At 45.9% G+C, this 115,343-nt stretch carries 84 protein-coding genes and 2 pseudogenes (2 of these 86 cut by a window edge); 67 read left to right on the top strand and 19 right to left on the bottom strand.

Translation table 11 applies throughout. From position 1 onward, the window contains the following. From GC093_RS27630 to mglC, 4 genes are all read left to right on the top strand, one after another. Window positions 1-636, top strand: partial view of a galactose ABC transporter substrate-binding protein gene (locus tag GC093_RS27630; protein WP_171655140.1) — the 3' portion only. Its footprint begins 438 nt before the window's first position; the window shows 636 of its 1,074 coding nt (coding positions 439-1,074); its start codon lies beyond the left edge, outside the window; its stop codon occupies window positions 634-636. Between the two features lie 92 nt (window positions 637-728). Further along, entirely contained in the window at window positions 729-953 is a 225-nt protein-coding gene (locus GC093_RS27625; protein WP_171655139.1) for a hypothetical protein, read from the top strand. Window positions 954-1,010: 57 nt separating this feature from the next. Then, window positions 1,011-2,528, top strand: coding sequence for a sugar ABC transporter ATP-binding protein (locus GC093_RS27620; protein ID WP_171655138.1), 1,518 nt, complete (start codon window positions 1,011-1,013; stop codon window positions 2,526-2,528). Between the two features lie 57 nt (window positions 2,529-2,585). Then, window positions 2,586-3,596: a galactose/methyl galactoside ABC transporter permease MglC gene (gene mglC / locus GC093_RS27615; RefSeq protein ID WP_171655137.1), complete on the top strand. Its 1,011-nt coding sequence runs from the start codon at window positions 2,586-2,588 to the stop codon at window positions 3,594-3,596. A gap of 235 nt (window positions 3,597-3,831) precedes the next feature. Here mglC and GC093_RS27610 read toward each other — a convergent pair whose 3' ends face one another. Then, on the bottom strand, window positions 3,832-5,514 hold the full coding sequence (locus GC093_RS27610; protein WP_171655136.1) for a PhoX family protein: 1,683 nt from the start codon (window positions 5,512-5,514) through the stop codon (window positions 3,832-3,834). A 192-nt stretch (window positions 5,515-5,706) separates the two neighbouring features. Between GC093_RS27610 and GC093_RS27605 the strand changes: the two genes are divergently transcribed. The 16 genes from GC093_RS27605 to GC093_RS27530 all read left to right on the top strand — a co-directional run bounded on the left by GC093_RS27605 (window position 5,707) and on the right by GC093_RS27530 (window position 35,941). Then, window positions 5,707-6,177: a GNAT family N-acetyltransferase gene (locus tag GC093_RS27605; protein ID WP_171655135.1), complete on the top strand. Its 471-nt coding sequence runs from the start codon at window positions 5,707-5,709 to the stop codon at window positions 6,175-6,177. Window positions 6,178-6,263: 86 nt separating this feature from the next. Then, window positions 6,264-7,289: a phage tail protein gene (locus GC093_RS36705; protein WP_171655134.1), complete on the top strand. Its 1,026-nt coding sequence runs from the start codon at window positions 6,264-6,266 to the stop codon at window positions 7,287-7,289. Between the two features lie 13 nt (window positions 7,290-7,302). Next, window positions 7,303-7,830, top strand: coding sequence for a phage tail protein (locus tag GC093_RS27595; protein WP_171655133.1), 528 nt, complete (start codon window positions 7,303-7,305; stop codon window positions 7,828-7,830). A gap of 34 nt (window positions 7,831-7,864) precedes the next feature. After that, window positions 7,865-12,760: a beta strand repeat-containing protein gene (locus GC093_RS27590; protein ID WP_171655132.1), complete on the top strand. Its 4,896-nt coding sequence runs from the start codon at window positions 7,865-7,867 to the stop codon at window positions 12,758-12,760. A 595-nt stretch (window positions 12,761-13,355) separates the two neighbouring features. Beyond that, window positions 13,356-16,667: a glycosyl hydrolase gene (locus tag GC093_RS27585; RefSeq protein ID WP_171655131.1), complete on the top strand. Its 3,312-nt coding sequence runs from the start codon at window positions 13,356-13,358 to the stop codon at window positions 16,665-16,667. Window positions 16,668-16,689: 22 nt separating this feature from the next. After that, window positions 16,690-17,646, top strand: a complete 957-nt coding sequence (locus GC093_RS27580) for an ABC transporter permease (RefSeq protein WP_171655130.1) — start codon at window positions 16,690-16,692, stop codon at window positions 17,644-17,646. Between the two features lie 37 nt (window positions 17,647-17,683). After that, a complete protein-coding gene (locus GC093_RS27575) occupies window positions 17,684-18,529 on the top strand; it encodes a carbohydrate ABC transporter permease (protein WP_171655169.1) in 846 nt (281 codons plus the stop codon). A 71-nt stretch (window positions 18,530-18,600) separates the two neighbouring features. Beyond that, window positions 18,601-20,952 (top strand): helix-turn-helix domain-containing protein, encoded by a 2,352-nt coding sequence (locus tag GC093_RS27570; RefSeq protein WP_171655129.1) that lies wholly within the window; start codon window positions 18,601-18,603, stop codon window positions 20,950-20,952. A 211-nt stretch (window positions 20,953-21,163) separates the two neighbouring features. Then, window positions 21,164-22,717, top strand: coding sequence for a type 2 periplasmic-binding domain-containing protein (locus tag GC093_RS27565; protein ID WP_171655128.1), 1,554 nt, complete (start codon window positions 21,164-21,166; stop codon window positions 22,715-22,717). Between the two features lie 136 nt (window positions 22,718-22,853). Continuing rightward, complete coding sequence (locus tag GC093_RS27560) at window positions 22,854-23,642, top strand: nucleotidyltransferase domain-containing protein (protein WP_171655127.1); 789 nt, start codon at window positions 22,854-22,856, stop codon at window positions 23,640-23,642. 100 nt (window positions 23,643-23,742) lie between these two features. Beyond that, window positions 23,743-25,374 (top strand): glycoside hydrolase family 43 protein, encoded by a 1,632-nt coding sequence (locus tag GC093_RS27555; protein ID WP_171655126.1) that lies wholly within the window; start codon window positions 23,743-23,745, stop codon window positions 25,372-25,374. 57 nt (window positions 25,375-25,431) lie between these two features. After that, entirely contained in the window at window positions 25,432-27,801 is a 2,370-nt protein-coding gene (locus tag GC093_RS27550; RefSeq protein ID WP_171655125.1) for a helix-turn-helix domain-containing protein, read from the top strand. Between the two features lie 370 nt (window positions 27,802-28,171). Then, entirely contained in the window at window positions 28,172-29,047 is an 876-nt protein-coding gene (locus GC093_RS27545) for an ABC transporter permease (RefSeq protein ID WP_376768686.1), read from the top strand. 15 nt (window positions 29,048-29,062) lie between these two features. Further along, window positions 29,063-29,941, top strand: coding sequence for a carbohydrate ABC transporter permease (locus tag GC093_RS27540; RefSeq protein WP_171655123.1), 879 nt, complete (start codon window positions 29,063-29,065; stop codon window positions 29,939-29,941). Between the two features lie 84 nt (window positions 29,942-30,025). Further along, the gene (locus GC093_RS27535; protein ID WP_246315437.1) at window positions 30,026-31,624 is read left to right on the top strand and encodes an extracellular solute-binding protein; all 1,599 of its coding nucleotides are present in this window, start codon (window positions 30,026-30,028) and stop codon (window positions 31,622-31,624) included. Window positions 31,625-32,059: 435 nt separating this feature from the next. Next, window positions 32,060-35,941, top strand: coding sequence for a gamma-glutamyltransferase (locus GC093_RS27530; protein WP_171655122.1), 3,882 nt, complete (start codon window positions 32,060-32,062; stop codon window positions 35,939-35,941). 74 nt (window positions 35,942-36,015) lie between these two features. Here the strand turns inward: GC093_RS27530 and GC093_RS27525 are convergent, their stop codons facing one another. Together GC093_RS27525 and GC093_RS27520 are read right to left on the bottom strand one after the other, a co-directional pair. Then, window positions 36,016-37,029, bottom strand: a complete 1,014-nt coding sequence (locus GC093_RS27525) for a hypothetical protein (protein ID WP_171655121.1) — start codon at window positions 37,027-37,029, stop codon at window positions 36,016-36,018. A 159-nt stretch (window positions 37,030-37,188) separates the two neighbouring features. Beyond that, entirely contained in the window at window positions 37,189-38,115 is a 927-nt protein-coding gene (locus GC093_RS27520) for a LysR family transcriptional regulator (RefSeq protein WP_171655120.1), read from the bottom strand. Between the two features lie 251 nt (window positions 38,116-38,366). Between GC093_RS27520 and GC093_RS27515 the strand changes: the two genes are divergently transcribed. The 7 genes from GC093_RS27515 to GC093_RS27485 all read left to right on the top strand — a co-directional run bounded on the left by GC093_RS27515 (window position 38,367) and on the right by GC093_RS27485 (window position 46,133). Next, window positions 38,367-39,083: a gamma-glutamyl-gamma-aminobutyrate hydrolase family protein gene (locus tag GC093_RS27515; RefSeq protein WP_376768685.1), complete on the top strand. Its 717-nt coding sequence runs from the start codon at window positions 38,367-38,369 to the stop codon at window positions 39,081-39,083. A 17-nt stretch (window positions 39,084-39,100) separates the two neighbouring features. Beyond that, the gene (locus GC093_RS27510) at window positions 39,101-40,645 is read left to right on the top strand and encodes an ABC transporter substrate-binding protein (RefSeq protein ID WP_246315434.1); all 1,545 of its coding nucleotides are present in this window, start codon (window positions 39,101-39,103) and stop codon (window positions 40,643-40,645) included. 88 nt (window positions 40,646-40,733) lie between these two features. Continuing rightward, the gene (locus GC093_RS27505; RefSeq protein ID WP_171655118.1) at window positions 40,734-41,651 is read left to right on the top strand and encodes an ABC transporter permease; all 918 of its coding nucleotides are present in this window, start codon (window positions 40,734-40,736) and stop codon (window positions 41,649-41,651) included. A 13-nt stretch (window positions 41,652-41,664) separates the two neighbouring features. After that, window positions 41,665-42,591: an ABC transporter permease gene (locus tag GC093_RS27500; RefSeq protein WP_376768684.1), complete on the top strand. Its 927-nt coding sequence runs from the start codon at window positions 41,665-41,667 to the stop codon at window positions 42,589-42,591. Between the two features lie 33 nt (window positions 42,592-42,624). Further along, the gene (locus GC093_RS27495) at window positions 42,625-43,689 is read left to right on the top strand and encodes an ABC transporter ATP-binding protein (RefSeq protein WP_246315432.1); all 1,065 of its coding nucleotides are present in this window, start codon (window positions 42,625-42,627) and stop codon (window positions 43,687-43,689) included. After that, window positions 43,628-44,641 carry an ABC transporter ATP-binding protein gene (locus GC093_RS27490; RefSeq protein ID WP_281365332.1) on the top strand — a complete coding sequence of 338 codons (1,014 nt, stop codon included), beginning with the start codon at window positions 43,628-43,630 and terminating at the stop codon, window positions 44,639-44,641. The genes GC093_RS27495 and GC093_RS27490 overlap by 62 nt, the downstream gene beginning before the upstream one ends. Next, window positions 44,634-46,133, top strand: a complete 1,500-nt coding sequence (locus GC093_RS27485; RefSeq protein ID WP_171655116.1) for a gamma-glutamyltransferase family protein — start codon at window positions 44,634-44,636, stop codon at window positions 46,131-46,133. The genes GC093_RS27490 and GC093_RS27485 overlap by 8 nt, the downstream gene beginning before the upstream one ends. Window positions 46,134-46,216: 83 nt before the next feature. On the opposite strand, the gene GC093_RS27480 is transcribed toward GC093_RS27485, so the two are convergent. Then, a complete protein-coding gene (locus tag GC093_RS27480; protein ID WP_171655115.1) occupies window positions 46,217-48,934 on the bottom strand; it encodes an alpha-L-rhamnosidase in 2,718 nt (905 codons plus the stop codon). A 5-nt stretch (window positions 48,935-48,939) separates the two neighbouring features. Further along, the gene (locus tag GC093_RS27475) at window positions 48,940-49,965 is read right to left on the bottom strand and encodes a glycoside hydrolase family protein (protein WP_171655114.1); all 1,026 of its coding nucleotides are present in this window, start codon (window positions 49,963-49,965) and stop codon (window positions 48,940-48,942) included. 303 nt (window positions 49,966-50,268) lie between these two features. On the opposite strand from GC093_RS27475, the gene dapA reads away from it, so the two are divergent. Continuing rightward, window positions 50,269-51,162, top strand: a complete 894-nt coding sequence (dapA, locus tag GC093_RS27470; RefSeq protein WP_171655113.1) for a 4-hydroxy-tetrahydrodipicolinate synthase — start codon at window positions 50,269-50,271, stop codon at window positions 51,160-51,162. After that, complete coding sequence (locus GC093_RS27465; RefSeq protein ID WP_171655164.1) at window positions 51,162-51,797, top strand: SGNH/GDSL hydrolase family protein; 636 nt, start codon at window positions 51,162-51,164, stop codon at window positions 51,795-51,797. The genes dapA and GC093_RS27465 overlap by 1 nt, the downstream gene beginning before the upstream one ends. Window positions 51,798-51,903: 106 nt before the next feature. Here GC093_RS27465 and GC093_RS27460 read toward each other — a convergent pair whose 3' ends face one another. After that, complete coding sequence (locus GC093_RS27460; protein ID WP_171655112.1) at window positions 51,904-52,596, bottom strand: stalk domain-containing protein; 693 nt, start codon at window positions 52,594-52,596, stop codon at window positions 51,904-51,906. 363 nt (window positions 52,597-52,959) lie between these two features. Here GC093_RS27460 and GC093_RS27455 point away from each other — a divergent pair, with 363 nt between their 5' ends. From GC093_RS27455 to GC093_RS27435, 5 genes and pseudogenes are all read left to right on the top strand, one after another. Then, on the top strand, window positions 52,960-53,655 hold the full coding sequence (locus GC093_RS27455) for a YetF domain-containing protein (protein ID WP_171655111.1): 696 nt from the start codon (window positions 52,960-52,962) through the stop codon (window positions 53,653-53,655). A 155-nt stretch (window positions 53,656-53,810) separates the two neighbouring features. Beyond that, the gene (locus GC093_RS27450; protein WP_171655110.1) at window positions 53,811-54,308 is read left to right on the top strand and encodes an NUDIX domain-containing protein; all 498 of its coding nucleotides are present in this window, start codon (window positions 53,811-53,813) and stop codon (window positions 54,306-54,308) included. Between the two features lie 46 nt (window positions 54,309-54,354). Continuing rightward, window positions 54,355-54,894 carry an ATP-binding protein gene (locus GC093_RS27445; protein WP_171655109.1) on the top strand — a complete coding sequence of 180 codons (540 nt, stop codon included), beginning with the start codon at window positions 54,355-54,357 and terminating at the stop codon, window positions 54,892-54,894. Window positions 54,895-54,949: 55 nt separating this feature from the next. Beyond that, a pseudogene (locus tag GC093_RS27440) lies at window positions 54,950-55,125 on the top strand (MFS transporter); the annotation flags it as partial. 119 nt (window positions 55,126-55,244) lie between these two features. Next, a complete protein-coding gene (locus tag GC093_RS27435; RefSeq protein ID WP_171655108.1) occupies window positions 55,245-56,198 on the top strand; it encodes an aldo/keto reductase in 954 nt (317 codons plus the stop codon). 43 nt (window positions 56,199-56,241) lie between these two features. Here the strand turns inward: GC093_RS27435 and GC093_RS27430 are convergent, their stop codons facing one another. Together GC093_RS27430 and GC093_RS27425 are read right to left on the bottom strand one after the other, a co-directional pair. Then, entirely contained in the window at window positions 56,242-57,351 is a 1,110-nt protein-coding gene (locus GC093_RS27430; RefSeq protein WP_171655107.1) for a saccharopine dehydrogenase family protein, read from the bottom strand. 124 nt (window positions 57,352-57,475) lie between these two features. Then, window positions 57,476-57,925 (bottom strand): MarR family winged helix-turn-helix transcriptional regulator, encoded by a 450-nt coding sequence (locus tag GC093_RS27425; RefSeq protein ID WP_171655106.1) that lies wholly within the window; start codon window positions 57,923-57,925, stop codon window positions 57,476-57,478. Between the two features lie 188 nt (window positions 57,926-58,113). On the opposite strand from GC093_RS27425, the gene GC093_RS27420 reads away from it, so the two are divergent. Both GC093_RS27420 and GC093_RS27415 read left to right on the top strand, forming a co-directional pair. Beyond that, complete coding sequence (locus GC093_RS27420) at window positions 58,114-59,091, top strand: hypothetical protein (protein ID WP_171655105.1); 978 nt, start codon at window positions 58,114-58,116, stop codon at window positions 59,089-59,091. Window positions 59,092-59,291: 200 nt separating this feature from the next. After that, on the top strand, window positions 59,292-59,600 hold the full coding sequence (locus GC093_RS27415) for a hypothetical protein (protein WP_171655104.1): 309 nt from the start codon (window positions 59,292-59,294) through the stop codon (window positions 59,598-59,600). Between the two features lie 81 nt (window positions 59,601-59,681). On the opposite strand, the gene GC093_RS27410 is transcribed toward GC093_RS27415, so the two are convergent. From GC093_RS27410 to GC093_RS27375, 8 genes are all read right to left on the bottom strand, one after another. After that, a complete protein-coding gene (locus tag GC093_RS27410; RefSeq protein WP_171655163.1) occupies window positions 59,682-60,353 on the bottom strand; it encodes a TerC family protein in 672 nt (223 codons plus the stop codon). A gap of 185 nt (window positions 60,354-60,538) precedes the next feature. Then, the gene (locus tag GC093_RS27405; protein ID WP_171655103.1) at window positions 60,539-61,738 is read right to left on the bottom strand and encodes an MFS transporter; all 1,200 of its coding nucleotides are present in this window, start codon (window positions 61,736-61,738) and stop codon (window positions 60,539-60,541) included. 117 nt (window positions 61,739-61,855) lie between these two features. Then, a complete protein-coding gene (locus tag GC093_RS27400) occupies window positions 61,856-62,152 on the bottom strand; it encodes a hypothetical protein (protein WP_171655102.1) in 297 nt (98 codons plus the stop codon). A gap of 133 nt (window positions 62,153-62,285) precedes the next feature. After that, window positions 62,286-63,695 carry a sugar porter family MFS transporter gene (locus GC093_RS27395; RefSeq protein ID WP_171655101.1) on the bottom strand — a complete coding sequence of 470 codons (1,410 nt, stop codon included), beginning with the start codon at window positions 63,693-63,695 and terminating at the stop codon, window positions 62,286-62,288. A gap of 240 nt (window positions 63,696-63,935) precedes the next feature. Next, window positions 63,936-65,276 carry a response regulator gene (locus GC093_RS27390; RefSeq protein WP_171655100.1) on the bottom strand — a complete coding sequence of 447 codons (1,341 nt, stop codon included), beginning with the start codon at window positions 65,274-65,276 and terminating at the stop codon, window positions 63,936-63,938. Continuing rightward, window positions 65,251-66,696, bottom strand: coding sequence for a sensor histidine kinase (locus GC093_RS27385; protein ID WP_171655099.1), 1,446 nt, complete (start codon window positions 66,694-66,696; stop codon window positions 65,251-65,253). Before GC093_RS27385 ends, GC093_RS27390 begins: the two co-directional genes overlap by 26 nt. Continuing rightward, window positions 66,693-67,688: a sugar-binding protein gene (locus GC093_RS27380; protein ID WP_171655098.1), complete on the bottom strand. Its 996-nt coding sequence runs from the start codon at window positions 67,686-67,688 to the stop codon at window positions 66,693-66,695. Before GC093_RS27380 ends, GC093_RS27385 begins: the two co-directional genes overlap by 4 nt. A 264-nt stretch (window positions 67,689-67,952) precedes the next feature. Next, a complete protein-coding gene (locus GC093_RS27375) occupies window positions 67,953-68,708 on the bottom strand; it encodes an IclR family transcriptional regulator (RefSeq protein WP_171655097.1) in 756 nt (251 codons plus the stop codon). A 236-nt stretch (window positions 68,709-68,944) separates the two neighbouring features. Here GC093_RS27375 and GC093_RS27370 point away from each other — a divergent pair, with 236 nt between their 5' ends. Genes GC093_RS27370 through GC093_RS27350 form a run of 5 tightly spaced genes read left to right on the top strand, consistent with a single transcriptional unit; the run spans window position 68,945 to window position 73,992 of the window. Then, window positions 68,945-70,060: an ABC transporter substrate-binding protein gene (locus GC093_RS27370; protein ID WP_171655096.1), complete on the top strand. Its 1,116-nt coding sequence runs from the start codon at window positions 68,945-68,947 to the stop codon at window positions 70,058-70,060. Window positions 70,061-70,070: 10 nt separating this feature from the next. Then, window positions 70,071-71,174 (top strand): ABC transporter ATP-binding protein, encoded by a 1,104-nt coding sequence (locus GC093_RS27365; RefSeq protein WP_171655095.1) that lies wholly within the window; start codon window positions 70,071-70,073, stop codon window positions 71,172-71,174. After that, window positions 71,171-72,028, top strand: a complete 858-nt coding sequence (locus tag GC093_RS27360; protein WP_171655094.1) for an ABC transporter permease — start codon at window positions 71,171-71,173, stop codon at window positions 72,026-72,028. Before GC093_RS27365 ends, GC093_RS27360 begins: the two co-directional genes overlap by 4 nt. Next, window positions 72,025-72,828, top strand: a complete 804-nt coding sequence (locus GC093_RS27355; protein ID WP_171655093.1) for an ABC transporter permease — start codon at window positions 72,025-72,027, stop codon at window positions 72,826-72,828. Before GC093_RS27360 ends, GC093_RS27355 begins: the two co-directional genes overlap by 4 nt. An 18-nt stretch (window positions 72,829-72,846) precedes the next feature. After that, a complete protein-coding gene (locus tag GC093_RS27350; RefSeq protein ID WP_171655092.1) occupies window positions 72,847-73,992 on the top strand; it encodes a M20 family metallopeptidase in 1,146 nt (381 codons plus the stop codon). Window positions 73,993-74,082: 90 nt separating this feature from the next. Here GC093_RS27350 and GC093_RS35585 read toward each other — a convergent pair. Beyond that, window positions 74,083-74,232 (bottom strand): annotated as a pseudogene (locus GC093_RS35585) (IS110 family RNA-guided transposase); the annotation flags it as partial. A gap of 109 nt (window positions 74,233-74,341) precedes the next feature. After that, a complete protein-coding gene (locus GC093_RS27340; protein ID WP_171655090.1) occupies window positions 74,342-74,665 on the bottom strand; it encodes an MGMT family protein in 324 nt (107 codons plus the stop codon). Between the two features lie 228 nt (window positions 74,666-74,893). On the opposite strand from GC093_RS27340, the gene GC093_RS27335 reads away from it, so the two are divergent. The 4 genes from GC093_RS27335 (at window position 74,894) to GC093_RS27320 (ending at window position 78,888) form a co-directional block, all read left to right on the top strand. Further along, window positions 74,894-75,805: a dihydrodipicolinate synthase family protein gene (locus GC093_RS27335; protein ID WP_216624843.1), complete on the top strand. Its 912-nt coding sequence runs from the start codon at window positions 74,894-74,896 to the stop codon at window positions 75,803-75,805. A 634-nt stretch (window positions 75,806-76,439) separates the two neighbouring features. Then, window positions 76,440-77,915 carry a protein adenylyltransferase SelO gene (locus GC093_RS27330; protein WP_171655162.1) on the top strand — a complete coding sequence of 492 codons (1,476 nt, stop codon included), beginning with the start codon at window positions 76,440-76,442 and terminating at the stop codon, window positions 77,913-77,915. A gap of 440 nt (window positions 77,916-78,355) precedes the next feature. After that, window positions 78,356-78,634, top strand: a complete 279-nt coding sequence (locus tag GC093_RS27325; protein WP_171655088.1) for a hypothetical protein — start codon at window positions 78,356-78,358, stop codon at window positions 78,632-78,634. Between the two features lie 17 nt (window positions 78,635-78,651). Then, entirely contained in the window at window positions 78,652-78,888 is a 237-nt protein-coding gene (locus GC093_RS27320) for a hypothetical protein (RefSeq protein ID WP_171655087.1), read from the top strand. Window positions 78,889-78,968: 80 nt separating this feature from the next. Here GC093_RS27320 and GC093_RS35580 read toward each other — a convergent pair whose 3' ends face one another. Further along, window positions 78,969-79,841, bottom strand: a complete 873-nt coding sequence (locus tag GC093_RS35580) for a CAP domain-containing protein (protein ID WP_216624842.1) — start codon at window positions 79,839-79,841, stop codon at window positions 78,969-78,971. 302 nt (window positions 79,842-80,143) lie between these two features. Between GC093_RS35580 and GC093_RS27310 the strand changes: the two genes are divergently transcribed. From GC093_RS27310 to lacZ, 22 genes are all read left to right on the top strand, one after another. Further along, a complete protein-coding gene (locus tag GC093_RS27310) occupies window positions 80,144-81,448 on the top strand; it encodes an alpha-L-fucosidase (RefSeq protein WP_171655086.1) in 1,305 nt (434 codons plus the stop codon). 35 nt (window positions 81,449-81,483) lie between these two features. Further along, window positions 81,484-84,195, top strand: coding sequence for a hypothetical protein (locus GC093_RS27305; protein WP_171655085.1), 2,712 nt, complete (start codon window positions 81,484-81,486; stop codon window positions 84,193-84,195). A 45-nt stretch (window positions 84,196-84,240) separates the two neighbouring features. After that, a complete protein-coding gene (locus GC093_RS27300) occupies window positions 84,241-86,673 on the top strand; it encodes a glycoside hydrolase family 95 protein (RefSeq protein ID WP_171655084.1) in 2,433 nt (810 codons plus the stop codon). Further along, window positions 86,670-87,656: a sialidase family protein gene (locus GC093_RS27295; protein WP_171655083.1), complete on the top strand. Its 987-nt coding sequence runs from the start codon at window positions 86,670-86,672 to the stop codon at window positions 87,654-87,656. Before GC093_RS27300 ends, GC093_RS27295 begins: the two co-directional genes overlap by 4 nt. Before the next feature lie 115 nt (window positions 87,657-87,771). After that, window positions 87,772-89,928 (top strand): MGH1-like glycoside hydrolase domain-containing protein, encoded by a 2,157-nt coding sequence (locus GC093_RS27290; protein WP_216624841.1) that lies wholly within the window; start codon window positions 87,772-87,774, stop codon window positions 89,926-89,928. A gap of 37 nt (window positions 89,929-89,965) precedes the next feature. Further along, window positions 89,966-91,033, top strand: a complete 1,068-nt coding sequence (locus tag GC093_RS27285) for a sialidase family protein (protein WP_171655082.1) — start codon at window positions 89,966-89,968, stop codon at window positions 91,031-91,033. Window positions 91,034-91,134: 101 nt separating this feature from the next. Beyond that, on the top strand, window positions 91,135-92,031 hold the full coding sequence (locus GC093_RS27280; RefSeq protein ID WP_171655081.1) for an AraC family transcriptional regulator: 897 nt from the start codon (window positions 91,135-91,137) through the stop codon (window positions 92,029-92,031). A 106-nt stretch (window positions 92,032-92,137) separates the two neighbouring features. After that, entirely contained in the window at window positions 92,138-93,160 is a 1,023-nt protein-coding gene (locus GC093_RS27275) for a dienelactone hydrolase family protein (RefSeq protein ID WP_171655080.1), read from the top strand. A gap of 56 nt (window positions 93,161-93,216) precedes the next feature. Continuing rightward, window positions 93,217-93,342 (top strand): hypothetical protein, encoded by a 126-nt coding sequence (locus tag GC093_RS36505; protein WP_281365330.1) that lies wholly within the window; start codon window positions 93,217-93,219, stop codon window positions 93,340-93,342. Continuing rightward, window positions 93,342-94,463: an ABC transporter ATP-binding protein gene (locus tag GC093_RS27270; protein ID WP_171655079.1), complete on the top strand. Its 1,122-nt coding sequence runs from the start codon at window positions 93,342-93,344 to the stop codon at window positions 94,461-94,463. Before GC093_RS36505 ends, GC093_RS27270 begins: the two co-directional genes overlap by 1 nt. Before the next feature lie 15 nt (window positions 94,464-94,478). Continuing rightward, a complete protein-coding gene (locus GC093_RS27265; RefSeq protein ID WP_171655078.1) occupies window positions 94,479-97,451 on the top strand; it encodes an extracellular solute-binding protein in 2,973 nt (990 codons plus the stop codon). Continuing rightward, complete coding sequence (locus tag GC093_RS27260; protein WP_171655077.1) at window positions 97,441-98,415, top strand: carbohydrate ABC transporter permease; 975 nt, start codon at window positions 97,441-97,443, stop codon at window positions 98,413-98,415. Before GC093_RS27265 ends, GC093_RS27260 begins: the two co-directional genes overlap by 11 nt. Continuing rightward, a complete protein-coding gene (locus tag GC093_RS27255; RefSeq protein WP_171655076.1) occupies window positions 98,416-99,315 on the top strand; it encodes a carbohydrate ABC transporter permease in 900 nt (299 codons plus the stop codon). It abuts the gene before it with no gap. A 37-nt stretch (window positions 99,316-99,352) separates the two neighbouring features. After that, the gene (locus GC093_RS27250; RefSeq protein ID WP_171655075.1) at window positions 99,353-100,789 is read left to right on the top strand and encodes a DUF5060 domain-containing protein; all 1,437 of its coding nucleotides are present in this window, start codon (window positions 99,353-99,355) and stop codon (window positions 100,787-100,789) included. A 22-nt stretch (window positions 100,790-100,811) separates the two neighbouring features. Continuing rightward, window positions 100,812-102,203 carry a DUF5060 domain-containing protein gene (locus GC093_RS27245; RefSeq protein WP_246315429.1) on the top strand — a complete coding sequence of 464 codons (1,392 nt, stop codon included), beginning with the start codon at window positions 100,812-100,814 and terminating at the stop codon, window positions 102,201-102,203. 29 nt (window positions 102,204-102,232) lie between these two features. After that, window positions 102,233-104,587 (top strand): glycoside hydrolase family 95 protein, encoded by a 2,355-nt coding sequence (locus GC093_RS27240; RefSeq protein ID WP_171655074.1) that lies wholly within the window; start codon window positions 102,233-102,235, stop codon window positions 104,585-104,587. Window positions 104,588-104,736: 149 nt separating this feature from the next. After that, complete coding sequence (locus GC093_RS27235; protein ID WP_171655073.1) at window positions 104,737-105,831, top strand: Gfo/Idh/MocA family protein; 1,095 nt, start codon at window positions 104,737-104,739, stop codon at window positions 105,829-105,831. Beyond that, the gene (locus tag GC093_RS27230; RefSeq protein ID WP_171655072.1) at window positions 105,831-106,706 is read left to right on the top strand and encodes a sugar phosphate isomerase/epimerase family protein; all 876 of its coding nucleotides are present in this window, start codon (window positions 105,831-105,833) and stop codon (window positions 106,704-106,706) included. Before GC093_RS27235 ends, GC093_RS27230 begins: the two co-directional genes overlap by 1 nt. Continuing rightward, window positions 106,696-108,369, top strand: a complete 1,674-nt coding sequence (locus tag GC093_RS27225; RefSeq protein ID WP_171655071.1) for a hypothetical protein — start codon at window positions 106,696-106,698, stop codon at window positions 108,367-108,369. The genes GC093_RS27230 and GC093_RS27225 overlap by 11 nt, the downstream gene beginning before the upstream one ends. Further along, window positions 108,356-111,439, top strand: coding sequence for a glycoside hydrolase family 2 protein (locus GC093_RS27220; RefSeq protein WP_246315427.1), 3,084 nt, complete (start codon window positions 108,356-108,358; stop codon window positions 111,437-111,439). Before GC093_RS27225 ends, GC093_RS27220 begins: the two co-directional genes overlap by 14 nt. After that, window positions 111,388-113,499, top strand: coding sequence for a YyaL domain-containing protein (locus GC093_RS27215; RefSeq protein WP_246315425.1), 2,112 nt, complete (start codon window positions 111,388-111,390; stop codon window positions 113,497-113,499). The genes GC093_RS27220 and GC093_RS27215 overlap by 52 nt, the downstream gene beginning before the upstream one ends. A 26-nt stretch (window positions 113,500-113,525) precedes the next feature. After that, window positions 113,526-115,343: the 5' portion of a beta-galactosidase, LacZ type gene (gene lacZ, locus GC093_RS27210; RefSeq protein ID WP_312886621.1), read on the top strand. Its footprint extends 1,368 nt past the window's final position; the window shows 1,818 of its 3,186 coding nt (coding positions 1-1,818); its start codon is at window positions 113,526-113,528; its stop codon lies off the right edge, out of view.

Below are 115,343 nucleotides of genomic sequence, written 5' to 3'. Positions count from 1 at the left end.
TGGGATAAGGTTTACTACGTTGGAGCTAAAGCGGAGCAATCCGGTACGATGGAAGGCCAATTGATTGTGGATTACTTCAAGGCACATCCGGAAGCCGACAAAAATAAAGACGGTGCTGTACAATACGTGATGCTCAAAGGTGAACCCGGACATCAGGACGCCGAATTGCGCACTAAGTTTTCCATTAAGGCGATCGAAGATTCAGGCTTGAAGGTGGAGAAGCTGGCTGAGGATACAGCAATGTGGGATCGTGTTAAAGGCCAAGAGAAAATGGCGGCTTTCCTAGCATCCCAGGGCGATAAAATCGAAGCCGTTATTACTAATAACGACGATATGGCGCTCGGCGCGATTGAAGCTTTGAAAGCAAAAGGTTACTTCAAGGATAATAAATTCATTCCTGTTGTTGGCGTTGATGCGACTGCTCCTGCCTTGAAGGCATTGGAAGATGGCACACTGCTCGGAACCGTATTGAATGATGCAAAAAACCAAGGTAAAGCAACGCTTAACCTGGCAGCTGTGTTGGCAGCAGGTCAAACACCTAACAAAGATAATAGCGGTTATGAAGTAGCAGACGGCAAATATGTATGGGTCCCTTACAAAAAAATCACCAAAGAAAACATGAATGACGCGAAGTAAGGGCCGAGATTGCTAAGTGAAGGTTGCTAGAAGTGCGATGAAAGTAGAAAGGGCCTGCTAAGGCGTACGGAAGAACGAGCAAGGCAAGAGCAGTGCAAGAGCAGTGCAAGAGCAGTGCAAGAGCAAGAGCAGAGCAAGAGCAAGAGCAAGAGCAAGAGCAAGAGCAAGAGCAAGAGCAAGAGCAAGAGCAAGAGCAAGAGCAAGAGCAAGAGCAAGGTAAGAGCAGTACAGGAGCAAGTAAAATGCAAGTCAAGACAAGGGGCAATGGTCGCTGCGTTGTGCCCTTGTTTTTTTTCAAGCTAACCATACCTCTTTAATGAAGTATTTCTATACAAGGGAAGAGGCGTATACATCAATACGCAGGGGGCGTTACCATGACTGAAAGCAGCTATGTGCTTGAGATGAATCTGATTTCCAAAGAATTTCCCGGTGTAAAAGCGTTGGATAACGTTACCTTGAAGGTTCGCTCTGGTACTGTGCATGCGCTTATGGGCGAAAATGGTGCAGGAAAATCAACTTTAATGAAGTGTTTGTTTGGTATATATAAGCCGGATTCCGGTGAGATCCTTTTGAACGGCAGCAAGGTGGAGATGAACAATTCGAAGGATGCGCTGGACTTAGGCGTTTCCATGATTCATCAAGAGCTTCATCCTGTGCCGCAGCGCAATGTAATGGAGAATATTTGGCTCGGACGTTTTCCTACGAAGGGTCTCGGGCCTTTACAATGGATCGATCATAGAAAGATGTACCAGAATACAGAAAAGCTGTTTAAAGAGCTGAACATGGATATTAACCCCAACACACTTGCAGGGAATATGTCTGTATCGAAGCTGCAATCATTGGAAATTGCCAAAGCTGTTTCCTTCAATTCCAAGGTCATTATCATGGATGAGCCGACCTCTTCTCTCACAGGAAATGAAGTAGAAGCGCTGTTTAAGATTATCGAACAATTAAAAAGCAGTGGCGTTTCTATCATTTATATTTCACATAAAATGGAGGAGATTCTCCGCATCTCCGATGATGTTACGATCATGCGTGACGGTAAGCTGATTGGCACCTGGCCAGCGGCTGAGATGTCAACGGACCTCATAATAACCCGGATGGTGGGGCGGGATCTTGGACAGCGCTTTCCTGAACGGACGAATGTTCCCGGAGCTGTATTGTTGAAGGCGGAAGGGCTCTCTTCCCCGCATGAGAAATCATTCCAGAACGTATCCTTCGAGCTTCGCAAGGGAGAAGTGTTAGGCATTGGAGGACTGGTAGGAGCGCAGCGCACTGAGGTTATTGAAGCATTATTCGGATTAAGAGCGTTGGCTTCAGGCACGATTAGTATTCACGGTAAGCGTGTACGTATTAAATCTTCTCTTGATGCAAAAAAGCATAAAATTGCTTTACTGACCGAAGAACGTCGTGTGACGGGGATATTTCCTGTTCTGTCCGTATACGAGAATGGGGTTATAGCTAATCTAGATCGGTATGTAAACCCGCTTGGTTTTCTGAATGAGATGAAAAGCAAAGTTGAAGTAACCAGAGGCGTTGAGCAACTGAGAACTAAGACCCCTTCGGTCAAAACCTTGATTAAGAACTTGTCCGGCGGCAACCAGCAGAAGGTGCTGCTTGCCCGCTGGCTCCTCACGGAGCCGGATATATTACTCCTTGATGAACCTACACGCGGCATTGATGTGGGTGCCAAGTTTGAGATTTATTCGATCATTGCCGATCTGGCGAAGCAGGGTAAGAGCATTATCATGATCTCTTCAGAAATGCCTGAGCTGCTTGGAATGTCAGACCGCATTATGGTAATGTGCCAAGGCCGTCTATCCGGCATCATAGAGGGTAAGGATGCGACAGAGGAGCATATTATGCGTCTGGCAACGAAATACATGGCATAGAGATGATGATTTTAGCAATGAGCATGTTTCTTACGATACTTCAGGGAGGCCGTTTCGATGAACACAAAAAGTGCAAGTAGTTTTATAACGCAGTATGCGATTTATATTGTTTTGTTTGTTCTTGTGTTAGGGATTGCCGTATCGGACCCAAGGTTCCTCTCGGTCGATATTTTACGTGATATATTGCTGCAAAATTCCACACGCGCAATCATCGCATTGGGGATGGCATTTGTACTTATTACAGGCGGGACGGACCTTTCAGCCGGTCGTGTCGTTGGGTTATCGGCTGTTTTATCGGCATCCATGCTGCAAATCAGCGATTATCCAAGGCGCTTTTTTCCAGATATGCCTGACCTGCCGCTGTGGGCTCCCATAGTAATCGGAATTTTGGCCGGTATGGTTATTGGTCTGCTTAACGGATGGATAGTAGCCCGGCTAAGCGTACCTCCTTTCATTGCAACGTTGGGTACGATGGTTATTGTGTATGGGGCTAACTCGATTTACTTCGATCTGAAGCCTAACGAATCCCAACCGATTGCTGGCCTTAGAAAAGACTTTACGAACCTCGGCACTGGATTTTTTGGCCCGAATGGGCCTTACTCGGTACCCTATATTGTTATTATAGCGCTCATAGTAGCTATCGTAGTGTGGGTCGTATTTAACAAAACCAGGCTTGGTAAATACATGTACGCTATTGGCGGCAATATTCAAGCGGCTACGGTTTCGGGTATTAATGTAAAAAGCAACCTGATGAAAATTTACGCTTTTGCAGGTGCGCTGTATGGACTTGGAGGAGTACTGGAAGCAGCAAGAACAGGTGGCGCAACGAACAATTATGGGAATATGTATGAGCTGGATGCCATTGCAGCATGTGTTGTAGGCGGAGTATCTACCGCGGGTGGGATCGGTACGGTGCCAGGTGTGCTGGTCGGGGTGCTGATCTTCGGAGTTATCAACTATGGACTTACCTTCATCGGCGTCAGTCCCTACTGGCAGCTGATCATTAAAGGTTTGATCATTGTCGCAGCGGTTGCATTCGATATTCGTAAATATTTAGCGAAAAAATAATAAAAATAAGGCTAGAGCCTGACTTCCATGGGAGTCAGGTTTTTGTTTTGTGATGATAGTAGATAGACGAAGGCTTTGAATTGAAGCTTTTCTTGTGTTGGGGGGCGGTTGACGATATTTGGCGCGGAAAAAAGCAGGTTATGAAGATGACTCTTCAAAACCTGCCTTTAGTTGGGCTAGCGTAATGTTTCCAATGGAACTTGACGTTATTGAAGATAGCGGTGTGGTGAGCTTCCTAGAACGAAGCACCGCTTACTGCAACTACTGCTGAGCGCGGTTTGCCGTCGCCAAAGCGGTGCGGCCACGTGCTAGTAGGGGCATTCTGTTCCTGGGTCGTCTCACCCGGGTGCTTCACGGTCATAAACAAGGTCCGCTCGTCGGGGGTAAAGCTTAGGCCGTCAAGCGCCGCATCAAACGGAGCGGAAGCGAACTGCCGTGTTTCCTTAGTGGAGCCGGAGGATGGGATCACGTACAATCCGTTGTTTTTGAATTCGGCCCATGCCCCTGTATTCAGCTTATTCGATGAAATATCCGTTACGACCCAGAGGTTACCGCTTGCATCAAAAGCTAGGCTCCCAGGTGAGCTAAATCCGCTCTGAGGTCCGCCAACGGCAAAAATTTCATAAGAGAACTCGGCAGCTCCTAAGTTATCATTTTTCTCAAGGATGCGAATAATTTGACCATGCAGGTTTCCGCGCTTCTCATTATTTGTATAAGAGATGAACAAGGTGCGGTCAATTGGATTAATAGTCAAGGCTGCAGGGCGGTCGGATGGGGTGGCACCCAATAGCAGGGCTGCCTCACGGGCGTATACATGCACATCCGCCTGCTCTTTAAATAAGGCTGTCAATGCTTCTCGTGTCAGATTCAACGCACTCGGCACCTCATATTGAAGATCCTCAAGCGATTGTTTCACTGCCTCGATCGTCAGCTCCACCCAACGTCCTGTCACCTTATTCGCAGCATAAAGTGTTCCCTCGCTCAACAGCTTGGAATTGGCTTTGCCTCTAGTCGGATCGAATTTATGGGTGCTGATGAACTTATAGACGCAGGAATCATCCGCATCTTCCCCCATGTAGACGACGACTCTGCCGTCTGTGCTTAGTCCCATAGCTGTATTGCCGTGATGGAACCGTCCTAGCGCCGTATGCTTCTGAAGCTTGCCTTTCGCATCGAAAGGATCTGCCTCAACGACCCAGCCATAATGAGTTAGATCAAGACCTGTGCTTCTGCAGGTGGCTTCGAATTGATTTTCGCAAGAAAGAACCGTGCCCCACAATGTTTTTCCACCAGCTCGATTGGCGAAAGTGCCTTGAACCCGAGTGGCGTTATGAACCGCGCTTGCCCCGCGAGCGGGTCCTGTCAGTTCTGCGGAATCTAAGCCGGTAATCCGTCGGGAGTATTCGGACTCCGCATCCAGCTTCCAAGCGCCGCTCACATTACGGGAAACCTTCAGGACGGAAGCGCCCTGGTTATACAATAACGATTGTTTTTGCGTCAAACTCAAGTGTCCGTTTTGTTTGGCGCCCTCCAGCCATAATTCATTCATGGACTCGTGATTGACCCAGAGCAGCCCTTCTACATTGGAGCCTTCTATTGGGAAAAAGGCGGTATAGCTGTTGTTGTACCCGAATGTATCGCCTTTTGCGTTGATTTTGTCCCCGTAAGCTGCTACCACCTCATATTTGAAGCCCGATGATAAAACGAGATTATCACTTGCGGTGGCTGTATCTTTAGTTGGATTGAAGGAATTGGAGACCTTAATTGTTGTAAAATCGAACAAAGATTGAGTCGATTGTGCGGCTTCCGCTTTTCCGCCGAATGAGCCTAAGCCGACAGAGGCTGCAGCAAAATAGGCTGTGCTTGTCCCCAGATAGCCAAGGAATTTGCGGCGTGATAATTTCATTTTGTCATTCATCCCAAACCCTCCATAGAAAAATGTATGTAAAAAATAAAAATAATCGTATAAACCTGATAGATGCTTCTACGATACCATAGATTTGACGAAAAATGACGAAAAAAACAAATATTTTATACTAAAACAATACAATGTATTCAATAGTTTATGGTATGTTTATCATAGTGAAAAATTGCGAGAAATGAGGCGCCTATGCTAAGCTTCGATGCGGCTGTACCGGAAGATGAGTCCTTTTTTTTCGAGCTGTATGCAAGCACAAGGGATGAGGAGCTAGCGAGCTGGGGCTGGGGCTTTTCTGAGAAGGAATCTTTTCTAAATATGCAGTTTGAATTTCAGAGGCGGATGTTCGATACTCAGTATCCTGATGCAGTGACACGTATTGTATGTGCAGATCGGTGCAGAGTAGGACGGGTTGTGGTTGCCGATAGGCCGGATGCGATATATGTAATAGATTTGTCGTTACTCCCGCAATATCAGAATCAAAGGATCGGTACGACCTATTTGCAGATACTGCAGTCTGAGGCAAGGGTCTGTGAAAAGCCGATTCGTTTGAATGTTCAGTCTGCCAATCGAGCCTTGCGTTTATATCAACGTCTTGGTTTTCAGGTTATACAGGAGCAAGGGGTGTATTACCGTATGGAATGGAGCCCCCTAAGTTTGTAATGAAATAGTTATTAATAGTTACTAGATGCAAGCAGTGTAATTCATAGTAGGGATAGCATCCCGTTAGTGCAGGAAGGGGAATGATTATGGGACAACCGTATGTTGGCGAGATTCGTATGTTTGCCGGGAATTTTGCACCAGCTGGCTGGGAGTTTTGCAACGGGCAATTGTTAGCTATATCGGAGAACGATACCCTTTTTAATTTGATAGGAACGACTTATGGTGGCGATGGGGAAAGTACATTTGGGCTGCCTGATTTGCGTGGGCGGATTCCCATTCACCAAGGGATGGGGCCTGGCATTGGAACATCTCGTGTTCTGGGTGAACAGGCTGGCAGCGAAAAAGTGACGCTTACCATGCAGCAAATACCTGCACATAACCATGGTGCTAATGGATATTCCAAGTGGGGCAACACGAACAAGCCTGGCAATGCGGTATGGGCGAAATCTACTCTGCATCAATTTTCCGATCAAGTGAGCTCCAAAGGAGGAATGAACAGCGGGGTTTTATCTTCTACGGGTGCCAGCCAGCCACATGAGAATATGATGCCTTATCTTGCGGTTAGCTTCATTATTTCGCTTTATGGGATCTACCCTAGTCAAAGCGGTGGTAATGCTAGTGAGTCTTTTATGGCAGAAATTCGCTTGGTCGCGTTTAATTTCGCTCCGGGGGGCTGGGCACTTTGTGACGGGCAACAGATGGCTATTAACCAAAATCAGGCTCTGTTCTCCTTATTGGGAACGACCTACGGTGGCAATGGACAAACTACATTTGGTCTCCCCGATTTTAGAGGCAGGGCACCCGTACATGTAGGCAGAGGGCATATTCTTGGAGAAAGGGGAGGGGAAGAGAGTCACACGTTAACGATTAACGAGATGCCTTCCCACTCACATGCGCCTATGGGATCGACGAATAAAGCTGATACTTCAACTCCAGATAAAAATGTCTTTGGAACAACAGCGGCCAGTTCTTATCATACTACTGCTGATACGGTTCTCAATTCCCAAGCTGTTACAATGGTAGGCGGGTCGCAGCCGCATTTTAACATGCAGCCTTCCACTACGTTGAATTTTATAACTGCTTTGCAAGGTATTTTCCCGAGCCCAAATTAAGGAGGTATTTCCAATGGCAGATCCTTTTGTAGGAGAAATTCGTATGTTTACAGGAAACTTTGTTCCAAAAGGCTGGGCTTTGTGCAATGGACAGCTCATGTCGATTTCTCAAAACACAGCTTTATTTTCTTTGCTGGGTACTAATTACGGTGGTGATGGAAAGAGTACATTTGCACTTCCTGATCTACAGGGGCGGGCTCCAATGCATCAAGGGCAGGGAGCTGGACTTACTGAACATCAAGTAGGTGAGGCTGGGGGGCAGGAAACAGTTTCATTAATTGCTAGTGAAATACCTGCGCATAAACATGAGTTACAGTACGGGGTATCGACGACTTCCAAAGATAGTCCTAGCGGGGCTTTATGGACGGATGTGAAGGGCCACAGACCCGGACAAGCTTATGCGAGTGGAAACTCCCTCACTCCAATGAGTGCCGGAGCCATTCAAACGACTGGCAACAATGCTCCCCATAATAATATGCAGCCGTATCTTGCAGTTACATTTATTATTGCACTGCAAGGGGTTTATCCGCCTCGAAGTTAGAAATAGACTCAAAAATAGAAAGGAGGGTGTTCATGTGGAAGTCGTATCTCGTCCATCGAATGTCAGCGCCCTGCTAAGACCGATATTTTTTAGATGGTTTGGTTTATTCTTTGGTGTATTAGCTCTCACTTTGTTACTTGCAATATTCGTGCCTCTCCAAGCATCGGCGGCTACTTTTACCGTTAATACTACTAACGATACTTCAGATATCAGTCCTGGAATCGGAGGATGTTCGGATAGCGGGGGCTTATGCTCATTGCGGGCGGCTATAGAGGAAAGCAATGCATTGCCCGGCTCGGATCTGATTCAGGTTCCAGTTGGCGTGTATACACTTACTTTAGGCCAGTTAGAGATAAAGGGCGATGTTTCGATCGTAGGTGCAAGCGGGGATGTAAACGGAAACCCTGCTCAGACGATTATTCAAGCAGCAGCTACTCCGAATACTGCATCGAACCGGGTATTTGAGGTTAACCCTAGCTTGGCAAACGGAGGATTTCAGGTTTCATTCAAATCGTTGACTATACGTAACGGTAAAGCACCTGACCTTAACGGCTATGGTGGGGGAGGTATTGCTGGTGATACCGGAACGAACACCATAACTATTGCGAACAGTATTATTGAACAAAATTTTGCGTCCAATCATGGTTATGGCGGTGGATTGTATCTCTCCGGGCTGCTCGGTGGCTCTGTAGTTATGGATCACGTTATCATTCGTAACAATAGTGCTGGTTCGAATACTCCACCCTACAGTTCTAGAGGCGGCGGGGTTTATGCGGAAGGCGATATAAATTTACAATTCAGTCATGTTACGATCGAAAATAATACATCCTTTGGATTTGGCGGCGGGCTTGCGATTATATCCCAATCGCTAAATCCGCGTCAGATTACCATAAGCGATTCAACGATTTCCAGTAATGTAGCAAGGTCAGTGACGAGAGGAGCGGACACAGAAGGCAGAGGAGCCGGTATCTATCTGAATGCACCCGCGACGTTGACGAACACTGGCATTAGCGGAAATAATGCTGATGGTGATGGCGGTGGGCTAGTACTTGATTACTACAATGGTACTGTAGCTCTAAACAGCGTGACAATAGCCGGAAACGGAAACTATGGCAGGGGCGGCGGGTTATATATCAATGGTTATGCACCGCCTGTATTAACGAGTACAACCATTACAAGCAATATAAATCTGTCGAACAGCAGTGCCAGTGAAGTAGGCTCAAATCCAGATTATCCGGATTTGAAGGTGACTGCGAGTCATACGAGCAGCTTCACACAAGGGCAGTCAGGCGCGATTTACTCTCTTACGGTACAAAATGTTGGAGCCGTTGGTGGTTCCGGAACGGTAACGGTAACGGATACGCTACCTGCTGGATTGACTGCCACAGCAATGGGAGGTAACGGTTGGAGTTGTACTCTAAGTAGCTTAACTTGCACACGAACGGGGTCGTTTGCGGCAGGTCAGATTTATCCTGCCATTGAGTTGACGGTTAATGTTGCGGCAGATGCTGCGGCCTCGGTTACGAATACGGTTGTTGTCGCTGGCGAGGGCGTTGGGGAGCTCAACACCTTTAACAATAGCGCTGCGGATGTTACAACGATTAGTCAGAACCCGAATCTAAGTGTGCATATGAGCCATACAGGTGATTTCAGGCAAGGCCAGACGGGGGCCGCTTACACGATTGCGGTAGCCAATAGTGGAATGGGGCCGACAAACGGTACTGTTACCGTGAGTGGAACGTTGCCGGAAGGGTTAAAGGCCACGGCGATAAGTGGTACAGGATGGACGTGTGATCTCATGACGCTAACGTGTACACGCAGTGACGCATTGGCACCAGGTCAGAGCTATCCAGCCATTACGTTGACGATGAGTGTCTCGTCGATTGCCGAGGCTTCGCTAACAAGCGGTGCTACGGTAACTGGCGGAGGCGATGTTAGCAGTGAGAATAACACGTCCAGCGATCCGACGTTGATCAATCACCGTTCCGAATTGATAGGACTGACTCTTTCAGCTGGCTCATTAAACCAGCCAATTGCTTGGGGAACATTTGATTACTCTGCAATTGTCGGTAATGAGGTAAACAGCTTAACAGTTACGCCAACTGCTTACGAAAGCAGCTTTACCTTGGGGATAAGCATGGATGGTGGTACTACCTATGTTCCTATTCTTAGTGGAGCTTCGAGCAACTCGTTGTCCCTTAATGTAGGTCCGAATATTATTTCGGTGAAGGTAACAGCACCAGATGCAACCACGGAGCAGATCTACACGTTAACTGTAACTCGGGAGCGAAGCAGTAATGCGGGTTTAAGTGGATTATCGCTTTCTGAGGGTACACTGAACCCAGCGTTTGCTACGGGAACGGTGAGCTATAGCTCAAGTGTCGACAATGCGGTGAGCAGCTTGATCGTTAAGCCTATAGTTTCAGATAGCACAGGGACGATAGCCGTACAGGTGAACAGTGGCGGATTTATGCCTGTAGTCAGCGGCGAAGCGAGCGGACCGTTAATCTTGAGCGTAGGTGTCAACACGGTTGAGGTAAAAGTGACCGCTCAAGACGGTACGACGACGCAGTCATATACCGTCACGATCACAAGATTAAGCAATAATGCGAACCTGAGCGAATTGAGCTTGTCTAGCGGTACATTGAGTCCTGGCTTTACCGAGGGAACAGTGAGCTACAGCGCAAGCGTGGGAAATGCGGTAAGCAGCTTGACTTTGACACCTAGAGTGTTGGATAGCGCAGCGAAGGTAGAGGTGCAGGTGAACGGCGGTGGATTTACGCTTGTAACCAGCGGCGAAGCGAGCGGACCGTTAAGCTTGAACGTAGGCGTGAACACGATTGAAGTAAAAGTGACTGCTCAAGACGGTACGGTGAAATCATACTCAATAGCAGTGACAAGATTAAACAATAATGCGAACCTGAGCGGATTGAGCTTATCTGAAGGTACATTAAGCCCTGAATTTGCAGTGGGAACAGCGAGTTACAGCGCAGTTGTGGGTAATTCGGTGAGCAGCATTACACTGATGACAACGGCAGATCCAACCGCAAGCATAGAAGTGAGCATCAATAACGCGGTGTACACTCCTTATACTAACGGAGCATTAAGCTTGGTTGTGGGGTCTAACACGATTGAAGTAAAAGTAATAGCGCAAGACGGTACGACGAAGTCATATTCAATAGCAGTCACAAGATTAAGCAATAATGCGAATCTAAGCGAATTGGGCTTATCTAACGGTACATTGAGCCCCTGGTTTGCAGAGGGAACAGTGAACTACATTGCAAGCGTAGGAAATGCAGTGAGCAGCTTGACCGTGACGCCTAAAGTGTCGGATAGTGCAGCAACAGTAGAGGTGCAAGTGAACGGCGGTGGATTTACGCTTGTAACCAGCGGCGAAGCGAGCGGATCGTTAGGATTAAACGTAGGTGTGAATACGATTGAAGTAAAAGTGACTGCTCAAGACGGTACGGTGAAATCATACTCAATAGTAGTGACAAGATTAAACAATAATGCGAACCTGGGCGGATTGAGCTTATCTGAAGGTGAATTAAGTCCTAAATTTGCAGAGGGAACAGCGAGCTACAGTGCGGTCGTAGGTAATGCGGTGAGCAGCATTACACTGATGACAACGGCAGATCCAACTGCAAGCATAGAAGTGAGCGTCAATAACGCGGTGTACAGTCCTTATGCTAACGGAGCAGCAGGCGGATCGTTAAACTTGAACGTAGGTGTGAATACGATCGATGTAAAAGTAACTGCGCAAGACAACAACACGGTGAAATCATACTCAATAGCCATTACAAGATCGTTTAACAATGATGCGAATCTGAGCGGTTTGAATTTATCTGAAGGTACATTGAGCCCTGTGTTTGCAGAGGGAACAGTGAGCTACAGCGCAAGCGTTGGCAATGCAGTCAGCAGCTTGACCGTGACACCTAAAATGTCGGAGGATAGCGCAGCAACAGTAGCGGTGCAGGTGAACGGCGGCGGATTTACTCCTGTAACCAGCGGTGAAGCGAGCGGATCGTTAAGCTTGAACGTAGGCATGAATACTATCGATGTAAAAGTAACTGCGCAAGACAACAGCACGGTAAAATCATACTCAATAGCAGTAACAAGATTAAACAATAATGCGAACCTGAGCGGATTGAGCTTATCTGAAGGTGAATTAAGTCCTAAATTTGCAGAGGGAACAGCGAGTTACAGTGCGGTCGTGGGTAATGCAGTAAGCAGCATTACACTGATGACAACGGCAGATCCAACCGCAAGCATAGAAGTGAGCGTCAATAATGCGGTGTACAGTCCTTATGCTAACGGAACAGAAGGCGGATCATTAAACTTGAACGTAGGCGTGAACACAATTGAAGTAAAGGTGACCGCCCAAGACAAAACACACAGGTCTTATTCCATTAAAATCACGAGACTTAGCAATAATTCGAGTTTGGGTGATTTAAGACTATCATCAAGCGATAATAATTCGTCATTTATTTCTTTATCGCCAAGTTTTATCTCAACTCAAGCAAATTATCAAGCGAGTGTAGCAGACAGTGTATATCAGGTATATGTTTATGCGACTCCGAAGGATGCTTACAGCAGCATAACTGTGAGCGGGGCAACCTATAGTGCTTCCGCGAGCGGTGGCATACCGGTAAGGCTGTCTTCAGACTCAGCAACTCTTATTACAATTGAAGTTACTGCTCAAGACAGGTCCAAAACAGAAACCTATACAATTAAGGTTCTAAGAGCAACGATGCAAATCGAAGCGCTCCGGCGTGAACTAGCAGCATTGGATTCACAGCAAGATGGTATTGGTATTAATGAAATAATGCAATGGATAAACAACAGTAAACATGATTTAACAGGAGATGGAAAATTCGACTCTAAAGATGTAATGCTACTGCTGCTGCAAATTGACCCAATGAGACACTAGTCATCGGTTAACTACAATCAATGGTTTCTTCTACGGCCCTGCAAGGATACTGTATTCCAAAATAAACAGACTCAGATCAAACCTGATCATCTGTTTTATGGGATAGTCCCTGCAGGGCCTCTTTGTACAGTTATTCTTTTTAACTGTATAGTTTATAGCAGTGTTTGGTGATCGAAACCAAATAATTAGAATGTTCAGAAAATTAAAAAAATGTAACAGCATTAAGCCAGTAGGCAAGCAAGCTGGATAGATAGATAAGTGTTCGTATATTGAAGCTTGGGAGCATTGTGCCAAATGGGAATACTTAGGGGGCGCTTAGGATAATCGAGTGTTGGCAATGATTAACTAACCACAGTACGATCTCGTATTGTGGTTTTTTTGTGTGCCTATTGGCTGGCAGCGCAGATGTATTTTTTCTGTACCCTTGCAATACTATCAGCATTGTTTCGCTATTTCCACATTCTGCAACGATGTGTTATCCGTGCAAAAAAGTCCACAAGCCTTTTTCCCGCTATCAAAAAAGTACGATTGCCGCTTGGGGCGATATTGGTTAAGGTGAGGTCATCAACAGTAGTTATATCGAGGAGGCAGCACTATGAATTGGAAACAATTTGAAGATCCTTCAGCAGCATTCCGACTTCAACCTTTCTGGTTTTGGAATGGTGAGATGGAAGATGAACAAATGAAAAGGCAAATTGAAGAGATGGCACATAAAGGAGTGGGAGGATTTTTTATCTGTCCACGCCAAGGCTTAAAAATACCTTATTTATCGGAAGCTTGGTTTGAGAAGGTTCGTACGGCAGTCGAAATCGCTAAGCAGCATGAGCTGGAGGTTTGGCTGTATGACGAGTATCCATATCCTAGCGGTATTGCTGGAGGGGAAGTCGTACTGGAGCATCCAGAAGCCAAGCACTACTCGCTTGTTCATAGAACGGAACGGGTGTCAGGGGGGACGAAGCTGACGTTAGAGCTTCCTTGGGCACGGATATTAAGTGCCAAGGCGGTACCGGTCTCAGCATCGGGTGTGAAGCTATGGGACCAAGCGATTGATGTGCGCCATACGATCGGCAATTATCAGGCGGACCCGATTTTTCAGAAATCCGGCCTTACAGCATATAATCAGAAGCGCTTTTTCACATATCGAACCATTTACAAAATGATATGGGATGTGCCTCCGGGCGACTGGGAGATCATCATTTTCCTTGAAGAGGAGATTGAGGATTTTAAATACTATGGCACCTTTGTTGATCCTTGTAACCGTGAAGCTATGGAAACATTCATCCGAATGACCCATGACAAGTATGCCTATTATGTAGGAGAGTATTTTGGCGAGACGATTAAAGGAATGTTTACCGATGAAATCGCATTGCTTGGTGAAACGCCATGGTCGAAACAGCTGCCTGAATATTACAAGGAACGAACTGGTCGTGATATGGAGGAGAATCTGAATGCTCTCGTCTATCCCGATAGTCCGAATGCAGCCAAATTTCGTTATGATTATTATCAATCCATCCATCTGCTCTTAAGAGAATCTTACCATAAACAGGTTTTTGATTGGTGTGAACAGCACGGGCTCCAGTATGTGACCGAGGTTCCATCTGTAAGGATGACCACACAGCTGCACAGCCATATGCCTGGAGGCGATTCCGCGCATGAGAAGCTTGGTCGTTCATTGGAATGGATTCTAAATAAATATGCAGGCAAATTTCGGAATGGTCCCAAAATGGTTAGCTCTCTGGCGCGGCAGCTTGGACGTGAACGTAACTTAATTGAGTGCTTTCACAGTGTAGGCTGGTCAATGACGCTTCAGGATGCCAAATGGATGATTGATAACATGGCTGCTTTGGGAACTAACTTTTATAATTTTCATGCATTTTTCTATACAGTGGATGGTCTGGCACAGCATGATGCGCCGCCTTCACAATTTTTGCAAAATCCCTATTGGGAGCACTTTCGCCAGCTAGGGGATTATACGGGTCGAATCAGTTGGTTTATGAGCCAAGGAAAAGCCGATATAAGAATCGCTGTTCTTGATCCGACTACAACGCTCTGGGCGCATATGGGTAACCCATTCCAAAGCTTTAACGTTGGAGCAGAGGGCGTGGATAAGGAGCGGCTGGAGCGGCTGCGGCAGGACTGGCGCGCGTTGAGCGTCCAATTGCTCCAGAACCGTAGAGACTTCGATCATCTAGATCCAGAGCTGCTAGCAGATGCGGATGTGTCTGACGGAACAATAAGTTTGGGTCATGCCGAATATGAAGTATTAATAATTCCACCTGTCACGAATCTGGAGGCAGCAGCTTGGAAAAGGATCCAGACTTTTGCTGATAACGGCGGAGTCGTCATTGCGCTTGGACTTCTTCCACATGATCAGATTGAAGATGGGAGTCCAACCGAGCAGGAAGCCGCCACGTTGTTCGGGGTCTCCGAATCACCGCAAGCAGAATATTGGAATGGGATCGAAACAGCAACTCAATCGGAAGCGTGGAGGAAAGGGGAGCATAACGCCTACTTCATACCGTGCGTAGGCAATCAGCCTTTCACTCAGACGATGCAAGCACTTCTGGCATTGCTGGAACAAGTTTCTCCAGCAGCCGTTCGCCTGACTACGCAAGGCAATGATCAACCATTTTTAATGCAGATCCGCGAGTTGTCCAAGCACAGCGGTGCCGCATTTATCACGAATCAAGAGGGAAGCTTCCAAGCAACGGAATTGCTCATTAACATGGATCAGCTGGGTTGGATCGAAGCAGGAACAGGGTTGGAAACGGAGGGCTTTGAATTCCGTCTGCTGGATTTGGAAACAGGCCAATCGCATCCTATTGCCGCTAAGCTTCTTGATGGGGAGTGGAAGCTTTCACTCACATTCGAGTCCTATGAATCTCGTTTAGTAGAATGGACTAGAGCAGATAATAGGCAGCCTACGGCATTAGATGGCCAATTACTGCAACCTGATGAACTAACTAAGCTGCTGATTCCGCAGGAAGGACCTTGGGAGGTAAGTGCTTATTCAGACAACGCGATTCGATTCGATACTTTTCGTCTAACCATGGGTGTTGAGAGTGGCAGCCATCCATTGCCTAGCTACGAGGTGCAAGCCAAAACATTTATCGATCAATGCGACGATTTGGCGAAGGAACGAGAATTTCCGGTTGCATTCGGATCCATGTTCGGTACACCACTCAAGCTGAGTATGGCTTATCCAATCGCATGCTCGTACAGAGCAGCATTCCGAGTGGAGCAAATGCCGCAGTCTTGTCAATTTTATATGGATGAATCGGCGATTTCCGGCGATTGGAGCCTATTAATTAATGGTCATACATTGACTAGACCACAGTTTCAACATCATGAAATATATGATCATCAGAATATAGCTTGTGATATTCTGCCTTACGTGCAGGAGGGGGCCAATGAGATTGTTGTGAACCTTCAGGTGCAGAACGACTGGGATGGAATTGTCGACGCTCTCTATATAAGCGGCCCGTTCGGTGTTCGCTTTGATCAAGAAGGAAGGCCCGTTATACTCGCCGCTCCGACAGAAATCAATGTATTGCCGGAAGCCTATTGCCCAGGATATCCATATTATGCAGGCACGCTTGCTTATAAAAGAAAGCTGGAATTAGCTAATGTACCTTCTGGAGCTGATATGGAGCTAAGTATTGGCGATTGGGAACAACATGATACCATCGAGCTGGTTGTTAATGGACAGAGCCTTGGCGTACGGCCATGGTCTCCCTACACATGGACCTGCCCTTCATCGATCTTGAACACCGGTGATGTAGATAATGTGATTGAGATCCACGTAACAGGGACGTTAATCGGCTTGCTGGAAGGTAAATATTTCAACTATAAGACGCATTCGCTGGAATCGGTGGCAAGTTTGACCACAGCTACGCCTCCGCGATGAAATAGGATAAGGAGTTGACTCTATGAATCAAGCATACACAGAAAAGGCAGCACAGAGTGTTAGAAAGTCAACACAATCGAGATTATGGAAGGATATCAAACGGGATAAATACTTGTATTTCCTTGCTCTGCCCGGGCTGCTATTCTTCCTAATTTTCAAATATGTGCCGATGGCAGAAGTGGTTATTGCTTTTCAAAACTATTCGCCCATCGTAGGAATATGGAACAGTAAGTGGGTTGGCCTGCTGCACTTTCAAAGGTTTTTTTCCAATCCTGACTTCATATTGCTGTTTCGAAACACAATGGGAATCAGCCTGCTTAATCTCGTCTTCTTTTTCCCGATGCCCATTGCTCTCTCGTTGATGCTTAATGAGGTAAGGAATGCCATTTATAAACGGCTTATTCAGTCCATTATTTATCTTCCGCATTTTTTATCATGGGTTATTATTGCGGGTTTGACGTTTCTGTTATTTGCAAAAGGGGAAGGCGTAGTCAACAAGGTTTTGGAGACGGTGGGGATGGAACGAATCGGATTCCTGACCAGTCCTAAGCTGTTTTGGATCATGGTGACATTGCAGTCTGCTTGGAAGGAAGCGGGTTGGGGCACAATCGTGTTCTTGGCAGCAATGGCCGGCATCGATCCGCAGTTGTATGAAGCTGCCCGAATGGATGGGGCTGGAAGGTTCCGCCAAATGTGGCACATCACCGTGCCGGCGATTCGAAGCGTTATTGTCATCCTCTTGATTTTACGATTGGGTCATATTATGGATGTAGGGTTTGAACAAATATTTCTGATGTATAACGGAGCAGTCTCCCAGGTTGCTGAAGTATTCGATACCTATGTGTACCGGGTCGGCATTCAGCAAGCACAGTTCAGCTATAGTACGGCCGTAGGGTTGTTTAAATCGGTTGTCGGCTTAGCGTTGGTTGTATTGTCTAACAAGGTAGCCAAAAAATTCGGCGAAGAAGGCGTATTCTAAGGGGGGTAATGGAGTGAAAGAACACATCGGGGACCGTATGATCAATGTCACGAATCTAATCCTGCTGGCCATTATCGCAGCCGTGGCCTTTTTCCCGCTATATTATGTAATTGTCGTATCGTTTACAGAGCCATCGGAGTTTTTACAGAAGCCGTTCGTGCTATTCCCAAGCGATTGGTCGCTTGCTTCCTACGAGTACATGCTTTCTTCCAAAGCATTCATGCGATCTCTAGGCAACAGCGGTTTTCTAGCTACAGTTGGTACTGCTTGCAGTCTCGTAGTCACGGCTGGATTAGCCTATGCTTTGTCCCGAAAACGGTTGAGAGGCCGTCGATTGTTTATGTTTCTGATCACGTTAACCATTCTATTCAGTCCTGGAATTATTCCGAATTATATGGTTGTTCGGCAGCTAGGCTTAATCAATAACATATGGTCTCTGATTATTCCGGCTTTGGCAAGCGGTTGGAACGTGATTCTGATGAAAAGCTTTTTTGACAGCATTCCAGTGGAGCTGGAGGAATCGGCTGCGATTGATGGGAGTAGCGATCTCTCCACTTGGTTCCGTATCATACTGCCGTTGTCATTGCCTTCTATTGCGGCATTTGGGCTGTTCTACGCCGTGGGCTATTGGAATCAGTATTTCACAGCGCTGCTCTATTTGAACGACGCGTCCAAATGGCCGATTCAAGTGCTGCTGCAAAATATGCTGCTGAGCGCCAACAATAGTGATTTAATGGTTTCCAGCACCGCTGTTCAGGCTCCGCCTTCGACAACGCTGCAAATGGCGGCTGTTATTGTGGCAACCGTACCGATTTTGCTCGTTTACCCATTTCTTCAGAAGCATTTTGCCAAGGGGGGCATGGTCGGATCGGTTAAAGGTTAATCCCGTTAAAGGAGATCGCCGCACCACCGTTGAAGATAACAGGTACAACAATGTCTTTAGGAAGGTGCCGTATGTCTCAAAATCCGAATTTGAATGGGCTGAAAGCAGGGAAAAAGGATCAAGGCTACAAGCGCAGCTTTTATCAAAAAATCTTGATGATGATTGTACTGATCGCATGTATTCCTGGATTAATAACAGGGGTAGGCATTTATTGGCTCACTACAGGAAATATCGAAAGTGAGCTGCAAAGGCTGCACCAAAACCAAATTAAGCAGCGTGCTGAGAATGTCGATGATCAGCTTGCTTTCTTGGAGCTGACTTTTTCCCATTGGTCCTTTGACCCAAAGTTTGACCAGAAGCTGAAGGATATTGACTTTGTATATAAATTTGAGCAGGTGCAGGAGTTATACCGGACGATGATCGTGATAGAGGGGTCTCATCCGCTTATTGAAAAGGCGGAGTTTTTCTTGAACAAGCCAAGACCCCTCATGATGAACAAGGAGAAGTATGTCTTATTAGAAAAAAATGAGGATATTGAAACCTATAATTCTTACCTGAAACAGAGAAAAACAATCTTTTGGACGAATGGGATTTCAATCGCTGGAGAAGAAAACAGCAGTAAATCCAAGCTGATGCTTGTAACCAAGTTCCCTGGAGGGAGCTTGGAGCCGTTCGGAGTATTGATCGCTTCTCTTGATGAGAGTAAATTGAGCAAGCTGCTGAGAACACTTACCCCTTACGACGAAGGGGCCACGATTATGATGGCAGGTAATTGGGTTGTGACAGGAAACGGCAGGCCATCCGAGCTGGATGAAGCATTGAGAATGGAGTATCAGAAGCGGGAGGGAAAAGAAAACTCGTTTCTCTTTACCCATAATAAAATAACCTATTCGGTCTCTTCAGGATCATTCACGCGCCTTGGCAACACGTGGACTTATTTGTCAGCAGCTCCTCTAAGTGCGATAACGTCTCCGGTAAGGTTTATATCCAAATTCATCATAATCATTAGCTTGGGCGGGCTTATATTAGCATTCTTGTTCTCCTGGCTAGGTACGTATCGTTTATACACGCCCATCAAGCGGTTGCTTGATTTGCTTGCCGGGGATAAAGAAAGCTCATCCCGTCCTAGAAATAAAGATGAGTTTGATTTAATCGAAAACCATTGGTTAACGCTTGCCAGTGAAAGCCAGTCGCTCCGTAATATCCTTAACCAGCAGATGCCTCTAGTGAGGGAGGGGTACATGCTTCAGCTTGTTCAAGGCTATTTATTTTCCTATTCCGAACACGATATCCGAGAACGGCTGCTTCATTTTGGAAGACATACAGATGACAAATCCTTCGTTGCTATCATGCTCCAAATCAGGGGGCTTACCGAATTGGAAGGCCGCTTTAACTCGGGAGATGAGGAGCTCGTTACCTTTGCAGTGGCTAATATAGTCGGAGAGCTTTCGCAAAATCGGGGGCTGGAATGCGAGATTGTGAACTTTCACGATTTGACGATAGGTATATTGCTGCTGCTGCCGTCAGATGAATTACCGAAACGGCTGCGCTCGGAGCTGCATGACTATTGTCAGGAGCTCATACAAGCTATTCATCGAACGCTGAAGGTGCAGATCACGGTTTCCATTAGCAAACAAACGATGCAAATTAAACAAATTCCTTATATGTTCGAAGAGGCGCGCCAAGCGCTAGGCTATCGGGAGCTGCTCGATGTCAGTCAAATTATTGATCTGAATAAGCTTAATAAATCCGATTCACAGCGGAAATTCAGCTATCCGTTTACATTGGAGAAGGAGATCATTCATTCCATACGGATGGGCTCTGAAGATGAAGCTGCCGCATTAATCGAGCAATTTTTAGCGGAAATATCGCAAGATGGCTCCACCGAAATGATCGCTAGACAAGGGATGCTTCAACTTCTCGGCAGTGTGCTGAACGCGATGGTACAGTCAGGGATGAACCCGGTTCATATCTTCGAGGGAGCTAACTTGTTCGACCATTTAAGTATGCAGAACGGACCGGATGAAATGCTCAAATGGTTTAAGCATAAAGTTGTAGGAACCTTCGTTCAAGAGCTGATCAGCAAGCAGGACTTTCATTTGAAGCAAATGGTTGAGCAGGTTATTCTCTATTTGAATGAACGGTACATGACCGATTTGTCCTTAGATTCATGCGCCGAACATTTCGGGACGAGCCCTTATACGTTAAGCCGGGCATTTAAGCAAATCTCTGGAATTAACTTTATTGACTATTTGACTAATATCCGTCTTGCTACGGCTAAACAGTTGCTTCGGGAAAGCGAGCTTAAGATTACGGAGGTTGCGGAAAAGGTTGGCTATCAACAAAGCTACTTTAACCGGATTTTCAAAAAATACGAAGGTGTAACGCCAAGCCATTATAGAGAAATGATCAGAGAGCATTGAGCGGAAACCCGCGGTAAATGGCGGTTAATTGGCTTTTTTTACGCTTATAGCAGCGCTACTTCAATTACTACTGGTCGTGCAACAAAGTCCAATCGCTCCAATAGGGGGCTTGCAAGAAAGTGCGATTGTCTGAAGATGCGAATTGGCTTACGGTTAAGTTGCAGATGAGAATGACATTGAATTTCAAACAAATAAAAGGAGGAGTCACAGAATGATAAAGAAAAAGAAGGTCGCACTCAGCTTGGCGTCGGTCCTTATGTTAGGCGGTTTGTTATCGGCGTGCGGCGGTGCTGCTGAGAAAGCGCCAAGTTCTGGAGCGGGAGCGCAGGATGGTAAAGCGGAGGGGCCGCTAAATCTCAGTGTCATGACCGTATTATTCGCCACTACCCCTGCCGCTGATGATAATCCGATTAAACGGGCCATAGAAAAGGCTACTAATTCCAAGATGAATATTCAATGGGTGTCCGCTAACAGCTATCAGGATAAATTGAATGTAACTCTTGCTTCAGGGGATATTGCCGATTTAATCTACATTAATGACCCTTTCTCCTCCGTATTCCGTTCGATGGTACAGCAGGGTGCATTCTGGGATATTTCCAATTATATTAAGGATTATCCGAATCTATCTAACAAAATCTCCAAGACAGCCTGGGATTTGACTAAAATGGAGGATGGAAAAAATTACTCAATCCCACGCCCACGGCCTTCAGAGGCAGATTCCTTCTTTATTCTACGGAAGGATTGGCTGGATGCAGTAGGCATGAAGCCGCCGACCAATACGGATGAATTGTATCAGGTATTGAAGGCGTTTGCAGAAAACGATCCTGACAAAAATGGCAAGAAGGATACCATCCCTTTTGCAGCTAACGTTGACCCGAATGACACTATTGCTCCAATGGGAGCGCTCACTCAGATTGAGAACTCTTTTACAGGCACTAATGGAAACTGGAAGTTCGTAGATGGCAAGATGGTTTTCACTGCATTTTTGCCGGAAGAAAGACAAGCGCTTGAATATATGACCAAGCTAGTATCAGAGAAGCTGATTCCTGAGGATTTTGCTTCGATGAAGCTGACTCAGCTTAAGGAGTTGTTCAAGGCCGGTAAAGCAGGCATGATAGTTAACAAGGCAGGGACGCTGCATGATTACTATGCCGATGTGAAGAAAGTAACTCCTTCATTCAAGGAAACCGACTTCTATCCGCTTACTTCTGTGAATAATTATAATCCGAAGGGACCGGGCTTCGCGGGTTCTCTGGCTATTCCAAAAAGCGTACCTGAAGCCAAAATGAAGCGAATTCTGAAGCTGGTTGATACCTGGATGAATGATGAAGTGTTTGATATCCAAACTTATGGCATGGAAGGCATTGATCATACAGTTAAAGACGGCGTGAAGGTTGTGGATTCAGCTAAGCTTGGCGAACACAACGGTCCGGATTTCAACCAAATCGTATATGTTGCCGATCCTTATGCAAGCTCGACCAAGCTTTTCTTCACCAAGGAAGCCAACGAGCTATTCAAAAAAGTTCAGGATGATCGGACAAAAAATAGTGTAGCTGATATCAGCACGGGTCTGTATTCGCCGACGATGCAGCAATTTTTGCCGGAGTTTATGAAAAACCTGACCAACTTAAAAACCAAAATATTGCTTGGCGCGGCACCGATTTCAGCATGGGATGACTATGTTAACAAAATGAAAAACGACCCGAATGTAGTCAAAATGAGCCAAGAGATGACTGATGCTTATAAAAAGCGGTCGGGTAAGTAAGAAATAAGCTTCACTTTGGAGCATGTTCATAATAGAACAGGTACATGTGTACAGCATAGAGCAGCATCTTTCAGCGCATTTCTGTTGAAAGATGCTGTTTTGATTGTTTGACAACCCTATAAAGGAGCTGATGTTAATGAAAGAGCATCACAGCCAATCGATTGTCAGATTAGTGGAGATTTTGCAGAAGGATTCAAGTATTCTCGCGCTTATTATCGCAGGCTCCATCGCCAAAGGCATCGAAAGAGAAGATTCGGATATTGATGTTTATTTGGTCGTGACGGACGAGGAGTTTGCAAGCAGAAATTCACGCAATGATCTTTTTTATTTCAATAAAGAGGTATGCGACTACTCAGGAGGCTATATTGACGGCAAAGTTATCAACTACAGCTTCTTGGAACAAGCAGTGAGCCGCGGCAGTGAACCGACGAGAGCTTCATTTCTCGGGTCTTATGCAGCCTTTTCCAGAATAGAGGGGCTGGATGCGCTTCTGCAACAAATTCCTGTGTATCCCGAGGCTAATCGTGAGAAGAATCTAACTGACTTTTATGCGCAGGTATCGTTGTACGGCAACTATTTTGCGAAAAAAGCGATTGAACAAAATAACCCGTATTTGTTGAGCCACTCGGCCAGTAATCTTGTTTTGTTCGCAGGAAGGATGATTCTTGCCTATAACAGGGTGCTGTTTCCTTGCCATAAATCATTCATGCGAGTGGTGGAGGACGCTCCAGTGAAACCTGAACATTTCGTTGCGTTAGCTAATGAGCTTGTGCAGCAGCCGACCTTGGAGCGCATCACAGCATTTGTCGAGCTTATAAGTGAATTTCAGGATTGGGGAGTTAGCCGCCATCAGGCTGTTAGTATATTTGTCACGAATAATGAGTGGAATTGGATGGAGACGGAACCGCCGCTGCAGGACAGGTGATGTTGTACAACAGTATGGAAGGATTTACTGAATTAAGGTCGAATACTTACATCATTCCTATAATGTACGCGTGTTCATAAAGAGATGAAAGGTGATAAGAATGTCTAACCCTATAAATCGTTTCCCTAATCCGGTGCTTCCGGGAGATCATCCTGACCCTTCTGTGGTTCGGGTTGGCTCTGATTACTACGTCGTCACCTCGACGTTTCAGTATTTCCCTGGTGTGATGATACACCATTCACGAGATTTGGTGCACTGGAAGCCGATCGGTCACGTCATTACCCGCCGCAGTCAGCTTGACCTAACCGGTGTACCCGACTCGCATGGCGTATTTGCTCCCGATATTTCTTATTATGATGGGAAGTTTTGGGTGGTTGTGCCGTATTTCCACGGTCAGCCTCGTTGTACGAATGTGTTATATGTCGCAGACTGTCCGGAAGGTCCATACAGTGATGGCATTGTGCTTAATCATCATTTCATTGATCCATCGATCTTCAACGATGACGACGGCAGGCGCTACCTCGCCTTTGGCGGAGGCTGGGTACAAGAACTTGCCGGTGACGGTTCCCGACTGGTAGGCGAGCCGAAGCAGGTGTGGCCTGGCACTGGGGGAAGCACGCCTGAGGCACCTCATATTTTGAAGCGCAGCGGCTGGTATTACTTGCTGTTGGCGGAGGGCGGCACAGCCTTCGGACATAAAGAAACGATAGCCCGCAGCCGTTCGGTGTGGGGGCCTTATGAACCGTGCCCGTTAAATCCGGTTTTAACCCAGCGGGATCCGAACAAACCGCTGCAGAAAGCCGGGCACGGCAAGCTGGTGGATGATCCGCATGGAAACTGGTGGATGCTCCACTTGGGCGGCCGCCCACTGACGCCGAACGGCAGTACGCCGCTGGGACGTGAAACCTTCCTCGAGCCGGTCCGCTGGACAGATGACGGCTGGCTGGAGGTCGGCGACAGTGGTGAGCCGGCGGAGTGGATCGAGCTTCCCGCAGGAATGGAGCGGTTGCCTGACCAGCACACATACGCCGTTGATGCCGTCAACGCCTTAGATGAAACGGACCGGTTCACCGAGCCGCGGCTCTCCCCGGTCTGGGAATGGGTGCGGCATCCGCTGCAGGACAGCTTCAGGCTCACTGGGGAAGGGCTAGAATTGGACTGCGCGCCATACTCGCTGTACGTTCCAGGTGAGACGCTTCTGTTGACACGCCGATGGGAGCATTTCGCCTTCGAAGCGGAGGTGCGCCTCTCCTTCGAACCGCAAACGTTAGGCGAAGAAGCCGGTCTCCTGCTGTACCGAGACATGGATGGCATGCTGCTGGTCAGCATCCGTAACGGAATAGGGCAAACGGCAGGACAAAAGCTCGATGTCAGCAGGCTGCATGAGAAGCAGGAGTATGACGGACTATATTTGCAAATAGATCGCTCGGAGAAGTGCTTCCGCAATCAGCTGTACCAGCAAAAGCTCGAGGTTGCGATTGGGACGGACATCTGGCTGAAGACACGCTTGGATGCTATCAACAGGAGGTTTACGTTTACCTACTCGACAGATGGTGTCAAGTATGAGCCGATTGACCTCACAGTGCCGGCGGATTTCCTGTATCCGGAAAATTTTGCGAGATACAAGTGCTATACGGCGCCGCGGGTTGGTCTGTTTGCTCTTGGGGTCATGTACCAGCCACAAGGCAAAGCGTTATTCAAGCAATTTACATACCGGGGGCAGACCGATTAAGTCGGGTGCAATCAAGACTGTACAGTCCGGGAACAGCAAGTAAGGGGGGGATGCGGTATGAAATTAATTCCGCAAAGCTTAAAGGTCTACAAACAAAAAAGTATTTTTGTGAAGATGTTGTTTCTTTTTAACTTATTCATTCTGGTCGCCGTTCTTACTTTCGGTTATGTTTCGTATACGCAATCCTTTTCCCTGCTCGTTGAAGAAGTCGTGAAATCGAATAATAAATATATTGAGCAGGCGCGAGATAACATTGATAAAACATTAAGATCTCTGGACGACCTGTCTTTTCAGATTTCTCTGCATTCCCAGGTCCGAAGAGCCCTTTACCTGTCGGAAGCAACATGGGACCGCGATCAGCTGCTGTTTCTGGATATTATCAAGTATTTGAAAAGCGTGAAGCTGTCGAACATTCTTATTTCCGATATATGGATCCAATTTTACAGGTACCCTACCGTTGTGAACTATGAATCCAAATACAATAACGAATACTATTATCAAAATATTTACCAGACCGATCAGAAAATCAATTGGCAAAACAACCGTTCAAGCCATCACGGATTTATCTCTATAGGCAGGTTTAAAACGTCTTCATATGGTGTAAGCTCATCCAACATTACATTCGTGCGGACGGTTCCGTTAAGTGAAATAAAACCGACGGGTGCCTTATACCTTACAATCAATACCGATGACTTCTCGGGAATGGTCCAAAGGGTCAGCGATCCGTATCCGGCCTTCATTTATACGGTGGATGCCAATGGGGAGGTGCTGTTTAATAGCAGAATTCGCAGTGAGCAGGATGAGCTTATTAACTCTGTTAAGGAGGCCATTACGGGAGAAGTAAGGAAGATAGACCAGCAAGAAGGATACCTGAATACAACGATAGACGGCAGGTCGTACCAGATTGTATTTACCTCCTCGAATGTAAACGACTGGAAGTATATAAGTATCGTACCTACGGCTTTTATTACTGAAAAGGCAAGCAAGATCCGGGAATTCACGCTCGTGGCCGCTATGATTTGTCTCGCAGGCGGGTTGATTATGTCTTATTTTTTAACTAACCGGATTTATCGTCCCATTAATAAAATCGTAAGCTATATAAGCTTATTTGCCCGTAAGCAAGCTGAAGGACAAGATCATTTGAAAGAGGATGAGCTCGATTTTATCGACCGGATTATTAACTATGTTTATTATGAGAACCAGAGCTTGAGGGATTCTTTTGAAAAAAATCTTCCGTCACTTAGGCAAAAGTTTCTCTATGATCTGATTGAGGGCAGAGTATCATCGGCTAACCTGGAAGGGCTTACAAATGAGCTCCAAATGGAGTTTAACTATGATTCATTTCAAATTATTGTATTTGAAACGGTCGATTTTTCTCTGGAGGATCGGATCAGTCCTTATTACCATAATATTTTAGAAATAATAGACGGAATGGCTGCCGGAGCGGACGGGTCGGACGAAGCCCATATGGCTGTGAAATCGATACGCAAGCGAAATGATAAAATTATTTCCTTATTGAACCTGGACCACAGCAGCCCGAAGCCCGAAATCATTCATGATTTTATTCGCAGGGTTACTACTTATTTTGAGCAGGAGCATGGCCGGACATTCACAGTGGGTATAGGTAACATTCACAGGTCGGTAGAGGAAGTGCCCTTATCCTATGTTGAAGCATTGTCGGCGTTGCAGTATAAGATTGTCAAGGGAGAAGGCAGTGTTATCTTTGTAGACGAAGTTGGCAAAATGCCGGAGCGCTCCTTTATTTATTCCATTGAAACAGAGAAGCATATCATCAATTGTGTAAAAACCGGAAATAAGACAGCTTTGCATCAGCACTTATTAGCATTATGGGGAGAAAATTTGAAGGAAGGGGGTTTATCGCCCGAGATTATTGCTAACCTGTTCCAAGCTCTTGCTGGTACCGCTATTCGGACCATTTATGAAGTACAGTCCACTACAGGGGAAATATTCGGGGACTCCTTCGATTTATATAAAGAAGTAAATTTATATGCAAGGCTGCAGGATAAGAAGGAGTTCATTGAGCGGATATTCGGCAGCATCAGTGAATGGATTCAACAGAAGAAGCAAGGTCAGAACACGAGCTTGTTTAATCAAATTCAAGAGTATGTGGAAAATAATTATCATCTGGATTTGTCACTGACTATTTTGGGTGAAAATATTGGATTGTCTCCTTCTTACCTGAGCAGTATCTTTAAAGAAACCACGGGCATGAATTTCGTCGATTATATTAATACAAGGCGGGTAGAGCAGGCGAAAATCATGCTGCGGAAAACCAATGAAACGGTGGTTGAAATTTCCGATAAGGTGGGATTCACCAATTCCAATACATTTATTCGCGTGTTCAAGCGGCATGAAGGGATCACACCGGGACAATTCAGGCAAATGCGAATGAAAGAAGACAGCTAGCTTTTATTGAACCTCCGCTTGGTCAAGTCACCACACTCATACCCTCACCACGCACAAACGAAAGTTGCACACCAGGGACGCCGAAAGGCGTCCATTATTTTTTTCAAATCGGCCCTATCACAAGAAAAGCCGATCCATCGAAAGATTTCGAGCTTGCAAAACTGGAAAAAAGCTGATGTTTCAAAAGAATGCTCGATATACGAAGTTAATGTAAACGGATACATTTAGAGGGCAGGTTATCGATCGACACCAACAAAACATGAAAGGAGAGTCAGAGCCATTGTCTAAGAATAATGTAGCTACTGCGAAACTATCGACCGTCACGGGGGTTAAGAAATCAACAAGCAGACAGAATTCTTTGAAGAAAGCAATGCCGTACTATCTTATGTTTTTACTTCCACTGCTGTATTATCTTATTTTCAGATATGTTCCTGTGATTATGGCCGTCGTTATTTCTTTGACGGATTACAATATTTACAAGGGAATTCTTGTGAGTGAATGGGCCGGGTTCAAGCACTTTATCGATTTCTTCAATTCGGTTTACTTCGGCAGGCTGCTTCGGAACACATTGATGATTAATTTGTTGAATCTCGTTTTTGTGTTTCCGGCGCCTATTATTTTTGCGCTCCTATTAAATGAAGTCCGCCATACAGTTATCAAGCGTACGGTTCAGACGATCAGCTATTTGCCCCATTTCGTATCTACAGTAATTGTGGCTAGTATGGCCGTAACCTTTCTTTCGCCGAGTGTTGGGTTAATCAACAACATTTTAGTGAAGTTTGGTATGGAGCGAACCAATTTCTTGCTTGACCCGAATTATTTCTGGGGAATTTACACGGCTCTTGATTTATGGAAAACATTGGGATGGTCGGCGATTTTGTATTTTGCTACTTTAACAGGCATTAATACGGAGCTGTACGAAGCGGCCAGAGTTGATGGAGCAAACCGTTGGAAACAGACCTGGCATATTACACTACCGGGTATAGCACCCACTATTATTATCCTGCTGCTGCTGAAAATCGGCGATATGCTGGAGGTCGGCTATGAATTAATCGTGCTCTTGTACAATCCGAATACCTACCTGACTGCAGATGTAATAGGCACCTATGTGTACCGCAGAGGAATATTGGATGCTAACTACAGCTTCGCTTCTGCTGTGGGGCTGTTCCAATCGGTAATGGGGCTAGTCCTGATCATAATAGCCAACAAACTAGCGAGAAAATACTCGGAAACGAGCTTATGGTAGAAGGGAGGAAGTCAGATGGCTTTCCAGCGCATGACGCTAGGAGGATTGGCGTTCGCGATAATAAACACGGCTGTATTGGGTTTAGTCATGGTCATGACGTTGTACCCGTTTCTGTATGTCGTGTCTGCTTCATTGAGCGATCAGCTCTTTATCCAGCAAGGGAGGGTCGGGATCATACCGATGGGCTTTCAGCTGGAAGCCTATAGAAGGGTGCTTGAATTCCCGATGCTCGGAAGATCCTATTTGAATACCGTAACTTATACGGCAGTAGGCACAGCCATCAGCTTGGCATTAACGATATGCGCCGCGTACCCGTTATCAAGAAGAGAGCTGCCTGGACGCAAGCTGCTGACAGGCATCGTGCTGCTTCCCATGCTGTTCAGTGGCGGTCTGATCCCTACCTTTCTCGTAGTAAATGCCCTTGGTATGAGAGATTCCATATGGGCTATTGTCATTCCGGCTGCCATTACTTCCTTTTATGTATTTATCCAAAGGACCTTTTTCGAGCAAATTCCGGTGGAAGTGGAGGATGCGGCCAAAATAGACGGCTGTTCCATGGTTCAAACCTTAATCAAAATTATTTTGCCGCTATCGGTTCCCTCCCTGGTAACTATTGGATTATTTTATGCCGTTAATCAATGGAACAGCTTTTTCCCTGCGATGATTTATTTGAATGACGAGAATTTGTTCCCGGTCCAAATATTGCTGCGGTCGATTGTTATTCAGAACCAGACGGATCAAGTTATGGTAGATGTGTTTGATGACAAAAATCTGATAAGCGAATCGATCAAGTATTCGACTCTGGTCGTAGCTACGCTGCCGATTCTGATCATCTATCCTTTCATCCAGAAATATTTTGTTCAAGGGTCGATGATGGGATCGATTAAAGGCTAACAGATACGTGAGAGTAACGAATTCCTTGAAGATCCGGGGCTCAACCCTTGATTGAATAAACGAGATGAAAAAGGAGGCGTCAATATGTTGAATTCACAGTGGATGAAAGGCTTGACAGGTGCAATTGTTGTATCGGTTGCCTTAACCGGGTGCCAAACAGGGAGCAATGAGAAGGCTGCGGGGACTCCCGAGGCGAAGGCAGGCGAGCAAGGAAACAAGCAGGCAAGTGCCGATGGGAAGGTGCTGGACAAAAAGATCGAAGTCAGCGTCTTTATGAGGCCAAGGCCCGAATCGGTTGAATCAAATGACTTGCTTTGGATGAAGCCGATTTCTGAAAAAACTAACGTGAATTTCAAATGGCTGAAAGCACCTACTGACACCAATGATTATATTGAAAAGTTCAATTTGACACTTGCGGGCGGAAGCTTGCCGGATCTCATGGAGGCAACGCCGGATTTATTGAATAAGGGTGGGGAGAACGGCGTGTTTGAACCGTTGAACAAGCTAATCGACCAATACATGCCTAATTTCAAAAAATTAGTTGAGAAAAATCCAGCAATCATGAAGGATATCAAGTCAGATGACGGCAACATCTATTTCTTTCCGCAAATCTCAGCCGTCAAAACGATTAACCTGCAAATTTACCGTCAAGACTGGTTGGATAAGCTCGGGTTGAAGGAGCCTAAGACAACCGAGGAGATTTATCAGACGTTAAAGGCATTTAAAGAAAAGGATCCGAACGGCAACGGCAAAAATGATGAGATTCCGTTCACTACCCGCAATAAAATCAAGGGACTATTGCCATTCGTAGAACCGTTTGGCGTTTCATTTGAAGAGGACTTTTATGTGGAGAACGGTCAGGTTAAATACACGTATACCGACCCTAGGCTGAAGGACGCGCTGGCTTTTACAGCCAAGCTGTACAGCGAAGGCTTGATCGATAAGGAATATATTACGAATGATCAGAAAATATGGGAATCGAGATTTACGAATGAAGTATCCGGCGCCACCTTCGACTCGTTCCCGCGCGTTGATTATCTTGAGAAGCTGGTCGCTAAAGCCAATCCCAACGTGAACATGACCGGGCTAATACCGCCGCAAGGGCCAACCGGCATTGCTCCCTACACCAAGAGCCAGCAGACTCTGATCAAGAACGGCTTTGGCATCAGCTCGAAATCCAAATACAAGGTGGAGCTCGCTAAAGTGCATGATTGGTTCTACAGTCCGGAAGGGCAGCTTGCCATGAATTTCGGTAAGCTTGGCGAAACGTATACGATGGAAAATAATGAGCCTAAATATACGGATCTGGTCATGAAAGACAAAAACAACTCCCCATTGATCAAAATGTACGAGTTGGGGCACCGCGAGTTTGCTTACGCCTGGGACATCCGCTACGAGAACGCGATGGTTCCGCCTAAATTGGCTAAAATCCGCGATTCTGTAACACCGTTTATTAAAGATAAGTATCCGGTTACCCTTTCATTCAAGCAGCAGGAGCGCGATGTTCTAAACTCCAAGTTTACTGAAATTTCAACCTATAAGGACGAAATGATAAATAAGTTTATCATGGGCTCTGAGCCGATCAGCAAGTTTGACGATTATATGAAGCAAATTGATAAAATGGGTATAGATGCTGTGTTGAAGATTCAACAAGCTTCTTACGACAGATATTTAAAAAGATAAACAGCGCGATGATGTACCACGTCAGCAAAAAGGCTATCTTATATTCGGTTGGAAGCAGCCGCAATGAGATAGCCTTCCTTTTTGTATGGTTAAGGAATCTAGGGTTACCCTTTTATTTTCCCACTATATCACTGATTGGCTTTTTGTAAAAATACAGAATGATTATGGTTTAATAACTGCCGCTTATAAATGCAGAACACAGAGTTTACGATCTCAACTGAGTCTCAACAATTACATATTTATAAGCTGTAGTTATTGATATATAACAACTAACTATTTAAATTGTGCACGGTTTCAATACTATAATGTACATACTTTAAAAAAATTCCTCTCATCCAGAGCAGAAAATCATAAAGAAAGGAGATTTGATCATAGTGGTTTCGTACAAGTTTTAAAGTGTCTGGCTACAAAACTAGGTACAAGGAGGCTAAGCTTATGATCAAGAATAAAATGAAGCCATACGCATGCTCCCTGCTGGCAACCGTTATGCTTTTGACGGTTCCGACAAGCATGTTCGCGGATCGTCTGCCCTGGTATGAGCAGGCTTCCACCGTTACAGGGACGGGTGGGGCCGCTGCGGCCGAGCACCCTTTAGCGACGAAAGCCGCTATGGACATTCTCCAATCGGGAGGCAACGCGGTGGAAGCAGCTATTGCCGCTTCGGCGGTGCAAGGCATTGTCAGGCCGTTCTCAGGAGGTATTGGCGGCGGGGGCTACATGCACATTTATTTGAAAAATTTAAATCAGTTCATCGTATTGGACCATCGGGATGTGGCGGCCAGCTCATTTGGACCTAACGCATTTATCGATCCGAATGGCAACGAATACGCCGAGGAAATTCGCGACAGCAGCGGAGTTGCGGTTGGCGTCCCGGGGATGGTCAAAGCGTGGGAACAGGCTCTGAGTCTGTATGGGACCGGAAAGACGCTCAGCGATGTGCTGCAGCCGGCGATCCAGGTCGCGGAAAATGGCTTTTATGCCGATCATAATTTCATTCGGGAAATTACTGAGAACGCCCCTCGTTTTCGCGCATTTCAATCGACAACCGATTTATATCTTAACCCTGACGGTAGTGTACCTGCGGCCGGAACACTAATGAAAAACCCCGATTTAGCCAACACTTACAAGCTGATTGCGCAGCAAGGCAGCAGCGTGTTCTACAACGGTCCGATTGGACAAGCCATCGTCAACACAGTTAATAATCCTCCTACGGTAGCACAGCCCGCTTTCCCAGTTTTAGCAGGAAATATGGCCTTGAGCGATATGCAAAACTACAGCACGATCACCAATTCACCGGTGAAAGTCAATTATAGGGGCTATGATGTATACGGGCTCCCACCCTCATCCTCCGGCGGAACGACAATCGGGCAAGCTCTTAACATTCTTGAGGGGTATCCGATGAGTACGTTGCCTCGGGCTGACGCGCTCCATTATTATTTGGAAGCGTCGCGATATGCGTTTGCCGACCGGAACGCTTATTTGGGTGATCCTGCGACATACAGCGGAGCTATGCCGGTTACTGGGATGCTGTCAAAGGGATACGCGGAAGCTGTACGCCAAAGGATTACCGAAACCGGCACTCAGCGTGTCGTCAATCCCGGTGATCCGTGGCCTTACGACACCAATCCAAACTTATGGGCGAAGCCAATACCATCACGTGGCAAGGTCGCATTTACCTCCCATTTTGACGGATTAACGAACGGTGCGACTTGGGATTCTACCGGGAAATTTACGACCGCTATCGGCATAGGCTCAAGCAGTCCAGGGCAAGGGGCGACCATTAACGTGCAGGACGAAGCCGGTAAAATTCAAGTCTCCGGAACTAAATTCGCGTACGCCCGAGCTACACCTGTAATGAATGCGGTGAATGACAGCGAGCTGCTTGTGCGCTTCAAAATGAATGAGTTGGGTGGCGACAGGAATTTGCGGTTTTGGCTGAGAGCGGACGGCTGGAACAGCACAACCGCACCTCATAATGGCTACGGTGTGGAAGTTAACACCAGCTCCGATTCCATCCGTGTGATCCGGACCCGTGACAGCAACGGAGTATTCGGCTTGGAGAGCTTCACACACACTCGTACGACGGATTGGCAGTGGCTTCGTTTTCGTGTCGAGGGCGATCAGCTCCAGGTACGAATTTGGAAAGACGGCGAAAAGGAGCCTAGGCATTCATGGACACAGGAGCTGCAAAATAATCAAGTCAGCGGAGCAGGTCAATTTTTGCTAAGCGCGTTGGAGCTCACTGGTGCACCGCAAGGTGGCAGCTTTCAGGTAGACGACATTGACGTGAAGGAATTAAGTCCTGCCGAATTCGAATCCAATTTTAATCATGCAGCGAACGGCGCCTCCTGGGATTCTACCGGTAAATTCACAACGTCCGTCGGTATCGGATCTAGTACCCCCGGGCAAGGGGCTGTTATTAATGTCCAAGGGGAGAGCGGAAACATCTATCTCGAAAAGACGAAATTCGCTTATGCTCGTGCTGAATCGACGATGAACACTAAGTACGACAGCGAATTGCTTGTACGGTTCAAGATGGATAAGCTTGGCGATGACAGGAACCTTCGATTCTGGTTAAGAGCCGATGGCTGGAACAGCACGAGTGCTCCACATAACGGCTATGGTGTTGAGATCAATACCAATTCTGACAACATCCGCATTTTGCGCACGAGACAGAGCAACGGCGCCTTTGCGCTTGCCACAGTAAGCCATCCGCGAACGTTGGATTGGCAGTGGCTTCGTTTTCGCGTAGAAGGAAATGTGCTTAAGGTACGCATGTGGGAGGATGGAGCAGCGGAGCCGTTGGATTGGCTGCATCAACGTGTCAACCCCGACGTCACCGGTCCGGGAAAATTGATGTTAAGCGCAATCGAGTTAACGGGAGGCACCGGGGTTACGGGCGGAGGCTTCCAAGTGGACGATATGAAGGTGTACGATCTCGATGCCGTTAATTTCAACGAATCGACCATACACCTCACAGTATCCGACAAATTCGGTAACATCGTATCTTATACGTACACCTTGAATTCCATCGGCGGAAACGGCATGGTGGTGCCAGGCTACGGTTTTCTGTTGAATAACGGGCTTAACACACGCGTTCCTTCGAGCGATCCTCCCGGACATCCGAATGGTCCCCGTCCAGGCATGCGTTCCTTAAGCAGCATGTCAGCCACCATCGTGATGAAAAATGGTAATCCGGTTGTGGCTATTGGATCGCCCGGCGGGCAGACGATTATATCTACTGTCTTGCAGGTGCTGCTCAACCATCTTGATTTCGGTATGAGCTTGCCGGATGCCGTTGCGGCTCCGCGTATATCACAAAACAACGATAATCCGTACGGAAGAACGTTAATCGAGCCCGAGTTCCAAACGGCGGCCGAATACGGGCTGCTTCGGGACCGAGGACAGCAGTTTACCATATCGGGACTTTCCTATGGCATTGGTGCGGTCAACGCAATCGCCTTCCTGCCGGGCGGTCAGGTACAGCCAGTCTCTGAGCTGGTTCGAAGGGGCGGAGGCAGCGCGATGGTCGAAAGCTTGTATGAATCGCAAGCGGACTCCACGCCACCGGTGACTACTGTGGTTTATGATGGTGTTGGGATTGAGGGCAAGTATAACAATAAAAGCGTAACGGTATCGTTTCAAGCCCAAGATGAGCCGAATGGATCAGGCATTAAATCGACCAAAGTCAAGATTGGCGAAAGCGATTGGACAACCGTGACGAAATCAGTATATTTGTCCGACGAAGGGGTTCATGTACTCCAATTTCAGTCTGAGGATGCGGCAGGAAACCTGGAACAGCCGCATCGATTGACGATAGGCATTGATAAAACGGCTCCCATTATTACCGGACCTGCTGAGATTATAGCGCTCCACACGGACACGATACGTGTCAACTTTACGGCGTCGGACCCTTTAAGCGGGTTGAACAGCTTCGATGTGCAGTTGAACGGAAAAGCGGTCGTTTCTCCACTCACGCTTGAGCCATTGGCGTTGCCGGCAGGCAATCACGAAATTCGGGTGAAGGCAGTTGATAAGGCGGGGAATGTGAGCGAACGTACCGTATTGTTGAAAGTGACGATGGATGTAAACCATCTCGATGAGCTGCTTGAAATCGGTCGCACTAGCGGAGCGATTTCTCAGAATGGCATTTACAAAAGCTTGCTAAAGCACGTGGAGCAAGCTCAAAAGGAAGCGAATCCGATCCATGCTTTAAACGCACTTCGCCATGAGGTTACAGCACAGAAGGGCAAACAAATTGAAGCGATGTTTGCGGATGTTGTATTGAGCGATATCGATCTAATAGAGCCCAAATAGTAACTCGAACGAACAAAAAAGGTATCCCTCTAGTCTAATGCGACTAAAGGGATACCCTTTTTTGGATAAACCATTTACAGAACATTCCGCGTCAACGGAATATCCGCCATCGTAAGCAGCCCGGATGCGTTAGAGGAGTGCAGTGTTTTGGCGGTGTTGACCACGACATTGACTGTAGCGGTGTCGCCAAAGATCCCGCTTGGTACGACAAATTCCACCGTATCCATGTCCTTCGTTTCGAGGACAATGCGGTCCTCTTGAGTCACATCAATAGACATCACGAGATCAAGCTCCACGGGGATTCCTTCTTTGGTTACGCCGATGCTTGTTTGATGAAGTCCGCTTACTTCATTTTTCCTTAACGGGCCTATGGCCAGCATGCTGTCATTGTCTGCTATAGTAGGCTCGATGCTGTTCTTCACTTCGGTTAAGGACAAATTCAAGCCGTATGCGATAAGGCGAAGCGATTCCTCCAGTCCAACATGCCCTATGCCGTCATTTGATGCTAGATTACGGAACTCCTCCGGCGTCATGCCGATACCGACTTTCTTTTGCAGCGGGATGCGGCGTTTGGATACATCAACCTTCCGGTATACGGAAATTTTCGATAACGATTGCGTAACCGAAGTGGCAAAAACCGTGACGGCGTCCATAATATATCCAGGATTAACTCCTGTTCCGATCACGAACTGTTTTTTGTCGCGCGCATACTGATCGATTTCCTTGGACAATTCCGGGTAGCGATGCCATGGGTACGATAGCTGCTCACAGGTGGAGATGACCGAATAGCCTTCGTCCATTAGCTGCCTGATTTGCGGCCAGACCTGATCGAGGTTAGAGCCAGTAGCGTGCAGGGCAAATTTACGCCCGGCTGCCGCAGAAGCATCCACTTCATCCAATGATGAGACGACGCGAACGCCAACGGACGTACTTCCTACCAAATCCCCGGCATCTTTGCCGATTTTTTGCGGGTCGATATCAACGGCGCCGATCAGTTGAATCTTGTCCGATTGTAAACAACTTTGCATGATCTTGACGCCGATCGGACCGAGACCGTATGAGATAACATTCATTTTTTCTGAACGCATGAGCTTGTGCGCCTCCCTTTGATCTAGTTTCTTAAACAATGTAACACTGCCCGAACTAAAGAAAAAATACTAATTACTTATACATATATAACCGGAACTTATAAAAAACCGGCACCCTCTTCGATGAGAGATGCCGGTTGATAAAGGAAATTTGTACGGTCACATAGCCATAGTGTCAGGCGGGTACAGAAGTTTCTCCAATATTTGCAAAGCGTCTTCCGTAATAACAGGCACGTTCATATTATTCCACACTACGGAAATCGAACTGAATAGCGACAGGTTTTTTAATGTAACCGCTTTAATTTCATATGAATTCAATAATTGCAGCATATCCTGAGGCATTAAGGTAATGCCAATTCCGTTGGAGATCAGATTGGCAATCGTTAAAATTTCAGGACCGGCGCCGATCGTCTTCGGAATGAAGCCAGCATTAAGGCAGGCATGTTCCAACAAATAGTAAAGTGAAGGGGAATGCTTCGGATCATAATGCAGGAAAGTTTCGTGTTTTAAATCGTACAGGTCGATTTCGGCTTGACTGGCTGCCGGGTGCTCGGAAGATACGGCCAGCTGCAGCGGGTGCTTGGAAAATTCCATCCACTTGAGAGGTTTTTGAATAGCTTGCTTATGGTCGATAGGCGTTCGGATGAAAGCGAGATGGTATTCGCTTTTTTGCACAAGCTCGATGGCATGAACGGAAGTCGTTTCTTTGATATAAAAATCGATATGCGGGTGGTTTTCTTTTAATTTCTTAATCAAAAACGGAACCAGATTGCTGGCCGCCGAAGGAACGGTGGCAATGCGGATTGTCGTTTCCGGTACGGCGCCGACCTCTTTTAGCTCCGAAATCGTCTTTTCAATATTTTCGAATGATGGCAACAGATTTTTATATAGATACTCGCCTTCCGCAGTCAATGTGACATTTCGTGTTGAACGGTAAAGCAGTTTAATCCCCAGTTCTTTTTCCAAAGCAGTGATTTGCTGGCTTAGCCCGGGTTGGGAGATATGCAGCTTTTGCGCAGCATGGCTGAAATTCAAGCACACCGCAATTTCCAGGAAGTAACGCAATGACAAGTAGTTATAATTCATCGATATGATCTACCTTCTTTCCATTTGGATTTTTTGGAAAAAGATTCCTCGGAAATGATCTTATTATAGCATCGCATGATGGTTTTGCGAACAGAGTGTCGATTTATTTTGTAAGCAAAAATATTAAATCGAATTCATATATAACTTGAAGTTATAAGTTTATAAGAATCTTGTATTTTATGTGTCCATTTATAAATATTACAATGGCAATAAGGAAAATTGTATCTATTTATCGAAATTTATCCAAGGGAGTGTATCATTTGAAGCCAATCATCGGGATAACGTCTAACATTAAGGATGAAAAATTGTTAACTACCGGCCTGAGTAATATTCACGCTATTGTGAAGGCGGGCGGGGTGCCGGTTGTACTGCCCAATATTTCGGATGAAGCTGCTATTGAACGGATGCTAGAATCTATTGACGGTCTACTGGTCACAGGAGGAGGGGATGCCGATCCAACCTTGTACGGAGAAGAACCGCTCCCCCAGCTGGGCGAGGTTTGTCCGGAAAGAGATCAATTCGAACTGCTGCTAATTACTGGTGTTCTAAAAAAAAATAAGCCTGTGCTTGGCATATGCAGGGGATGTCAAATGATCAATGTGGCCGCAGGAGGAGATTTGTTTCAGGATATTTATTCTCAGCATCAAACTCAGCTTTTACAGCACACTCAGAAAGCCCCCCGTTCCCACACTTCCCATTATGTAGATATTTTGGAAAATTCATTATTGCATAACATCGTCCAATCCTCCCGTTTCAAAGTGAACAGTTATCATCACCAAGCAGTAAGAAGCGTCGCTGAAGGGTTTGAAATAACAGCCCGGTCCAGCGATGGAATTATTGAGGCTTACGAAAGCAAAAAGCACCGTTTTGTTGTAGGCGTACAATGGCACCCGGAAAACTTGGTACGGAGTAACGATATATATTCGCAAAAATTATTCAACGCGTTAGTCCAGGCTTGTCACAACTAAAGGAGGCTGCAACAAATATGCGCATATTAAAAGCGGCATTGGTTGGGATCACCACAATTGCAGTTCTATTAGCAGGGTGTAGTAACGATAATAAAGCAAACAGCACCGGAAAAGACGAGAAACGTCCGTTAACGATTGCCGTACCGACAGAAATCAAGACGATGGATTTATATGCCCACAATGATTTTGTTTCGTGGATGGCTACCAACAACATGTACAATAGCTTATTAACACGTGACACAAAGGGAGAAATTGTATCCGACTTGGCTGAAAGCTATAAAAATATAAACGAATTAACCTGGGAGTTTACCCTCAAAAAAGGCGTGACGTTCCATAACGGCGATGAACTGACGGCTGAAGATGTCAAATTCACTTTAGAAAGAGCGGTAAAAGACAAAACGTTGAACGAAGGCACAGCTTTTAAATCCATTAAAGAAGTGAAGGTACTTGAGCCACTGAAACTGCACATCATAACGCAAAAGCCGGACCCGCTATTTTTAAACGTCGTCGCCCGTACAAGTGCAGTTATTTACCCGAAGAAGTACATAGAGGAAAAAGGAATTGACTATTTTAACGAGCACCCTATCGGATCAGGTCCGTTTAAATTCGTAGACTGGAAGCGGGGCAGCCATGTATCGTTCGAGCCTTATGACAAATATTTCGCAGGGCCAGTCAAAGATTGGAGTAAGCTGGTGTTCCGTATTCTTCCCGAAGGCTCGACACGGGTCGGAGAGCTGCTGACCGGCGGAGTCAATATCATCCCGAATGTAACAAGCAACGATTGGTCGCGGATTAAAGGAAACGGATCCACCGAGTTGGCTTCTGCTATTTCCAACCGGGTTGCCATAATCGTACCGAAAGCGGCACCTAGCACTCCTACCGCTAATCCGAAGGTTAGAGAAGCGATTGAACTGGCTATTGATAAGAAGCTGATTATCGATAAATTGTTAGGCGGTGAAGCTACACCTACCCGTACGCGGGTAACACCCGGAAATTATGGTGCTAACGAAAAGTTGTTTAATACCGCTTTATTCGATGTCAACCGTGCGAAAGAGCTGTTGAAAGAAGCCGGCTTCGAGAAGGGTATGGAGCTCACGATGCAATCTTCGAACGGGCGTTACGCTAAGGATAAAGAAGTTGCCGAGCTGGTGGTCGGCATGCTGGCAAACGTCGGCATTAAAGTAAAGCTGGAGCTAATGGAATGGAACAGCTACCTTGAGCTTAGAAATGCGAATAAAGTCGGAGATTTGCACATGGTGTGGTTTGCCAACTCATTCTATGATGCGCATATTATGATCGGCGAGCATTTAAGCGGCTCCCGTTCCATGACGAATTTAGGTTTCAACCATCCGGAGCTGAAGGATTTGCTTAGCAAAGCGGAAAACAACATGAATCAGGAAGAACGGAAACAGCAGTATCAACGGGCTCAGGAAATTGAAGCTCAAGAGCGGATGCGGATTTACTTGTATTTGGAGCATAATACCTACGGCGTTAGCAAAACTGTCAATTTTAAACCGCGCTTGGACGAAATGATCAAAGCTTACGAGATTACAAAACGGTGATGTCTGATGCTAAACCGGTAAGTATGGGGGCTAGATTTAGCCCTTTCTTCATCATTTTTATACGCCGATTGACTAAGGAAGTGAACTCATGAAAAACTATGTAATTCGACGTTTGGTACAAATGATACCGGTGCTGTTTATTATCGTGTCTATAGTTTTCATTTTAATGTATGTTTCTGGGGATCCCGTTGTATTGATGCTTCCGGAAGATGCCACGCAGGAAGATATGGATGAGCTTAGACAAGCGTTGAATCTGGACAAACCTTTCTACGTGCAATTTGTGACGTATTTATGGAATGTGCTGCATGGCGATTTCGGAAATTCTTTTCGATTTAACCAAGACGCACTGACGCTTGTGTTGGAAAGGCTTCCCGCAACGTTCCTGCTTGCAGCAGCCTCGATGCTAATCGCTGTGCTTGTGGCGATTCCGCTTGGGATATTGTCCGCTACGCGCAAAAACTCGGTGCTTGAGCTGTTCGTTACGACAGGCACGGTGCTTGGGAAAGCGATGCCGAATTTTTGGGTCGGAATTATGCTGGTGCTGTTGTTCGGCATTAACCTGCAATGGTTTCCTGTGTCGGGAACAGGCACTCTGGCCCATCTTGTATTGCCGGCCATTACGCTCGGCACATCGGTCGCGGCTTACATTGCCAGATTGACCCGTTCGAGCTTGCTTGATTCGCTGCACCAGGAATACGTCAGAACGGCTAAAAGCAAAGGTTTAAAAAATTCGATAGTCATTTATAAGCATGCCTTACGAAACGCATTAATTCCGGTGGTGACGATCATCATGATGCAAACCGGGGGCTTAGTTGGCGGCGCGCTTGTAACTGAAGCAATTTTTGCCTGGCCTGGATTAGGGCAGCTTCTTGTGCAATCCGTCAATGGGAGAGATATGGCTGTTGTGCAGGCGGCTATTTGCGTCATTGCCATTCTGGTTATTGCCATGAATCTGATCACGGATATTCTCGTCGGATTGCTTGATCCGCGTGTCAAGTACAGATAAGGAGAGAAGACGGATGATGACGAGTACAGAAACGGCCAAGCTAAGTCCGAATGTGATGGCAGAGGCAGAGGGCAAGGGAACCTCCCGTTTGCCGAAGTGGCTTCGACTGCTGCTGAAAAGCAAAACAGGAACGACCGGGTTTATCATTTTGACGATAGTTACTGTTACTGCCATATTCGCCCCGTGGATAGCACCGTATGATCCGGTAGAACAGCATGTTGTAGATATGCTGGCACCACCATTTTGGCTGGAGGGCGGCAGCTCCAAATATATATTGGGAACGGATAACCTTGGCAGAGATTTATTGAGCAGGATCATTTACGGTTCTCAGGTGTCTTTAATTGTAGGGCTTTTTGCTGTAATTGTAGCGGGTGCGATCGGCTTGACCGTCGGTCTCGTCTCCGGTTTTTACGGAGGGTGGATCGATAATGTGTTTATGCGGCTCGTTGATTCATTTCTGGCGATTCCCAATATTTTGTTCACACTCGTCATTCTGAAGCTCACAGGCCCTGGGTTAATGACGCTGATCGTTGTGCTTGGGGTTACGAACTGGGTAGTATATGCAAGGGTGATCCGAAGCGAAGTGCTCAGCCTTAAAGAGCGGGAGTTTGTAAGAGCGGCGAGGTCAATCGGCGTACGTGACGGGGCGATTATGTTTAAGCATTTGCTTCCTAACGTATTCTCTTCATTCTCGGTTATTGCAACACTTAGTATGGCGACGACGATCATTTCTGAAGCATCGCTTAGCTTTCTTGGATTGGGCATTCAACCTCCGATTGTTTCCTGGGGGGGCATGCTGAGTACCGGACGCGAATACCTCGCAACCAATTGGGGACTGGCAACATTTCCAGGGCTGGCTATCACCATTACGACTTTAGGTATTATCTTCTTGGGTGACTGGCTGCGCGATGTTTTTGATCCCCGTTCTCAAGATTATTAAGGATCGTTACTATCCATGACGGGAGGACATAACTTGAATCAGCCGGTGTTGCAGGTCAAAGGGGTAAAAACGCATTTTTTTACAGAAAACGGAGCAGTACCGTCCGTGGATGGCATTACGTTCAACTTGTTTAAGGGAGAGATTCTCGGCATTGTAGGAGAGTCCGGATCCGGCAAAAGCGTCACCTCCTTATCGGTTATGAGGTTAATTGAGCATCCCGGTAAAATCGTCGAAGGTGAAATCCGATATCAAGATCGCGATTTACTGCAGCTGGAAGAAAGCGAAATGAGAAGAATAAGAGGACGGGAGATTGGGATGATCTTCCAAGAACCGTTAACCGCGTTGAATCCGGTGTTCCGCATCGGACATCAAATTCAGGAATCACTGATGAATCATTATAAATTGAATAAACAGGAAGCCAAGCAACGGGTGCTGGAGCTGTTAAGAAGAGTTAATATCGCGAGGCCTGAAAGCGTCTATGAAGCTTTTCCTCACGAATTAAGCGGCGGTATGCGGCAAAGGGCAATGATTGCCATGGCAATTTCCTGCAATCCTAAAATCCTGATCGCCGACGAGCCGACAACCGCTTTGGACGTCACGATACAGGCGCAAATCTTAAGAATTATGAAAGAAATTATTGAAAAGGAAGGCAGCTCGGTCATATTGATCACGCATGATCTGGGTGTAATTGCAGAAATGGCGGATCGGGTCGCGGTGATGTACGCGGGGCAAATTGTGGAGCAGTGTGATGTGTTCACCTTATTTAGAGAGCCAAAGCATCCATATACGAAAGGATTGTTAAAAAGCACCCCTAAGCTGCACAACCTGAAGGAAACGCTCGATTCCATAGAAGGCTCGGTGCCTAATCCGTTATTCATGCCGAGCGGCTGCCGGTTTCACCCGCGCTGTCCATACGCAACGGAGTCGTGCACGAAACACGAGCCCGAGTTGATTGAGCCGGCGCCGGATCATCAGGTGCGCTGCTTGATGTACGGGCAAGAGTTCGAACAACACTGGCAGAGAAGAGGTGAAGCTGATGGAAACGACGGAAAACCGCAAAGCGATTTTACAAATTCAGAGATTAAGCAAGCATTTTGAAATTAGTAAAGGGTTCGTAAAAAAGCAAACGCAAATTTTGAAAGCGGTGGATGAAGTTGATCTTGTCGTATATGAGGGTGAAACTCTTGGCATCGTAGGCGAATCGGGCTGCGGGAAATCAACACTGGGAAATATGATCATGCACTTGACGGAAAGCACTTCAGGAAACATTTTATTTGAGGGCGCCGATCTTACTCAATTGTCACGCGAGGAGCTGCGCCGAAAGCGCAAGGATATTCAGATGATTTTCCAAGATCCGTTCTCCTCTTTGAACCCGAGATGGAAGGTATTTGATATTATTGCCGAGCCTCTTCGTACACACGGACTCGCCGAAGGGAAGAGCTTGAAGGAGCAGGTGCATACTCTGCTTGAGGCCGTCGGATTGTCCCCGGATTACGCTAACCGGTTTCCTCATCAGTTCAGCGGGGGACAGAGGCAGAGAGTAGGGATCGGTCGAGCCTTGGCGTTGAAGCCGAAATTGATCGTATGCGATGAACCCGTTTCCGCACTGGACGTGTCCATTCAATCGCAGATCTTAAATCTTCTTTCTATTTTGCAGAAACGGTACGGGTTAACTTACATTTTTATCGCGCATGGTCTTCCGGCCGTTGCTTATATCAGCGATCGGATAGCGGTGATGTACCTCGGTAAAGTCGTGGAAATCGGTGACAAGGAAGACTTGCTGAATCATCCGGCCCACCCTTATACCGAAGGGCTCCTGGCATCCGCACCTGTAACCGATCCACAGCTTCGCACAAAAAGGAAGGTGCTCGAGGGGGAAACACCAAATCCGCTGAACCCGCCATCCGGCTGTGCTTTTCATACGCGATGTCCTTACGTGAAGGATCGCTGCAAAATAGAGACGCCTGCGCTGCAGTTGGCAGGATCAGGCCGTTCCGTGGCCTGTCACTATCCGCTTGAGGCGGGGGGAGGGGTGTTGCTTCATGGGTAACGGACGGCAGTATTGCGTTAGTTCGGCGCATCCGCTCGCTACGAAAGCGGGAATGTCTGTACTGCGGGCAGGGGGGAATGCAGTGGACGCGGCTATTGCAATTTCATATATGTTAGGTGTAGTGGAGCCTTACGCTTCTGGCATCGGCGGCGGAGGTGTCATGCTCATATTGCCAGCAGATGGGCGGGATCCGATCGTGTGTGATTATCGGGAAGTTGCGCCAATGTCAGGTGTTATTTCCCAAGAGGAAGTCGGTGTCCCTGGTTTCGTGAAAGGTATGGAACGAGTACATCAATTATTCGGAACGATGGATATAGGGACGATCATGAACCCGGCTATCATGGCAGCCGAGGAAGGCGTTCCCACTGGTGAAGCGTTGCAGCGGCAGCTGGGGCAAGCACAGCACTTGGTGGTGGAGCGGTTTCCCGAGCTGTTCCCTGGCGGAACGGCGCTACGTGCCGGAGAGCTGCTAAAACAGCCGTTATTGGCACAAACCATGCGGGACGTTCGTGACCGAGGCTCAGTAGCATTTTATGAAGGGGATGGGGCGCGTCACATTTCTGCTGCCATTGAAGGGATGACCGAGGAAGACTTTCGGGAATACCGCGTTTCCGTCAAGAAGCCAATCTACAGTGAATATGACAGCTACGATGTGATTACGTCTCCGCCTCCTTTCGGCGGCGTCACGCTAGTTCAAGCTTTGAAAATCAGCGAAGCCATTCATTTGCATAAGCATCCGTCAGACTCTATGCCCTATATTCATCAATGGGGAGAGATAATCGGCAAATGTTATGCACTGCGAAAGACGACGATGGGCGACCCTGATTTTTGCGATCCGCCGGTACAAAGAATGCTTAGTAAAGAATTGATTGAGCTGCTCGCGGCAAGCGTCAACCCGGACGGATTATCGCAAGCCCCGACTACTTTGGACGATGTTGCCAATACAACCCACTTTGTCGTATCCGATGGAGAAGGCATGTGCGTATCTGTGACAAACACGATTGGTGGATTCTTCGGTCCAGGCATTGGCATGGGAGGTTTTTTCCTAAACAATCAGCTGCGCAATTTTACGAATGACGACAGTTCTCCTAATGTCCCGCAGCCTGGAAAAAGACCTCAAAGCTACGTGTGTCCTACCATTCTACGCAGCGACAAACAAACGATTGTTATCGGCTCTGCTGGAGGGAAGCGGATTCCTATGACGCTGTCGATTATTTTGCAAAACGTAGTTAAGAGGCAGACCGGTATAGAAGAGGCTTTAGCAATTCCGCGCTTCTTTATTGACCAGAATGTAGTTTACACAGAAAACCGACTGCCGTTAGAAGTGCAACAGAGCTTGGTTGGACTTGGTTATGAGGTCATTTACAACCCCGATCCGATGTTTTATGGAGGGGTTCATGGTTTGATGGTAACGCATGAAACAGGCAGTGTATCCGGTGCTGCCGATCCACGGAGAGGCGGGTCAAGCGAAGTAAGCGGAATGGAACAATAAAATACACGCAGCTCACGTTCAACACCCCGGAAAGCAGGCTCTTAGGTAAATACCTGAAAGAGTCGCTTTCCGGGGTATTAGGGTTACGTGCTTGCAGACAGCGAGTCTCTGTTAGCTGACAGGGCGCCTGCAAAATGGTACTGCCCCGAGGCAATGCGAAAGCGTGCACTGTCGACTTCAAAGCTTACAGCTTCGATCCCTTGAGCTGGAGTCTCTTCAACAGATTTTCCATTCTCCGTAATAGGCCTTGAAGCTGAGGCGGGTACATAAACATCTCCTATACAGTTGGCAGGAAGCTCTACATCAAGAGTAAATCCATTATCATTGCTGCACTTCCACGCTACACGGACTTTACCAACAGGAAGGTGATGTTCGGCAATAACAGCTTCCAAACCGTTTGGCAATGCCGGGTGAATCGTTATCCTGTAGGTTTCGAGTGAAGGCTCATACACATAATCCACTCCAGCCAAATACCGGTAAAGCCACTCCTCCAAATGTCCCAGCATAAAATGATTCTGCGATTTCCCTATGGTAGGACCATCCCAAGCTTCTGTCAACGTAGTCGCTCCGTGGGCAATTTGATATCCGTAGCTCGGAAAATCGGTTTTCTTCGCCATTTGGTAAATGATATCAGAGCGTCCATTTTGCGCGAGAGCCAGAAGCACATAGCGATGTCCAACATCTCCTGCTGTCGTATGGTACCCGTTCTGTTGAATACTCTCGATCAAATGGGAGAGCAACTGCTCCTTGTGATCCTCATCAACTAGTCCTAATACTAACGGCATCGCATTCGAGGTCTGGCTTCCGGTAGCATATTGGGTTGTAACCGGATCGAAAAATGCTTTGTTGAATGCTAACTTAATCTCATCACGAAGATGGCTATATTGGAGAGCTTCTTCCGTTTTATTCAACAAGCTTGCTATTTGGGTGAAGATATCAACCATATGATAGAACATGGCGGTTTCGGTGTGAGCGATGGGCGTGTTTTTGGCAAACCCGGGTCCATCATCGTTCACATCATACCAGTCGCCAAGCCCAACGGTAACAATTAATTGCTCGGAGGCTGAGGTTATGTAATCAACATAGGCCTTCATTCCATCGTAATGCTCGGTTAGAATGCGGCTGTTGCCATACAAGCGCAGCAAATTCCAGCCTGTAAGCACATAGGCGGCTCCCCACGAAACCGAGTCTCGGAAGCATCGCCATTGCTCGGAAAATTCAACATATTCTGGTGCTGTAGTCGGCACCATGCCATTAGGCAGCTGCGCATCCCGAATATCCTCCATGGTTTTGGTCAGCAGCGCTTCAATCTGATAATTGTAAGCAACAGAAGGACCCATTAGGTGGATTTGCTCTAACCAACCGAGCTTTTCACGATGCGGGCAGTCTGTGAAGATACTTTTCATATTGCTCAAGACAGCCCAGTTAATGATCTCGTGAGTGCGGTTCAAGATGCTATCCGAGCTTTCGAAGCTTCCGGTGCTTTTCGTATCCGGATAGATCATTTGTCCCTCAATTCGTACGAGAATAGGACTGTCCTCTGTAGGATTCTCATTCGCTTTTGCAGGGATGGCGCCTTCTATTTGTACATAACGAAATCCATAATAGCTGAAGCGCGGTGACCAGACCTCAAGGCCACTACCGCTTGTTATATAATTAAAACGGTAAGGCGAGCCTGTCCATTTCTGGTTGACGTAGCCGTTATCCTTCAATAATTCCCCAGGGGATAAGGTGATTTGAGCGCCTTTGGGACCGATGACGGAGATTTCAACCCAGCCGGAGAAGTTTTGACCGAAGTCGGCGATATATACCCCGGGAGCTGGCTGTGTTATGCTTATCGGCTTGAAGGTTTTCATAACCTTCAAGGGATGCAGCGCCTGGGATTTCAATTGGCCAGTGGGAGAGTCGACGATGGCGGCATGCTTCCATGCGCTGTCCTCCAAGAAATCAGGCTGATCCCAGCCTATTGGCTCACGGCAGGCATCATAATCCTCACCCCCATAAATACATGCAAAGGTAATTGGCCCAGCTGTGGTGCGCCAGTCCTGGCTGCTAGCTATCGTGGCCGTCGAACCATCGGTATAGGTAACCTCCAATTGAACCAGAAATCTTAGAGAACCGAAGGAGCCTTTAAATTTCTTGTACCGTCCGCCTGTAACATTGAAAAATCCGTTCCCAAGCATCACTCCAATAGCATTAGCGCCTTCGGTTACTTCCTTGGTCACATCGTAAGTAGAATAGAGACAAGTTTTATTATAATTAGTCCAGCCCGGATCCAGAACATGGTCTCCGACCTTAGTTCCATTTAAGCGAAGCTCGTATTGCCCTAAACCGCAGATATAAGCTCTTGCTGTAGCGACAGGCTTTTCAAGTTCAAATTCACACCTGAATAGTGGAAGCGCTCTATTATCGGACTGCTCTTCATCCGCTGCGCCGATCCATTGAGCCGACCAATCCTTATCAGTCAGCAATCCCATCTCCCAAAAGGCTACAGCGCTTTTCGTCATATGGCCGCTCGAATCCCATACCTGTACCTGCCAATAATAGCGGGTTCTAGAGATGAGAGCAGGGCCATCATATAAAATGTGTACATTTTTTCTGCTCGTGACCTTACCGCTATCCCAAATATTACCGATTCCGTGCTGGATGCTTACCTCGTTATCCGACACTATAATCCTGTAAGCGGATTGGTTTTGCGAACGAGCCGATTCGGACTTATAGCTCCAGCCAAGCGCAGGTCGTTCAACATCTATACCGAGCGGGCATTGCCTACTTTCCACAAACAGTTCATCAACCAACATCTTCTTCAGGTCTCCTTTGTGACAGACAAGGATGTAAAAATGTCTTGTGATGCAGCTACACTGATCGTTCGGAATTCTTTGCCGTAATTGATAGTACGGTCTCCATCCTTAATAAGCCTGCATGAGCAATAGAAATGATAGAGAACCCCATTGTGAGTGATGACAGATGGCTTATGGGCGAAGATAGAATCGATGCTGCCTTCTTCTCCAACACAGATGATTGGATCAGGATATTTTTCCCAGTTCAGCAGGTCCTTGGACAGCGCGATCCCTTCCTGAGCTTGCTTGTAATTATAACCGAAGAAATACATGATCCATTCGTTATTATGCTGCAAAATACAAGGGTCGCTGACAAAACCGCTGTCCCAGCGATCAGGTGAAACCTTCAATACCGGGTTATGCTCATAACGCTGCCATTGCAACAGATCGGTGGAGAACGCAACTCCTGTTTGTTCAATCCATCTGCCTTTATTTTTATTTTTGGCGTTATAGAATAAATAAAAGCGGCCTTTGGCCTCAATGAGGCATTCCTTGTACAACCCGCCCTTCTCCCAATCCGCACCTTCCTCTGGAGTTAGAATTGGATCCGGTAATCGGTGCCATTCTAGCAAGCTTTCATCCTCTGACCAGGCAATACCTATCTTCGCGGAGCCTTCTTCGTAGCCGAAATCGGGATAGGCGTGATAGACCATCCAATATTTATTGTTCCATTTCTTAAGGACTGGTGGAGCATCCAACTGATTTTCCTTCAAAATCCATGTGCCGGCTACATTTTTGGAATCCCAGCCTGAGCCTTCATTCCGTCGCAGAATGATACCGAGATGCTCCCACTGTAACAAATCATTACTTGTAGCTAAGGCGGTTTGATAACCTGTACCATCAAAGCCAACATACATCATGTAAAATTGGTCGTTGTGCTGGAATACAAATGGACAATCAACTGCGCGTTCATCAAAATGGCCTGGTATCCCCGAACCAACTAGAACAGGTTTACCTAATTTATATGGTGTTAAATAGGGTTCAATATTCATTAAGACAGCCCCTTACAATTACGATTTTAAATAGATTACTACATTATATGCCTAGGTTGTGGGGGCGATCGCGTCTGAATTATGGGTTGATTGTACTCTAGCCTTTATAACGGAACCAATCAGGACTAAATAGGTCGGATACACCTAATTGATGAGGGAATGAGTGGATTGACTCCCCTTGTGGGCTGGATTATTATGATGCAGCATGGAGGCGTTTTCAGCAAAATGTAGGTTTGATCATTCATTAATTGCGTGTTTACAAAGTTAGCTTTCAAAATATTAAAGTATATAAGGAGAGATTACATGTTTAAACCAGCAGGCATTATTCCAGCTCTTATCACCCCATTTGACTCCAACCAAAATATAGACGAGCCCGCCTTACGGCAATTGGTTCGTAGACAGATTGAGGGCAAAGTACACGGTTTATTTTGCTTAGGGACTAACGGGGAGTTCTTTTCTTTAACTGAAAATGAGAAGCTTCGTGTAGCAGAAATTGTAATCGAAGAAGCGCGAGGCAAGCTTCCAGTCTATGTGGGTGCAGGATGTATCACAACCCAAGAGACTGTATCCTTGGCAGTACGCTTGGAGCAGATGGGAGCGGATGCTCTGTCGGTTATTACACCTTATTTTTTAACGTTTACACAGCAGGAGCTGATTGCTCATTATCGTACGGTTGCAGAAGCAACGAATCTGCCGATCATTCTATACAATATTCCTGCTCGTACAGGCAACTCTCTACATCCACGCAGCGTAGAGGAGCTTAGCAAGGTGCCTAACATTGTTGGGATCAAGGATAGCAGCGGCAGCTTCGATACCATTTTGCAATTTATTGAAATGGGCGGCCCTGATTTTGCTGTGTTGGCAGGCTCAGATTCGCTTATCTTGGCTACACTTATGGCCGGAGGGCATGGTGCTATTGCATCGACAGCTAACGTATTCCCCGAGATTGTTGGGTCTATCTATGACCTATGGAAGCAAGGCGAGCTCGAACAAGCGGAGCTATCACAGCGCAAATTAAGAGCGTTGCGCAATTCCTTTGCGCTAGGGACATTGCCAAGCGTGTTGAAGGAAGTTATGAATGAGATGGGTCTCCCTGCAGGAGAATCGAGATTGCCGGTTCAACCACTGGGAGAACTAGGAAAAGCAGAAGTTCGAAGCATGGTGAAGCTCTACAAGGAGGAGGGAGTGGTGAAATGATGCCATTCAACCCTAAGGATAGAATTGTATTTATAGGCGATAGCATTACTGACAAAGGGAGAAAGAAGGATCCTTTGAAGCTGGGCAACGGCTATGTTAGAATGCTGCACGACTATTTGACTGTGGAATTACCGAGTCATTCACTGAAAATAATCAATGAAGGTGTATCGGGAAACCGCGTTATCGATCTGGAGAAAAGATGGCGGATGGATGTACTGGATCATCATCCCCAATGGATCTCCATATCTATAGGCATCAATGATGTATGGCGCCAATTGGATTCGCCTGATGCAGATCAGGTATATCCTGAGCGGTTCGAAGCGGTTTACCGGAATATGCTGGAGCAAACGAAGCAATTGCCTGATTGCCGACTCATTCTTATGCAGCCGACGGTCATTAAAGAGTACACGGACTCTACAGGAAACAGCTTATTAAAGCCGTATGTTAACATTGTTAACCGTTTGGCTGATGAATACGACGCAATCCTGGTACGGACTCATGAGGCGTTTATCGAGTTCCTTGAGTGTGAAACAGGGAAGGATCTAACCACTGATGGCGTGCATATGACAACCTTGGGGGATTCCTTGATGGCATCGGCTTGGATCAAAGCGCTAAGCCATGTTAACCAGCAATAATTAATCCAAAATTGTTGATGATGGAGTTTGCCATTACTCAAATAAAAACCAAGTCCGTACTTGTGCGGGCTTGGTTTTTATTTGAGATTGTATCAGTCGAGGGGAACTATTTTATTTCCACTACAAACACATAGGAGGCACTTCTCTCTAATTGATCCCATGTAGATCGAATAACCAAAGTATATATACCCGGTTCATCTGTGAAAACTAGGCGGCCCTTTTCTGAGTTTAATTCCTCATATTTATTACGTACTAAGTTTTCCTCTTTCTCGTTACCTACTAACTTTAAGACCTTTATTGAGTCTGGTTCCATTCCCTTCGGATATTGGATAACTAAGCTTGATTTTTGTAAGACAGGTATAGGTTGATAATCAAAAACTTTAGCTAAATCGGCGAGTGGGATGAAATCAGCACAACCCATCCAACAACCACTACCTTGTAGTAGCGGGACTTCTTGCTTCCATAGACCACCATTTTTAGACTTTTTCTCATAAGTAACAAGGGGAGATGGGGCAAGTGTAAGCTCATCAAATTTGGCAGTAGACTGTTGAATTCGGACTCTATTATAGGCTTCATCATAAACAACCTCTGCTGCCATATTTTCAGCTATAAATCGAATAGGAACATAAGCATTTCCGTTGTAGTTAAAAACGGTGTAGCCATTAGTTACTTGTTTGGACTGTCCGTTAATTAAGAAATGAACCGGAAACAATAGAACTTCCAATGAATTGGTAGCGTAAGCCGCTGTACTTATCGATAAAAGACCACCGAGAACTAAACCTAGAATAAACTTTTTCATAAGGAATACCTCAATTCTATCCATTTATTTAACTCAAGAATGAGTTTATATAGGGTTAAACGTACTCTACACACCTTTTGTTGTGATTTAAAGAAAATATTTCCATTTATTAACGTGACAGGCGAGTTAACGCGAACATTTGGAGGTGAATAGTTGGAATCAAGTGAATATGATATTTGTAATCAAAATGAAATCTAATTTACATCTGAAGTTAATGAATCAAGCCTATAATAGAAGGTAATCCCCCTTTTAATATAAAATTTAAGACCCACATCCCGTTGATGTGGGTCTCTTTCTGTTTTCTCTTGATCAACTTTTGGAAATAATAAACTTTGGCGTCAATTTGGATATTGGAGATGACTTATGGAGAGCATTTGGGAAACCTCGTTTAGAACTTTAATAGGATTTTTAGTTTTACTGCTTTTGGCACGTATGCTTGGAAAAAAACAATTAAGTCAATTTACATTTTTTACATACATCACGGGAATTACTCTTGGAAACATTGCGGGAGAATTGGTGCTAAACAGAGATATTAAAATGATTGATGGCATTACGGGGTTAACGGTTTGGGCACTTTTAACACTAGGAATAGAATATGTAAGCCTTAAATCATCGAAGGCAAGGGTATTATTAGATGGTGAACCGACAATAGTCATCAAAAATGGAAAAATTCTAGAAAAAGCAATGGCTTCAAGCCGATTAAATATGGATGATCTAAGTATGCTTCTACGGGATAAAAATATTTTTTCTGTCCGAGAGGTCGATTACGCGATATTAGAACCCAATGGAAAACTGAGTGTTTTGAAAAAGCAAGAGGAGGAAAATGCAACTAAAAAGGATCTGCAAATTCCTTTGAAACAGCGTTTATACCTTCCCTCAGAGCTTATTGTTGATGGTAAAATTGTGGCAAGAAATCTGAAGGAACTAAAGCTAAACCAGGATTGGCTCGAACATCAAATCAAACTATCAGGTGTACAATCGGTTGAAGAAGTTTTTTTTGCAGAGTTACAGAGTGATGGAAGCGTGTATGTGGACAAAAAGATAGAGAACACTGTATGAAGCCGGCATCCGTATTCTAGGGTTCAGTCAGCACACATTCGTTCTCATTTTTAGAACGGTTTAATTAAAAATGGGTATTTTTGTTAGCGATGTAAAGGAATATACTTGTTATCAAAGGGGAGCTGCTCTTTTTATAGTTAAGGGAGGAATTTAGTATGTCTGGTAAATGGTCAGAATCATACACAGGACAATTGCGTCAGTTAGTGGGTCATCGTAAATTAATTATCCCTTCCATACGAGCAATAATTCATAATGATAAAGGGGAAGTTTTATTCATAAAAAGACGCGGTGATGGTAGTTGGGCATTACCCGCAGGGGCGATAGAGCTTGAGGAATCAATCTTTCAATGCTTACAGCGTGAGGTTCAGGAGGAAACCGGACTCTATGTACTTGAAGCCACACTAATTTCCATTTATACGGAACCGCGATTTTCTGTTGTTACTTCCTACAGCGATGAGTATCAAGGCTTTGAATTTTTATATCGGGTTGATCGTTGGTCTGGTTTAATAGCCAATGTGACGGACGAGACAACTGCTGCGCATTTCTTCCCCCTAAATAATCTCCCATCTACTTCCCCAGGCTACTGGGCTAACCATCAAATAGAAGTTTTTGAAGATCTTAAGGACTTTCAAGGTGTCCCATTGATTAAATAATTACATCTGGAGGAACCCTACTTCAATTTACAAAATGGAGGTAAGCATGAAAAATAAAATACATATCCTTGGCGCCTCGGGTTCAGGAGCATCGACTCTTGGAAGGGATTTATCTATGATACTGCCACATGTAAATTTAGATGGTGATGATTATTTTTGGATTGAGAAATTTACTGAAAAAAGGGGATTAAAGGCTAGAGTTCAGTTACTAAAGGAAGACCTTACGAATAATAAGCAATGGATTCTTTCAGGCGCTGTATGTGGTTGGGGAGATGAAATAAAGTCGTATTTTGATCTAGTTATTTTTATTTATACTCCTAAAGACATTAGGCTCCAAAGGTTAGAACAAAGGGAATTTCAAAGATATGGTGATGAAATATTACCTGGTGGAAGTAAATACGAGCAATCAAGAGCTTTTTTAGAGTGGGCAGCCCTATATGATGAGGCTGGTTTAGAGGTTAGAAGCAAATCTTTACACGAGCATTGGATGTCAGATTTAACATGTCCGATATTGAGGATTGAAGGAGATCAAACAGTTAAAGAAAGAGTGAATATAGTTCTAGATTATCTCAAAACCAGACGATAGCCATCGCAACTAATGGGAATCTACAATGGCGGAGCTTGCGAGATAGCCCTTGACAAAGTCATTAGGTGCTGCCGCTATCCCGGCAACAGCCATGCTTATCCCGATCGCTACTTTGCTCCAGAGCGCAGAGGCTCAGCTTTAGGTATGACGGCAGTTGGTTTGGCTATTGGCGGTGCTCTTGGACCTGTAATGTCTATCTTTATTGTCAGCTTGGCTCATTGGGAACACTTGGAGATTACGCTAACGAAATAACCTTTAGGTAACTAGGTTTACTTAATTACAGTTCTTATCTATTTCATAAAGATTGATTATAATTATCATATCCAATAGATCAAGGAGTGGTTACATTTATGAAATATCGCAAACTTGGAAAAAACGGTCCTGAGCTATCTATCGTCGGCTTTGGATCATGGGCAATCGGCGGGGGAGGCTGGGCCAGCGCTTGGGGCGAGCAAGACGATCAGTTGTCTCTGGATAGCGTTCGCGCTGCGCTTGATGCGGGCATCACTTTTTACGATACCGCAGCTGTTTACGGTCTTGGCCACTCAGAAGAAGTTATCGGAAAAGCGTTGAAGGGCGATCGTGACAAAGTTATTCTAGCGACAAAATGTGGCTTGGTTTGGAATGAGGAGAAGCAGGTATCCAAGAACGGTACTTATGACTCTGTTATCCGTGAAGCTGAAGCATCACTGCGCCGCCTTGATACAGATTATATCGATCTGTACCAAATGCATTGGCCGGATACGGATCAGCATGCTTCAGCAGAAGAAACGATGCGTGCTATGGACAAGCTGGTGCAAGACGGTAAGGTTCGTTATGTAGGGGTAAGCAACTATAACATTCCTCTGCTGGAGCAATCGCTTACTGTTAGACATGTGGACTCCTTACAGCCCCCATACTCTATACTAAGACCTGCCATAGAGAAGGAACTATTGCCTTATTGTCTTGAGAAAGGCATCGGTGTCGTTGGGTATAGCTCGTTAACTTCGGGGCTGCTTTCGGGCAATTATACATATGATACGAAATTTGATGAAGGCGATTGGCGTTCCCGGAATGCTGCGCATACAGGCGAAGGTCTGAGAAAGAACGTGGACAGGGTCGAGAAGCTGAAGGAGATTGCAGCCAGCTTCAATATTACGATGCCGCAGCTAGCAATCGCTTATGTGTTGGCGCATCCGGCGTTAACCAGCGCGATTGTCGGGGTACGTAAACCTAGCCATATTACGAGTGTTCTGCCTGCACTGGATGTTACGCTCGATGAAGCGACATTGACGGAAATTCGCGCGATTGCTGCAAGTTTATAGCCTGTAGGATTCCGGCAAATAGGGTTCGTTCCAAAGTGATTTCTCACTTAGGGAACGTTCCCTTTTTTTTAGTCTTCTGTTTTCCATTTATCCTGGTTTCAATAGAAACCATCTGACGAATAGGATGCAATAGAGTCTCTAAATCAAACAATTGATCAATATGATATACACCATGGGGGGACGAGGAGCGGTAGACAATATTCGCTAAGGCAGAGGCGACCTTGGCGGTAATTACAGCTTCGTTTTTCCCTTGTAGGAAGCACTCTACCATCACATTCTCTTGGTTCTTTTTCCCCCATGCGTCAATTTTTACGGCAAATAGCTCCGTTCCGAATCGCATCTTGCCAAACAATTGAACGATGGTGTTGCGAATCGGCATATACTTCAATAAGCGGAACACTCCCGCTGCTCTCAGCCAAGCCAGTAATTCGGTTACTGGTTTCGAATCGAAACAGAGTCGTGTGGAGACGGATGGTACACCAAGCGTTCGCGGAAGTACGTGCTGATCCGAAAAATTGAATCGAAATGCTTTTTTACGCCCTAAACTTGTTCCGAAATCGGTTATTTTTCCGTCCTTGAAGCTTCCGACTTCCATACTGCGTCCATCTTTTACGACTTGATATTGCGTGCCTAAGTTATCGATTGTCCATTCGATTGCGGCCTTGCCATGCTGATCTCCCAAACCAAGCATGATAGATATATCAATGGCATCTGTCTGATCCATTAAGCGTTTGGCGTGGAGAGCCATCAAATTCGTCATCCCAGGAGCAAGGCCGATGCTCAACACTGCCGTTGACCGACTGGTCAAAGCTTCTGAATGCAATTTTTCCACCTGAGATAGAAACGAAACATTCGCGGAAATGTCCACATGATGAATTTCTTTTTCTAAACAAGAACGAACGAAGCTGGTATCGGTTTGATCCAGACACATAACGATCAACTTAACGTTATCCAGAGCATTCGGATCGACAGGTTCACTGATGTTGAGTTGTAATGGCCTGACCTTTCCGCCAGTTGCGCGGCTGAATTGCTCCGCACGTTCAAGGCTTCTTCCTGCAGCAAAAACTTTGCCCGGATATAAATCACATAGTTCTCTACAGATCATTTGACCAACATGACCATAACCGCCGATCACGACAATGTGCTCCTTCATATAGGTTCTCCTTTTATTGTAAGTTGTTCATGAAAGTTTGTTTTATCAACTTCGATCACTCAGTAGTTCTCACTCTTGTGTGTTTGATAATGGTATAGCAACTAAACTAAATACTCAAAAAAAATTACTTTTGCAAAAAAGAGTTTAATTTAGCAATGCATGTCTCGAATATTTGGATCTCCTGTTCGCTTAACTGATTACGCAGTTGACTGTAAAATTCGAGATGGACCTCTTCGTGGGCTGCGTTAGCATGCTTTCCTTTTTCCGTAAGTGAAATCATGATGCCTCTAGAATCAGTTGGATGTGGTGAACGTATGACAAGTTCTTTCGCTTCCAAGCGTGCGACAAGCTGCGTGACCGCACCTTTAGTAATCCCCAGGCGCCCGGCGAGCTCGCTCATAAGAACGTTTCCCTCGGAACCGATGGCATCAATTGTATGAATTTCGCTAGGCGTTAAGGGGCCTGCGTCCCCAAAGGTATGGGGCTGGCGTTCCAATCGCCGAAGCTGCATAATCAAGCGACCAAGATTGCGGCTGCCATTATTGTACGATTGAGTGAAATTTTTATTATCCATAGAAACTAGTATAGTTTCTAAACTTATTAGTTGTCAAGAAAGAGATAAACTACTGACATGACTGATGTGGAATCAAGTACAATTGAAAGGCAGAAATTCAGCCGATATCTCATAATATGTTTGTGAATAAATAATTTTTTCCAATCTGTATGATGATAAGAGGATCAGTTAAAAGGAGCGGTGACAGTATGACTTCATCAGGATTAACGTTTGGAATTTACCCACTAAGTGTAGCGGGCACTCCTACTGGGTTGGCTGTCGGGCCGCAGGATAACTATGAAAAAATTCAACTAGCGCTCGAGGACCTTAGAGGTGGGACTAGGATGCTGCTTCCAAGAAACTACATCATTTATACGGGACGAGAATCGGATTCCAAAATGTTATCGTTGGCGGATCGCTATCTTGATGCTGGTTTATTGGGAGATTTGACAGTAGGATGTCTCCAAGAACCGGACCTAGAACTGGCTGGCTGGCTTGATTTTATTCACGAAGTCATTAATAAGTACGGTTCACAATTGGCTTCACTTCAAATAACGAACGAGCCCAATTTGGTGTTTATGGAAGGTTCGAAGCCGTATGTACTGAGAGCCCTTGTCGAAGGAGTTATTGCAGCCAAAAAGGAAACCCGGAATCGTAATCTCCCAATTAAGATTGGATTCGGTTCGGTGCCGGATGGCCCTATGACGGTTCCTCATTTTTGGGAAAACCTCGCTGAGCTTGGAGGGGAAAAGCTTATAGAATCCCTTGATTTTGTGGGACATAATTTTTATGTGGATGTCTTCGAGGAACCGTTCGATTTAGAAGAAATACCGGCTTCCGTGGAACGCACGCTTCGAAATTTAAGGGAAAGAGATCTTATCACGGGTGGTGTACCTGCATCGATCCCCATACGAGTTACCGAGAATGGATGGCCTACCGGAAAGAACCCTTTTATAAATATAGAAAGATCATACGGACATCAAGCGAAAGTTCTCGAGACAGTTATACGAACAATCTATAAGCTGCGTATGGAGCTGAATATTACCCATTATGAGCTTTTTGGACTCCGGGATGCAGATAGCTCCAAAGATGATCTTTTTCATCAATTTGGGATTGTTCAGGATGATTATTCGCCGAAACCGGCTTATTATACCTATAAGAAATTAATACAGGAGCTCGGTATTTGATGAAGGAGGACCGTGAGTAATGATTATCTTATTGAGTGGATTAGGAGAGTTTACGAATACATCGACAATAGGGTGTTACTTATGGTGGAATGAATTCTGATTTATTTTTCAATTGTACCGCCGGTATATTTGGCATTCTTTATATTTTGGCCTATTATTAGTTGGATAATGAAAAAATGAATGATATTGGAGGTATCTCAATGAGTCAACGCTATCGAATTACAAGAGAATTTCAGGGAAATGATAATTCATCGCAAGCCATATCTTTGGAAGAGTGCAAACAGTATTTTGAATCCAAACCTGATTTTTCCTATACATCCGTGTTTACGGTGACAGGCGCTACCAGCATGTCCATTGATGGAGATTTTTTCATGTGGAGCTATGGCGATACAAAAATCCCATTCCGGCACTATCAAGGAGATATATACGTATCCGGTACCAATGAAGCTGTGATTCCCAAGATGATTGAGGTTGCGGGTGAATTGGGGGCGGATGTGCTGGAAGGGTAAGTATTTTCAACAAATCCCTAAAGCGGTAGTGCTTAATGAGCACTGTGCTTTAGGGCTTATCTCTTCCTCACATGAAAGTATTTACGCCGCCGCTACTTTCCGCTTGTTATTCAATCTTCCGAGCAAAAGCACACCTACCACGAGTATTAAACTAACTAGCCATGTGAGCACCGGATTTCTTATGAAAAAATCTTTTAAGAACGGCTCATCTACGATCATCTTCGATGCAGTCCAAGCGAGTACAGCTGATCCGATGTAGATGATAACCGGGAAACGCTCCACCCATTTCAGGATTAAGGTGCTCCCCCATACAACGATCGGTACACTAATGATTAGACCTAGTACAACTAAGATAAAGTCGCCATGCGCGGCACCTGCTACCGCAAGTACGTTATCGAGCCCCATAACGGTATCCGCTACGATAATCGTTCGGATAGCAATCCATAGAGTAGCAGCTGATTGTACATCATGCTTCTTTTCATCGACCAGAAGCTTATACGCGATCCACACGAGCAACAGCCCGCCGATGAGCAGCAATCCAGGAATCTTGAGGAGCCAAACTACAGCCAAGGTGAGTAGGGATCGGATAACAATCGCACCGACAGTTCCCCAGAAGATCACTTTCTTTTGTTGTTCCTTCGGAAGATTCCTTGCCGATAAGCCTATAACGATAGCATTGTCACCGGCAAGCGCTAAGTCGATGATAACGATAGCTAACAATGCAGACCAGAAGTCCGGAGTAAAAAAATCCATCATGGTAACACTCCTTATTCACAAGATATACCTATAATCCCCAATTGGCGGCAAATCATTACTAATGTCGGGTCTTATTTCATAGGGATGTTTAATGGAGGAATCCTAGCTTATGAATTTCATTTAATGCAAATGGCCCCAGCTTCTCGAAGAAGCCGGGGCTATATATCATGTTTGGAAGAGGATCAAGCCGCAGCGGGCTTGCGTTCTGCGATATAGCAAGCAATACCCAGAATCAGAGCCAGTCCTACGAGCACGGCGCCGACCCAAGGCAGAGCGGTTATAGTCAGATGAGTAATGACCCATCCCCCAATGAAAGCGCCGGCTGCATTTCCTAGATTCCCTGCTGAATGGCTGGAAGTAGAGGCAAGTGCTGGCGCCGCCTGGGCAAGATTCATAACTCGTACTTGCAGACCTGGAAACACAGCGAAGGAAGCAGCTCCCCACAGAAAAATGGTCAATACGGCAGCTATTGGACTATAAATGGTAAAGGTGAAGAGGGTAAGGATGACACATATCGTAAAGTAAAGTCCCAGTATGGAGGGCATCAGCTTCCAGTCCGCAAGCTTTCCGCCGACGATATTGCCGATGGTCACTCCACAGCCGAATAGGACGAGAATCCAAGTTACACTGTGCTCGGCAAAACCGGTGACTTGTGTAAGCAGCGGCGTAATATAAGTAAATACGGTGAATAGGCCGGCGTTGCCTAATGCTCCTATCAGCAGATATAGAAGGAGCTTAGGCTTGAGTAGAGAGGTAACCTGCAGAAGGATACTCGCTGGTTTGTCTTGTCGGATTTGCGGGATGAAGATGAGGATGCCGATCAATGCTATGATTCCCATGATTGCAATTGCACCAAACGAGGATCTCCACCCCATGTGTTGTCCAATAAATGTTCCCAGAGGAACACCGATAATATTCGCAATGGTTAGACCAGCCATCATGATGGATACGGACCCGGCACGTTTGTCTGGGCGTACAAGATTGGAGGCGATAACAGCCCCAACTCCAAAGAATGTCCCGTGAGTCAATGCGGTGATCATGCGTGCTCCCATCATAACTGCATAGGTTGGAGCGAAAACAGAGATTCCGTTACCGAGAATAAATAAAACCATAAGGAGACATAATAGTTTCTTCTGCGGGATTCGATGGGTGAGGACTGTCAGTATAGGAGCGCCGATTGCTACCCCAAGGGCATACATGGTAATGAGCTGTCCTGCGGATGAGATACTTACATGCAAATCCTCAGCTACATTAGGCAAAAGACCCATGATGACAAATTCAGTCATTCCAATAGCAAAGGCGCCAACCGTAAGTGAAAGTATAGAGAGGGGGAACGGTTCTTTGGTTGTTTGTTCCTTGGTAATACGTTGAGATAACTCCATGATGTCAAAATCAACCCTTCTGCGGTGTATAATGTGTAAGCTTCAACCTTAATCATGTAATGCCAGTCAATAAGACCTGTTCCATATTATTAAATTTTCTGAGAGTGTACGTTTCTCTTATTGGGGCTCCTTGGCTAGATGCTGCTTAAGCGAAGCTTTCTTCGTCACTAACTGCTTGGAAAGATCAGCTTGTACTCGATTAATGGTTTTGATTTCTTCGTTCAACTTATTGATTCGCGACATTTTGTTACTTAAGTCGTTATGTGATTGACTTAATTTCATATCTCTTTGCAATTGATTAATTTTGGATTGAGCTTTTTCCTTTTTGTTCTTCTCGTTCATGCTTTTGTCTTCTATGTCAGCAATTTCTTGTTGTAACCGATTGACAATCGCTTTAGTGAAATTAATGGACATTTAAACACCCCATAATCTTTTAGTGTAGCTGAGTCATCATTCTACTATAAAAAACTCGGTTATGCGAGAAGCGGAACGAAATAGGATCTGAGGCGCATTGTGAAGTGCCTCAGATCCTTTTTTGTGTTTGGAATTAAGTTTGTTTGGATGCCCATAGGGATTCGATCTCCTCCAGCGATTTTCCCTTGGTCTCGGGAACAATACGCCAGGTGAAGAAGAACGTGAACAAGGACATGATACCAAAAATCCAGAAGGTTATAGCCGGTCCGGCAGAATTAAGTAGAGGCGGAAACGACTGGGATACGACATAATCGGCTGCCCAAAGCGCCATCGCAGCAATCGCCGTAGCTTTTCCACGGATTCGGTTCGGGAAAATCTCTGAGATAATCACCCATACGACGGGCCCAAGCGATATAGCAAAGGAGGCCACATAAAGTAAAATGAAAATTAGAACCCATGGCCCTGCAGCATGGCCCGTTTGAAAAGCTATACCAATGACAAGCAAGCACAGCGCCATGGAGGATGTACCAATAAGCAGGAGAACCTTGCGCCCGACTTTATCGATAAGCCATAGAGCAAGAATGGTGAAAAGAAAGTTGATAAAGCCAACTAGAATGGTTTGAATGAGCGAAGCATTCGTACCAGCGCCTGTTGCCTTAAAAATTTCCGGAGCATAATACATAACGGCGTTGATTCCCGTGACCTGCTGAAGGACAGCCAGACCTACACCCACAATCAACGCAACACGCAGCCCGGGTTTGAATAACTGTCGGATCGATCCTGTTTCCTGCTTGAACGATTCCTTGATATCCAAAACTTCCTGTTTGGCTAAAGCTTCACCATGGATGCGTAATAAAATGGGCAGAGCTTCAGCAGGTCTTCCTTGCTTAATCAACCATCTAGGGCTCTCAGGAACAAATAAGAGCAGCACGAGGAACAGGAAGCCAGGAATTGAACCTACTGCGAACATCCAACGCCAAGCTGTGGATATATCCCAAGCGTCATCCCCGTAACTGGAGATTCCTAAATTAATGAAATAAGTTAGGAAAATACCCGTAACGATCGCCAGCTGGTTTAGTGCTACCAGACGACCACGGTATTTAGCCGGAGCGATTTCCGCGTTGTATAGCGGGCAGAGGGTAGATGTGATTCCTATGCCGATTCCACCGATAATACGGGCAATTATATAACCGGAGAACGTAGCGGGAATAGCGGAGCCAAGGGAACCGATAATAAACAGCGCTGCAGCTGCAATCAGCACTTTTTTCCGGCCGAACCTGTCGCTCAGCAAACCGGACATAGCGGCTCCAATAATGCAGCCAATGATCAGACAGGATACGGCCCATCCGACCTCAACCTGATTTAATTGAAATTTATGCTCCATAAAGCCAATCGCACCCGAAACTACAGCTGTGTCAAATCCGAATAACACACCGCCCAAAGCTGCTACAATGGAAACGAGTGTTACAAACTTTATGCTCACTTGCTCATTATACTTGTCAGGATTATGCTCCAACTTAATGTCTCCCTTCGGCCCATTCATGCTCAACACACCGAGTTTATTGTTAGTCTTTTCGGTTTGAAGGCGTTCTACTTTAAGAACGTGGTTCATTATATCATGTGAAATCTCTGACCAAGCCTACAATCATCTTCACTTATCCGTGTATTTCCTGCACTTAATTCGGACTATCGATATTATGCCCTCAAACTAGCATATTCCTGTCTGTAGAACACAAAAAAGTCCATGTCACCATGACTTGGACTTGGACTGATATTTTATATCCTATCGCGTTTGGCCCCGATACTCGCTTGGCGCTACACCGGTAACTTTTTTGAATACCCGGCTAAAGTAATTCGGATCTTTGTAACCAACCTCGTAGCATACCTCCTTGAGGCTTAAATGATCCATAGCGATCAATGCTTTGGCCTTATCGATTCGCAAGCTGGTGACAAAGTCGATAAATGTTTCTCCAACCTGCTGCTTGAAAATTTTACTGAAGTAGTGAGGATTCAGATGGACAAAATCTGCCACGTCTTCGAGGGATATCTCTTCGGTAAATCTTCTTTGTATATAGCTCTTTGCCCTGTCAAGAACTGTGAAGGTTTGCTGCTCGCGTTCTTCGCGAATGCGCTGCAATGCAGACATGACATAAGAACGTTGCTCCGTCCCGATGATAGTTGAAGATTGTGTCTGAGAATTCATTCCAGGGTCCCCTTGCTTCAGCTCATGGAAGTGGCATACCTTGCCGCCATATTCAAAATAGGTGGAAGCGAACACCGCTTCAAAGTAAGATTTGTGCAGCCCTTCTACTCTGTGTTGGGATGAACCGATGCCTACCGAGATAGGAAAAGAGAACTGCCGCTCCACCAAAGCGCACAGCTTCTCACCGTACTGCTTAACATCTTCCATCCATATTTTATCTTCGGTCTGCGGTACCTTTCGTAGGAAAATGGCCATGTGACGATCTATCAGGGAGCTAACAACACACGATGATCCTTGTGTCTTAGCAAAGCTTCGAATGCCATCATAAATTTTTCTTCTATCCCATGTATGGATAGTTTCCGGAAAAGCGATCACAATTGCACATCCTTCATCAAGAGGGAACTCGAGCCATTCGGATAGCTGCTCGGCATCTGCGTCTATAATTTGATCGACCATGAACATTAAGGCCAGCTCATTTTCCATCAAAGGGAGCAGTTGGGATACTTTATGCCTAAGCTCCAGTTCATCTGCACGCTTGCGCTTCTCTCTTTCCAATTCCAAGATAAGCTGCTCCAGCGTGCTTACTATCTGTTCCCGTTTGGCAGGCTTGACGATGTACTCCTTCACACCGAGCGATAGTGCCTCTCTGGCATAGGCAAAATAATCATAGGCCGTCACTAGCACGAATTTGGTGTCTGGAAGACGCTCTTTGATTTCCCGCAAAGCAGCCAAGCCTTGGATGCCAGGCATATTCACATCCATCAGCACGATATGCGGACGATGCTCTTCTGCGCGTTCAATAGCTGTCCGCCCGTTCTCTGCGTGGATTACTTGGAATATGCCCGGCATCATGCGCTGAACGATCCATTCTAATCCTTCTCGTTCCAATGCCTCGTCATCCGCGATCAGCAGCCGATACATGCAGGTGGTCACGCTCCTTCACTTGGGGAATCGTAATCGTTATCTTAGTTCCTTCGCCTAACTTGCTATCAATGTCTACGAGGTGATTGTGTCCATAAAATAATTTCAATCGCTTGAACACATTTCTGGTGCCAAGCCCTGTGGACTGCTTGTTTGTCGTAGAGGCTTCAAGCCGCAGTAAGGCTTGACGGGTTTCCTCACTCATACCTCTGCCGTTGTCTGACACCACTATGCGTACACCTGCTTCAACATAACGAATGTCTAAACGGAGGATAGCTCCACTCTCCATGCCTTCTAACCCATGCACAAAAGCATTCTCTACAAGAGGCTGAAGTGTCAATGATGGTATAAGCTCTTGCAAGGCAGACTCCTCGATATTCATGTCAAAACGGATCCGGTCGCGGAAGCGGGCTTGCTGAATTGTAAAATATTCTTTGATGTTTTCCAGCTCATCTCTTAGCGTTACCGGCCGATCCAGCTTGCCGAGATTATATCGCAGAAGATTGGACATCGATACAATCAGATCGCTAGTCTTTTCCGCTCCTTCCAGCAGTGCCAGCTTGGAGAGTACGTTAAGAGTATTAAATAGAAAATGGGGATTGATCTGGCTTTGTAGCGCTTGAAGCTCCAATTCCTTGACCAGACGATCCTTTTCCAGACTTTCCTTATCTTTTTCTATTAAAGCTTTCAGATCGGCTGACATTTGCCCGAACGCTGTGGACAACAGGCCAAGTTCATCAGCTGAACGTAGCGGCGGTGTCTGCTGCTCCAATTTGCCTTTGGAAATGGTCCGAGCCATTTCGACGAGTCTGCTGACAGGCCCAGTAATGCTGCGTGAAATCCATACTGCAAGCAGGATACTCATCAGCGTATTGATTATAAACACAGCCGCACCGAGCCGGTTCAACCGTTTATTTTCTTCTTGAATTTGCTTGTAAACGGGTTGATAGGAGCTAAGCTCCAGGTCAACGAGAAGCTGCCCATCTTCACGAATAAAGCCGAACGTTTTCTCCGCATCCTCGTAATGGGCTAACGCAGCTCCTGAGGTAATTGCAGTAGCGACAGCAGCTTGTTCTTGCTCTATGAAGGTATCCAGTATATGAACGTAATTTGTTAAAGCTGAAGCTTGAGGGGAGGAGCTTGTATTTTCAAAAAGGACTGTGCGTAGCCCTAGCAGCTTTTCTTGTATTTGTTTCAGATTTGAACTGTCTGCTTCGGCTGGATTGAGTAAATAACCGTAAAGAGTCCGCAGACTGTCTTCTGCTGTCTGAGAGGATTGATTGTATAACAAAATTCGGTCCATCATCAAACTATAGCTTTGTTGGACGACTTTTCCGCTCTGAAACAAAAAGAAGGTCACCGAATTGACGAGTAAGACCAGCAAAGGAATAAATAACAGCAGCTTCCTTCGAATGGTCATTGGCAATTGCTTCCGGTTCCATTAGTAAGCTTCTGGCGATTGAGGACAGAGGTTGGGGTGAAATGCTGCGCCGTCTCTGGGTTCTTTCCCTGGAAATAGCCATGAATCAGAGATACGGCATCATACCCCATTTGGTACGGCTGCTGAACAAGGGTCGAAGCAATGCTGCAATGTCGGATACCCTCCTTCGTTTCTGCCAAATCGTCAAATGCAAAAATGCTTACCTCCCGTTGTTTAACATGGCTAACTGCCTCCATTATTCCCACACCATCCAAAGCGCTGAAGCCTACCATAAAACCGACCTGCGGGTGACTCGACAGGATTTCTTCGGCTTGCCGGGCTGCTTGGAGCCGGGAAATATTCGACGATCGCACATCGGCTATGGTAAGCTCCGGATATTGATTAATCACGGATTGAAACCCGGCAAGTCGAAGCCGTTGATTGTCCGCCTGCTCATTACCAACCAGCACCCCTATGCTGCCGCGTTTTCCCGCCGCTTGAACGACCAGCTCGCCCATGTTCGTTCCCGCTTCCCAATTGTTCGTACCTACATACGATAGCCGTCGGCTTCCCGGCTCATCTGTGTCTACCGTAATCACAGGAATTCCTCGGTCTGCTGCTTTGTCAATTAACGCCCGATAATTCAGGTCATTGATTCCTTGTACAAGCACAGCATCGGCTTTAGCGGCAATGGCTTTCTCCAGCAGCTTGGTTTGTTCGGCCGGATTAATGCGGAAGGGCCCGAGATATTCCATATTTATCCCATATTGTTTAGAAGCCTCGCGCGCTCCCTGCTCGATGGAGCGCCAGTAGGGGTTATCAAGCTCCTGGGAGATCAACACGACGTGACGAGAGGTGTTTTCACCGCTGTTGGATGTCAAAGGCCGGACCAACTCGCGTATACGCAGAGTGGTGAACAGAAATTGCAGCAGCAAGCAGGCAAATATAATAAATACGATAAATAGGGTCTGGTTCCAATTCCGATTTGACATGCGGTTACTCCTCGAAAATGTTCGGATAATAAAATTATTACACAATAACTAGGGATTCATCCAAAAGAAGGACGAGCCCCAAGTTATTCTTTGATTATTAAGCACAATTGCGTCCATGTGAGTTAAAAACCAAAAGCCTCTATTCCCACATATTGAATAAAGTGGGTTAAGAGGCTTGTCTTGTTTATTGCTAGGATCCAAACACCGGGTTTACGTTCTTCATCCTTCATCCTGAAAAGACCATAGTGAAAGGTAGTACTATCCTTATCCTCTATATCCAAGCTGAACGGAAATATCGCTTGCTATTGCTGTCACATGCTGTATGAAGGTATCCAAAGACGGCTTTACCCTGTCAACTGGACCAATCATACTGATTGAAGCTGTTACGGTGCTATCGATATCAAAGAGTGGAGCGGCAATACCCATAACACCAACATTACGCATGTTCTCGCTGACTTCATAGCCGTTAGTAAAAATCGAACGGAGTCGATCGCTTATTTCCGCAGGCTCTTTTAAAGAAAAGGGTGTAAAAGTGCGAATGTCCGTACTTATGATGCTTTCAATAAAAGACGGATCTTGATAAGCGAGGATAACTCGAGAAGCTGACGTTGCATACAGAGGGAAACGCCGATATGCCTCCACATTAAACCGGATCGGATGAATGGAGTCGATTCGATCGATGTAGATGGCTTCATGACCATCCCTAACGCACAGGCATACAAGCTCTTGCGTTGTATCGGCAAGCTTTTGAAGATAGGGCTTAGCAAAGTCCACCAGATTATGATTATTCAACACTTTATTACCAAGTCCTAACAAGGTGAATCCTAGCGAATATTGTTTATTTGCAGGGTTTTGTTTGATAAAACCTTCGCTTTCCAATGTCATGAGGAGCTTATGTACGGCACCCTTAGAAAGCTGAAGCTGACGGCTAAGTTCACTGACGCCCATTTCCTTCGGGGAATCGAGGAACAGCTTAAGCAGCCTGCAGCTATTTTTTACGGAGGAAAGGTGATTGTCCATACTTCAATTATGCTCCTTAAAAGGCAAAAAGTGGCCGTTGATAGTTTTTTTGCAATTAGTTTACCATAAATATAAGCTTTTTCCTATATGAAAACGACAATGGGAGCGAATCTAACATATGTTAAATTTTTATTGCATTTTTGTTAAAAAACATGTTAAAATTCCAATATATTCACATATAGGAAACATCGTTCACGTATAGAGAACGATAATAACACGTTGAGAGGAAGTTTTCAATGAAAAAATGGGGAGCAATTTTATCGGTAGCTGCAATTTGTAGTGCTTTAGTGACGGGGTGTGGAACGAATGCAGCTCAGCAGGCGCCAGCAGGGGATAAAGGAGCTGCAGCAGCTGGCAAAGAAGCAGGCTTAACGCCTGAAAAGCAGCTGGTCATTGCCGGCAACGGGGCAACGGTAGAAGAATTGATGAAGGATGAAATTTTCAAAAAATTTAATGCAAAATATCCGGATGTGAAACTCACATACGTTTCCGGTGTGTCCACAGAAATTGTTGCAAAGGTGAAAGCACAGAAGGCTTCACCCCAAATCGATGTAACGATTGTTGAGGGCGGAGAGCAGGAAGCAGGTCGCGTAGAAGGTTTATGGGAACCGCTTACAGACAAAGATATTCCTAATATGAAAAAAGTCGGCGAAGATCTCAAGGTTAAAGACAACAGTGGAATTGCCGTTAACTTTACACCTATGGGTATTTCCTATAACGCTGAGGTAGTGAAAGCCAAAGGGCTGCCTGTGCCGCAATCATGGAATGATCTTGCAAAACCAGAAATGAAGGGTAACATTACTTTGGCCGAGATGTCCAGTAATTTTGGCCGGTCAGCCTTTATTATGCTTGCTTATGCCAACGGCGGTTCTGAGAAAAACATGGATCCTGGCTTTGAAAAGCTGAAAACGATAGCAGGCTACATGCCGACTTTTGCTAAAAGTGCAGCACAACTGCAGCAAAACATGCAAAATAAAACAGCGGTTTATACGACCTGGACTATGGCAAGAAGCCTAGTTCAAAAGGATGCAGGCTTGGATCTTGAGTTTGTTATTCCGAAGGAAGGGGCTAACCTTGTACCTAACGTGGCGACAATAGTTAAAGGTGCGAAAAATCCTAACGCTTCCAAGCTGTTTATTGATTTTCTGTTGACAGATGAAGTACAGACTATGTATGCTTCCAAGCTTTATTACAATCCAGCTGTTCCAGTAAATCTTCCTCAAGAGCTGGCAAAGAAGCTGAGCTTTGATACCAAAAAGGTAGTTAAATTTGACGCGGAAGTTGTCGGCAGCAAAATGCCGGAATGGCTAGACCGCTTTAATAAAGAAGTTGCTCCTAAAGTCGGGAAATAGGTGATAATAGATGACCAAAAGCATTGACGTCGAACTAGTAAACATCCAGAAGAAGTTTGGTCCGAATGTAGTTGTAGACAGCTTTAATTTGCAAATCGAGCAGGGAGAATGTGTCTCCTTCCTCGGCCCATCCGGGTGCGGTAAAACGACCACATTAAATATGATTGCCGGTTTTTTGGAACCAGATCAAGGTGATTTGCTGATTAAAGGAAAACGAATGAATGGTGTGCCGTCCAACAAGCGTGAGCTTGGAATGGTGTTTCAGACCTATTCGCTATTTCCGCATATGACGATATTTGAGAACGTTGCCTACGGGCTGAAGCTTCGTAAAGTGGCTAAAGTGGAAATTACTCGCAGAGTGAATGCCATCCTTGAGCTGGTAAAGCTGCCTCATGTAGCAGAACGTTATCCTAAGCAGTTGTCTGGCGGACAGAGACAACGGATTGCGATTGCGCGGGCTTTGGTAACGGAGCCGTCCTTGCTGCTGCTTGATGAGCCTTTGAGTAATTTGGATGCTAAGCTGCGCGAGGAGTTAAGAGATGAGCTGAAGCGACTGCAGCAGGAAATTGGAATTACTACTATATTTGTAACCCATGATCAGGAGGAGGCGCTTTATCTCTCCAATCGTATCGTCGTTCTTGATCATGGCAAGGTAGAACAGATTGGTACGCCTTGGGATATTTACAATCGTCCTGCTTCCGAGTTTGTTCATACCTTTATTGGAAAGTCGAACCGCATGCAGGGAATGGTTGAGGAAACGAAGGGCGACACCCTTTTGCTGAGAACCGATGCCGGCTTCACACTTCTTGCCGATCGCCGAGACGGCAGCTTTGGGAATGGAGAAAAGGTCACTATCTATGTTCGGCCTGAGAAAATTGGTTTGAATACGGAAGAAGTAGTAATGGATGGTATTAATCAGGTGAAGGGTACTGTGAAGCAGACCTCCTTCCTTGGCGCCTACACAGAATGTGAAGTGGAAGTAGGACTCTACTCGATCACTGTTCGTATCCAGACGGTACAGCAAATGATTCAATTCTCACAAGGGCAAAGTGTATACCTGGATTGGAAGCCTGAGGATATATTCGTGTTCACCGGAAAGGGGCAGGGACAATGAGCGAGGGCCGTAGCCGGTTGACGCGAAACGCCACTCTGCTGCTGGCACCGGGACTTGCGGTAGTGATGGGGGTATTTATACTTCCCATGCTATATATTCTGATGTTCAGCTTCCAAGACAAGCAGGAGCATTTTTCCTTCGGAAATTACTTGTTGTTCTTTCAGGACCCCTATTATATTCAAGTGCTGTGGCGTACGATCAAAGTGAGCTTGCTCACCGTATTGGCTTGCCTGGTATTGGGTTTTCCAGTGGCCTTGTATATGGCTCAAGCGTCAGGCAGAATGCGAGGAATTGTTACCTTCTTAATCATATCTCCGCATCTGGTGAGCGTTGTTATCCGTAACTTTGGATGGGTCATTATTCTGGGGGATAAGGGATGGATCAATAATACGTTACTGCAGCTTGGACTGATCGACAAGCCGTTGAAGCTGTTGTACAACGAGCTTGGCGTTATCATTGGTTTAACGGATTCATTGATGGTTTATATGATCTTGGCGATTGCAACCAGTCTTTATCAGATTGACGGCTCGCTTTATAAAGCGGCAGGCATATTAGGCGCCAGCAGGCTGCGTACGTTCTTTTCCGTTACCTTGCCGCTCACTTTGCCAGGGATGGTCGCTGGAACAACGCTTGTCTTCAGCCTGTCCATGAGTGCTTTTGTTACGCCGGCTTTAATGGGAGGAACATCCGTGAAGGTGCTTCCGGTTATTGCCTATGAGAAAATAATGACCCAATTGGATTGGTCGCTTGGGGCAGCCATTGCCTTCTTGTTATTGGCTTCAACGATTGCGCTGGTATCCTTGTTCACCCGTTTGATCGAAACCAAGCGTTATAAAGAGGTGTTTAACTCATGATAAAGAAAATTTCTCCGCTTGGTATCATTACTTTTTTCGTGGTGTTGTTCGTCATCTCACCTTTGCTTATTATTATCCCTACCTCGTTGACTTCGGTAAAATATCTTTCGTTTCCACCGGTAGGATTCTCTTTTATGTGGTATGCCAAAATATTTGACCGTCCCGAGTTTGTGGATTCATTTATTTTCAGCTTGGAGCTCGCCGCATTAACCGCTGTTATTTCAACTATCATCGGTACACTGGCAGGGCTTGCGCTGCATAAGTATAAGTTCCGCGGCAGTGGAGTCATCAATGGACTGCTGCTTTCACCCTTAACTGTACCGGCTTTGATCATCGGTATTGCGGCACTGCTATTTTTTACTCGGATAGGTTTGGCTGGTACTTTTCTTGGACTGCTGCTAGCTCACGTGCTGATATCTATTCCTTATGTTGTGAGGCTTGTTTTGACAGGGCTGAGTAATTTCGATTACACGCTGGAGCGGGCAGCTTACATAATGGGGGCTAAACCATTCAATGTGTTTTGGGATATTACGCTTCCTTTGTTACGGCCGGCTATCATGTCCGGGATGATCTTTGCTTTTCTGACTTCCTTCGATAATGTTACGGTCTCTTTGTTTCTTGTTTCTCCTTCGACCACAACGCTGCCGCTTGCTATTTTTAGCTATATGCAGGAGATATTGGATCCGTTGGTTGCATCCATTTCATCGGTTGTTATTTTATTAAGTCTTATATTTATTATTCTTTTGGAACGCGTTTATGGTTTGGATCGATTGTTTGGATCCAACTCGCATTCCCACTAAATGGAGATGTCTTACATCATGTCACAATCATCACTTCTGAAACAAATTGAATCTTATCTTCCGGAGCTGCTTCAGCTGCTGGAGGAAAGCGTAAATATGGACTCACCTTCCCGAAACAAAGCTCAATGCGATCTGACCGCTGATTGGTATGCGGCTCAGTTTACCCGCTTGATCGGAGGTCGGGTCGAACGGATCCCGCATCCAATCGCAGGAGATCGGCTTCTATGTGTTGCGGGGAGCGGAGCCAAACAAATTCTTCTCGTAGGTCACTACGACACGGTCTGGCCGAGTGGTGAAGCGCAGCGACGTCCGTTTCGAATCGAGGATGGAGCAGCCTTCGGTCCTGGTGTTTATGATATGAAGGCAGGGCTGCTGCAAGCTATTTTTGCGCTTAAGGCGTTACAGGATACAGGGCGTTTTCCAGAGGATAAACGGGTCGTGCTGCTTATCAACAGCGATGAAGAAATCGGCAGTCCGACTTCTCGGGAATTTATTGAAACGGCAGCCCGGCAATCTGCTGGAGCTTTTGTACTGGAGCCTCCTATGGAGCCGAGAGGTGCGCTCAAGACAGCTCGCAAGGGTAGCGGCCGGTATAAGCTAACGGTAAAAGGGGTATCCGCTCATGCGGGTGTAAATCCGGAGCAAGGGATATCAGCGATTCAAGAGCTGGCTTGTCAAATTCAGCTCTTGCATAAGCTAACTGATTACAATCTCGGGACAACGGTTAATGTTGGCCTCATACACGGAGGTATCGGCAGCAATGTCGTGCCGGATCATGCGGAAGCAGAGATCGATGTCCGCATCGCTACTTTGGATGAAGCCGAGCGGATCGAAGCTGAGTTCGCTGCGCTGACTCCATCTCTTCCAGGCGCGGAGATCGTTGTTACCGGCGGCATGATGCGTCCACCGATGGAACGTACCGATGCTATTGCATCGCTGTACAGCCTCGCTCGGGGACTGGCGAAGGATGAATTCGGCCTCGCATTGGAGGAGACGGCGACCGGTGGAGTCAGCGATGGCAACTTCACTGCAGCCGCGGGCACCCCGACGCTCGATGGTCTAGGCGCGCGCGGAGACTTCGCGCATTCGCCGCGCGAGTATGTGAGGATCGATGAGATTCCTGTGCGCACTGCGTTACTGGCGCGTTTGATTGAAGCTATATAGGGTAGGCTAGACGAAGTGGGGTTCACGAGGAAAGTCTCAATGCCTTTGAATCTAACGGCTGAACAGTTGAAAGCCCTAGTCATAGCTGCCAAACTCCAGTGGAAACCCCAAATTAATTCCCCACAAGCTGACTGCACATGCGACTTGAGCCTTCTGGGCAATATTTACTCCAATGACTAAATGTAAAAAGGTAATGTTTTCAATGAGTTGATTTTGCTTGTCCTGAGCTTTAGAATTCATAGTAGAGCGTCCTTCTAGATGATGGGTTTTTGAGGCATTGACCTCGTGCACAACCCCATCGTACCGAGGCGCTTTTTTTTTTGCAATGACCAAATTTTTCATCAAAAACTCAAATCAATGGTTCCTTCTCGGGTAAATAGCGATAGATATCCAGGTCGATTTTCCCTTCGGCGTTCACCTGAACTCCTTCACTACTCAAGTGCAGCTCCTGTAAGAAACGGCCCTCCTGATCATGAATGGCAATCTCCCCCTTAGCGTTCACAACCCTATGCCATGGGAGGTTATGAATCTTGCTGAGCGAGTGCAAAATTCTCACGACTTGTCTGGCTGCTCTTGTGCTTCCTGCAATTTCAGCAATTTGACCGTAAGTCATCACATATCCTTCTGGGATGGCCTTGATAACCTCAATAACTCTCTGGGTAAAGGGCAGCATTGTTCCGTTATTCCTCCTTATTCATCGCAGCCTTTCTGAATTTATTTTATACTAAATATCCATTGAGAGAAAAAAATGACCATCTTAGATGCTTTTGGTTTATAGCAGGGTCTTTAAAAAGGAAAAATGGTTACTATTACTCCTTTTTGGTTATGTTCAAAGACGGATTACATTCCTTATACTGAGATCAGAGCACTTGATACCAGTATGAACGGAAAGAGGGTTAGTATGAATAAGCAGATATTGAATATGAATGGGATTGTTACTGTATTAAACACTCCCTTTACTGAAGAGGATAGAATCGATATCCCATCGCTTCGTAAACATGTAAATTATGCTTTGGATTCAGGAGTTGCCGGTTTCCTCATTCCCGCAATGGCGAGTGAAGTAGACAAGTTAAACGAGTTCGAAAGGAAATTATTGGTTGAGACTGTAGTTGGAGAAGTGAAGGGGAGAGTACCGGTAATAGGTGGAGCTTCAGCACATACGGGTGCTCAAAGGATTTTTTATGCGAAGCAATTAATTCAATTGGGCTGTGAGGGCGTGTTAGTGAGTATCCCTTACGTCAATGATCAACAATATGAACATGATGTCAGGGAAATTGCTGAGTTAAATCCGAAATTTTTAATGCTTCAGGATTGGGACTTTCAAGGGTTTGGGTTACCTGTACCTTTAATAAGTAAGCTGTTTAAAGAGATTGACGTTTTTCGAAGCTTGAAAATAGAAGTAGTTCCGGCAGGAGTTAAATACTCACAAGTCATTGAGGCAACAGGAGGGCAATTGCATGTAGCCGGCGGTTGGGCTGTCAGCCAGATTATTGAAGGCCTTGACCGAGGTGTTCATGCTTTCATGCCTACGGGTATGCACGAAATATACGTGAAGATTTATTCATTACATCGTCAGGGTGAAAGGGATGCGGCCAAGGAGCTATTTAACCGTTTGCTTCCGGTTCTGTCTTTCGCTAATCAGCATCTGGATATATCGATTCATTTTTTTAAACGACTTCTTTTTGAACAAAATATTTATCGTACAATGCGGGTTCGCCAACCTATTCTGCCATTTGATGGTTATCATGAAACTATTTCAAAAGAGTTGACCGATTATGTAATTAAGCTTACAGAGGACTTATCTAGGACATAATAAGACGGAATACAAGACCTTAAAAAGAGTTTCATTATAAAAATTCCCTTTTTATTAAATCAAGTTTAGTTTAGAATCTAAGTAATCGATGTGCTGTTTTACCTCAATCCTATTTGAAGCATGAACAACTCCTACATAAAAATAACTAACTATTTCTGTAAAATCATCATGAATGAATTATCGGGTACATTAAAGGGAGCATCTAGGTGTGGAAAGGGTATAATACATGAGTTTAATGTAAATGAAATAAATAATACAAAAAGGGCTCAACCTCAAAATCGGCGCTTGACCCACTCACGACAATTAGCTTGCACATATCCTGCAAACATGCAGTTATTTTGTACTGAATTTGCTCTTGAGAGGAAAAAGCTGCGAATGTACAGCAATTCCCATGTGAAATGATCTGATTTCAGCTAAGAATGAAAGAGAGATGCAGATTTACATGAATTCACGAAGACTGCCGATAAAACTTCCAAAAGGCTGTATAGATGCAGGTTTTGGGGGGAGGCAATAGCTTCGAATAATGTCAAAGTCTTGTCAAGTGATGAGCTGGATATGGGGCCGAAGTCGAATGATTTCGTCAAGCGCTGATTTCGGTATTGAGCCACAAAATGATAAACAAAAAGGAGCTACGATGACAGAGAATAAAGCAATAATAGAAGCAGGATGGAACTTCGACAATAGTTATGCTCGTCTGCCGGAATCAGTTTTTACCAGGCTCAACCCGACTCCTGTACGCTCACCGAAATTGATTATTCTTAATAGTCCTTTGGCGACATCCTTGGGGTTGAATGTCCAAGCGCTGCAAAGCAATGATGGTGTAGCGGTGCTTGCAGGCAACCGGATTCCCGAAGGAGCCTTGCCTCTTGCTCAAGCTTATGCAGGCCATCAATTTGGGTATTTCAACATGTTAGGGGACGGCCGGGCTCTGCTGCTTAGCGAACAGATTACTCCCCAAGGCGAGCGGGTTGATATTCAGCTTAAGGGTTCAGGTAGAACGCCATATTCCCGCCGGGGCGATGGTCGAGCGGCACTTGGACCGATGCTGCGTGAATACATCATCAGTGAAGTCATGCATGCGCTTGGTATTGCTACCACCCGCAGCCTAGCGGTTGTAACTACCGGTGAGACAGTATACCGCGAAACCGAGCAAACGGGTGCAATTATGACCCGCGTGGCCGCCAGTCATCTGCGCGTAGGCACCTTTCAATATGTTGCAAAATGGGGCACTGCCCAGGATCTCCGAGCTCTTGCTGATTACACATTGCAAAGGCATTTTCCAGAGGTTGAGACTGATGAGAATCGTTATCTTTTTCTACTTCAGGAAGTGATAAAACGTCAGGCTGTGCTGATTGCCAAATGGCAGCTCGTTGGCTTTATTCACGGTGTGATGAACACCGATAACATGGCCCTTAGCGGAGAAACCATTGATTATGGTCCTTGCGCCTTCATGGATGCTTATGACCCAGCAACGGTATTCAGTTCCATTGATACACAAGGACGCTATGCTTATGGCAACCAGCCGCAAATTGCCGCGTGGAATCTCGCGAGATTTGCTGAAACCCTATTGCCGCTGCTGCATGACGACGAGGAGCAGGCTATCAAATTGGCCGAGGATGCCATTTCAGGTTTTACGGAGTTGTATCACCGTAATTGGCTCGCGGGAATGAGGGCCAAGCTGGGCATATTTAATGAAGAGCAACAGGATGAATCCCTTATTGAAGACCTACTCAGGATGATGCAGCAGAATGGTGCGGACTACACGAATACCTTCCGCGCATTAACTCTTGATAAGCCGGAGGATACGGTCCTGTTTGGCACCAGGGGATTTTCTGAGTGGTATGAGCTGTGGCAAGCGAGACTCGGCAGGCAGCAGGAACCCAAAGCGTCCTCGCATCAATTGATGCGGAACAGCAATCCCGCACTAATCCCGCGCAACCACCGGGTAGAAGAGGCGCTAGAAACTGCGGAGAACCAAGAAGACTACAGTGTGATGGAGCGGCTTCTTGAGGTGCTTTCGAGCCCCTACGCGGACTCTCCCGAACATGCAGATTACTCCACATTGCCTGCTCAATCAACTCGTCCTTACCGAACCTATTGCGGTACCTGATGTAGAAGCATCAGACCAACCGATTAATTGTCAAAGTGAAACTTCATAATAAATGTTTACAGAAAAGGGCCATAATAAATGGCCTTTTTTTCTGTTTGTCAGCAGCGGCAGAAGAAGAGGTTTCTTCCTCCTCCAACTGCTTTCTCTCCATATAGTAGAAGCATTATAAACTAAACGATAAATTTACATGAAATCTTGTAAACTGGTAACAAATTGCTGTTAACAGTTAGAAATAGGAGCTGAGACTATGAAATGTCTATTGTCAAGCAGGTTGTTATCGGTTTTCTGATATCTCCGGTTTTGCTCGGATGTATCGGCGGTATGTCCTATTAATTTTTACAAAAGGTCAATGAATCGTACTCTACTCTCGTCAATCATCAAGCCAGGGCTGCATTTGATTCGCATGTAATCCAATTTGATTCCATTCAAAAAAGAATTTTTTGAATGCCTTTTTGGTTGTTAATGAAAGCCAATACTTGGAGGGATTTAAACGGACTAATATTGACTTAAATGAACTGGCTGTCAATGTAGCTCCGAATCTATCGGAAGATGGCCAAATCAGCCTGATACAAATAAAGGAGTTGGACGCTAAGCTGCAAGCTCAAGCGGATAAGGTCGCGGGTCTTCTTAAATCTGATCCTCAGGAAGCGCAGCGGATTATCCGACAGGAAGTTCTTCCTGCGGGGAGCGAAATTAATAATCTGAGTTTGGGGAGATAGCCGCTTATTTTAATCTGATGGTTCAAAATTTACGTAAACTGATTCAACAGGTTGCTTCCCATGCGGAACAATTTACTTTTAAAGCAACGCAATTAAAGCAAAGAGCTGTCGAATCTGGAATTGCGTCGGGACAAATCACTAAGACGGTTCAAGGATTAGCTATTGGTTCGGAGCGGCAGCATAATAATATCTGTCTCCATACAAGAGCTTTCATTTATGGCGGAGGAGCTTCAGGCATCCATTCATCGATTTAAGGCGTAAGAAAATAAACATTGCTAATAAGATATAAGTCCCTGTCTTTTAATTACGGACAAGGACTTATATCTATTTGACGTTACCCGGTAAATTCCTGAACCCATTCACTGTTATAGTAAGCAATGCCGATTTTGGTATAACTACTATTCAATATATTGGCTTTGTGCCCTGGGCTATTCATCCAATCGTTCATGACCTGGGTAGGGGTGGTTTGCCCTTTTGCAATGTTTTCTCCAGCGGAATTGTATGTGATCCCGAACTCCTTCATCATATCGAAAGGGGATCCATGGGTTGGAGAATTATGATCAAAGTAATTGTTGTTGGACATGTCCTGGGCTTTGACCATAGCCATTTTTGACAATTCTGCGTTCATAGTAAGGGGAGTTAATCCGGCTTTGGATCTTTCTTGATTTACTATATCCAGAACCTGTTGCGCGAATTGAGATGAATCCTTGTTACCTTGCGGTGCCTGTCCTGTTGTATCGGTTGGTACATTTTCAGCAGGATATCCGGTCGGTGCCTGTCCGGTTGAACCTGTCGGTACCTTTTCTGTAGGATATCCGGTCGGTGTCTGTCCAGTTGAACCTGTCGGTACCTTATCTGCAGGATATCCGATGGGTACCTGTCCAGTTGAACCTGTCGGAACTTTTCCTCCAGGATATCCGGTTGGTGCCTGGTATACTGGGTTTCCTGGAGTTGCTTGAATTAGATCCAACAAATACGAAGGAATTCCGTTGGGTGCTTCTTTAATTGTAATAGATTCTCTTCCGGTAATCGATGTAGCTGTTGATGATGCCTGAGTTTTTACAGCATTTTGCGCAGCAGTGTGAGCATGAGTTGATATTTGCGATTGTTTAGGAGTCACCTGCTTTTGCGTCACATTCTTAGTGTTAGTATTCGCCGTACAGCCTGTCACCATTAGAAATACTGCTAATAAAATAAACTTTACCATAAACTAACCTCCTCGGTCCGTCAAATTAGTGAAGTTACTGGCTTTAAGATTTCCGTCATGACCTTTATTTATTCCTAAATATCAGGTTCTCCTTATCCATATTCTGAGACCTTGCTTCGGCTCAATTGGGGCCTGCTTTTTTTAAAAAACCTACATGTTCTTTACGGAAAGGGTTGTGATATTTCACCAAAAATGCAAGTGTCGCCTATAGAAAGGATAAATTCGACCTATAAACGATAGGCAAACTTCCTTTAAACTTGTACCCATGAGCTTTGAGATGGATTGAAAAGGAGCATATTCTAATGACATTTGAGGTTGAGCAAACAGAAGGAAATAGTGAATGGTTTACTAATGACCGGTTCGGTTTGTTTATCCACTGGGGCCTATATTCGCTAGCGGCAAGACATGAATGGCTTCAGTCACGGGAGAAATTAAGCGGGGAAAAGTATAGCAATAAATATTTCAAACGGTTTGATCCCGATTTATATGATCCCGAACTATGGGCGCAGCTAGCGGCGGATGCAGGCATGAAATATTTTGTGGTAACGACCAAACATCATGAAGGCTTCTGCTTGTGGGACAGTAAGCTTACCGATTACAAGGCGACCAAATCTCCGGCTGGACGTGACGTTCTAAGACCGATGGTAGACGCATTCAGAAATAAGGATATGAAAGTTGGATTGTATCATTCCTTAATCGACTGGCATCACCCGCACTATACCGTCGATACTAAGCATCCGCTTCGTCTGGATCCGGAGTTTATTGCCAAAAGCGAAGAACTGGATTTCTCGATTTACCGTGATTATTTATTCGGACAGACGGAAGAGCTCATGACGGAATTTGGCCAAATAGACTTGATGTTCTATGATTTTTCATTCCCTTCGGAGAATGGATTGCCAGGCAAAGGCAAGGTGGATTGGGGCAGTGAAGAGCTGGTTCGAATGATCCGATCCAAGCAGCCTGGAATATTGCTCAATGACCGCCTCCAAGTAGGGGGGGATATAACAACGCCGGAGCAGTATATACCTACCAAGTGGGTTCAGGTAAATGGCAAGCGAGTTGTATGGGAAACTTGCCATACCTTCAGCGGCTCATGGGGATACCATCGTGAAGAGGAATCATGGAAAAGCGTCGACGTCTTGGTCAAAATGCTGATAGACGCTGTCAGCCGCGGGGGTAATCTGCTATTGAACGTTGGTCCTACCGGTCGTGGTGAGTTTGATGAACGGGCTATAGACAGGTTAAAGGGGATTGGCGAGTGGATGAAACGGCATAGCCGCGCTATCTATGGATGCACAGAGGCACCTGCTGCCTTCGAGTGCCCTCAAGATTGCCGCCTGACGTATAACCCGCAAACAAACCGTATGTATGTGCATGTGTACAGCTGGCCATTCAAAAATATTCAGCTTCACGGATTCGCAGGTAAGGTAGAGTATGCCCAGCTGTTGAACGATGCTTCTGAAATCAGGTTTAAGCAAGGCTTTGTTGCAAGCGGCATAGATAATGGAGCTTTCAAGGAAGGCAGAGACGAGAATACTCTCGTATTATCCTTGCCCGTTAAGAAGCCGAATGTGACGGTTCCAGTTATTGAACTATTTTTAAAATAAATGAATTAAAGTTAGTCAGGGAGGGTTATGCAATAATGAAAGCCATTACACTTGCTTATGATCACAATCCCGCCCCGCGGGTGAAAAATGGAATCCAGCTGCTCAAACAAGCCTTTCAGGATTCCGGATACGATGTATTAGAAGAAGCAGTATCCTGGACATGGGATAGCTATCGTTCGATAAAGGGAAGAAAGCTATTTGTCGGAAACCGCGGCGAATCTCAGTTTCTTCAACAATTGGAAGAGCGTGATGTACTGCTCTACCATACAGAGAATCCAGAGGGCGAAGGCTTCTATGTGGCCTCCGTTTCGGGAAATCTGGTCACCATTTCCGGTGGCAATGACTCTGGCGTATTATACGGCTGTCTGGAGCTTGCACAGCGTATTCGCACAGCGGGGCTGCTGCCGGAGGATATCGCTTACGGAGATGCGCCTAGTTTTGCCTTGAGGGGGCCGGCGATCGGCCTACAGAAAACAACGGTTGAGCCGCCGCGCCAAACCTATGAGTATCCTCTGACACCGGGGCGTTTTCCTTGGTTTTATGAGCGGGGATTATGGCTGGATTTCCTCGATATGATGCTGGAGCAGCGGTGCAATATTTTTTATTTGTGGACCGGGCATCCCTTCTCTTCTTTGGTTCGATTGGAAGATTATCCGGAAGCTCTTGAGGTCACGGAAGAGGAATTTGCGCTCAATGTGGACACCTTCCGCTGGTTAACCGAAGAGGCTGATAAACGCGGAATATGGGTTGTGCTTAAATTTTATAACATTCATATTCCTCTGCCGTTCGCCGAAAAGCATGGCTTGAAGCTGCATCAGCCCAAGCCGCTGCCTTTTACTAGCAATTATTATAAGAAATCAATCTCGGCCTTTGTCAAATCGTTCCCGAACGTAGGATTGATGGTCTGCCTGGGGGAAGCGCTGCAAGGACAAATCTATGGTGTGGAATGGTTTAACGAAACGATTATTGCCGGTGTACTCGATGGGCTGAAGGATCTGAACGTTAAGGAAAAGCCGCCGATTATCCTTCGTTCACATGCCATTGAACCGCAAAAGGTTATCGAGGCCGCTCTGCCACTTTATCCTAACTTATTTACAGAAGCCAAATATAATGGGGAGTCACTCACGACTTACACACCGCGAGGCAAATGGAAGGACATTCATAACCGCCTTGGTTCCATGCAAACTGTACATATCGTCAATGTGCATATCCTTGCTAATCTAGAGCCCTTTCGTTATGGATCGCCATCTTTTATTCAAAAAAGCATGCAGGCGGCCAAATATCGGCTCAAGGCCAACGGCCTTCATTTGTACCCGCTCTTTTTCTGGGATTGGCCCTTTGCTCCGGATAAAGTTGAGCCTAGACTGAGACAATTGGATCGTGACTGGATTTGGTTCGCTTCCTGGTTTCGATATGCTTGGAATCCTGATCGTGATCCTCAGGCAGAACGACAATACTGGATTAGAGTGTTGGGGCAAAAGTACGGCAGCCTAGAAGCAGGAGAAGCTATACTCGATGCCTACGATGCATCGGGGGAATGTGCGCCTAAGCTGCTGCGCAGATTTGGCATCACAGAGGGGAACCGCCAGACGATGAGTTTGGGAATGACGATGAGTCAGCTAACGAACCCAGACCGCCACATGCCATGGGCAGATTTATGGGAGTCACAGGCGCCACAGGGTGAGCGTTTGGAGGACTATGTAACCAGAGAACTGGCGGGAGAAACGCATATCGGGGAAACACCGCCGGAAATTATTGCAGACGCAGTGCGTCATGCTAAGGATGCTGTACGGGCAATTGAGCGAGCACAATCCTCGGTAACATGTAATATGGATGAATTCCAGCGGTTGGTCAGCGATATGTACGCTCTCCAGCATATGGTTGAGGTGTATGTGCAGAAGGTTCAAGCCGCTATGCTCATATTGACCTATAAGCATACGGTTAAGGGGGAGTTTTTCAAGGGACTTGATTTGTTGGAGCAAGCTGCCGTTCATCTGGAGAATGGCCTGGAAAGCTACCGGGAGCTGACCCATATAACCGAGAAGACTTATCTGTTTGCTAATAGCATGCAGACTCCTCAACGAAAGGTTCCGGTTCGCAATGGCCTTGAATTCGGACATTGGAAGCAATGCTTGCCGATCTATGAAACGGAGCTGGACCAATTCAAACTGCATTTGGAGGAATTGAAGGCAGGCCAGTTACCTCAGGCGCTTCAGAACTTGAAGGAGCCGATTGTCCCTTACAAGGAGGTTCCATTTAAGCTGCTGTCAGACAATGCAGAACTGTTCAAGGTGGAGAAAGGAACCTACGTATTTACGGATGGGGACATTCATATCGTCAGCTGTGCGGAGGAATTGAATAATTTGACGGGTATCCGATTTGGCCAAATGCAGGCAGGGCTGAATGGGATAGCGATTGATATTGAACTTGAGCAGCCGTCCCAAGTGCTGATCGGTTATTTCAATAATAAGGATCAGCAGTGGCTTCAAGCTCCAAGCTTGGAAGAGAATACGCATGCGGACGATATGGGCGGATACGCACCCATCCTTCGCAAGGGACTCCGCTTGTACGCTTATCCCTCCGTGAATGTGCATGCTTTTAACTATGAAGCTGGACGGCATACGTTAGACTTCGGCAGAGGTGCTTACTTGATTCTGGGTATTGTCCCTGCAGATCAAGTTATGCGGCAGCGTGATGTTGAACACAAGAACGATGGCATCGATACTCTAGACTGGTTATACGAATAGCACGATAATCAATCAGCCGCTATGGTAAATGAGGAGGGGAAGCATATGCCCGGCAAGAAATTAGCGCTTTGGTACAAAGAGCCTGCTCATAATTGGTTTGAAGCCCTTCCTGTCGGCAACGGTCGGTTAGGCGGAATGGTATATGGGGGAACAGACCGTGAGCGTATTGTTCTTAATGAGGATACCCTTTGGTCTGGAGAGCCTCGGGAAACGATTCGGCTGGATGCGGAGCGTCATTTGGACTCCGTGCGGAAACTCATTTTTTCCCAAAAGTATGAGGAAGCGGAATCGACAATTGAGCAATATATGGAAGGGCCTGATATTGAATCCTATATGCCGTTAGGCGATGTAGAGCTTATCTTCGAAACGGCAGGTGAGATTTCCGATTACCGCAGGGAGCTGGATCTGGATGAAGGACTAGTTCGGGTGAGCTACCGTCTTGACGGTGTCTTATACACGAGAGAAATATTCGTCTCTGCGGTAGATCAAGTCATGGTCATACGCTTAATCAGCGAGAGTAAGTCCAGCTTTACCGCTATACTTCATAGCCCGCTGCAATATTCGGTCCGCCGTTTATCAGGTGACACCATAACACTGGCTGGCCAAGCGCCGGCTCATGTCCTTCCCAATACGGTGAAGTCATCTGAGCCTGTGCAGTATGCGGATGGAAAAGGAATGAGCTTTGAAATTCAATTACAGGCCTCCGCTAATCAAGGCAAGGTTGAGGTCAATGGAGGACGTATCACTGTCAGCGGTAAAGGTGAGGTCACCCTGCTCTTAAGCGCTGCTACCAGCTACAACGGGTTCGATAAAAATCCGGCCACTTCGGGTAAAAATCCATCAGAGCTGTGTAATACATGGCTAAAGGCGGCAAGTCAGCTAGGACATGAACGCCTAAAAGAACGCCACAAGAGCGATTATTCCTCCTTATTCGGTAGAGTCGAACTGGAGTTTGGTGGCGAGGATAAGAGCGATCTTCCAACAGATAAGCGTATCCAAGCTATTCGGAATGGAGCGAGCGATCCGGGGCTTTCCGCATTATTTTTTCAGTATGCCAGATACTTGCTCCTCTCCAGCTCCCGCCCTGGTTCGCAGCCAGCGAATTTACAAGGGATATGGAATGATAAAATGCAGCCTCCATGGTGCAGCAGCTGGACGACTAATATTAATATTGAGATGAATTATTGGCCTGCGGAAGCGGGCAATCTCGCTGAATGCCACGAGCCGCTATTTGAGCTGATCGAGGGATTAAGAATAACTGGACGGAAAGTAGCCGCAGTCCACTACCGCTGCCGCGGTTGGACCGCGCATCATAACATCGACCTATGGCGTACGGCAACGCCTGTTGGGGGATCGCCCAGCTGGGCATTTTGGCCGATGGCAGGAGCGTGGCTGTGCCAGCATTTGTGGGAGCATTATGCGTTCAGCCAAGATGAAGCTTTCCTCAAGCGAGCGTTTCCTGCGCTTAAGGAAGCTGCCTTATTCTGCCTCGATTGGCTCGTTGAGGGACCCGATGGTCACTTGGTCACATGTCCATCCACCTCGCCGGAAAATTTCTTTATCACACCGGATGGGCAGCGTAGCAGTGTAACCCAAGCTTCTACAATGGATTTACTGCTCATAAGGGATTTATTTACGCACTGTATAGAGGCGGGTCAGATTCTACAAGAGGCTTCAACTTTACGAGAGCAGCTGGAGAGCGCCTTGCTGCGAATGCCTCCTTTGCGTATCGGTTCCTACGGACAGCTGCAGGAATGGGATGAGGATTTTGAGGAGCAGGAGCCGGGTCATCGCCACATCGGGCACTTGATCGCGCTTCATCCATTGGATTGTGTAACATTTGATGGGCAGAATGAGCTGGCGAAGGCATGCAGGAAAACGCTTGAACGTCGGTTAGCCCATGGAGGCGCGCATACAGGATGGAGCTGCGCCTGGACCGTGAACTTCTGGGCAAGGTTAGGTGAGTCGGAAGAAGCAAGCCGTTTCTTGCATACTTTGCTGGGTGGGCTTCATCCGAATATGATGAATGCTCACCGACATCCCAAGGTTAAGCAGAATATTTTTCAGATTGATGGTAATTTCGCGGGGATGTCAGGCATTACGGAGATGCTGCTGCAAAGCCACGCGGGCACAATTCGGCTTCTGCCGGCGTTGCCTTCCGAGTGGAGCCATGGAGCCGTTAAGGGACTCAGGGCTCGTGGAGGGTTCGATGTCGATATGACTTGGGATCAAGGTGCGTTGTCACGAGCTGCAATTAAGTCGAATGCCGGTAAGATGTGCAGCTTATGGTCTGAACAGCCTGTACAAGTATGGTTGGATGGGCATCTGATTTGTCAGTCAACGAATGGACGAAATCTTATCACATTTGAGACCCGTGCTGGACAGTGCTTTGAAATCATCTCTTTATCAGATTCCAATGATTACAATGAAGCTGAAGCGAGATTGTTGGCCTCATCACAAGGAGTAAATGAAGGATGAACTATATAAATGTAGTAAATGAATTTATTTTCGAGGATGATAGACCGTTTATCAGCTGTCACGCCTCCACCTTGGAGCTGCTTCCGGGCGGAGGGGTAATTGCAGCGTGGTTTGGTGGTACTAAGGAAAAAGCCGGAGATGTCGCGATCTGGATTTCGCACAGAGGCAACGATGGATGGACTAAGCCTATTAAGGTGGCCGATCAAGAGAATGTGCCTCATTGGAATCCGGTCCTCTTTAGAAGGCCTGACGGCATTCTTTTCTTATATTACAAGGTTGGAAGTGACATTGCAGAATGGGAAACGATGGTCATTCAATCTTCCGATAATGGGCTTTCATGGACAGCTCCTGTTCTTTTAGTAGAAGGGGATCAAGGCGGCAGAGGCCCAGTAAAAAATAAACCTATCCTTCTGCACGATGGAACCATCGCTGCCCCTGCTTCATTAGAACCTGCATGGGATGCATTTGTTGATCTTTCCTCGGATGGAGGGGCAACATGGACTCGCAGTGAAATAGTTCCTTTAGATCGCAGTAATTTGAAGGGATTGAAGGGCCAAGGGATTATTCAGCCGACCTTATGGGAATCGCAGCCGTATGTATTGCATATGCTCCTCCGAAGCACGGAAGGAGTAATCTACCGCAGCGACTCAGTCGATGGGGGAAGGAACTGGTGCACGGCATATCCTACAGAATTACCTAATAATAATAGCGGTATTGACCTGGTAAAGCTGAATAATGGATTGCTTGCGCTGGTCTATAATCCTACTCAACTGGAGGAAGGAAAGCATAAGGGACCGAGAACTCCCCTTGTGATACGATTCTCCAATGATAATGGAGTTACTTGGGAGAATGAACGGCTTCTGGATCAAGGCGAGAAGCAATATTCGTATCCGGCTATTGTAGCTGACGGGGATGATTTATACATTACTTATACCTGGAAAAGGGAACGGATAGCGTTCCATAAACTAACAAAAATGGTTTGAGTATGATTGCCCTATACAATGAGTTCAAAGACACCCACATTTTTACAAAGCAGCATTGTATAATACAGCAGAAGGTTAGATACACCACCATACGAAACTGAGATGGAGGATAATCATGCTAGTTGATAGTCGAATAGATGATGAATTGCGCGCAGGAAGAAAAATGCTGCGCACTAAGCCAGGAGCGTTTTTACTCGGTTCAACGGGTGCTCGATTATGGGCCGATTATTTGGATCCTGAGCCGGGTTTTTCCGGTAGGTTCGATTTTATACATAAAGTTAATATCCCACTGCTGTTTAAGATAACGACGAATTGGGTGCAAACCTTTGAACCGTGCAGCACAGAATGGTTCCCTAGCCACCTGCTGATGGAATACAAGGACAAGCGTTTATCTTTAGTGGAAAAAAAGTTCATCACATGGAATGATTGTGCGGTTTCTTGCCAAACTTGGGTGAATCGAAGCGATAGAGAGCTTGTATTGAGGCTTGAAACGTATGAGGATTCATTCTCGGAGCGCAACGGAAATCAGCTGCATGGATGCTTTGGAATCGAGCATTATAGCTTTGATGTTAAGGGTGTTATCGCAGTAAGTGATCCTTCTTTATTTACGGGAGTGCATTTGCAGCCAGGAGAATCCAAACAGATTATCGTATCCGCTGCGTTTGGAATTCTAGGTCAAGACAGCCAGGAGCTGTTAGCTGAACGGGCTTGTGCGTGTGCTGAAAGCGGTTTAACTGTAGAACAGGTACTGGAGGGGCACAGAAAAGAGTATCACAGCTGGTTTGAGAAAGCGCCTACATTTGAGAGCAGTGATCCTGTACTGAATAAAACGTGGCTCTACCGCTGGTTTCTGCTTAGGCACAATGCAGCAGATCCACAGTATGGGCATTTATCTCATCCGCTTTTTTATGAAGGAAGATCTCATAAAAAAAGCAAGAAGCCCTTTAGCAAGGGCGGGTGGGAATTCAGCAAGCTGATTAATCTTTCAGTTCCCTTGCATATTATGGATGCCAGATGGCATCATGATCCGACATTTTGTGAAGGCGCCTTACAAAACATGAAGGAAGCCCTTGGGGAAGATGGGATGTTTCGCTGCTTGACCGTGGATACCATTATGCATTCCTTCGCCAATTTCTCCTGTTGGGCTGCCTATAAGCTATATCTGGTACACCGCAATGTCCAATTTGCAGCTGAATTGCTGCCTTACATGAAGCTGAATGTAGCCGGATGGAATCAGGTTCATGGCAATGAATCCGATCATTTAATGATTGAACATAAACACACGCGTACGGGCAAGGAATATCAGCCAAGCTACTGGTATTTCCATGACTTCCCTAGGAATCCGAAAGATAAGCAAACCTATACCCATCTTAAAAGGGTGGATCGTGCTATCTATCACTACTTGAATACACTGGCTATAGCTAAATTATGTGAGGTTACCGAAGACCCGGAATCGAGTGCATACTTTCAGCAGGCTGATCAAATAAAGCAAGATATTCTTGAAAAAATGTGGGATGAGCAATCGCAGTATTTCTACGATCTTCATTATCAAACCGATGAAAAAGCATTCGTTAAGAATATAGTCGGGATCTACCCAGGCTGGGCAGAAATTATAGACGATCGTTTTAATGGAATGATTGAGCATCTGATGAATGAACATGAATTTAATACGAAGAGTCCATTCCCCTCAGTCTCCATAGATTGTCCTGCTTATTCCAAGGATGGGGGCTGGATGGGCCACTTTGTAAAAGGTCGTAATGGCTGCGTATGGGATGGTCCGACTTGGCCTTATACAAATTCGATTGCTCTTGACTCGCTCGCTAGGGAAAGCAAGCGGAGAAATCATCAATTTGACGGCGAGTTTGCCCATTCTTTACGAGAGTATTCCTTCCTTCATTTTTTTAACAGGGATTTGTCACAGCCTGGTCTCGTTGAGCACTATAACAGCGAAACAGGAGAACCTTTAAGCGATGAGCAAGAATACAATCACTCCTATTACATAGATCTGTTAATTACCCATGTGGCAGGCTTATCCGTTGAGAAGGATCGAATTGTTTTGGATCCGATTGATGTGGGGTTGGATTGTTTTTGCTTGGATCGGATTAAAGTACAAGGGATGGAGCTTCGAATCACTTACCGTAACCCCAATGAGTCAGCGGATGATACGGATCTAGAAGCTGGCTACTGCCTATATGTGCAAGGTAAACTTGCCTATCAGAATGATACGCTATGTCGGACCGAAATAGCTTGGGCGCAATTGCGTTCCTATTAATAGTAATGTTACTTACTGGAAATTAGGAGGGAACATAATGAGTCGTTTTAATGGAATCGTCTCGCAATCAGAGTTGAATCCCAGTATAAAGGAAGCATTTCTCCCTATTTTGCATCCGAATGACAGTCATGCGGCTAATTTGCTGGAGCTCGACAACGGAGAACTGCTATGTGTATGGTTTACGGGAAGCGGGGAGGGAAATCCGGATACGAATGTAGTAATGTCCCGGTTGCCTGTTGGTTCAGAACAATGGAGTATTCCAGTGCAGCTTTCTAATGATACAGAACGATCGGAACAAAATCCGTTGTTATTTCAAGCACCAGACGGAAAACTATGGCTGTTCCACACATCCAATGAGCCTCATAATCAGAAAACCTCGCGGGTTGTTGTCCGTATTTCAGAAGATCGCGGGTTAACTTGGGGGCCATCCGAAGTGCTGTTTGACGGAACCGGAATCTTTCTCAGGCAGCCTTTGCTCGTTCTTAGTAATGGTCACTGGCTTCTGCCAGCCTATTATTGCAAATTGGATGGACATTACAGTGTCGTGCAGATCAGCAAGGATGAAGGAAAGTCGTGGACACAATATGATGTTCAGGATAGTATTCATAGGGTTCAGATGAGCGTTGTGGAACGAAGCGGCGGAACGCTCTTTGCGACTTTCCGCAGTCGGCAGGCAGAACGGATCTATGTGAGTGAATCCAGTGATAAGGGTAAAACCTGGACAAAGCCTGTGAGAAGTGAATTGCCTAATAACAATTCCTCGATTCAGATGACTAAGCTGCAAAACGGCCATCTGGCCTTAGTTTACAACAATTCTTCTTTAGAAAGAGATCAGTTCCGCTGGGTTCAGAAGAAGGGGGAATTTCGCAAGAAGACGTTGCGCACACCACTCACACTAGCTATATCTGAAGATGAAGGACGCACATGGCCTTATTATAGAAACGTTCAGATGGCAGACCTGGAGTACAAGGATAGTGAGATAGGTTATTCCTACCCCTCTATTATTTCGACACGAGATGGCAAGCTGCATATTGCTTTTTCTTATCTCCGCAAGGCCATTAAGTATGTTTGTATTCATGAAGAAAGCTGGGTAAAGGACTATTAAGAAATTCATTCGCATGGGGGAGCTGTAGGCAGGTCCCTCAGCGAATCATTTTTAAAGGGCAGAAATCTTGTATCGGTATAATTGTAAGGGGAGATGGGGTGATGGCCTTGCGTGAGAGAGTTAAACATTTAAGTGGGGATTTATTCTTTGATGAGAATATGAATATATTCTTAAATCGCGAATTGGAATCGTTTTCAACGGCTCAGCACACTCATGATTTCGTTGAAATCAATTTTGTGGGTGAAGGCTGCGGATATCACTATATTGAAGATCAAGTGATTCCGATTAAGCAGGGCGATTTGTTTGTAATTCCAATTGGAACATCTCATGTTTATCGGCCGTCTTCTCCAAAGCAGGATAAAACACTCGTTATTTATAATTGTATATTTCGTGTTGAGCTTCTGAATGATTGGAAGCACCTACTTCAGAAGGATTCTTACACCTATAATATCATTTATAATCCGTCTCAATGCTCAGAGCGATGGCTTCATTTTCAAGATAAACACGATACTTTCTCCGCAATGATACTGAATATGTACAGTGAGTATTTGAAGCGAAATGCTGGATTTGAGACTCTATTGATTGCTATGGTTGTTCAAACCATGGTTCTACTACAACGTTTTGAATTGAAGAATGAAACGGAGCCCGCTGTTTTTAGCAAGCTCGATGAGGTCGTCCATTATATCAAATATAATTATACGCAGAACATTACCGTCCAGCATGTGGCTGACTATTTTTACTTAAGCGCGAGTCACTTCCAACGTCTGTTTAAGAAAACAACCGGTCTGACCTTTACCCAGTATTTACAAAACGTGAGGATTCAAAAATGCTGCGAGCTCTTAAAGTCTACGGATATACCTATCTATCAAATTGCTAATCAAGTAGGGTATTTGGATATGAAATTCTTTCATGCGCTGTTTCGTAAAAAAACAGGAATAACACCTCGGCAATATCGGCAAAACTTTCAGGAGTTCGAAGATAAGGCTACTTCTTTCTGATTTCAAGGAGCTGATCATAGGGATCGGACAGCTCTTTTTTGTTGTTAATTAGGCTAATAAATGACTGGGGCTATTCAGGGGGCCTTACATTTAGGAGGTTGGTCTTATGTGGTGTCCGGATGATTACTTGGACAATTTGTACGATAGTTTAAACGGAAGTGGTGCCCTAGTGCTTGATACTCCTTGGAGTGAGAAGAAAATCGGGGTGCGATCCAAGCTGTTGGAAAGCTTAGGGGCGTTCCCAGAGCAAGCAGCGGATTTAAAGCCTATTGTGCTCCATAGGATAGAGAGGGACGGCTACATCGAGGAGCGCGTTGAATACTCAACAGACGGTAATCTCCGAGTTCCAGCCTACGTGCTTATTCCTAAGCGGCTCAAGGGAAGGACTCCAGCCGTGCTTGCTTGGCATGGACACGGATATGGAAGCAGGGAAATCGTCGGCTTGCAGCCGGATGGAACGATCGATGATACACAGCCGGGGATCCATCAGCACTTTGCCGTACAGCTTGTGCAAAGGGGCATGATAGTCATCGCCCCGGAAATCATCGGCTTCGGTGATCGCAGAATGCAGGCAGACAGGGCCAAGGATTCGAGGAAATCAAGCTCATGCTCTTCACTAGCCTCCAGGTTGTTGTTATATGGCAGAACATTGGCTGGGCTTCGAATCTATGAAGCTATGAGGACAATGGATTATTTGGCAACTAGGGAAGATGTAGATGCAAAACGTATCGGGAGTATGGGCTTTTCAGGAGGCGGTTTAATAGCTTCCCTGAGCTCAGCGCTGGATGAGCGAATCCATGCTACTGTAATTTGTGCATTTACGAGTACCTTTAGAGGAAGCTTGCTTTCGATGAATCATTGCATTGACAATTATCTGCCTTCCATTCTACCAAATGCCGATCTTCCGGAGCTAATCGGACTTATTGCCCCGAGGAGTCTATTTGTAGAGTCAGGTGTCGATGACCCCCTATTTCCTATTCAATCCGTACGAGAAGCTATCCGTGTGCTAAATGAAATATACGAAGCGGAAAAAGCTAGTGAGCGGTTCGAAGTGGATCTTTTTCCCGGGAAGCATGAGGTTTCTGGACGCCAATCATACGATTGGTTAGCAAATAGGCTGAAAGTATGATTACCCTATAGAGTCAGTAAACATCACCTATAATCTATTATGTGAGGGGATGTATAATGAAACAAAGCCAAGTGAATTCGGATATAGAACCATTTCTAGGGGCATTTAGCATCATTAGAGGCTTTGAAATGAAACCGTTCTCATGGCGTTTTGTTATGTATTTATATATGGAGGTGCCATAATGGGGCGCATTCTTTTGAATCATGTAGAAAAGCGATACGGTAAAGAAAAGGGGTACGTTGTAAAAGATTTTCATCTCGAAATTTTCGACGGAGAATTCCTGGTCATGGTAGGTCCATCCGGCTGTGGAAAATCAACGACGCTTCGAATGATAGCAGGTCTGGAAGACATTACTTCAGGGGAGCTATATATTGGCGATAAGCTGGTTAATCATCTTCCGCCCAAGGATCGAGATATTGCTATGGTGTTTCAGAACTACGCGTTGTACCCGAATATGAGCGTCTATGAAAATATTGCATTCGGCTTGAGGCTGCGTAAAATACCTAAGCATGAAATCGATCAGGCAGTCAAAAAGACTTCACGCACATTGGAGATTGAGCCGTACCTAGAAAGAAAGCCGAAGCAGCTTTCCGGTGGTCAAAGGCAGCGTGTTGCCCTTGGGCGTGCTATTGTTCGAAACCCTTCCGTCTTCTTGATGGATGAGCCTTTATCCAATCTGGATGCGAAGCTGAGAGTCCAGATGCGGACAGAGATCATTAAGCTGCACAAGCAGCTTGGGGTAACGATGGTATACGTAACTCATGATCAGGTTGAAGCTATGACTATGGGCCATCGTATAGTAGTTATGAAGGATGGAATCATTCAACAGGTAGATACGCCACGAATGATTTATAACAATCCGAGAAATATGTTTGTCGCTGGCTTTATTGGCGCCCCCCCAATCAATTTATTGGAAGGGAAGCTGCTGGAAGGCGCTAACGGGCTGCTGGAATTCCACACCAACCGTTATTACTTAACCATTCCGGCCAACCAATCGAAAGTGCTGATGGAGAAGAAGAAAGTAAACCGAACTGTCATATTAGGCATACGCAGCGAGAATATTCATCTAAATTCAGTGGTTAACGAAGAAAATCGTCATACACAAATAGTAGGCACTCAAAAGATTGGCGAATTGATGGGCGCAGATATGTATTTGTACATGGATATCGGTGCACCTAATTTGTTTATTGTTCGGGCTCGCTCGGATCACGATTTTGTAGATGATGGGAATCTGATGCTTAACATCGATATGCAGAAGACACTCTTTTTCGATAAAGACACAACAGAGAATCTATTGTATTAATTGTACAGCGGAGGGATGAAGTTGAAGGCGTTATTGCGGACTAGAGTATGGATTTCATCCATACTGGCACTCGTCTTCGTACTTAGTCCCGCTTTACCTGGTATAGCAGCAGACAAGAGCAGTGCGTCGGATGTAAACACCAAGGTGGCGGGTGCTGGTAACGAAGTGAACGTGTCCCAATCTTCGGAACCTTATTATTCCGATGTATTGGAACGATGGAAACAGCAGGGCTTTGTGTCTACACATACGGGTAAGATTACAATCCCAGGGTCAAGGACTGCCGGGAAGTCGGTAGATGCTAGTACTTCTGTGGGATCTTATAATGGAAAAAACGATGTACTGATCTGGGGAGCAGTTAAGGATGAATGGATAGAATATGAGCTGGATGTTACACAGGGCGGATTATACAATATCGAGCTGTCTTATCATCCTTTCATAGATTCAAAAAACCGAAAGCCAGTTGCGCTGAATCTCTCTATGGATGGCACGAATGCTTTTGTAGAGTCCAAATCAATAGAGCTGTACCGACACTGGAAGGATAAGTACCCGATTCGCAAAGATGACAAGGGTGATGAAGTTCGCCCAATGTCCGAAGATATATCCGGATGGTTATCTTGGGAGCTGCGTGATATGTCAGGTTCCTACATAGACCCATTGCTGTGGTATTTAAGCCCTGGAAAGCATAAGGTGCGTTTGGCAGGAAGTGATCCGATGGCAATCGAATCGATCACATTTAAAGCGCCTACTGTAACGGAGGACTATAAGACGGTAAGAAGCCAACAACCATCGAAGGTTCCGCCCGTACAGGCTGAACCCATTACTATCGAAGCAGAGCGGGTGCAGTGGAAGAATAGTTCATCCATACAGCTTGCTTATGATACCGATATTGCTTCGGTGCCTTATGAGCTTGGCAAAATTACTTTCAATACACTGGATGGTGAACGGTGGGCTTCAGGCAATCAAGAGGTTAGCTGGAGCTTCGAGGCACCGGAGAATGGCTACTACAAGATTGCTATGCGATCGCAGCAGGCGTTTACTTCGAATCGTTCCTCTTTCCGGTCTATTATGATTAACGGCAAGATTCCCTTTAGCGAGCTCAAGCAATATAGGTTTCTATATGCTACTGGCTGGAAGGGGATTGCACTTTCAGACGATCAGAATAAGCCTTATGAGTTTTATCTGCAGAAAGGAACCAACACGATCTCGATGCGAGTCACACAGGCACCTATGCAACCGATTTCGTTAGAGCTAGGAAATATAGTGAATGACTTTTTCAAGCTGTCAGGTGAGTTGAAGACAATGACAGGCGGCGTGGATGATAGTAACCGAACCTGGGATCTTAAGAGGGATCTACCTGGATTTATTGATTATTTAAGTGCAGTAAAAGACAAGATGAATGCAATACGCCAGCAGCTTGAACAAATAAATAAACGCCCTGATGCTGTCTCTCAAGGGATGGTAACGATTGGGAAGGATATCGAAAGCTTATTAAAAAATCCCAATGAAATTCCATATCAAGCAGGCCGATTGGTTACAATTCAAGGTAAGGTGGCTGAATTAAATAAGCAGCTCAGCTTTCAGCCTCTTCAATTGGACCAGATTTACGTAGTGCCTATTGAGAAAGCGTTCCCCAAAATGGAAGCAACTCTATTTGAATCAGTTAAAGGGTCTATTGTGACTTTCTTTAATTCATTTAAGTCTAAGGGGAAACTGAGTCAGATGGACGACCAAGTGCTTAACGTTTGGATGTTACGGGGACGTGATTATGTCAACTTGCTGCAAGGCTTATCGGATGAAATGTTTACAACACAAACCGGTATTAAGGTAAAGGTGAATCTGCTTCCTGATGATAAATTGCTCTTGTTGATGAATGCTGCAGGAATTTCGCCGGATGTTGCTTTAGGGTTGCCTCAGGACTTGCCTTTTGATTATGCCATTCGTAATGGAATGTATAATTTAAAAGAATTTCCAGACTTCGATACGCTCTTTAAACGTTTTTCTCCGGGCTCAATGACCCCATTTTACTTTGACGGCGGTTACTATGGTGTACCGGAAACACAATCAGCTCAAATTATGTATTACCGCAAAGATATTATGCAAAACTTGGGTTTACAGGTTCCTAACACTTGGGATGATTTATATAAGATTTTACCAGTTCTTCAGCAGAACGGTATGAATTTCTCAACGATGGAACATAATGCATTCTTTCAACAGAACGGCGCGGACTATATAACAAAGGATGGCTCGAGAACGGGTCTTAATTCGGATAAAGGATTCGATGCCTTCAAGAAGTGGACAGATTTACAGAACAAATATGCTGTAGATCAAAGAGTAGATAGCTTCTTTCAGCGTTTTCGCACCGGATCAATCCCTATTGGAGTTGCCGATCTGAACACGTATCTTCAATTAACTGTAGCAGCTCCTGAGTTGAATGGTTGGTGGGGAGTAGCTCCTATTCCTGGAGTTAAGCAGGAGGATGGCACTGTTGCTCGTTGGTTAGGCGGATTAGGCAGCGGCATGCAATCTGCGGCTATCTTAAAAAATTCCAAGAAAACAAAGGAAAGCTGGGAGTTCGTGAAATGGTGGACCTCTGCAGAAGCACAAGAAAGATTCGGGAATGATCTGGAAACGTTAAACGGTGTGCAATTCCGTTGGTATACATCTAATCTGGATGCCTTTATGAAGCTTCCTTGGAAAGCTGATGATACCAAAGCCATTTTGGAGCAATGGAGATGGTATAGGGAAGTTCCGAATGTCCCAGGCAGCTATATGATGGATCGGGAGATTCTCAACGCATGGAATAGAACGGTAGTCGACGGGATTAATTATCGATCTTCACTCGAAACAGCTGTCAAGGAAATCGATAGGGAGATTACTAGGAAAATGCAGGAGTTTCATTATGTGGATGGGAATGGCAATGTCGTTCACTCCTTAAACTTGCCTACTATAAACAAGCCTTGGGAAGGGGTGGATAAGTATGTTAAATAATGAAGCGCAAGTGCTGCGGAGAACGCATACTTCCACAAGCACTTTAAAAGGGAAGATTACTGATTTTTTTCAATTGATTTGGAATTACCGTGCATCCTATTTATTTATTGCACCCTTTGTAATATGCTTCTTTATTTTCATACTAGCTCCTGTTCTAGCTTCTATTGTGCTGAGCTTTACCTATTTTAACGGACTTGAAGCTCCACGATTTGTAGGTTGGAATAATTTTCGTGATATGCTGTCTCAAGACTTAATCTTAACTAAATACGCTTTACCTAATACGATCTGGTTTGCATTAATTATTGGCCCGGGGGGATACATTTGCTCTTTTATGCTGGCTTGGTTCATCTCAATTCTGCCAGGAATTTATCGTAAATGGTTTACCTTGGCTCTGTATACCCCCTCTTTGGCAGGTTTGGTAGCCATGAGTATTATTTGGACTCCCTTGCTTTCCAGTGATAGGATAGGTTATTTGAACAGCTTTTTATTGAATGCAGGACTCATTGCTGAGCCGGTTTTATGGGTAACCAGTAAAGAACATCTGATGAATTCCATGATTTTTGTTACCTTGTGGAAAAGTATGGGGATTGGCTTCCTCGCCATGCTGGCTGGGATATTGAATGTAAATCCGGAGCTGTATGAAGCAGGCAGGCTGGACGGCATTCGAAGCCGATTGGAAGAAATTTGGTATATCACGATTCCATCAACGAAGCCACAAATGCTATTCGGTGCCGTAATGGCTATCGTTGGGGCGATCCAATCCAGTGGGATTGGGGGAGCCCTTTCCGGTATGAATCCGACACCGCAGTATGCAGGTCACATGATCGTTTCGCAAATTGACGATTATGCGTTTAAGAGGTTTGAGATGGGGTATGCTACGGCGTTATCTGTAATTCTGCTTCTAATTGTTTATTTGGCAAATAAATTCGCTAATAAACTGTTTGGTACGAAGGAGGGCGAATAAATGAATATCGCCGTTATGTACCGGAGGTTTGCTACGTGGCGCAGAAATTCGAAACTGAAGCGCTTGAGTTCTTTTGAGAAGTTTTCAGCGCTTCTCCTTGTAGTACTTAGTATTTTTATGCTGCTTCCAATCGTGTATATATTGAACCACGCGTTCAAGCCGTATCAGGAGTTGTTTATTTACCCACCGAATATATTCGTGAGAGATCCTTCTATTCAAAATTTCATTGAACTTTTGGGTATAACGAAGAATACCGCGATTCCAGTCACACGATACATATTCAACAGTATAGTGGTTACCGGTTTAGGTGTATTTTGTATTACTCTTGCAAGCGCCATGTGTGCTTATCCGATTTCCAAGCACAAATTCCCGGGTCATAAGATTGTGTTCGCAACCATTCTTTTGACTTTGGTATTTGTTCCGGAAACGGTTATGATTCCAAGGTATTTAATTGTTAGTAAGCTCGGCATTATGAACACTTATTGGGGACATGTTCTCCCACTCGTGGCTGTGCCTACCGGTGTGTTCCTGATGAAGCAGTTTATGGATCAGCTTCCGGATGAATTGCTGGATTCTGCGAAAATGGACGGGGCCAGGGAATTCACTCTGTTTGTAAAAATCGTTGTACCCATGGTGATGCCTGCAATTGCGACTGTTGCCATAATAGCATTCCAAGGGGCATGGATGAATACGGAATCCTCAAGCATGTTTATGCAGGATGAAGAGATGAAGACATTCCCATTCTATATTGATACCTTGACTACAGGTATGGGAACAAGTGTGGCGCGTCAAGGAGCTGCGGCTGCGGCTGCTATGCTGCTGTTTCTGCCAAATCTGATTATGTTCCTCATGTTTCAGAGCAAAGTCATAGCTACGATGGCGCATTCTGGAATTAAATAAGGATAAGCATCGTTGTAAAGGAGTGAGAAGCATACCTATGATTGTTGAAAGCAACGAGCATGAAGTGGAAAGATGGGGTAGGTTTGAGCTTGTTTTGGAGGGGCCCTCAGAGGGGAACCCCTTTCGAGACACGCAGCTCACCGCCCATTTTCAATATAAAAATAAGGTAATCAAGGTGGATGGCTTTTATGATGGTGAGGGTATTTATCGGCTGAGATTTATGCCTGATCAGTTAGGAATTTGGCGATATGCCACTCACAGCAATCACCAAGAGCTTAATGGGCATACGGGTGAGTTCCATTGTGTGGAACCCTCATCAGATAATCACGGCCCAGTGAGGGTCAAGGATGACTACGGCTTCGCCTACGAAGACGGGAAGTCTTATATTCCTTTCGGTACCACCTGCTATCATTGGACTCACAATGGCGATGAAAGTCTTGAGGAGCTTACGCTGCAAACGTTAAAGCAAGCTCCTTTCAATAAAATCAGAATGTGTATGCTGCCGACTCACGATATGAACCCACCTGCCTTAGTGTTCGAGGGGACTTGTCCTGAGGATGTGGATAAGACGAGGTTTAACCCCTCCTTCTTTAGACATTTGGAGGGACGGCTGGAGGATTTATTGCACTTGGGCATTGAGGCTGATATCGTGCTGTTTCACCCCTACGATAAAGGCTATTGGGGATTTGACAGCATGGATGCTGAGATGGATTGTTACTACCTGCGATACGTCATTGCAAGGCTTTCCGCTTATAGGCATGTCTGGTGGTCACTTTCCAATGAATTCGATTTTAATAAAAACAAAACGGTGGATGATTGGGATAGATTGATTCAATTTGTACAACGCATCGATCCTTACCAGCATCTACGTTCGATTCATAATGGAACGAAGATGTATAAATCGTCTTCGCTGTACGATTTCACCAAGCCATGGATCACTCACCAGAGTATCCAGCACTGGGATGCGGAGCTAACGACAAGCTGGCGGGAAGCGTGCCATAAGCCCGTTGTGATTGACGAAATTTCTTATGAAGGCAATAGCTCCAGACGATGGGGCAATATTTCCGGCCAAGAAATGACTCACCGCTTCTGGGAAGCTATGTCTCGAGGCGGGACCGTAGGACATGGAGAATCGTTTATTGACAAGGAAACGCGGGCCTGGATATCCACTGGGGGAAAGCTTTACGGAGAATGTATCGAAAGAATCGCTTTTTTGCGCGAAATTATCGAAGAAGGCCCTGAAGACTGGATAAGGGCTGCTCAGGAAGGCAGCTATTGGCTTCACTATTTCGGAGGGCATCAGCATGCCTATAAATCCTTCGATTTACCCCAGGATACTCTATATCGGGTAGAGCTTATTGACACTTGGAACATGATCATTACACCTTTGGAAAATACATGGGGGGGATCCATTAAGATACCGCTTCCAGGAAAGCCTTACATGGCTTTACGTATTCTGAAGGTACGAACATAAACTTTTGCTCATGAAGGAGGAGATGGAGCTGAGCTTAGCCAATATAGTAGAACGCTGGGATGTCTATGAAATAGCGCTGGATGTGGATGATTCCCGCGCAGGGAATCCCTTTTCGGATATTCAGCTTTCCGCCCAATTCGAGCATCCGCTTCATACAGCTGAAGCTGAAGGTTTCTATGATGGTAATGGGAAATACCGCATTAGGTATATGCCAGGCCAAGAAGGTGTTTGGAAATATAGAACATCGAGCAATCGTATGGAATTAGATGGGCTTATAGGGGAGTTTATATGTACTCAGGCTTCTCCTGATAATCACGGGCCAATCAAGGTTAGGGACAATACGCACTTTCAATATGCGGACGGGACACCATATACTCCGATAGGTACGAGCTGCTACGGCTGGCATTTGCAAAGCGAGCAGATGCAGAAGCTAACACTTCGTTCTCTTCAGAAGTCCCCGTTCAATAAAGTTCGTATTAGCGTTACCCCAACTGCCGATTTACTTAATGTGAGTTATTTCTCACGGTTAGAGCAAAGGGTTCAGGATTTGGCTGCCTTAGATATTCAAGCAGAGCTGATATTATTTTACTCTGAAGATGAGGGAACAGAAGGTATCGACAAGCTTTCGCCTGAAGAGGAGGAGCGTTACCTTCGATATGTCATTGCACGTTTTGCCGCATACCGCAATATTTGGTGGTCTTTTGTTAATGAACAGGATCGCTCCCCAGACAAGAAGCAGCAGGACTGGGATAGATTGGCACGAATGATAATGGAATACGATTATGGCGTGCATCTACGTACCATCCTTAGTCCCCCTATGGGTTACGACTTTGGAGCTCCATGGATAACACATATGAGCATTAAGCATACGGACGTAAGAATTGCTTCAGAATACACTAAGCATTATGCCAAGCCTATTATTATCGAGGAATGTGGCTGCGAGGGGAATTTGGACACTCGCTTTGGCAGCCTGACTCCAGAGGAGCTGATGTGCCGGATATGGGAAGGCCATCTGCGTGGCGGCTATGTGACACACGGAGAAACTTATTTGAGAAATGATGGGCTGCTCTGGCACTGGCATGGTGGTGAGCTTCAGGGACAGAGTATCCAGCGAATTGAGTTTATGCGAGGAATACTAGAAGACGCTCCTCATCAGATGGCTTACAGCAGCGACCGGCTTGATGCTGCAACCTTGGAGGTTAGGGGGGAATACTATTTGCAGTATTTCGGCCCCCATCGGTTTGCATACCGTGAATTTGCATTACCCGAGGGAAAATATCAAGCAGAAATAATAGATACTTGGAATATGACAATTACCCCTTTAACAGAATTGATGGAGGGACGCTTCCGAATTGATCTTCCAGGAAAGCTTTACTATGCACTAAGAATTCGAAAAGTATCAGGCGGCTCTTAAAAATAACCGAATTAAGGGAGAGATCTTTCATGGAGCAAGTGCGTAAATCAATTGGAAGCTCGAAGTTATGGTATGAAAAGCCTGCAAGATCGTGGACAGAAGCTCTGCCAATTGGTAACGGACGCTTGGGAGCGATGGTTTTCGGGAAAGTGAACACAGAAAGAATCCAGCTGAATGAGGATTCTGTATGGTATGGCGGACCTGTTGACGGGGATAATCCAGAGGGTTCCAAATATTTTCAGGAAGTACGCCATTTGTTAATGAAGGGCAAACAGATTGAGGCTGAAGAGTTAGCTCAAATGGGTTTAATGTCGATACCCAAATCTTTGCATCCGTATCAACCACTAGGAGAAATGCATTTATACCACGATGGCGAGAAAAAAATGATCTCCAATTATTACAGAGATTTGGACATTGAAGAGGGTATTGCTCATGTCAGCTATTGCTTAAATGATATTTTGCATGAAAGGGAAGTATTCAGCAGCGCGGTTGACCAAGTTATTGTAGTTAGGCTCACTTGCGATCGTCCAGCCAAATTAAATATTCGCTTAAACTTAAGCCGAAGACCGTTTGACGAAGGGACGAAGAAGATTTCATCCGATACTGTGGCTATGAGCGGGGAATGCGGGAAAAATGGCGTTACGTTCTGCACAGCGGTGAAGGCCGTCTCAGAGGGAGGTTCGGTTAGCGTGATCGGCGACTTCCTGACCATTCGTCAAGCGGAAGCGATCACTCTCTATCTTTCAGCAGCCACAACCTTCCGGCATTCGGATCCACAAGCGGAATGTATAAGGCAGCTGAATCATGCCGCAAGCAAAGGATATCAGCGGGTTAAGCAGGATCATGTGTTGGATCATACAAGCAAGTCTAAACGAGTGAAGCTTGAATTAGCTAAAGACGATGGAGAAACCGCTTATCCGGCTACCGACGTTCGTCTTCAGCGGTTCAAAGACGGGGAGGCTGATCCGAAGCTGGTCGCTTTGTATTTTCAATATGGCCGGTATCTGCTTATGGCAAGCTCTCGTCCAGGATCGAATCCTGCCAATTTGCAGGGGATCTGGAATGAGAGCTTTACCCCTCCATGGGAATCCAAATATACAATTAATATTAATACCGAGATGAATTATTGGCATGCGGAAGTATGCAACTTGCCCGAATGCCACGAACCGTTATTTGATTTAATAGAGCGTATGCGACCGAATGGCAGAAAAACGGCACAAAGGGTGTATGGATGCGGAGGATTTGTCGCTCATCATAATACCGATATGTGGGGAGCTACCCAGATTGAAGGGAACTTTATGCCGGGATCGATATGGCCGATGGGAGCTGCGTGGCTGTCTTTGCATCTGTGGGAGCATTACCGATTCGGTTTGGATGAAAAATTTCTACGAGATAAAGCCTATCCGGTGATGAAGGAAGCAGCTGAATTTTTCTTAGACTATTTGTTTGAGGATAAACAGGGGCGTCTTATTACAGGCCCATCTCCTTCTCCAGAAAATAAATTTATTGGACCTGACGGTAGTGTAGGTTGTCTGAGTATCGGCGCTTCGATGGATACGCAAATCGTATATACGCTAATGAGTGCCTGCATGGACGCTTCCGATATCCTTTACAAGGATGAGCCGTTGCGTGAGAAATGGGAGTATGTTCTGAAGAAGCTGCCTAAACCACAAATAGGGAAGCACGGGCAGCTGCAGGAATGGGTGGAGGATTGGGATGAGGTCCATCCAGGTCATCGCCACATTTCCCACTTGTTTGCACTGCATCCAGGGGAAATTATTCATGTGCGCCATACTCCAGAATGGGCTGAGGCAGCCAAGCGGACGTTAGAACGCAGGCTGGAGAATGGAGGAGGCCATACGGGCTGGAGCCGTGCTTGGATCATTAATTTCTTTGCACGCCTTGAGGAAGGCGAGCACGCATACGAGCATCTTCGGCTGCTTCTGACTCTCTCGACGCTGCCGAATCTATTTGATAACCACCCTCCCTTTCAGATTGATGGGAACTTTGGCGGAACAGCTGGAATTGCAGAGATGCTGCTTCAATCCCACCGTGGAGAGCTCAGATTGCTTCCATCCTTACCGAGTGAATGGAAGACGGGCAAATTCAGCGGATTTCGTGCTCGTGGAGGGTATGAGGTCGATATGGAATGGGAGGAAGGCGAGCTAATCCATTGTATCATTAGGGCTAAAAAAACGCAGACATGCCGTGTGTCATGCAGGCATCCTCAGCTCCCTCTCTATGTGGAGTCGGAAGGGATACGAATCGAATCCACAACGGTGGGCTATCTAACCGAATTTGAGGCTATTGAAGGTCATACCTATGTGCTTCAAGCTAAGAAAGTATCACAAACCGCAGAAATAAAAATGGCGGAGAGCCTATAAACTTTGCATAGAAAGCAGCAGAACAGGCCATCGGAAACGATGGCCTGTTCTGCTGTTGCAATGTGGTTCAATAATCCCTTAAAAAAGCATGAACAACCTATACATGATTTTTTGTACTGGTGTAATCTAGAAATCAGAGAGGTGAGATCATGGAATTTATTAGACCTGAACATTATTTGCCGAGAAAACAGCACATCAGTGATGTGAACAAATATGGAATCGGTATGATTGGCTGCGGAAGCATCGCCAATACTGCACATTTACCCGCTTACACGAAATACGGATTAAAAATTGCTGCTTGCTGTGATGTTAGCGAGGAAGCGGCGCGTGCTACAGCGGAAAGATTCAGTATTCCGTTCTGGACGACGAATGTGAATGAACTGCTGGAGAGAGAGGATGTAGCTGTTATTGATTTGGCTATTCATCCTGAACCTAGATTGGAAGTGCTTAAGCTAATCGGCAAGGCCCCTCGACCGGTTTTATGCCAGAAGCCGCTGGCGTTAAGCTTGGATCACGCCAAGCTGCTTGGTGAAGAGGCCAACCGGCTCGGTATTATGCTTGGCGTGAATCAGCAGGCTCGTTGGGCTCCTGCGCACAAAGCGCTAAAGCTGGTGCTGGAGCAGGATCTGATCGGTCACATCTACAGCATTCATCATGACATGCGTTCGTTTCAGGATCAAGCGGGCAGATGGTGGACGGATATGAAAGATTTCAACATCGTCGATCACGGTATACATTATGTGGATTTATGCCGTTATTTTAACCCTAATCCGGAACAGGAATGGTCTCGGGTACATTGCACAACCGCGCAGCTGCCGCAGCAAAATGCCGTAGATCCGCTGATCTACTCAGCCAACGTAGAGTTTGGTCCGAAGGGCGGACGAAATCCATTGATGGCAAGTCTGCACTTCAATAATATTGCCAAAGCAAACCGCTCGCATAGCAATACTTGGTGGGTTGACGGTACAGAAGGAAGCGTGTGGTGCACGCAGGATACGCTGTATATGGCATTAAACAAGCATAAAAATGTGGTGCATGAGATTCAGCTTAAGGGAAGCTGGTTCCCTGACGCATTCGCAGGCTCGATGCTGGCATTCATTACCTCTATAGACCAAGGGACGCTCCCACCGGTAACTCCGGAAGATAATCTGCAAACCATAGCTATGACTACAGCGATGGTTACTTCCAGTCAAGAGGGCTGTGTGGTGGAGAGAGCCGATGTGCTGAAAGGAAGCGATAAGTAATGAATAAGCTAGGATTTATGAGTTATATATATATGGGCTGGTCAGCTCAAGACATAGCCGAAAACGCTTGCAAGCAAGGTCTAACATACGTGCAGTTAGATCCTAAGCAAAAATTTCAGGTAATGGACGATGAGCCCTTTTCACCCCTTCGTGTTGAGAAGCTTCGTGCTATTTTTGAAGATAAGGGGATTTCTATCGTAGGCTTATCGGGATATACAAACCTGTTGAATCCTAATCTTGCTAAACGCGAAGAAAAGCTTACGCAGCTCGAGAAGATGATAGACCTATGTTCGGTTTACGGAACACGGTATATGGCTACAGAAACGGGGAGCCTTCATCCAACCAATGCGTGGCGGGATTACGAAGGAAATCGGTCTCCTGAAGCCTGGGATCAGCTGCTCACAATCGTGGATCGCCTGCGTAACCGCGCGGTAAAGAACGGAGCCGTTCTGCTTTTGGAAGGGTTTGCTCTTAATGTACTGGCGACTCCAGAGCAGGCCGCTCGTCTGATGGAGCAGTTGGGCAGCGAAGGTCTGGGCCTCATTATGGATCCTTTCAACTATTTAACAGAGGCTGATTTAAACAAGCAGGAAGAAGCGATGGCTACTATTTTTAAAACTATAGGTTCACACAGTCCAATTGCCCATGCCAAGGATACCTTATACAACGAGGAAGGCTTTACAACTCCGCGAGTAGGTGCAGGTCAAGCTAATTGGGATCTATATGCAGCCCATCTCAGCAGCGATATGCCGGAGGTGCCGTTGATTCTTGAGCATGCCAAGCCAGAGGAAATAACGGATTGTCTGGAGCTGATTCGCCAAGCGTTTGAGAACGTCAAGACAGGCGGGGAAGTGAAGAACATTTATGGATCATAAACCTAGATTAGGCATTCAGGGCCCTGTCGTAGCTTGGCAGGATTCATGGGCAGGGGATGCTTCTGACCTTGTAATGCGGACGGGAACCGGAAGCGTGTGTCCTTCCCAGGACCCGAAGCCTGAACCGGAAGCTTTCCTTAACATACTGAAGGAGCTTGACGCGGAATTCTACGTGCACCATGTGATTCCAGGCCTAGAAGGGGATACGTCGGTATTGGAGGATGTTGCCCATGCAGGTATAGACATTTGTCTGGGTAATGAATATGGCAATATTAACGGGCCTTGGACGGAAGGAACCAATCGTTACGATGTACCTGACGAAATGATCGTTCAAGCGGGGCGTATAGGACGCTGTATTGGTTTGTTGTACGACGAACCCGAGCATTTGCAGATTAACGTCGGGCAGTATCGTAAAGACGGATGGTTCCCTCATTGGGGACAGACAGAAGGACTGAGCTTGGAAACAGCGCGCAATAAGGTAGAGCATTCGGTTTATTCCCAAGTTCAACACGTTCAAAATGTGCTGAAGCAAGCTGAATTAAGCCATCTATCCATGCCGCTGATCACGGAGCAAGTGTTTCCTACTCTATTCCATACATTAGCCAAAGCAGGCATGGATCTGTGTCCCAAGATTATGAAGGAATCGTTCCAATCGCTTCAGCTCTCCACGGCGCTGGGTGCCGCTAAGCAGTATGGAAGAGCGATGTGGATATGCGCTGATTTATGGGGGCCGGATACAGGCGAATGGTTTACCAGGTTCCACGGGTTTCCAGGCCACTCCCCACAGGAGTTTGAATCCGCATTAAAGCTCGGTTATTACATGGGGCCGACTCACCTGTTTACCGAGAATATAGATGTCCTTATGAAGCATACGGGCAGCGGGTTCAAAAGGACGGAATTCGGCGAGGTATGGAAAGAGTTCACTGGCAAGTTTGTACCTGAGAATCCAATAACATGGGATCACTCACAGGTAGATCCTGACATTGTGATCATTCATTCGGACGACAGTAACTATGGGCAAAATGAAAGATTGTTTGGCAACCCGGAGCTAGTTGGCTCAAAGGGCTCGCAAAGTATTTTCCAAATTTGGCATTTACTCAGTCGGGGCACGATACCCGCCCATGGCAGTTGTATGCATATACCTGGTTATAACTTCCCAAGGCATGAATTGAAGCGGGAAATACCTCTTGAACGGTTTCCTTTGACTAATGGTTATGTTTGTAAGGATGGGGATCGGATACATCCCTTGTTTTATCCCGTTAATAATGTTCTCGTATATGACGAGCAAGTCAGCGCAGAACAATTGGGTCAGCCCCAATTAATCGTGGTCGGAGGCTCCGCTCTTTCATCAGATACGTTGGCAGCGGTCATCCAAAGAGCCAAGGATGGAAGTGTAGTCGTAATCGCTGACTGGCTGCTGCCTGCAAGCCTTCCGAAGGAATGGACATCCAGCGGTAAAAGCGGACTAGGACAGTGGATCGTGACCCATGACTTTTTGGATGATCGGGTCAGGGAAGCTGTAGAACCATTCTTAGGAAAAGATAGCTGCTGGATGCAGCGTTTCGGAACAACAGAAGTGAGAATGTCCCCCAAGGACAGCCGAGGCTTCACACTTGAGTTTGAACTTTATGGTACAGGAGGGCATAAAATTGGAGCAAACTAGGCATCAAGATCCGTTCGCGGAAATCGCGTTTCGTGAGCACCCAGGAAATAAAGACGAACTGCACGAGATTCCTCCTGCAGCTTACGATAAACAATATTTTACTCCGGGATCGGAAAAAGCGGGCAACGCCGCGGTGCTTCCCTACGGTGAGCAAATGGATATTTTTCACGAGGAGTTAGCGCTGCTGCGTGAGAAATACCGCCCGTTCATGGCTAATTTAACTCCAACTCCTCCTTTGAGTCGTAAACGGCAGCCCTGCAAGCAATTTCAATTCCGTTACCATACGGCAGAGGATATGAATTTTACGCGTGTATTGGAAGGGGAGGGGGATTGGGAATCGGTAGCTGTACCTGATTTCAGAGGACCTACTGGCGAGAATGGGAAATGGACCGGATTTTACCGGAGTGAATTCACCTATGCCTCCATTCCTGACGGAAAAAGAGTCTACCTCGTATTTAAAGGGGTCGACTATAAAGCTACCGTTTATTTGAACCGCAAGTGTATCGGCAGTCATGAGGGTTTCTTTGCTCCCTTTGAATTTGATGTAACGAACTTCTTACAAGAGCACAACACGCTTGTTGTTGAAGTCAATAATGACTACTCGATGATGGGGGTAGGCGGCACTAAGCTGGATGGGGATAAAATGTATGCAGCTACCGGTCCCGGATGGGATGATCCGTACAGTGGCTGGAACCACTGCCCGCCAGGTGCCGGCATATATAACCATGTCTATTTGGAAGAGCGGCAGCCATTGTTTATTCAGGACGTGTTTGTTCGGCCTAACATTGATGAAGACTTTGTAGAGGTCTGGGTGGATGTAGTTAATACAACGAACCGGCTGATGGAGAATTTCGAACTGGATCTCGAAATATTACCGAGAAACTTTAGCGGGCAAGGAATTGGACCGATGACCTTCCAGGTGTCTTATGCTGGTCCGGGGATCAATTATTATCGATATAAGGTTGATTTTCCAGTTTATAAGCTGTGGGAACCGGAAACTCCCTTTTTATATGCAGCACGTGTTGGAGTCATTAATGGGTCAGAATGCTTGGATGTTGTGGATCGCAATTTCGGTATGAGAAAGTTCCATATGGATGAATCGAATACTCCTAAGGGCACGCTTTATCTCAACAATGAGCCGATTATTTTACGAGGCGCCAATGAGATGGGGCATTTACAGCAATGTGTTATGAAAAGCGACTTTGACCAATTGATAGATGATATTTTGATTGCAAAGCTGGCTCATATGAACTTTTATCGTATTACTCAACGACCTGTTCAAGAAGAAATATACGATTATTTCGACATGCTAGGCATGATGCATCAATGTGATCTGCCCACCTTCGGTTTCATCCGCCGCAATCAATTTGTAGAAGGAATCAAGCAGGCTGGGGACATGGAGCGACTGATTCGCAGTCATCCGTCTTCGGTAATGGTATCCCTAATTAACGAACCATCGCGGACTGAAAAACGTCGCAAAGGACATAGACATTTACACCGAAATGAACTGGAAGCTTTTTTTGTTGCCGCCAGACAGGCGATTTTTGTCGAAAATCCGGATCGGGTAGTCAAAAATGCAGATGGCGATTACAATCCGCCGACACGTGAAGGGCTGCCTGATTTTCATTGCTATAACATGTGGTATACGAACAATGGCATCTCGGTTGGAAAAATGTACAAAGGATATCTTCCTCCGATCAGAGATGAGTGGAAGGCGGGTTGCGGTGAATATGGAACCGAGGGCTTGGACAATTATGAGCTGATGGTAAGCCGTTATCCTAAGGAGTGGCTTCCTGTCAATGAAACGGATACGTGGATGCCTAACCGCATTAACGGAGCACAAACCTATGCTCATCACGGGGATTGGTACACCGAGCAGCAAACGATTCACAGCTGGATTGAAGCCAGTCAGAAGCACCAATGCTTGGCGACCAAGCTGATGACGGATGCCTGGCGCAGAAGGACAGATCGGGTAGTTTCCACAGCCATTCATCTTCTGATTGACGCTTGGCCTTCCGGATGGATGAAGGCTCTCGTCGGAGCCGACCGGATACCGAAGCCGGCTTACTTCACCTATAAGCAATGCTTGGAGCCGGTTCGTGTCCATTTAAGATGTGACAGGTGGAAGGTGTATGTTGGGGAAACTATGGAAATAGAAGCTTGGCTGCTGAACGATACGGCTAAGGAATATGAGAACTGTCGTGTTATAGCGACGCTTCGTGATGATGTCCGCGATTACGGTAATTTCGAAATAACGGGGCCGCTTTCAGCAGCGACCTCACAATATGCGGGTACGATCCGTTTCTCCGTACCTATGGTTCAGGATAGACAGAATCTGCATTTGGATGCCTGTTTATTGAATGAAGCTGGAGAGTTTATAAGCAGGGAACGATTTACCTTCGAAACGTTTGTTAGGACTAAGCATAAGAAACCGGATAAGGTCATCTTCACTGATGCGGAATCCGAGCTGCTCTGCTCGCTCCTGGAGGTGGATAGTGAACCCTACCAGGAGTCAATGAAGCAGGACGGGACGTTAGTTGTTTCATCCAGGGAGCTATATATTCGTAATCAAGACTCCATTCTAGAAAAAGTGCGCAACGGAGCTACCGCTTTATTTATTCTAAATCGTTCTGATTCTGGGCCTTGGGATATGGAGGATACTACAGTTCAGACGGCAAAGCTCCGTGAGATTTACACACTTGCTGTGGATACGGATAACTCGCTTCTCAGTTGGATGAAGCCGGATGATCTATCTTATATCTATCATTTACCCAATGACCGAATTGAGGGAATTTCTAATTGCCATCTGCAAGGAAATGGAATCGAACCGATTGTATTTGCCTATCACGCGAATGGTGAGCTGAATGGGAAACGAAAGCTGCCTTTGGTAGGTTTGAAAAAGCTCGGAAAGGGCCAGATTTTCTTCTCCTGCCTACCTCTTTCAGGTAGATTGGGCTTCAATCCTACATTGGATCGATTCATGATCTCGATACTAGGGAGAAAAGGAGGCGACATGGATTGCACTTGTACGCCATTGCTAGCAGAACCAAGCAACAACGTGCTGAGCTAAAGGAAAGTGAAGAGGGGATTCAACTTATCCTGTGCAGGGAAGGCCAGCAATCTCCTTATTATTCAGGGCTTTTAAATGACATGCTAACCTATTCCTCCGGAAAGCCTTGGAATTCTGATCATGTGGGGTTACAGGATGTACAAATTTCTTCCCCAGATGAAGATGCGAATAACGATACGAATAATCGCAGGATTCTAATCAGCGGAACTCTTGCGGCACTTCACTTCACTATGGAGCTGTCATTTGATGAGAGTGATACGCTCAAAATGTATGTTACTTGGACAAATACATTGAATCATACATTACATGATGTTGCTGTAGGAATAGGATTCAGCCTGCCTAAGCGGGAGAAAGAAATCATAACGATTCCCGGCATTCTATACAACAATAATCCTTCCTCCGATCCGAATCGTCTTGTTCCAAGGCTTGGTGTAGGTGCTCACAAAGGGGTTATCTGCGAGGAGCATCGGCTGCCCATTCCTTGTGTGAATATAGAGTGGAATGAAGCGGATGAATCCCGATATTTATCCATGTTTTCGATACCGACGTATGTGGAAGATCTGCATGGAGCTGTCCACTACGGTTCTCTCGGAGCTATTCAAGAAGACCAACGATCGGTACTCGCAGCTATGAGCGGAGTATTGATGTTTAATGGCGACAAGGATATATGCTATATGGGCAAAAGCAAATCAGAACCGCATAGCGGCGGGTATTTAGATTTCGTGCCCGGGTTCACATTGGCTAAGGAGTACACGCTGGACTGGGGAACGCTAAGTACTCCGGGGCGGGGCTTCCGCGAAATCGTCCGCCAAGGAATGAAGATATTCAATCTGGATGGCTCTAAGCCGCTTACCTTGGATGAAGTGATCAAGCTCAAGACAAATGCAATGGATGACAGATGGAGGACGAATGAAGAAGGGGCGGCAGGGTATGTAAAATTCAATGACTCCAATTCATTCGGCAATGTATCTAAACGGCCGCTCCATTATATGTATGGATGGACAGGGCAGTGCTTGAAGCTAGCCTGGTGCGATGCCCAGCAAGGGTTTGTTCAGGGGCAGGAGGAGCGGATTTCTCGCTGTATACAGGCTGTTGATTTCTATTTGAGAGAGAGCCGCACCGAGATTCCAGGTATTCGACGCTGCGCTTATCGTATCGAGGATGGACAGTGGGATGACTTCAGCTGGAATAAGCAGCCTGTTATAGCAAGCAGGGCTATCGGGGAAACGATAGCTGATTTAGCTGAAATTGTACTTTTATTCCGAGATCAGGATAGAGCTATTCCTGCCTCTTGGGTCGAAGCAATTCGAGAGTCAGCTGATTTCTATCTGCTGAACACTCTATCCTCAGGCATTTTTCCGGCAGCATGGCTGATGGATGGCACTCCGGCAGATGAGATGATTACTGCAGCGGGGGTACCGTGCTTGATTGCTCTTGTTAAAGCCTACAGGGTGCTGGGCGATGAGTCGTATTTGGCAGCCGCAGAGGCTGCTATGAAGAACTACTACGAGCTGCATGCCGAAACGTTTGAACGGCCATTTGCCCGCTCTACGCTGGATGCCAAATGCGAGGATAAGGAAGCTGGGATGTACTTCTTTCTGGCAGCCTATGAGCTGTTTATTCTGACAAGCAAACAGCAGTATAGCGAATGGGCTGAGATATCAGCAGACTGGCTGCTTACCTTTGTATACATGTGGAAGCCTGCTTATGATAAGGGCTCAAGGTTTGAGGAAACGGATTTCAACGCTATAGGATGGCCCACGGTTAGTGTGCAGAATCATCATTTGGATGTGTTCTTCCCGACTTATGAATTATGGAAGTTCGGCAGGTTAACCGGTAAGCTGCAATATGAGCGTATGGCTCAACTATCGTTTGATGCAATGGGGCAGGGAATATGCAGGGAGCCGGGTGATTGGAACTTTACCGTCGTTGGTGAGCAGGGAGAAGGCTTCTTTCAAACTCGATGGCATCACCGGGGGCACAGCAACAAGTGGAATCCGTCTTGGGTTATAGCTACTGTCCTGCATAATGCACTGCGTTTTCAAGGAGAAATCGGGTGATGGATAGAGAGAGGGGGATAAACCACGTGAACAGCAGGACAATACCGGATTGGGAAAATATTGAGGTATTAGGGCGGCATACAGAGCCGCCGCATGCCGGATTTATTTCGTACGAGGATATGGAGACGGCGCTGGATAATGAACGGGCTACATCGCCTTTTTTCCAGTCGTTGAACGGCAATTGGAAATTTTATTACGCGGATAGCCCTGATAAGGCTCCGGCACATTTTTATGAAGCTTCTTATGCAGTAAACGACTGGAATACGATACCGGTTCCTGGTAATTGGCAGATGCATGGCTATGGGCGCCCTCATTATTCCAGCAGCTATTATCCTTTTCCAATTGACCCGCCTTATGTACCTAATGATAATCCGGTAGGCTGCTACCGTAGAAGCTTTGGATTGCCCCAAACATGGGATAACCGTCAAGTATTCCTTGTATTCGAAGGGGTAGATTCAGCCTTTCATGTTTGGATTAACGGCCAATTCGCAGGGTACGGACAGGGCAGTCATCTGCATTCTGAATTCAGAGTGACCTCACTGCTTCGTCCGGGAGAGAACATGATTGCCGTTCAGGTGTACCAATGGAGCGATGGAACGTACATGGAGGATCAGGATAAGTGGCGGTTAAGCGGTATTTTTAAAGATGTATATATGAAAGCAACCCCAGATGTCCATATTCGGGATATTGCGGTACAAACACAGTTTAGCCAAAACTATCAGGATGCTGGATTAGGGGTCAGATTTAATTTACGAAATTATGCTGATTCTGCTCAAGCTGGGCTGCATCGAGTTAAGCTAACGCTATTGGATGATGATCGGCAAACCGTTTATGAAAGCGCAGTCGGGGAAACCATTCAGCTTAATTCGAATGAGGAGCGAGTGCTTACTACAGAAATTCCGGTAATGAACCCGCGTTTATGGTCAGCTGAGTCACCTAACTTATACGCACTCGTTTTGAGTCTTGAGGATGAGCAAGGAAATGTGCTTGAGGTTGGAAGTGTGGCAGTAGGCTTTCGGGATATCGCGATCCGGGATGGTCAGCTTTTTGTCAACGGGAAGTCCGTTATCTTAAAGGGAGTTAATCGCAATGAGTTCCATCCGGAGCTCGGGTTTACGACCCCTTACGAGTCGATGGTCGAGGATATTCGCTTGATGAAGCAGCACAATATGAACACCGTGCGCTTATCCCATTATCCGAATGATACACGTTGGCTTGATTTATGCGATCGGTATGGCTTGTATGTCATTGATGAAGCGGATCTGGAAACCCATGGCTGCCATTTTATCGAAAATGAGAGCTATTTGGCAGAGCATCCCGAGTGGAAGCAAGCGTTTCTGGACCGTGCGGTTCGTATGGTGGAAAGGGATAAGAATCACCCATCCGTCCTTATATGGTCGCTCGGAAATGAATCGGGATATGGGCCTAACCATGATGCGATGGCTGAATGGGTGCGCAAGGCTGACCCTACTCGTCCGATCCATTATGAACGAGCAAAGGATGCACCGGTAGTCGATGTTGTAAGCTCGATGTATCCATCGCTCGAAGCCTTGATCGAAGAAGGAGAGAAGGATGATTCCCGGCCTTATCTGATGTGTGAATTCGGGCATGCTATGGGGAATTCCGTTGGTAATCTTAAGGAATACTGGGATGCCATTTATAAATATAAGCGACTGCTGGGCGGCTTGATCTGGGAGTGGACGGATCACGGTATCCTACAGAAGCTGGAGTCAGGCGAGGAATGGTATGCCTATGGAGGCGATTTCAACGATCATCCGAATAGCGGACACTTTTGCATAGACGGTTTGCTATTCCCGGACCGCAAAGTCAAAGCCTCGATTATT

This window comes from Paenibacillus foliorum (genome assembly GCF_013141765.1).
Classification (GTDB): Bacteria; Bacillota; Bacilli; order Paenibacillales; family NBRC-103111; genus Paenibacillus_S; species Paenibacillus_S foliorum.
The sequence above is the reverse complement of the archived record's forward strand: the minus strand, read 5'-3'. Positions and strand labels throughout refer to the sequence as shown.

Excerpts from the sequence above, each read along its gene's own strand:
- GC093_RS27620 (WP_171655138.1), top strand. The coding sequence starts at position 1,011 with ATGACTGAAAGCAGCTATGTGCTTGAGATGAATCTGATTTCCAAAGAA.
- mglC (WP_171655137.1), top strand. The coding sequence starts at position 2,586 with ATGAACACAAAAAGTGCAAGTAGTTTTATAACGCAGTATGCGATTTAT.
- GC093_RS27610 (WP_171655136.1), bottom strand. The coding sequence starts at position 5,514 with ATGAATGACAAAATGAAATTATCACGCCGCAAATTCCTTGGCTATCTG.
- GC093_RS27605 (WP_171655135.1), top strand. The coding sequence starts at position 5,707 with ATGCTAAGCTTCGATGCGGCTGTACCGGAAGATGAGTCCTTTTTTTTC.
- GC093_RS36705 (WP_171655134.1), top strand. The coding sequence starts at position 6,264 with ATGGGACAACCGTATGTTGGCGAGATTCGTATGTTTGCCGGGAATTTT.
- GC093_RS27595 (WP_171655133.1), top strand. The coding sequence starts at position 7,303 with ATGGCAGATCCTTTTGTAGGAGAAATTCGTATGTTTACAGGAAACTTT.
- GC093_RS27585 (WP_171655131.1), top strand. The coding sequence starts at position 13,356 with ATGAATTGGAAACAATTTGAAGATCCTTCAGCAGCATTCCGACTTCAA.
- GC093_RS27580 (WP_171655130.1), top strand. The coding sequence starts at position 16,690 with ATGAATCAAGCATACACAGAAAAGGCAGCACAGAGTGTTAGAAAGTCA.
- GC093_RS27575 (WP_171655169.1), top strand. The coding sequence starts at position 17,684 with ATGATCAATGTCACGAATCTAATCCTGCTGGCCATTATCGCAGCCGTG.
- GC093_RS27570 (WP_171655129.1), top strand. The coding sequence starts at position 18,601 with ATGTCTCAAAATCCGAATTTGAATGGGCTGAAAGCAGGGAAAAAGGAT.
- GC093_RS27565 (WP_171655128.1), top strand. The coding sequence starts at position 21,164 with ATGATAAAGAAAAAGAAGGTCGCACTCAGCTTGGCGTCGGTCCTTATG.
- GC093_RS27560 (WP_171655127.1), top strand. The coding sequence starts at position 22,854 with ATGAAAGAGCATCACAGCCAATCGATTGTCAGATTAGTGGAGATTTTG.
- GC093_RS27555 (WP_171655126.1), top strand. The coding sequence starts at position 23,743 with ATGTCTAACCCTATAAATCGTTTCCCTAATCCGGTGCTTCCGGGAGAT.
- GC093_RS27550 (WP_171655125.1), top strand. The coding sequence starts at position 25,432 with ATGAAATTAATTCCGCAAAGCTTAAAGGTCTACAAACAAAAAAGTATT.
- GC093_RS27545 (WP_376768686.1), top strand. The coding sequence starts at position 28,172 with ATGCCGTACTATCTTATGTTTTTACTTCCACTGCTGTATTATCTTATT.
- GC093_RS27540 (WP_171655123.1), top strand. The coding sequence starts at position 29,063 with ATGGCTTTCCAGCGCATGACGCTAGGAGGATTGGCGTTCGCGATAATA.
- GC093_RS27535 (WP_246315437.1), top strand. The coding sequence starts at position 30,026 with ATGTTGAATTCACAGTGGATGAAAGGCTTGACAGGTGCAATTGTTGTA.
- GC093_RS27530 (WP_171655122.1), top strand. The coding sequence starts at position 32,060 with ATGATCAAGAATAAAATGAAGCCATACGCATGCTCCCTGCTGGCAACC.
- GC093_RS27525 (WP_171655121.1), bottom strand. The coding sequence starts at position 37,029 with ATGCGTTCAGAAAAAATGAATGTTATCTCATACGGTCTCGGTCCGATC.
- GC093_RS27520 (WP_171655120.1), bottom strand. The coding sequence starts at position 38,115 with ATGAATTATAACTACTTGTCATTGCGTTACTTCCTGGAAATTGCGGTG.
- GC093_RS27510 (WP_246315434.1), top strand. The coding sequence starts at position 39,101 with ATGCGCATATTAAAAGCGGCATTGGTTGGGATCACCACAATTGCAGTT.
- GC093_RS27505 (WP_171655118.1), top strand. The coding sequence starts at position 40,734 with ATGAAAAACTATGTAATTCGACGTTTGGTACAAATGATACCGGTGCTG.
- GC093_RS27500 (WP_376768684.1), top strand. The coding sequence starts at position 41,665 with ATGATGACGAGTACAGAAACGGCCAAGCTAAGTCCGAATGTGATGGCA.
- GC093_RS27490 (WP_281365332.1), top strand. The coding sequence starts at position 43,628 with ATGGAAACGACGGAAAACCGCAAAGCGATTTTACAAATTCAGAGATTA.
- GC093_RS27485 (WP_171655116.1), top strand. The coding sequence starts at position 44,634 with ATGGGTAACGGACGGCAGTATTGCGTTAGTTCGGCGCATCCGCTCGCT.
- GC093_RS27480 (WP_171655115.1), bottom strand. The coding sequence starts at position 48,934 with ATGTTGGTTGATGAACTGTTTGTGGAAAGTAGGCAATGCCCGCTCGGT.
- GC093_RS27475 (WP_171655114.1), bottom strand. The coding sequence starts at position 49,965 with ATGAATATTGAACCCTATTTAACACCATATAAATTAGGTAAACCTGTT.
- dapA (WP_171655113.1), top strand. The coding sequence starts at position 50,269 with ATGTTTAAACCAGCAGGCATTATTCCAGCTCTTATCACCCCATTTGAC.
- GC093_RS27465 (WP_171655164.1), top strand. The coding sequence starts at position 51,162 with ATGCCATTCAACCCTAAGGATAGAATTGTATTTATAGGCGATAGCATT.
- GC093_RS27460 (WP_171655112.1), bottom strand. The coding sequence starts at position 52,596 with ATGAAAAAGTTTATTCTAGGTTTAGTTCTCGGTGGTCTTTTATCGATA.
- GC093_RS27455 (WP_171655111.1), top strand. The coding sequence starts at position 52,960 with ATGGAGAGCATTTGGGAAACCTCGTTTAGAACTTTAATAGGATTTTTA.
- GC093_RS27450 (WP_171655110.1), top strand. The coding sequence starts at position 53,811 with ATGTCTGGTAAATGGTCAGAATCATACACAGGACAATTGCGTCAGTTA.
- GC093_RS27445 (WP_171655109.1), top strand. The coding sequence starts at position 54,355 with ATGAAAAATAAAATACATATCCTTGGCGCCTCGGGTTCAGGAGCATCG.
- GC093_RS27435 (WP_171655108.1), top strand. The coding sequence starts at position 55,245 with ATGAAATATCGCAAACTTGGAAAAAACGGTCCTGAGCTATCTATCGTC.
- GC093_RS27430 (WP_171655107.1), bottom strand. The coding sequence starts at position 57,351 with ATGAAGGAGCACATTGTCGTGATCGGCGGTTATGGTCATGTTGGTCAA.
- GC093_RS27425 (WP_171655106.1), bottom strand. The coding sequence starts at position 57,925 with ATGGATAATAAAAATTTCACTCAATCGTACAATAATGGCAGCCGCAAT.
- GC093_RS27420 (WP_171655105.1), top strand. The coding sequence starts at position 58,114 with ATGACTTCATCAGGATTAACGTTTGGAATTTACCCACTAAGTGTAGCG.
- GC093_RS27415 (WP_171655104.1), top strand. The coding sequence starts at position 59,292 with ATGAGTCAACGCTATCGAATTACAAGAGAATTTCAGGGAAATGATAAT.
- GC093_RS27410 (WP_171655163.1), bottom strand. The coding sequence starts at position 60,353 with ATGGATTTTTTTACTCCGGACTTCTGGTCTGCATTGTTAGCTATCGTT.
- GC093_RS27405 (WP_171655103.1), bottom strand. The coding sequence starts at position 61,738 with ATGGAGTTATCTCAACGTATTACCAAGGAACAAACAACCAAAGAACCG.
- GC093_RS27400 (WP_171655102.1), bottom strand. The coding sequence starts at position 62,152 with ATGTCCATTAATTTCACTAAAGCGATTGTCAATCGGTTACAACAAGAA.
- GC093_RS27395 (WP_171655101.1), bottom strand. The coding sequence starts at position 63,695 with ATGAATGGGCCGAAGGGAGACATTAAGTTGGAGCATAATCCTGACAAG.
- GC093_RS27390 (WP_171655100.1), bottom strand. The coding sequence starts at position 65,276 with ATGTATCGGCTGCTGATCGCGGATGACGAGGCATTGGAACGAGAAGGA.
- GC093_RS27385 (WP_171655099.1), bottom strand. The coding sequence starts at position 66,696 with ATGACCATTCGAAGGAAGCTGCTGTTATTTATTCCTTTGCTGGTCTTA.
- GC093_RS27380 (WP_171655098.1), bottom strand. The coding sequence starts at position 67,688 with ATGTCAAATCGGAATTGGAACCAGACCCTATTTATCGTATTTATTATA.
- GC093_RS27375 (WP_171655097.1), bottom strand. The coding sequence starts at position 68,708 with ATGGACAATCACCTTTCCTCCGTAAAAAATAGCTGCAGGCTGCTTAAG.
- GC093_RS27370 (WP_171655096.1), top strand. The coding sequence starts at position 68,945 with ATGAAAAAATGGGGAGCAATTTTATCGGTAGCTGCAATTTGTAGTGCT.
- GC093_RS27365 (WP_171655095.1), top strand. The coding sequence starts at position 70,071 with ATGACCAAAAGCATTGACGTCGAACTAGTAAACATCCAGAAGAAGTTT.
- GC093_RS27360 (WP_171655094.1), top strand. The coding sequence starts at position 71,171 with ATGAGCGAGGGCCGTAGCCGGTTGACGCGAAACGCCACTCTGCTGCTG.
- GC093_RS27355 (WP_171655093.1), top strand. The coding sequence starts at position 72,025 with ATGATAAAGAAAATTTCTCCGCTTGGTATCATTACTTTTTTCGTGGTG.
- GC093_RS27350 (WP_171655092.1), top strand. The coding sequence starts at position 72,847 with ATGTCACAATCATCACTTCTGAAACAAATTGAATCTTATCTTCCGGAG.
- GC093_RS27340 (WP_171655090.1), bottom strand. The coding sequence starts at position 74,665 with ATGCTGCCCTTTACCCAGAGAGTTATTGAGGTTATCAAGGCCATCCCA.
- GC093_RS27335 (WP_216624843.1), top strand. The coding sequence starts at position 74,894 with ATGAATAAGCAGATATTGAATATGAATGGGATTGTTACTGTATTAAAC.
- GC093_RS27330 (WP_171655162.1), top strand. The coding sequence starts at position 76,440 with ATGACAGAGAATAAAGCAATAATAGAAGCAGGATGGAACTTCGACAAT.
- GC093_RS27320 (WP_171655087.1), top strand. The coding sequence starts at position 78,652 with ATGGTTCAAAATTTACGTAAACTGATTCAACAGGTTGCTTCCCATGCG.
- GC093_RS35580 (WP_216624842.1), bottom strand. The coding sequence starts at position 79,841 with ATGGTAAAGTTTATTTTATTAGCAGTATTTCTAATGGTGACAGGCTGT.
- GC093_RS27310 (WP_171655086.1), top strand. The coding sequence starts at position 80,144 with ATGACATTTGAGGTTGAGCAAACAGAAGGAAATAGTGAATGGTTTACT.
- GC093_RS27305 (WP_171655085.1), top strand. The coding sequence starts at position 81,484 with ATGAAAGCCATTACACTTGCTTATGATCACAATCCCGCCCCGCGGGTG.
- GC093_RS27300 (WP_171655084.1), top strand. The coding sequence starts at position 84,241 with ATGCCCGGCAAGAAATTAGCGCTTTGGTACAAAGAGCCTGCTCATAAT.
- GC093_RS27295 (WP_171655083.1), top strand. The coding sequence starts at position 86,670 with ATGAACTATATAAATGTAGTAAATGAATTTATTTTCGAGGATGATAGA.
- GC093_RS27290 (WP_216624841.1), top strand. The coding sequence starts at position 87,772 with ATGCTAGTTGATAGTCGAATAGATGATGAATTGCGCGCAGGAAGAAAA.
- GC093_RS27285 (WP_171655082.1), top strand. The coding sequence starts at position 89,966 with ATGAGTCGTTTTAATGGAATCGTCTCGCAATCAGAGTTGAATCCCAGT.
- GC093_RS27280 (WP_171655081.1), top strand. The coding sequence starts at position 91,135 with ATGGCCTTGCGTGAGAGAGTTAAACATTTAAGTGGGGATTTATTCTTT.
- GC093_RS27275 (WP_171655080.1), top strand. The coding sequence starts at position 92,138 with ATGTGGTGTCCGGATGATTACTTGGACAATTTGTACGATAGTTTAAAC.
- GC093_RS36505 (WP_281365330.1), top strand. The coding sequence starts at position 93,217 with ATGAAACAAAGCCAAGTGAATTCGGATATAGAACCATTTCTAGGGGCA.
- GC093_RS27270 (WP_171655079.1), top strand. The coding sequence starts at position 93,342 with ATGGGGCGCATTCTTTTGAATCATGTAGAAAAGCGATACGGTAAAGAA.
- GC093_RS27265 (WP_171655078.1), top strand. The coding sequence starts at position 94,479 with ATGAAGTTGAAGGCGTTATTGCGGACTAGAGTATGGATTTCATCCATA.
- GC093_RS27260 (WP_171655077.1), top strand. The coding sequence starts at position 97,441 with ATGTTAAATAATGAAGCGCAAGTGCTGCGGAGAACGCATACTTCCACA.
- GC093_RS27255 (WP_171655076.1), top strand. The coding sequence starts at position 98,416 with ATGAATATCGCCGTTATGTACCGGAGGTTTGCTACGTGGCGCAGAAAT.
- GC093_RS27250 (WP_171655075.1), top strand. The coding sequence starts at position 99,353 with ATGATTGTTGAAAGCAACGAGCATGAAGTGGAAAGATGGGGTAGGTTT.
- GC093_RS27245 (WP_246315429.1), top strand. The coding sequence starts at position 100,812 with ATGGAGCTGAGCTTAGCCAATATAGTAGAACGCTGGGATGTCTATGAA.
- GC093_RS27240 (WP_171655074.1), top strand. The coding sequence starts at position 102,233 with ATGGAGCAAGTGCGTAAATCAATTGGAAGCTCGAAGTTATGGTATGAA.
- GC093_RS27235 (WP_171655073.1), top strand. The coding sequence starts at position 104,737 with ATGGAATTTATTAGACCTGAACATTATTTGCCGAGAAAACAGCACATC.
- GC093_RS27230 (WP_171655072.1), top strand. The coding sequence starts at position 105,831 with ATGAATAAGCTAGGATTTATGAGTTATATATATATGGGCTGGTCAGCT.
- GC093_RS27225 (WP_171655071.1), top strand. The coding sequence starts at position 106,696 with ATGGATCATAAACCTAGATTAGGCATTCAGGGCCCTGTCGTAGCTTGG.